Source organism: Pedobacter sp. UYEF25, assembly GCF_054061655.1.
In genome coordinates this window covers 115,343-230,685 of the sequence record NZ_JBSSEL010000004.1, presented here as the reverse complement: position 1 = coordinate 230,685, position 115,343 = coordinate 115,343, and the positions used below count along the sequence as shown (strand labels likewise).

Sequence of the window (115,343 nt, the reverse complement as noted above, 5' to 3'; positions counted from 1 at the left end):
TGAGCTTTTCCGTTTACATTTGGCTGCTGTCCGTAGGCAACCGACAGCACTAAAATACAATACGTCGCTACAATAACATTAATTTTTTTTATCATTTTTCTGAGTTTATAAGGGCTTTACCGGATGACATTCTACTCGATCTAAATCTTCTATTTATTATTAAAAAACGCTAGCCAAGGGCCTCAAGATAGTTAAATTCTTTTCTTTTATCTGGCGTCTAATAACTGCGTTCTGCCCATTCGTTTCACAGGTTTATGCTAATCAAGTTCAGTTAATCGGGATGTTGTCGACATATTCCTTCGCCTTTTTGAGAAAATGCTGGAAATATTTAGGATCGTTATTCACAATGTAATCTTGTCTTTGTGCAGGAAAACGTGTGAAAATAAGGATACATACAGCATCAAATATTGATCTTTATTGCAGTCATATTACCATTATTATTTTAAGGTGATTTTGAACATCGTGGCCTGCGATGGCTTTAAATCCATCGAATGGTACTCTTGTGGCTTAATAATTTTGCTTTCGATTAAATCTCTCATAGAAGCGATATCTGCTTTTGCGAAACCTAATCGAGAAAAATTTATTTCGGATGTTACTGCTTTATTTTCGTAATTAAACAAAGCAATATATCGTATATTTCCACACTCCTTCACATATTGCGCCGACGCACCCTTCCCATTATCTCCATCTACCGGCCTAAAAGCCTTGCCATCTGAAATGACTTCTAATAAACCTTGATTCTCAAACAGCTTTTTAGCACCACCCTTCCACTTTCCATCAAGAGAAAAATCATCACCAATAAATAAGGTACCTGTAACAATTGCCGATAATGTTCTAGAAATATTTGCGTGTTCACCCTCATCGGCCAGAACTACATGATCGGCATCAATATAGTCGTAAAGATAAGTTTGCCACCATCCATTTGTTACGCCATTAAGTGTGTATTCGGTATCTTTAATGCTTTTAAAAGCATCGCAGGCAATCCTTCTCACTTGTACATACCTGCCAGAAGCCAAGCTTGGTGAAATAGCCGCATAGACAAGCATTTTATTGTCTAGACATTTAAGCAAATACTCCATCCCTACGCGATAAGCTTGCATACCAGTGGTAATTTTAGGATCGTAAAAGTTTGTCGATTCTACTGCCGCATGACCTAAGAAATCTATTTTAATCATTTCGAACCCACTCTTTTTAAACTTGGAAATGATAAATTCTATTCTTTTTTTGGTGCCGGGATGCGTAGGATCTAACGCCCTTGCCCCATCAAAATCATGATAACCTTGGTTTACCTTAGTCCACATTTCGCCAAAAGTAAATTCGCTACCAGGTGCTTTTCGATCAGCGCCATTTTGGAAACCCCAATCGGTAAAAGGAGCCCAATAAATCCCCGGCTTTAGACCTTTCGATTTACAATAGTCGGCAAATTTAGTTAGCACGGAGTAATCATCACCATTAATTAAATTATCCCAATAGGAATCTAAATCGATATAACAGATATTTCCAATTCGAAAACTCTTTAAGTTATCCGCAAAAAAATCCACTACCTTAATCGCCTTTTCGTAAGAAATCCGCTCTTGCATTACGCCCCAACTATTCCACCCAACAGGTGTTGGTCCTCTCCAATCGGCGACAATAGGTTTTTCATTTGCTCGAATCGTTTTGGCGTAGGTTTCCATACCGATTCGCCAATCGTTAAAATAGCCAAAAAGGATTTTTGAAGATGAAATAGAGCTACCATCCACGTAGCCGTGTTCGATTTTGTCTCTTGTAATATCATAATTGGTGTAACCACATTCTACAACCAATTCTAAGCTGGTTGGATGTACAAGTTTAGTTCTTAAACCTGTTTTCCAAATGTCGTGATCTAATGTTCCGATAACGAAACCTTTTCGATTCTCATTGTTATAAATTGAAGTTGTTTCCGCACTGATGTTCTCCCGATTGAGCGCCAACAAATTTGCTTCATAACTAACAAACGCATCATTATCAAATGGCACAAACAGACTTCTACAGGATAAAAAATTATCTACTCCAACCAATTCTCCTTTTAACGGAAACATTTTATTGCTTTTCAATTTTCGTCCGTTCACGGCAACTTCAATAACGAAAAATTCATGATTTCCATAAGCAAAAATTGATTGTTTAAGTGAAATTCCATTTTTTCCTTCAGTTGTCAAAATATAAAGTTCACCATTTCCAGTTTCATTTACGAACGGTCTTTTGGCTACACTTCTATGTTTATAATCTTTTGAACTGATCAATTTACTGTTGACAAGAACTTCCGAAAAGCCGTTTCTTAATACCTGTTTTCCGTTTACCACAACATCAAAAGTGCCCTTGCTTGATTGATAATTGATAAAAGAATTTTTTCCAAAAGCCATTTTTTGGGCAGAAGTTGAGGTACTTATCAGCAAACACAAAATTGATATAGATTTAATAGTACGGAATAACATCATATTATCTTTTTTGACTGTTTACCTCTATCATTTTACCATTAATCCTGATTTTTACTTTTTTCGATATAGGACCATAAACTTTATATGAAACCACTTTTCCGTTTTTCCACTCAAAATCTAAAGTCAAATTTCCACGAGCCTTTATTCCGGCTACCTCACCATTTACTTTCCACTCATTTGTAGTAGTAGATATGTTATTCATCGAGTTAGGTAAAACATATGATTTAATCTCCGAATGACTCACAATTTTGGTAGGAAAACGTAAATAAACTGAATTTTTGACAAAAACACAAAAGCCTGTAATCGAATGATTGCAGGCTTTTAGTTAACTTTCATATCGAAACTGGCGGAGAGGGCGGGATTGAAATAAACTCACCTTAAACTCACTCAAGCTATATATTTTATCTTTTTCGTCTATAGGGCACCATTCAGGACACCAACAAAACTAAACAAAACGCATTTTCCTTTCGCCTCTAATATAAAAAAAATTACCGATTTTGTCAGATTCCCGAACTTATTTTAATTTTCAGAGCTTAGAAACCTCTCGAATGACAACAAAATCTAATTCAAGAACCTATTTTTTTAAAAACATTTAAACAGGAGCGATAATCGGCTTCTCAATTGTAGGGAAGAAAATGATCCGTTTTTTTGGAGAAAAAAATTATTAAAACCTACATATAAATTAGCAATGAGAAATCTGTTGTTCCTTCGGAAAATTCCTTTTCCTTAACAAAGCTGAATGAAAATATTTGAGACAGCTTTGTTCTCATGTAAAAGAAAAAATAAGTAATATGTTTCTTTATATCGGTAATCTTTGATTAGAATCCATCTTTTGATGAGAATCCGACAACCACCTAAATCTCCGACTCTGGTTTTACAGGAGATAGCGAATTTCTTGTAAATAAGATTAAAAAAAACTAGAGAACTTCATTTATTAAACAACCTCAGGGGAGAGCCCACGAGATATAAGTACTAATTGAATTATTCTTAGGTGACGAAAACTCCTCGTTTTCAAACTTCCCACTTTTACCTCAAGGAAATCCGCAGATTAGACGTAAACATAAATGTGTTTGACAATGTGCAGAAACAATTTCCAAGCCTTCTTCCTATTTAAAGAAGTCAATGATATTTCCCAAATAAAATTGAAAATTGAAATGCGCGGGGATTCGATTTACAGTTCAAAATTTGACTAGGTTTCTTCAAAGGAGTGGTTGCTTTAACGTTTTTATTCGATAGTTAGTCCTATTTACCTATCCTTTACCCATACTTTCCATTCCCATCGGCATATTCCCCTCGTCGTCTGTATGCGAAATCATAAAAAGACGTTCCGCAATTATTATTAAAATTAGTCCAATTGCTGCCACAATAAGCACCAAAGGATCGCTTAAGTATTTTAAATAAAGGAAGGCAACAAGCACAGCAATATCCATCACAATCGCAACTAACGGAATAATAGGGTTGAAATCCACTTCTTTTTTAAGATGACGGAAAAGTCCCCAATGGATAGCAATATCCATGATGAGGTAAAAGATAGCTCCGATGGAAGCAATCCTTGTTAAATCGAACAAAACGGTAAGTAAGATAGCGAGCGCCACCGTAAATATAAGGGCGGGGTTTTTAATGTTGCCCATCTTTTTTAGCGATGGTATTTGCTTCATATTACTTAACATTCCCAACAGGCGCGATGCTGAAAAGACACTGGCAACAACGCCTGAGAAAGTTGCAATGATGGCCAATGCTATTGTAATCCAAGAACCCCACACTCCAAAAATAGGCTTTGCTGCTGCTGCCAAGGCATAGTCTTTAGCTTTGATTATTTCTGGGATACTTAGGCCTCCTGCAACAGCAAGCGCCAGAGCTACATAAATTAATGTACAGATAAGAATCGAAAAAATTATGGATTTCCCAAGATTTTTATGAGGATTTTCGATATCCCCACCTTGGTTTGTAATTGTTGTGAAGCCTTTATAGGCAAGAATTGCCAAAGCCAATGCCGCCATAAAAGCAAATCCCTGTGGCAATGCGTCGGTGTTTTGAGGGATATATTTTCCTGTAATATCTCCAAATCCAGATACAATTAGACCAGCTACAGCGAGTACTGCAATCCCACCTATCTTAATAATTGCCGTGAAAGTGCCCGTTGCACCAATAACTTTATTTCCTAGAATATTTATGATGTAGGCAGTTACCAAAAGTATAATGCCGAGAACAGATGCATAACTGGCAAAATTATTTGGGAATAACCTAAGCGTGTAGGCGCCAAAAGTGCCAGCCACCAAACTTTCTGAAACCACCATGGAGACATACATCAACAAAGAAAAAACACCTGTGGTTGTTCCCGGTCCATAGGCTTTACTCAAGAACTTTACCACACCACCCGAAGATGGGAAAGCATTAGAAAATTTTACGTAGGAGTACGAACTGAAACCTACCACAACCGCACCGGCAATAAAAGCAATTGGGAATAGATCGCCTACCAACTCGGCTATTTGCCCCATTAGAACAAATATTCCAGCACCGATCATTACACCTGTACCGAGAGAGATAGAACCTATTAAGGAAAGCTTATTGTCTTTTGTATTGATCATATTTATAATTGTACATTAAAAAAAATGCTATTCAATTAACTGCTTTTCCATAGAGGCATCATATTCTCCACGTCTTGCAGCTAAGTCGCATTTAGTCCTAATATATAATGATTTTTGTGCATTTTCCACATTCGCCTCCTCACCTTTCCATAGATGCAAAGCTGGTTGCTGAATGGCTCTTCCAAAAGAAAAGCTAACTATCCATGGTAAGCGATTTTTAAATTTTGTATGTATCGCATTCAAATGTGCCGTCGCATCTTCTGGCGACTGTCCGCCCGATAAAAATGCAATGGCAGGAACTGCAGCCGGAACTGATTCCAGCAAACAATTTACAGTGGCTTCAGCTACCTCATCAATGCTATTTTGCACAACGCTTTCTATTCCTGCAATGATCATATTAGGCTTCAATATCATACCTTCCAAATAGATTTTGTAAACGGAAAACTGATAAAAAAGTGTTTTCAACACCTGTGCGGTTATTGCATAGCAGTGCTCCAAGTTATGGCTACCGTTCATCAATACTTCTGGTTCTACAATAGGGACAATATCTGCCTCTTGGCATAAAGCAGCATATCTGGCTAGGGCATGAATATTCGCTTCGATAGAGCCTGTAGTTGGAGTGTCATAACCTATGGAAATTACAGCCCGCCATTTTGCAAACCTTGCGCCCAACTTTCTGTACTCTTGTAATCGCTCCCTCAATCCGTCCAATCCTTCTGTCACTTTTTCATCAGGAAAACCAGCCATCATTTTCGCACCCATGTCAACCTTAATTCCCGGAATAATTCCAGCCTTAGTTAACACAGTAGTAAAGGGAATCCCGTCTTCGGTTTGCTGACGAATAGTTTCATCATACAAGATCGCACCACCAATGCTTTCGTTTAAGCCGGGTGTGGTAACAATCAGTTCACGGTATTTGCGCCGCATCTCTACTGTTTGCGGAATGCCTTCGAATGCAAAACGTTTATTACAGGTACTTGTGCTTTCATCCATTGCAAGCAACCCCTTGCTACCAGCAAAGAGTTGCACAACGGTGTCTTTTAATATTTGTTTGTCCATAAGGTTAGTTTTTCCACCTCCAGTCTCTTATTTCAGGCATATCCATGCCTTCTTTCCTGATGTAGTTTTTATGTGTTATCAATTTATCCTGCATCTCCTGTTTTAAATAGGCTGTTTTATTTTTCAATTGCGGTAAACGATCTAACGTGTCCATTACTAAATGATACCGATCCATATCGTTCAGAACTGTCATGTCGAAGGGTGTCGTTATAGTCCCTTCTTCTTTGTAACCACGTACATGAAAATTTATATGGTTGGTACGTTTATAAGTTAGTCTGTGAATGAGCCAAGGATAACCATGGAAGGCGAAGATTACCGGTTTGTCTTTTGTAAATAACGTGTCGAAATCTTTATCATTTAAACCGTGCGGATGTTCTGTTTCTGGTTGTAGTTTCATTAGATCAACTACGTTTACTACCCGCACCTTTAGTTCGGGTAATTTTTCTCGAAGAATAGAAACAGCAGCCAATGTTTCTAGTGTAGGTACATCTCCTGCACAAGCCATTACCACATCTGGTTCTACACCTGCGTCGTTACTTGCCCACGTCCATATCCCAATACCCTTTGTGCAATGCACTACAGCTTCTTCCATACTCAACCACTGTGGTGCAGGGTGTTTACCCGCCACCGTAACATTTACGTATTGTCTGCTACGGAAACAATGATCCATTACCGATAAAAGGCAGTTGGCATCTGGTGGAAGATAAACCCGTACAACAGACGCTTTTTTATTCATTACCACGTCAAGAAAACCAGGGTCTTGATGAGTAAAGCCGTTATGATCCTGTCGCCAAACGTGTGATGCTAAAAGAATGTTTAGAGAAGCGATTTTCCTGCGCCAAGGTAAATGGGAAGTGACTTTCAGCCATTTTGCATGCTGATTAAACATGCTATCAATAATATGGATAAAGGCTTCATAGCAGTTAAAAAGTCCATGCCTACCCGTCAATAAATATCCTTCTAACCAACCTTCACATTGGTGTTCGCTCAGCATTTCCATCACTCGGCCTTCCTTTTTAAGAAAGTCATCTGTGTCAACTACCGGTGCTTCCCATTGACGGTTGGTTGCTTCAAATACGTAGTCTAATTTGTTTGAGAGCGTTTCATCTGGTCCAAAAATCCGGAAATTTCTTTGGTTGACGTTAGCCTTGATAATATCTCTAATAAATTTCCCCAGCACCAAAGTATCACCCGATCCCATCTCGCCACGATTCATTTCAACTCCATAGTCCTTAAAATCGGGCATACGCAGATTTTCAAGTAAAATCCCTCCATTGGCATTTGGATTATCTCCCATTCGGTGTTTTCCAGATGGTGCCAATTCTTGAAGGTCGCTATTTAGCCGACCGTTTTTATCAAACAATTCTTCTGGTTTGTAACTCCTCAGCCAATCGTCTAATTGCTTTAAGTGTTCTGGGTTTGTTGCAGGATCTTTAATGGGAACTTGATGCGCCAAAAAATTACCTTCTATCTTTTTACCATCCACAAATTTTGGCCCCGTCCATCCTTTTGGTGATTTTAAAATAATCATAGGCCATTTTGGGCGAGCAGCATTTTTGTCTTGAGCTGCGTTTTCTTTAATGGCTTTTATTTCCCCGATTACTTTATCCAACAAAGTTGCCATTTTTTGGTGCATCTCCATCGGGTCATCACCCTCAATTAAATAAGGCTTCCATCCATAACCCAAGAAAAGTTGTTCTAATTCCTCATCTCCAATTCTTGCCAGAATAGTTGGATTGGCAATTTTATAGCCGTTTAAATGAAGGATAGGCAATACAACGCCATCTGTAACTGGATTTAAAAATTTATTGGAATGCCACGCTGTTGCCAACGGGCCCGTTTCCGCTTCGCCATCGCCAACTACGCAAGACACGATTAAATCGGGATTGTCAAAGGCAGCACCAAAAGCATGACTGAGTGAATATCCAAGTTCTCCACCTTCATGGATGGAACCAGGGCATTCGGGGGAAACATGGCTTGGTATTCCGCCAGGAAATGAAAACTGCGTAAAAAGCTTTTTTAGCCCTTCCTCATCTCGGCTTATATTCGGGTAAACTTCGCTATAAGTGCCTTCCAAATAAACATTCCCAACGATAGCAGGACCGCCATGGCCGGGACCCGAAACGTAGATCATATCAAGATTATACTTTTTTATAATCCTATTAAGATGGACATAGATAAAGTTTTGTCCTGGCGTAGTGCCCCAATGCCCAAGCAACATGTTTTTAATATGTTCGGGTTTTAAAGGTTCTCTCAAAAGCGGGTTCTCGTGTAAATAAATCTGACCCACTGAGAGGTAATTAGCAGCCCGCCAGTAAGCATTTATTTTTTTTAAAAGTTCGGGGGTTAACTGTTCTTTGTCTTTTTCAATAGTTTGTATTTCCATAACTTAAAATTTTTAAGATGTTTTGACTTGAGTATTTATGTAAAGTTCTTTTGTATTTCGGGCAATCATTATTTCTTCATCAGTAGGTAGTACGTACACCTTCACTTTACTTTTTTTTGTAGAAATGATTGTTTTATTCTTTTTATTTTTTCTTTCGTCTATTTTGATTCCCAAATAATTAAAGCCTTTACAGATACGCGACCGTATTACCGGTGCATTCTCTCCAATACCACCAGAAAAAATCAAAATATCAAGCCCGCCCAAAGTTGCGGTGTATGCGCCTATGTATTTTTTTATTTGATAACAGAATATTTCAATAGCTAACGCCGCATCCTCGTCCTCTTTTTGATGTTGAAGTAAATCCTCCATGTCAGAACTATAGCCCGAGATGCCAAGTAAACCAGATTGATGGTTGATCAAGTCGTTAAACTTCTCTGCATTGAGGCCCTTTCGCATTAAATACCACGCCATGCCAGGATCTAAATCACCACTTCTAGTACTCATAACTATACCTCCTGCAGGTGTAAACCCCATGCTGGTATCTATACACTTTCCTTTTTTTACTGCAGCAAGGCTCGCTCCGTTTCCCAAATGCGCAAGGATTACTTTTCCCTTAGCTTCGGTTTTACTTTTCTTTCTCAACTCATGCAATAAATAACTGTATGAAAGACCGTGGAATCCATATCGCTTAATTCCTTCCTCGTAGTATTTTTTTGGGATGGCAAACGTATTAGCGTACCTGGGCATGGTTGTGTGAAAGGAGGTATCGAAGCAGGCAACCTGTATCAATTGCGGAAACTGTTCTTTAAATAATTTTATCATTTCAATTTCCGCAGGAAGATGATCTGGATCATACTCCATTATTTTATGCAGTTCCTCCAATAAATCATCATCAATAATTTCTGGACGGGAATGCTCCATGCCGTGAACTATGCGATGCCCGATACAACTGATTTCTTCAGAAAATTTTTGACCTTTCAACCATTTGATGAAGACCCGTGTAGCTTCGTTGAAATTTGTCGCTTCTATTTTGATTTTACTTTTTTCGTGGGTGTGGTTATTGGTAACAGTAAATTCAGGATTCTTCAATCCGATTCTGTTTAGTTGCCCAGAAAGGATGTTCTTTAATTTTTTATCCTTTTGGTACACAGCAAACTTGATGCTAGACGAGCCGCCGTTGACTACCAGAATGCATGTTTTTAACGCCTTCATAATGTAGTTTTAAAGCCTAACGAATGTAATTCTTTACAGGTTGTTTCATAGTTTACGTGCCAAATGCCGTTTATGCCCATGCTTTTAGCAATGGTTATAAATACTTCCGTGTCATCTATATAAAGCACTTCGTCCGGCTTTACATAAGCCATGTCAAGTGCTAGTTTAAAAATGTTTTTATCTGGCTTGCGTATGTGTACATAAGTGGAGGACACAAAAAAATCGATAAAGTCTGCCAGCCCAAATTCGTCTATCCTATAGGTATTTAATTCCCTCGCCTCATTGCTTACCGCAATAATCTTTAAACCGTATTGTTTTTTTAACCTCTTCATCAATTCGATCATCTCAAGGTACGGCTTTGATTGCGCAAACATAAATTGCCGGAATTCATCTTTTGAAAAATCCCTTGGTTTATTAAAAACAGCAATGTCTAAATACTCATCTACAGTAAGGTTCCCTATTTCATAAGTTTCGAATGCAATAGCATGCCTGGTGTTGAAATCCGTATAGTCGAGATTGAATTTTTCTGCAGCAAGCTGCCGCGATTCATGACCCCATCCGTTCGTTAGCAGCACTTCGCCAATGTCGAGAAATAGGGTTGTTATATTTGTTGAAGATTGCATTTTTAAGTGTTGTTTTTCTAATGTATTTAAATCAATGTTGCCAGCGTATCAAGTTGTCTTCAAGTGGAACCGAAACGCCTTCGTAATTCGGAATTATTCTTACTGTAAAATCAGTTCTATTTCTTGCAGTCTCCACTGTTGCCTGGTATAAATATTCATCATTATTATTTTGTGAAGAAGCCGTTTCCATTTTTACCCGTTCAGGTTTTGCACTATCTAACCCATTGGCATATAATTCAACGAGCACATCTTTTTGAGCAACGTCTTTCATAAATACCTGCACCTGGAAATGGTATCCCATTTCCACTTCGTCAACTTGTAAGTTTCCAAAATGTATGCACTCCCAATTTTCTCTTAGTATTTGTCTGTGATTTATTATTTGCAAACCCGCCTTTCCATTAGTTGCAGAACGGATTTTATAGGCTTTAGCTGCTGGGATATAATATTGCTCTGTATAATCTTTTAATGTGCGATTGGTAGAAAACTGTGGTGTTAACTTAGCCATGCTGTTACGCATTTTAGCCGTCCACAATAATGGAATTCCATTTTCATTTCTTTCATAAAATGCTGGGACTATTTCACTTTCCAGCAAATGATACAGCTGGTTCGCTTCTTGTACATCCCATTCGGGGCTATCTCCATGTTCCTGTCTATCTCCCAATGCCCAGCCTACATCAGGGGTATAGGCTTCATCCCACCATCCGTCTAACTCTGAAAAATTTATTACTCCGTTTACAAGCGCTTTCATCCCGCTTGTACCAGAAGCTTCCCATGGCCGCCTCGGGGTATTCAGCCAAACATCAACACCCTGTACCATTTGCTCGGTTAAGAACATATCATAATCACTCAAAAAAACAACGTGTGATCGCGCTTCGGGTATTCTGCTAAAATTTACCCATTCTTGTATAAGGGCCTGCCCAGCCATGTCTTCCGGATGTGCTTTACCCGCTAATGCAATTTGAACTGGCTTGGCCGGATTTGTTAAAATACGAAGTAGTCTTTCTTTGTCATGCAATAATAAGTTGGGCCTTTTATAAGTAGCGAACCGTCTGGCAAATCCTAAAGTAAAAGTGTTTGGGTCAAACAATTCCTTTGCCCCCTGCGCTTCTTCCACAGTACCGCCCGATGCTTCTATAATATTTGGTAAACGCTTACGTATGAAATCAATAAAATCTTTTCTGGCGGCAGTGCGCATCTCCCAAAGCCTTCCATCAGTTACATCTTTTAAGTGTTCGTGAAGCCCTTCTCCAGTCCCCATCCAACGGTCTTTGCCGCAGGCTTCCGTCCACAAATCATCTGCTGCCTTAGAATCCCAACTACGCATGTGGACTCCATTGGTAACATAACCAACAGGTATTTCTTCTTCAGGCCACCGGGGAAAAAGGGGACGAAATAATTCCCTGCTTTTAATTCCATGCAAGCGACTTACCCCATTTATAGCCCCTGAGCCGTGTATAGCGAGGTAAGCCATGTTAAATGGTTCTGAATTATCATAAGGATTTATTCGTCCAAGAGTCAGTAGGTCGTCTATAGAAATACCTAAATCATTTAAAGCATAATTAGATAAATAGTGTGCCACCAGATTAGGTTCGAAGCGGTCAAATCCCGCAGGTACCGCGGTATGTGTTGTAAAAAGGTTTCCCGTTCTTGTCACACTCAGAGCCGTTTCAAATGGCAGACCTGTTAGCTTCATAAAATCTTTGGTTCGTTCCAAAATGGCAAATGCTGCATGGCCTTCGTTGAGATGGCATACTTCGGGTTTTATATTCAGTTCTCTGAGTAAGCGCCAGCCACCTATACCCAAGATTATTTCCTGCTGCAGTCGCAGTTCGGGACCGCCTCCATACAATTCGCTGGTAATGCCTCTGTGTGGAGGAAAGTTAGCAACATCGTTGCTATCCAAAAGGTAAAGCCTTACATTGCCAATCTGTACTTCCCATGTACGCAGCCAGACCGAATACCCCGGGAATGAAATCTCCAAACGTAACCATTCGCCATTAGGTTTGCGAAGGGGCATAATAGGTAACTGACCGGGATCATTATAAGGATAATACTCTTCTTGGCTTCCATCTTTGCCAATTACCTGCCGGAAGTATCCCTGTTGGTATAACAATCCTACAGCAACAATTGGCACACCCATATCATTGGCGGCTTTCAGTTGATCGCCAGCCACATTGCCTAAACCGCCAGAATAGATAGGAAGTCCTTCGGTAAGCATATATTCCATGGAGAAATATGCAACGCAGCTTAAAGGGGTATCTGAATGATTTTCTTGAAACCAAGTGATTGAGTCTTTAGTCGCTTCACTCTGCTGTATCAATTTGTCCAACTTCTGTCGAAATTCGGCATCCATTAATTTTTGTTTCAATTGTTCCTTTGAAACCGTTTGTAAAATAATCCAGGGATTACGTGTCATTTCCCACAAAGACGGGTCTAGTTGCTGCCATATTTCATCGGCTGCATGGTTCCATGACCAGCGTATATCAAGAGCCAGTTTTGCCAATGCCTCCACACCTTCTACTTCCGTATGTAAAAAACCATATAATGGATCTATGCCTAATGTTTTTTTGTTCATGACGTTTATTTATCTTTTTGCAATACTCCCATATACAGGTGATACATTTTTTCAGAACTATCTACTTCAACGAATTGTATTTTTAAAATTTCCAAGTTCTATTTATTGCCTATTTTTTTTCTGAGCAGTTGCGCATTAACCGCTACTATAATCGTGCTCAAACTCATAAATACCGCACCAACTGCTGGCCCTAAAACAAAGCCGGCCTTGTACAAAACACCTGCGGCTAATGGTATTGCAACTACGTTATAAGCAGTTGCCCAAATTAAATTTTGTATCATCTTATTGTACGTGGCTTTACCGAAAAGAATAAGTTTGGCAATATCATTTGGATTACTATTTACCAAAATAATATCAGCTGTTTCTGCGGCCACATCTGTACCAGACCCTATCGCTATGCCTACATTTGATTGTGCAAGTGCAGGTGCATCATTTACACCATCGCCAGTCATGGCTACAAATTCTCCTTTACTTTGTAAATCCTTTATTATTTCAACTTTTTGATGCGGTAGTACCTCTGCAAAATATCCATCTAGGCCTAATTTGTCGCTGACTGCTTTTGCCACTTTATCATTATCCCCAGTTGCCATCAATACTTTTATGCCATTCTTTTTAAACACTTTTATGGCTTCGGCGCTTTCTGGTCTTATCTCGTCGGCTAAAGCAATGTACCCGGCTAATTTATCATCTGCTAAAATGAACACCACTGTTTCCGCTTCACTGCTGTATGCGTCTGCAGGTATTTCTATTTTTTTATCTTTAAGATATCCTGGACTAACCACTTTAATATCCTTGCCCTCAACAGTTGCTTCTACCCCTTTGCCGGTTATGGCATTAAAGTTTTCGGGTTTAGGGATTGTAACTTTGTTTTCTTTTGCTTTACGAACTATTCCGACAGCAATGGGGTGTTCCGAGCTTTGTTCCAAACCTACCGTAAGCCTAAGTAATTCATCTTCCGAAAATTGCTTATCAGTTGAGACTATTCTTGTAACACCAAAATCTCCTTTGGTAAGTGTTCCTGTTTTGTCAAATAAAAGCGCAGTTATTTTTCGTGAATCTTCAAAGGCAGTACGGTTTCGTATTAAAAGCCCATTCTGAGCAGATACTGCTGTTGAGATGGCGACTACTAAAGGAATTGCTAGGCCTAATGCGTGTGGACAGGCTATTACCATTACCGTAACCATACGTTCTAGTGCAAATACAAATGGAAATCCTAATATCAACCAAACAGCTAACGTTCCAAAACCAAGACCAAGCGCAATGTAGGTTAGCCATTTAGCCGCCCTGTCAGATAGATTCTGCATCTTGGATTTTGACTTCTGCGCATCTTCGACCAATTTGATTACTTTATTTAGATAGCTGTCTTTTCCTGTATGTTCTACTTTTACTTTAAGCGAACCATTGCCGTTGATGGAGCCGCCAATTACTTTGTTTTCAGTCTCTTTTTTTACAGGTTTGGATTCGCCGGTTAGCATAGCTTCGTTCAGATAGCTGCTACCTTCTATGATGATGCCATCAGCAGGAACTTTTTCGCCCGGCTTAATCATAATCACATCATTTTGCTCCAGCACATTCAGTTTTACATCTTCCACTTGTCCGTCTGCCTTTACACGATGTGCTTCTGCCGGCATCATACTTACCAATAGTTGCAAAGCTTTTGAAGCACCAAGTACAGATTTCATTTCAATCCAATGCCCTAGTAACATTATGACGATCAGTGTACCTAATTCCCAGAAAAAGTCAACTCCTGGCAATCCAAATACCGTAGCTGCACTGTAGAAATAGGCTACAGAAATGGCCATAGCAATCAATGTCATCATTCCTGGCGATGCTTTTTTTACTTCGCCCCAAAAACCTTTAAGGAAAGGCCAACCACCCCAGAAATAAACAAAGGATGAAAGTGCCAGAAGGATGTATGGATTTGCCGGTAGTAAGAAATTATACCCAACAAAATTTTGGATCATTGGTGAGAAAACAAGAATAGGAATGGTAATAATTAAACATACCCAAAATCGCTTTTTAAAATCGGCTATCATCATTTTATGATGGTCATGCCCTGCCATACCCATGGGAATGGCATCATGATCCATTTTGGAATGCTCCTCTTTGGTCATGTCCATTTTAGAATGATCCATTTTACTGTGGTCCATCTTGGCATGCTCCTCTTTGCTCATGTCCATTTCCTTCGGGTCATCTTTCTCTGAAGATTCATCCTGATTAGGTTCTTTTGCCGGAGAAGTTTCTTCTTTCTTTTCTTCATCCAGAGATTCCTCTTTCGGAATTTCTTCTTCCGGTTGCTCTATCGGAGTTTCTTCTTTTGACGGCTCAACTTTAGGGGTGTCGGCATCAGTATTATCCGTCGAAGTGGTAACCTTTGGCTCATCGCCGTCTGTGTTGATATTGATAGTGATTTTTGCCATGGTTTTGGATGTTATCTATTTACATTCTGTTCTGAACCCTTTTTTAAGATAAGATACTTCACTCTGAAATATCTTATCCCAAAAGTCTATTTTTCAACCTCGGTTTTTGCTTGCTCCTCGTCCGCAATGTCCATTTTTTTCGGATCTTCTTTATTCACAGATTCATCCTTTGGAGATTCGGTGTCCGCAGTGATTTCTTCCTTTGCTGCTACTTTCGGAGTTTCCTCTTTTACTGATAATTCTGCGCTTGGAACAGCGGTTTTAGCATTGTCTGTTGTAGCTGTAATCTTCGGCTCACTATTTTCTGAACCGGTGTTGATGTTGATGGTTATGTCTGTCATGATTGTAATTTTTTTATGGGTAAAAGTTACTTAGCAAGTTCAATTTGTGATCTTTCAAGTGTTCCCACAATCCTATTTTGCCCGGAATATTTTCGCTCAGCTCATTTTTGTGTATTAATCTGGATAGAGTCGTCAGCCAATATCTCTTTTTGTTCCAGATATTCCTCTTTTGTTATTTCTCCTAAAGCAAAACGCGTCTTCAAAGATTCGAGGGGAGTAATTCTCTTTTTCCGCTGTCCGGGAATATTATAAGGTGTTGCAAAAATCCAGAATATCAATATCATCCAAATAAACCACCATATGAGGTTCATGCCTCCAAAATGGTAACCATCATGCATATACATAATTTTTAAAATTTAAACTGCTTCTACAGTTTCGCTGTAGCCCGATTATCTATTAAACTACCTCGATCCGGGGGAACGAGGTAGTAAAAGAGAATTGTTTTTTATTCAACGCAAGAATTGGGTGAATTAAACCCTAAAACTGAATAGACAATTTTTTGAACGTGACAGGATTTTTAATTAAGCTGCGTTAAGTTCTGAAATGGTGTAATGCGTATTCGTAAATGCATTCTGAAGTGTCTCTGCATTGATCGCCACAGAAGACGTGATTTCTGCTTGCTTTTTTCCCAGATCGACGGTTACCGATGTTACACCGGGCGCAGCCGATAATCTATTTTTAACTGATGCTACGCACCCGCCACAACTCATACCACCAATGTGATATGTATGCTTGATTGAATTTTCCATGATTTTTTTTAATGGTTATTAATTGTTTATTACTAGACTTTATTTATCTTTTTTAACTAAATCCATTCCGCATTTAGAGCATTTGCCTGGCTTATTGCTAGTAACTTCGGGATGCATAGTACAGGTATAAACCGTTGCCATAGTCTTACTCTTTTTTGTTGTCGAGCTTTTCATGTTGTCATTCATCATTGAACACTTACCCATCTTTCCGCTCATTTCCATACAATCGCCTTCTTTCATCATCATCTTTTTACCATCTTTCATCGTACATTCGCCATTAGTCATAACCATTGTACCATTTTTCATAGTCATATCCTTTTTCATTGGCATTGTTTTGCCATCTTTCATTACCATCATTTTACCGTCTTTCATCATACAGTGATCTTTCATCATTGCAGCCTTCGTTTTTGTTTGCGCGGAAGAATTACTTGTTGTAAGGAATAGTGCCAGCATCAGTATCGAGCCAAATACTGTGGTAATTGTTTTTTTAATTTTCATTTTCATTATTTTTAAATTTATCTTCAGATCCGCTGTTGGCCGTTCGTCAGTATCGCTGTTGCCCGTTTCCACAAAAGGTTGTTTTGTGTATTACTTTGATTTGGATAAAGGTAGTATGCTTAGATTGCTAAGAGTTACACAATTGGGTAAATAATTTACATAACTTACACGCTTTTAATTTGTTATAATGGAAGTTGATATTTTTTTTTCAAACTTAGGCAGCTCATCCTGTACAACCTATCCTGTCATTATGGTAGATTTGTAGGATTTATTTTTTAAGGCTTTTTAGTTTTACTTTTCGATTAAATGAAATGACTTTGAATGAGATAATTCCTACTACATAGTTAAACCATATTCGATTAATGCGATTTTTTGTTTCATTATTTATTTGTTTACAGCTGTACGTATATTATTAACATTTGAAAGACCAAAAACGATGGTTACAAAACTCTGACCTATTTCTAAAATCACCAAAAACTTTGCAGCTATAGTTAGAGGAACCACATCACCATAGCCAACGGAACCAAATGTGACTACACTGAAATAAAAATAATCGAACAATTTTTCTGCATAGCCTTGACCAGCCAATCCATTTCCCCTGAAAGAATTCGGGTTTGCTCCAGCTAGACAGGTAAAATCTGCTGCGAAAGAAAAAACGATCAGTAACCACAGTAGGCCAAAAACCCATAAAAGTTGACCGAAAGAGTGACATTGTTTAATAGACTGATTCACCTGCTTGAAAGTGAAAAAAGTAAAATAGGCTGATTTGAGGAGCGCCAATAAAATTACCAAATACGGGATCCAACTTGCATTATGGTCAATGAATTGCATTAAGTAAACGTATAAAAGCGCTACTAGAATGAGTAAAACCACAGTATGACTGATCTGCTTCCACAAATTTCTCGAAAAAAAATACAGTGAACTTGTTCTGTTCATCATTGACACATATGGTTAACAATTAATGTTTTGATTTTCCGATGCTGATAGAATTGTTTAAAAGTCGTCTCTGCACGTAAATTCTTTCCGAAAGAGTTGTCTAACCCGACAAGGTCAATATCGGCAATTCCTTCCCAAAAAGGAGCAGTAAAAACAAGGATCACAAGATAAATAGCGGTGAGTATTCCAGGGCGTAAAGCAATGTTTTGTTGGGATACGGCCCCGTTCATCAATCTTTCGATAAAAAAAGGCAAGATTGACAACAATACGCCATAGCCCACCATCACCACAAAAAGGCCCATCATCGAAATCAGCAGATTGCTATTTATTTTTTTCATCCAGTTCTTTGTTTAATCGAAGCCTCCTTGAGTTTTTTTTGATAAATTTTTTATTTTATTCTAATAATCATTTCCCCTATTGCTCCTCTTTTGCAAAGTTCCGTTTGCGAACAATTTCTACTGAGCACTGGGCGTGTAATGCCACCGATTGCGAGACCGAGCCGAGCAGAAATTTTTCAAATCCGCCACGACCGTGTGAGCCAACTACGATCAGATCGGCACCAAATTCTTCGGCATCTGTTAAAATTTCTTGCTTCGGGCTACCTTCAATCACGGCTGCAGAAATGGAAAGGCTTGTGTTATTCTTTCCTATAAGTTCTGCAACTTTTTCGATAGTTTCTTCGGCCATCTTTTTTGCAGTAAACTCTGCTTCCTGATAGTATCTATCCATGCCGCCCATAGGCGCGGGCGCAAATAAATACAATGCTGGATTTTCAAAAACCGAAATAATTCTTAATTCGGAAGATGTGGGAAAAGGTCTACTCGCTATTTCTTCTGCCGCTGCCATACTGTGATTAGAGCCATCTGTTGCCAATAATATTTTCATAATCTCTAAATGTTAGTTTTATCTGATATAACCATGTTCAAGGTTTAGGATGGAATTCCTGTCGTCAAACTGGCTGTTAAATATTTTACTAAACGTGTAGGCGATCCCCATCTGGAATCGTTGCTGACTATTTCCTAATAATGGTCTTAATTCTCCTCTATTCTGATTGTACTTATATTGAAAAAGTAAATCGAAATTGTTTCCAATGCGGTAAAATAAATTGGAAATAATCATCCACTGTTTGGTGTTATTACCAACATCAGAAAAAGTCTTATATCCAAAACCTGTAGACACCTGATACCTTGGTCTCTCCAATTTCCGGTTCAGATAACGCAACATCCCAAATACAGATGTACTTTTGGTGCGGATATAGCTTGTATAATCGGTAATGTCTTTTACCTCGCTTAGACCAAAATTCCTCACTACCTGCATCTTCAAATCGATAAAGTTTACTGGGTCTGGTAAAAGATTAAAAGTGGCAGCTCCTACCAAATTGGTAAGTGTTTTTTTATTGTCCTTATTCTGATCAATCGGAGTGTTAAGAAAATTGTTCACGCTAACTCCAACTTGCTGCAACACATTCCTATTCCATACCTGACTTGCTGGCATGCGATATAGGAAAGACCCTCCTAATCCATTTATACCAAACTGATTTGGATTTTGAAAATCGGTATAATTCTCTCCGTGAAAGGTTAGGTAAAATCTTTGTCCGAGAATACGGGTATATTCAATGACGTTTGCATACTGATTGTCTTGGGTATTAATACCTTTTGAAAAAGGATTAAGCACGTAATTGTACTGAACAGCATCATCATCTCTAAAAGTGGAAAATTCGGTAAGGGTAGATTGGGAGGTGCTCCTTCCCAACCTAATGATATTCTTCTCGTTTTCCACCTTAATCATCACTTGATTATAGAACACTTGTCCTAAACCAGAGTTAACATCAGGAAACGTTAAGCCAAGCACCATTTGGCCACGCCAACCCTGATATAACTTCTGGCTTACGCCTAACATCAGATAAGAATCAGAAAAATCTGACAGTACCTGTTCGCCTTCGTTCAAGACTGGAACGTTTAATGATGAAGTTCCTTTATTATCATAGAAATTTCCGGTGGTAATGGTCTTGAATCCAATTTCTATCTGTGGTAAAACTTCTTCCCCCTCGCTTTGCGCCATTGCAGTGTAACTGCTGCTAAATAAAACTAACAGGGATACAAAAATTATATTTTTCATTATCTTAATTTTATAACTGAAATTTTATTCATCTAAAGCTATTTTGGGAAGTTTGTCCTCGCCGAACATCATTTTTTTCATGTCCATATTTTTATTTTTCATGTCCATTCCTTCATGTTCGTTGCCTTCCATATTACTCATACTCTTAAACATTTCATTGCCGCTATATTTGGAGATAATCAATTCTTCTGCTGGCAAATCTTCATAAACCAATGCCAGAAGATTGCCGCCAGGATAAAGGCCGTTGTTGGTAACTTTTCGGGTGTCATGATCATGAAATGTCCAGATACCCCGATTATTGCCTTCTATAATTATGTCATAAGTTTTGCCAGGTGTAAGCGCAACAGTATTTCTCTGCCAAGGTTGTGGTAATGGAATTCCATCATCTGCCACCATCCAGAAGTCGTGTCCATGCAAATGGAGATGATGGTCTACTGCACCAGCATTGATTAATCTTACCCTAATTTTTTCTCCAGTTTTTATAAACAGATAAGGCGTATCAGGATAAGATTTGCCGTTCACTGTAAACCAATTGGCTTCTGGTAAATCTGCAGGAGCCCGGCGCGATAAGGCATAAGGAGGCTGATAACCTTCTTTCATTGACTCTTCCAATTGCTTCCGATCATCAAAAACCGACCAGCGTTCATGATCGAAACGCCCCTCTTTCATCAGATAGCTCCTTTCTTTCATACGGGTAAGCATTCTGTTCATCTCTGTCCGGATAAAATTCACATCATGAGAAGAATAGACCAGTGTATATTCCCTTTCGTAGTTGAACTGCTTTTTTATAGGATCATTAGGGTCTTCTATTATGAAGCTGCCATACATTCCTGCCTGCATATGCATCAGTGTACCCCAATGACAATGGTAAAAATGAGTACCAACGGGCTTAGCCTCAAATTCATACACAAATTCATTTTGTGGCATTACTGGGAGCTGGGTTACAAAAGGAACTCCATCCATTCGCCATGGCACATGCAGTCCATGCCAATGTATAGTATGGTTCAGCCCAGTTTTGTTCTTAAACTTTACCCTCACCTTATCTCCGTATTGCACCCTGATCTCTGGGCCCGGAATCATATCATTAAAAGCGAGCGTATGGTATTGAAATCCAGGGGCGGGCTCATGAATTTTAATATCCAGATACAGTTCGAATTCCTTCCATTCACCCACTTTTTCAAAGGGGATGGCATTGGGGAATTTCGAAGAAGCATTTGCTTTAGCTTCCTGTGCTAAAAGGTTTCCTGGAAAAAATACCACACCGGCAGTACTTACTGCTCCGGTCGCTAAAAATTTACGTCTATCCATTTTAAGCTACTTTTTTATTGAAAAATTATAAAAACCTGCAATGCATGCTCCGATCAACCAGCCAAGAATAAATGTTTCTACCAGACCAATGCCTGCCTCCCATAAGGGAACATTCATTCTAAGAATTGTTGAAACGTCTAGACCATGCAGCAAGCTGTTAAAAAACTCTACGGAGCCGGCATGACCTACTGTTACCATTACTAACATACAGCCCAAATAAAGTAGAGATACGGTCAGCCCAACAGCTAGACCTAATTTTTTGACATTAATGGTGGACTTCATGATTTTCTTTTTTTAGTGTGTTTGTATTGTGTTTATCCGCATCTTCATGGTCTTCATGATGATGCGTAGGCATGAGCAGATGACAAGCGAACATAAGTGCTATAAAAATAAAAAGGGAATTACCGGATCCTAAACCTAATGCAGGTGCAAAAAAAACTAGCAATAAGGGTAGACCGCAGCCAATGATCATCCAAAGTGTGTGTCTATTCATTTTGTTGGGTATTATTACAAAAATTTGCTCAGTTCGTGGGCTTATGATAATTTTAAAATCAGGCAAGATTAAAAGTATTTATCCTCTGTTATTTTATTATAGAGAATAAAAAGTGTCTGTATTTGCAAAAGGGTTTCTTCTCCCCCTGACATCATGATTTATGAGGGAGCTTGCGTGTCTTGAAGGACTTCGCCAAACGGATGCAGCCAATAAAGCAGCGGAATGTTCTTTGCTATTTTTTTGTGATTCATCCTCAGGTAAAACTGTGAATTCTTTTTCAGCTTTATCCTGCTTTTTCAGTTCCTCATGTACCTCTTCGGCTACCGATGCACACCTCTCACAATGTTCCATTTCCATAGCTGCATGGCTTTCTAAATCCTCTGCTGCTGACTTACAAATTTTTGCGTTTATTTCTGAAATCTTCGTAGCATAGGCACTTTTTAAACTTATTAATTCTGCCGTAACCTCAGAAACAATTGCACACTCATCATCCGTAACAAACCATCGTTGGCTTTTAGTCTCCTGATCCTGCGCGTCCAACTTTTCGTAAATCCCCATCGTTTCCTTCGCACATGCCCTGCAGGCCTCTGCACACGCTTTGCAATGTTCCATTCCCATAGCTACATGTTTTTCACATTCGTCTGCACAGGCATTACAAATCGTTGCACATAGTTGGCAGATTTCCTTTGAATAAGCACTTTCCATACTCATTAATTTTGCTGCAGCCTTGCAGATAGCTGCACATTCCCAGTCGAGCATGATACATTTGGTAAGGTATTTAATCTCCCTTTCGTGCAGACAGGATACCGCACAATCGGTACAAGTGGTTGCGCAGGCTATACAAGCGTCCACGCAATTTTTTATTTCTTTAGGAGTCATATTTTTATTCTTTAGGGTGATTAATTTTGTTCAATAATTTTTTTATGCTCTTCGTATTCTTCTTTCTGAATTTCACCTCTGGCTAATCTTTTCTTTAAAATATCCAAAGGGGTGTCTTTACGAGTTCGCTGACCAGGAATATCCCATGGAGTGGCAAAAATCCATACCAGCATGATAATCCAGAATAACCACCATAACAGGTGCATTCCCCAAAAATCTCCATAATGTGCCATAATCTTTTGTTTTTAAATTGTTTATAATAAAACTGTTTGATAATTTTTTTTGCATTTACTATGTTACTTGAGCCAAATTTATAAGCAGTAAACACGATGAGAACTACTTAATATCAGGGCAAATAAAAAGTGCTTTTTTTCTTGATCTCTATGTCTTCATGAGATGAATATTCATTTTAGATGAGATATAAATATAGTTTTAACACATCTATCTTTTGTTTAAATTAATGACTGTAATTGTTTTAAATTCTCGGGAATTAGGTTGGGGAGACGGATTCTTTCAGGTGTGGGATGTTTCTTGTACTCGCCGGGGGTTTTTCCAGTTTCTCTTTTAAAGTGAGTACTAAAATTCTGAGATGAACTGTATCCCAGTAACCAGGCTATTTCGTTAATATCCATTTCATTCAGTATCAAAAGTTCTTTGGCCTTTTCTACTTTTAATTTAATGAAGTACCGCTCAATAGTTATATCAGTAACTTGTTTAAACACCTTGCTTAAATATTTATAGCTTTTAAAAAGTTCGCCTGCTAAATAATTTGAAATAGTAAGCGCCTTTTCTTTAGCTAGCAGGTATTCATTAAGATAGGATACCAGTAAAGTCTGGATATCTACAGACATTTTTTCATCAGCAGAAAGGGCAAGTGCAAACCCGTGATCTTCTAGTTTTTTAATAAGTTTCTCCTGCAAATCATTAGGTATGGATTTTTCAAGGATAACTTCTCCCAGATTAACTTGAAAAGTTGGTAAACCCAATCCTTCAAATATTCTCTTCACTTCTACAATACATCTGCCACAGCACATGTTTTTTATGGTCAAATGTATTTTCATCGATAATTTTGTTAACTAAGGTGTTTCTAAAGTTGATTTTATAAGATTAGGACAGATATTACCTGACGCAATCCACATGTCGGGAAATAGGTATCAATGGCAAGTACTGCTTTAAATGCCGCACGTTTATGTGCTCAAAACACATCTATGAAGCAATGTGCTACTGGAGGAATATTTGAGGGTCTATTATTGAAAAGGATCAAACTGCTAAAATGCACCCGGTAAAACACACTCAAATAAGTCTGGTGCTATATTCGTAGTGACCTAACAGATAGGTAGATGGGGAATAGGGAAGCTCGTCCAACTTGATATGCAAAATAGTTGTCACTCCTTTTTACAGGCCACAAATTATAATTTGTATGGTCAGTAATAACAGGTAAATAACAATTAGACGCTATTTCGTTAAAGCTAAATGATTCTATAAACTTCTTATGTTTATCTGTTTTATTGAAAACCTTCTTATCCTTACAACAGCCTTTGGGCATAGTACCGGGGGCACAGGAACAAGTATGTTTATTGATAAAATTTGAGACAGAAACATGATCTAATTTATCCCCACAATAATGAAAGTTGAGAGTTACCCCAAAAGTGGTAGCTGTGTAAAATACTAGAAGCAATAAGGCCGCTGTTTTTTTCATAACTCTTTACTGTCATATAAAAGTAGTTTAATCTACCTAGTTAGAGTTACACAATGCCGCGGATATGTTGTAAGATTCCCACTTTATAACTCGCCTTATTAAAGAAAGTATGTGTAGAACTTTAAGGTTACTAACTACAACTACCCTGAGTTCGACCATTATTTTTGCTGAATAATCGGACATTTTAATATTGTTTTCGACTATAGGTTTTGCTAACCGGGGGGAAAGTTGGCTATTTGCTAAAAATGCCACAGGCATGCCTGTGGCACATCTCTTTAGGCAATGGCATTAAGTCAAAGAAAAGGAGTAAAATAAATTTCGTTTAGACCTCCTCAATTTTGAATTATAGTAATACAAAAAAATAACGGATACACTCTTAACTACAGGAACGCTTTGTCATTTTTAAGGATAACGTGTAAATCAGCAAGGGTAAAATCATAAACTGCACCACTGGAGAAAGGCCGACATTCAAAATTGGGATCACAGGCATGATGTCTGCATACCTCCAAGTACCAATCGATAAATGCCTTGTTTCTGCAAGAACGGCGCCTATGAAACCTGCTAATATCAAAGAAACAATCCCGTTAGGCGTTAGATTTTGAATCCACAAGGGCTTTCTATAAACCAGTGCAAGGGCAAAATAAATGAGCAATACCATTATGGCATCCGCCACCGAAGCCAATAAACAAAAAAGAATATGAGCCCATGAATATGTTCCGCCTGCATACAGAGGTATTTGCAAAACCTCCCAGATCGCATTTAATAAAAATGCAATGGGCAAAAGTACAAACACATACATTCTGAAAATCTTTTTTTGGGTAGATTTTCGCATCAAAACCGCATATAACAAAATGTCAGATAAGACAGCTACAGCAGGAATTACAATGATAGAAAATGATAGATTTTGCATATAAGTAGTTTTAAGACGACCTAGATTATATAAAATGACTGCCTTTTTTAAAAGACATATATTAAGACCTAAACCATTTTAAGTGGCCTCTTCCATTTGTTTACAAGCCTTAATGCGGTGGCGACGAGTTTTTATGTAATGCTTTCGATGCTCACTGACCACTCGATTAATTCTTATTGAAAAGGTCTATAACGGAGATAAGGTACAGTCGACCCTCCGCCGTTTGGATATAGGATAAGTTCTAAACCTTTTTTACCGATCATCCGCATGTAACATTCATCAACACCAACCTTTCTAAAGGAAATATCATACATTCGTTTGCCCGTGTAATCAAATTTAAAAGTTTATTGTTAAATGTGACAACTAAATTGCTCTGATAAAGGGTAGCAACTCCGCGGGATGATAAAAAGATGGTGGGATTTTATTTTGTCATTACAAAGAAAACAGTAGAAGATGCTTTCGCGGATGTCGGGCTGATGTTCACGGGGTTCAATCTGCGTAGAATACTGAACTTGGTTGACCAAGATACCCTCAAAAAGTAACTTAAAAGTATTGACATATTTTAATTTCAGTTTTAAAATTTGTTTAAGTGCTTTTCAGCTACTTTTTTCTATCCGAAGTCTGGTTTGCACCTTTACGTACACAAGTTTTTTTGTGCGATTAAATCAATTATATTTAACCCAAAATAAAGTAGTTTTAGAATTAATTTTAAATTCTAGACAGATTTCCGTTAGGAAGAATTATTGCTAGAATAAGGTAAGATTGAAAAATGCAAAAAAAGAATGAACGCTAACAATCAGCTATCAAATTTAATCACTCAATATAAGACTGACAATCAATCAGTTTATAGGACTTGGTTTATTAACAACGAAGAGCGACTTAAAGCATTCCGAACAATTCGCAGGGGCGTAATTCAAGTAATTGAAGAAATAAAAAGCAATACTTTCCCAAATGACTTCAAAGGTTCTTCACTTGAACTTGTATTAGGTAGTATAGCAGAACAAAAACAAATTTTTGTAGGAGTTGCACATCCATTTTATTGGAAACCAAAATTAAGAATACCGGATATTTACGAAAATCAATTAAATAAAATTGCGTTTGGGCAATTTTTAGACAATTGCATAAAAGCGAGGACCGAAAAACAAATTGTAGATGAAATTATTAAACTTGACAATCTTAAAATAAAAGGATTAGGGCCGGCCGTTGGAAGTATTTTATATTTTCTACACCCAACCTTAATGCCACCATTTAATACTGCGATCTTGAATGGATTTAATAAAGTTTTCAAAGACAATAAAAAGTTAGGCTCTTGGACAGAATACTTGAAAATACGGGAAGTTTTAATTCAGAAAAACACTCAACATAGGCATGAATTATCGAATGACTTAGGTGCTATTGCGGGTTTAATGTTTGAGGTTGGAAGTCAGAAATTGGTTTTAGGAAATGATGAATATCTATCTGAAATTGATAGAAAAAAAATTGAAGCTTTAATAACCAAAAGACAAATAGAAGTACAAGCTGAAAAAGAAGACGAAAACTTACATTCCGAAATGCAATATCTCCTATTGAAAATAGGAAAGGCATTAGGTTACGATGTAATTACTGCAATAAATGATAAATCAAAAACATATAATGGGTGCAATTTTTCATTTTTATGTAAGCCGAATTTCCCTAAAATGAAAGTTGATGCAGACACTTATTCTACTATTAAAATGATAGATATATTATGGTTTGAAAAAGGAACAGATAATGTGATTGCAGCATTCGAAGTTGAAAAATCTACCAGTATCTATTCTGGAATTTTAAGACTGACAGACTTGTCATATTCAGTTGCAAATGGTAACGAAAAGTTTTTTTTAATAGTACCGGACAAACGAGAGAAAGATGTCTGTATGCAACTACAACGACCCGTCATCAAAGCAATTAAAACACCAATTCATTACATTCTTTTTTCAGATTTACGACAAAATTGTGATGCAATATGTAAATTTGGAAATGGACACCAATCAATGGATAAAATATGCAAAAAAATAGATTGACTACTGCCAACAGTTAAGGTTTCCTTTGGTTGGCATAAAACCACAATGAGGTTGCGCTTTTTTTGATGTCATTTTGTCGATAAGTTTTAGCGTTGAAAGTCGTTTTTTTATCAATGCATTGCATGCGGCCATCAATTATTGCTATCTGAGGGAAGATGCCTAAATAAATCTTAATGAGATCGTGGGATCAACAAAAATACCTCTGAAGTGTGTCCAGAGGTAATAGAACTCTACTTAATCTTAACGTTACAGGAAAATCGGAGCAGAGCTCCGAGTAAGTAAACAAAAAGGGATTTAGTTACATTTTCATAGTAGTGTCTGGCTTCATTTTCATGTCTTTCATCTTCATGCCCTTCATTTTCTTACCTTTCATAGGCATCATCATCCCATCCATGTCCATAGACTGACCATTTTTCATCATCATAGTTTTACCATCTTTCATTTTCATGTTACCATCCATCATTACCATGGTGCCGTTAGACATGGTCATGTCTTTCTTCATCATCATGGTTTTACCGTCTTTCATCACCATCATCTTTCCGTTTTTCATCATCACACAATCGTGCATTTTTGAATCACTTTTTTTCGTTTGTGCCATTGCGCTAAAGCTGATTGCCATAACGAATAGGGCCATTAATACCTTTTTCATATTTTTATGTTTTAATTTAATATATAACAAAGAGAAAGTTGTTAAGTTTCAATATAATTTCCTAGGGTTAGATTTCATTGTTGCCACTTACTCATACGAGCGCTATTCAAGTAGCAGTATTTAAGAATATTTTTAACCAGGTAAGGCAGAGGACAGTTTAAATAACTGCTTTCTAAAAAAAAGTAGGTAATAATAGTAAACCGATGCGATTCCTCCACTGGCACGCGGCCTAAACGCATTTATCGGAAAGCTTTGGCATATTACTTCCAATGCTTTAGGCCTATTAATTAAAAATTTTTAACCGTTTATTTCTCCATACGCGCAAGAATTGCCTTCATTTCTGCGATTTCTTTTTTCTGAGCTTCAATGATGCCGTCAGCTAGTTTTCTTACTTCTGGATCTTTGATGTTGGCGTTTTCACTCGTCATTATGGCCGAAGAGTGGTGAGGAATCATCGCTTTCATGTATTGTTCGTCTCCAACTGGGGTTTGCGTTCTCAAAGCCGTGAGCACAAGACCAAAAACGACTACGCTTCCTATAATAATCAAATTGTTTGTTTTTTTATTTGGATACATGTTGCCCATCATCGAAAGCATTACAATTGCCATTAAACTTACCATCAGCAATGCCATATAAATCCTTGTTAAGCTGATGTAGAAATGATTTATATCCACAATGTTAAGGAACATAACGCCATACATTACTACGAAGGAGACCGCCATAGTTATGGCAAATTTACGGTAGCCCATGTTTTGTGATTTTTCTGTTTTAGAGGTTTGATTATCCATGTTTTTAAATTTTTATGATTATTAATTTTCTTGTTCCAATTTTTTGCCCTCAGGGCCAATGCCATATTTATACACCAGTTCTGCGCCATGATGGCCGGCGATGCTTACTGCAATAGCCGAACCCAGCAACAAAACTAAAGCTAATAGCTACACCCATTTCATCTTGATAAATAGACCTAGCAGTTTGACACATGCGGCAATTCCGCTTAGCCAGATAGTAATGTTGGCAAATTCTTCATGGCTTTCAAATATCGCCATCTGGGCGGCCGGAATATTTTCTGAGGCATGCGCATGAAACAAATTAGACGCCAATAGACTGGTGATAAAGCCTACGATTGTAAATGCGATGATGGTGTAATTGTAAGCCTTATTTTTAAAAAATAGCACACCAATTTGCATTACGGCTGCTGCCAATAGGAGGATGATCGGAAAGTGAACCACCAAAGGGTGGTAATTTGGAAATCTAACCTGAGACTCGCCGTGTTGTGTTTGCGCGAAAGCTGCAACGGTTAGAGCGGTAAATCCCGAACTTAAAATTAATTTCTTCATTGCTTTAAATTCTAATACATTACTCTTAAACCAGCTCCGTACCTGTAATCGCTATTGTAACTTGCAGATATGATTATATTTTTTTTTAATTTCTTTTATATTACCAATAATTGTCAATGTACTTTAAACCCAGTTACTCATTAAGTGTTTTTTTTAGGGGAGGCAAATTTAATAAGGTGTAACTTTTTCCCAAGGCTTGGTGATTTTCTAATCGGACAAGTAAATAACTTAAATTATCCCTGATGAGGTATAGGGAATCATCAGGGATAAAAATACAGTGGCTAAGTTTCTAATTTTAGGAAATCATTTTATGTAAGTCGAATAAAAACAAATATTAAAGTCGAGCGTAAACTTAATAAGTTAGAGTCAATCCCCCTCCAAGTCCCATGTCGCTATCGTAGTGACTTGAGACAGAGATATATTTTGTTAAGATGTACCTCGCTCCGGCAGCATATTCCTTATCTGTATTGATCATAAAATTAGCTCTGATTCTTTTAGAAACAGGAATATCCTCTCTACCGAGCTGAAATCTCAGCTTTCCATTTCCATCTATCCTGAAATCTGCCACCACAAGCATGGGTAAAGTATAAGCAACACCCGCTATCACTGTTCTTCGGTTTTCTTTATTACTTACCTGACCAAATAGATTGCGATAATCGCTACCAAAAATGTTTTTCTCATGTGGATTAACCTGCTTGTAGTGATAATCAAAACCCACATAAGGAAGGAGCCATTGGTTGCGCCCGATGTAACGACCAATCATGGTTTCACTTTCGTAACCCATTTTAGCATTTGTACCTAGATGCCATAAAGAAGTTAGTTGCCATCTCGTATTTGCAAGCATAGCCTGGCCTTCTAATCCGTTACTTTCAAACCCGGCTCTACCCATCAAATGTGGCATCTGATCATCCCAATTTAATTTTCTCTCTGCTAGTTTAGGATTAGGTATATCTGGGTTAGGTGGAGAGTTTTCATAACTGAACACCCTGCCCATCCCGCTCATCATGTGGTATAAGATATGGCAATGAAAAAACCAATCGCCACTTTCTGTTGCTGCAAACTCGACGGTATCTCGCTCCATTGGCATAATGTCCAATACATTTTTCATCGGAGCATTTTCGCCTTCCCCATTAATTACCCTAAAATCATGGCCATGTAAGTGCATAGGATGGCGCATCATGCTGTTGTTATAAAATATGATACGTAGATTTTCTCCCTTTTTGATTAGAATTCTGTCTGATTCTGAAACTGTCTTATTATTGATAGACCATACATACCTGTTCATATTACCGGTCAACTCGAATTTTAATTCTCTCGTAGGCCCTTTACGCAGAGTTGTCTTATTCGGATCTCGCAGCATATTATAATTTAGGGTTACAATATCTGGGTTGTCAGCAGCCATATTCATACCGGACATACTATTTGTGTTCGGTATCTGCATAGAAGAAGACATTTCTTTTTTCTTTTCTGGTTTGCTTAAAGGGTCTGCGCCACTAATCTCTGGGTACATTACGGTATTCATATCCATGGTCTGGTTCTGCATATTCATGCCTTCCATCTCTACCATGTTGCCGTTCATGTCCATCATGTCGTTCATCATTTGCATCCCGGCAAAATATTTGAGTTTGGGCATTTTTTTCGCAGCTACTTTTTCACCACTTCCCAACCATAATGATGCAGATTTGGTACGGTCTTCTGGTGTTACCAAAAATTCGTAGCTCTTGTTTTCGGGAATGGTTACCACCACATCGTAAATCTCAGAAACCCCTACAATCAATCTATCAACTTCAACAGGCTCCACGTCATTGCCATCAGTACCAACCACGGTTATTTTACCACCCGCGTATTTTAACCAGAAATAGGAAGACGCACTGCCATTGGCTATTCGCAGCCTCACTTTTTCTCCTGCTTTATATTGAGGTTGTTCATTTTGATTTTTTCCATTAATCAAAAAAGCGTCGTAATAAACGTCGCTCACATCCATGGCGTTCATCCTCTTAAACTCGTTAGCTACTTTGGTTTTAAAATGACCGGACTTAATGGCTTCAGCATAGCTTTGGGTCGTACCCTTTTGAATTGCAAACCAATCTGTTGCGGCATGCAAGCTTCTGTTCACTTCCTTTGGGTTCATATTGGTCCAATCGCTCAATACAATAGGCAGGGTAGGAATGTCCCATTCTTTGCGGGCATTGATAATAAATGATCCGTACATCCCAATTTGTTCCTGCAAACCGCTATGGCTGTGATACCAATGTGTACCATGCTGTATCAGCGGAAATTTGTAAACATGTGTTTCGCCCGGTTTAATGGGCATTTGGGTAAGATTTGGAACACCATCATAGCGGTTAGGCAAAAACAATCCATGCCAATGTAAAGAAGTAGTTTCCTTTTTTAAGTTGTTGTGGACATAAATCAATGCAGTATCTCCTTCTGTGAAGGTTAATGTTGGCATAGGAATTTGACCATTTACAGCAATTGCTCTTTTAGGCTTACCACCAAAAGTTACCGTTGTATCTGCGATGTATAGATCATACCTTACCGTACGAGGGGGAAAACGATGGGTGATGTGTTTGATTGGCCCTAAATTGGCTTTTGCAGTTTTAATGTTTTCTGCATTCGCACCATTATTATCGCCCATCTGCATACCGTCCATGCTATCCATTTTTTCGTCTTTTGAGGAATTCGCCGGCATTGCTTTCCCAGAAGTATCTTTTTTAGACATCTGCATATCACCCATTTTCATCCCACCCATGGCACTCATTTTTGCTGCTGGCTTTGATACAGTGGTTGGTTTAGCCATCGATTTTTTAGACTTTTCTTTTACCAGTTTCATGCCGCATTTAGGGCAATTACCCGGTTTATCCGCATGAATTTCAGGATGCATCGGACAGGTGTAAGAAACTTTCTCCTCCTGTTTGTTTTTCTCCGCTGGCATCTTCATGCCAGCCATGTTCTGCTGGGCAAACGAGACTTGCACTATGCAAGTCATCATTAACAGTATAATTATTTTTTTCACTGTTTAGTCTCTAAGTGCCAGGCTATCTTTCATTGAGCTGGCCCATTTTTTTAAATTCATTTTATCTCCATTTGAAAGAATGGCGTTTTTATGTATCAGGGTATAAGAGGGCAATGGCATAGTGCCATCGTCTATACTATTGATGATTGATTTTAACTTGCTTTGTTGCCTACGCTTTGAATAACTTCCAAACTCACTAAAGTTCAGTTCTTCTTTTCCTTTTTTAATATGTGAAGCCAACCACCATCCACCTGGTTGTATTTTCGAATACCATGGATATTCGGTATTGTTACTGTGGCAGTTGTAACAGGAAGTTTTCAATATCCCTTGAACATTTTTTGGTATCCCAACCACTTTAGTGATGTCTGTTTCTAAAACCTGCCCATTTTTATTTGGGGCAGGCTGAATAAATTGGATGGCAATAACAACAATCAATAAGGCCAATAGTCCTATTTTGATTCTTTTCATTACAACGGTTAATTAAGTTCCTCTTTAACAGAACCACAGGTTAGCATAGACTTTCCTAAATACGGATTTTGGATTTCTTTGGTTTCGCTTAACCAGTTCGCCCCCTTATTATTATTGTACATTGGGCAATTGGTATAATATAATTTCTGTCCAGCTCCAGTAACTTTTGCTAAGTCATAGATATCTTTGCTAAGTGTTTCAAAATGCTCACGTTGATGCGCAATATTACCGGCATTGGCCCCAATGTGTTCGGCATGTTCCCTTGCATCTGTTTGAATATCAGCAAAAACTTTTGCCTGGGCTGCGTTTAAAGTAGTTTTATCAAAACCATCAAAGGTTTTTACCAATTCTTTCCCTGCATCAGCAGCGCCTTTGTCATCGTCTTTTGCAAATGCATTCTTCATAACCAAATAGCCTGTCAAAATACCTTTTATTGGACTGTTTGTTTCTCCTACAGTTTCATTAGATTTCATACCCATTGTTTCTGATGTTTCAGAAGATGCTTGTTGTTTTGCTCCGTCATTGTTGCAGGCAACAAAAAATATAGTGGATACTGCGATTCCGAAAATAAATGTTTTCATAATTATATAATTTATAATTGTTGTTTTAAAATTGAACGATAGTTATTTACAGCACTTTTTTATAAAAAGCGCTGTAAATAATTTTTTTAAAATTGATTTTATTTTTATCATGATCTAAAAAGTTAAGAACACCGCAGCCTCAAAACAGGCTATGGGAATAATCTATCGGGATTATTTTATTGTCTCCACCACTTTTCCGCAAGTAAGCATTGCGCTTCCAAAATATGGATTTTTTACTGTCGCGCTGTTACTCAGCCAATTCGCCCTTTTCATGGGGCAATACAGTTGGTAAACAGGATCAGCCGATAGTTTTGATTTTTTTGCAACGGCAATCATGTCAGCCGAAAGTCCGTTAAAATGCTCCCTTTGATCTTTTAGGTCTTTGCTTTGGGCAATTTTTCCTGCGTGTACCAATAGATCATCTCCTTTGTCTCCGGTTATTGTTTTTGCATCAGAGCTGTTCAAGGCTTTAACAAGTTCAGCGGCTTTTGAGGCAGCTAGGGTTGCATTACCGCCCACTAAAGCGTCTTTAATATTATAATATAAAGGCAGCAAAACAGAGGTTTGAGTTTGGTGATCTGCGTGATCATTTTGTGCAAACGTAGTTTGCACCAAGGTAGTTGCTAAGATTGCAACCATTAGAAATATCTTTTTCATTAGAATTGATTTTTAAAGTGAATAATTATAAAGCTGGGATAGATAATACTACCCCTGAAATATTAAACACTAAATCAAATCTGAAAACTTTGTATGGCTATCCTTACGTCTGGAATGGGTAAACGACAATGTCGGATTATGTACGCATTAGGAGTGTTTACGGGAAATACAGTTGAGTTTTGTACATGATAAACATTAGATGGCAAAATGAAAAACGACAGAGAGAGCAGACTGTAGTCAAATCCAGGCTGATGCAAAGTATTAGCTTTTACTAGTTTTACTACCTCATCCTTACAGCAATTGTCTTTTAAGTTCTTGGATGTATGATGATTCGCAACACCTTCAGCATGTTTATCATTGCCATGATGCTGACATTTCTTCTTTTCATGACCATGTTCAATGGAATGACTTGCGTTCTGATCAGGGTGATGCCCTTTATCAACGCTCATACTTACCCCTACAGCACAAGCAAAACCTACCACCGTATTCAAAAGGAACACAATAGTTAAAAAGGTAGCTTTAAACTGTATGAATGGACGTAATTTCATTTACTATCTCCTAATTACAAACTTATCAAGGATAAGTAGGTAAATCTTTAACAAAGATAGATTATAGCAACTTATATAAGTTGTATAATTCCGTGAAATTTTTGTATTTTTCATTGGTCTCATTCGATTAATGGTATGATATATACGTTATTTACCTGTGGTATGATATATACGTTATTTACCTGTAACTCGGTTATAAGAATATAAGAATTGATAACACGCCCGAAACTAAAAAAAATACTTTGCACTTTTTAAGGATAGAATATAAATAAGCAAAGGTAAAATCATGAACTGCAAACTGCTGGATAAATCTTAGTAGGAAAATTATATCTCTTTTTTGATGCCTCTTGGACGACAATGCTCAAAATTGAAGGTTACATTTTTTCTATCAATGCCTTGGGTGTGGTTGTTGTTTATGGCCATACAAAAGAAATATCCAGCAAAAAATTACTACAGAAAACTCATCCTAATGATGGCTTTAGAAAGGACTAAAAACCTACAGCATTAAGAGTTGGTCTCAACAAACAGTGGTTTGCTTGAGGAACTCCTTTTGCTTGGTTGTTCGAAACGTCAACTAAGAGAACCGTGAAATCATTCTATTGACAAGTTTCTCACGAGAAAAATGATTTATTAGATTAGGACTAAATTTAAACGCTTGGTTTATTGAACATATAAATTTTTCCATGTAAGAATACCTTACCCATTTTCTCTTGTAATCCCATTTTTCTGTAGCTTGGGTTAATCTTATCCTTTTGATGAAGCCAAATTTAAGACTCTTTGTTTCTATTAATGAGTTTCAGTTTAGTTAAGGCGGCTTTGCCATGATTTGCATAAATCAGTATAACGATTATCTATAAGATATTAGTTTGGCACATCCGTCCACTGGCCTTTTGTAGAGGCAATAAAAGATGTAGTGGGGAGCGGAGCAAGACGCTGAGGCAAAAAAATACTACCCAGAGCGCAGCGACGGGTGGAGATTTATTTGTCCAGACCCGAAGGGCTCGGCCTTGCCCGCCGAAGGGATTTACCTTTGCCTCGGCAAAAAAGCCATATGGAGTTTCGAGAAGTGTTTCTTATCTGTCTTGATTGGGATTTGTTTTTTTTAAAGGCTGGATGGCCGGAATACAATGTAGGTCATTGATCCGAGCAATTAAATAAGTTTCAGATCGGAACTGCGGCTGCCGCTATGGAGCGGCACATGGTATCCGAAGGGCATCGGTTTCTTTGGGGCACGAAATGTGACCGATGGTTTCGATCTGAAACGATTCATAAAATGCATTTAATTCCAATATTGATCACATTTTCATATTAGCTCTTTTGTATCATTTACTTTTTAGCAATGCTTAGTATTTATGGGTGGTTTCTGTGTCTTATCCTAGAGCCTGCGTATCGGAGTTTGCAAACCGAGATAATCCGGTGGGCAACACTTAGCCCAAAACCTATTTCTTTGGGACTTTGCGCCTAAGTTTCTTTGTATTGTCCTTTGCTTTTTCATAGTCCATTCCTGCCTGGCGTTCTTTTGCCTGTGCTGTCAGCAGCTGTTCCCGTTCAAGAATGTTTTTTTCTGCCTTTTTCATAAGCGACTCCCTATTCTGAAGATATAACGAATCAATGACAAGTGCCATTAAAGGATCACTTCCCCTGACCACCCTGAACTTTTCAGCCTCCGTTGTAATTTCTTGTCTGTTAAATCCAAGAAAGAGGAGTCCACCAAACGAAAGTGCCATGGTTATGAAGACAATTGCTGCTCCTATAAAATATGGTCTTGATCTGAGATCAAAATTATGGTGGTGCCTCACCGGTATAATTTCGGGGACACTAGTTGCATTTTCTATCAATTGCTGAAGCTGTTTGGTTATTGTCTCTAAACTCTTAACGTTTTCCTGTTGATCAAGTACCTCTATAATCTTTGACAGAAGTTTTTCATAATTGGGAATCGGCCTCGCCACTATGAAATCAAGCTGTTCCTGCTGTGTTTTTGATCGGGTAATAAAAAGTTCCAGGAGCTCCTCTATGTGCTCCAGTTTTTCTTCTGTTTTTTCCATGATTTTTTAGTGTTAATTTATCTTCGCATACCCATATTTCTTTCCTGTTCTTCACCCTTCTTTTTCTTTTTCTTCGGTCTTGGTTCGGGATCTGCCACTATCGGCGAACAGCCGGGTTCCAATAGAATATCCAATAAGTTTTTTGTGGATGGTTCTTTGCTCCAATTAGACGATGGCGTTTCTATATAACCTGATTTGACTTCTGTCTCCATAGTTTTTGTTGCGCTCTGAATTGCAGCGTGCTGATTGAAATACCCATCAATCTTTCCAAAACTCAGGGATCTATCAAGCTCCGAGCCTTTGAAATTGAATTCCCCTGAGCGAAAGGAGATTCCCTGAACTACATCCGTTTGCCCCTTGTATTTAAATGACAATGTAATTCCAACTTTGGATAGCTGTTGCTCAAAGCTGTTCCAGTTTTTACTTATTGATTTGGCTCTTTTCACCTGATCGAATACCTTGTATTTTTCCCTATCGGTACCCTTGAGCGCTTTTCTATTTACCTGTGACTTATCGCTGGCAATGAACAGGCCGTGGCTCATCGTGATGGTTTTGCAGGCCGCCATATTCTTCTTAAACTGGAACTGATCTGAGATGGTTTTTCCATTATTGTCGACCCTGTTATAGATGATGTGCAGATGCGGATGGTGATTGTCCGTGTGCTGAACGATAAGTAGCTGGGTATCTTTGATCGTCATCAGTTTTAGGTATTCCATTGCCATGTTCAACATCTTTTCGGGATTCAGCAGATGGAGATCTCTTTCACTCCAGTTCAATGAAATATGCCCGACCGCTTTTGAGAGTTCTGGATTGGCCATTCGCTGGATATTGAAATCCTGTATCGTACCGGAAATTTTGTCCATCCTTAACCCATCGCTATGTAGCAGTATAGCATCCTTTTTCTCCACCACATACCTCACGCAACCGCCAAAACTTTTTCCGATCACTATTTTCCCTATCATTCGTTTATCAACTTTTTGATCAGTGCATCTATCTCGGCAATCAGTTCCCTACATTTCTTTTGCACCAATAATATCCCCTGTTGATGTGCAAGTTTAGTGAGCTGGTTCAGATTGTTCGCCATACCTGACAGAACCCTGAACTGTTGAAGATCTTCGGCACTCAACCTTGGGGTTATCCTTGCTGATTTTGCGGATTGCCGGCACCATTCACTTACCCTCATCCCTGCCTTCTTTGCCTTTTCCCGGATCATAAAATACTCAGTTTTGGTGAGGCGGATCCTGATACCGGTTTCTTTCTTGATTTTCTTTATCGGCCTACCCCCCATTTTTTTGGGCAGATCTATTTTATTTTCCCGAGGTTCCATACATTTTCCTTTTCCTACTTTTTGCGACCATCGGGAGTAAAAAGACAAGTTCTTTTTCGCAGGGCGAAAAAGGTTTTTGTGTAACAAAAACACAAACTTGCTCCCTACCGATGGCCAATAAATAGTCATGGTTTACAAAGTCATTTTAAGTGTCAAAACAACTGGCTATTGTTTACTTTGAAACCAAGTTAATATTGTTTTTTATTTGAAAGTTTGGCATATTTTATAGATTGAGAATTTACATTTGGTAACGGTTTTAGAAACTCGAGAAATAGAAATTGTCGTTCCCTTAGATTATTTTCCTTCGATAGATTTCAGGTTTATCCCCTCAAATTTGCTTTTCAGAAGGGCCATATCTTGGGACAGTTTCAGATCAAGGATTTTGGCGTAATGTTGTGTCGTCTTGATATCGGTATGCCCCAACATCTTGCTCACTGATTCAATAGGTACGCCGTTTGCGAGTGTTACCGTTGTGGCAAAAGTATGCCTTGCGATATGAAAGGTAAGTTCCTTGTCGATATTGCAAGCAGTTGCAATCTCTTTTAGGTAGTTATTGGTCTTCTGGTTACTCGATACGGGCAATACGCGTGAATGATCTGCGCAAAGCGGATGGTCTTCATATTTTTCCAGAATGTCCAGAGCGGCTCTTAGCAAAGGAACCTTTACCTGAGTCTTGGTCTTTTCCCGGTAAGTGATAATCCATTTTTCAGATTTATCATCAGTTACGATTTCTGTTTTTTTAAGCTTGACAACGTCAACATAGGCAAGCCCCGTAAAACAGCAGAATAAGAATATATCGCGTACCTGGCTAAGCCTGTTGAATTTAAAGTCGTGGTTTGCAATGCGCTGGATCTCGTCCATATTCAAGAATTCCCTTACCACTTTCTTCAATTTTACTTTATATAACAAAAATGGGTTCTTTTCCATCCAACAATTTGCCAGACAGATCAAAACAATTTTTTTGAAGTTCTTTACGTATTTGACCGTTGAATTGTTGGCGCAGTTTCGGACGCTTCGCAGATAGTAATCATAGGCAGTCACAAACTCATGGTCGATATTCTTCAATGTTACATCGTCCGTCTGGTATTTCCATTTGATGAACGCTGCCGTATGACTATAACTGGTCTCATACCTCTGCACGGTACCTTTGGCAAAGCCTTTCCCTATCAGAGATCTTATTTCCAGATTATGAGTACGGAAGACGCCCAAAATTGTTTTTTCAGGCATAACGATGGGTAAAACCCATTCGTCAAACATAAATGCTTTAAGTCCCGACGAGGTAATGGTTAATTGTTTACCCTCCATTTCCCGACATGCAGTATGAGTCTTAACCTCTAATGCTTTTAGGCATGAGTTGATACTTCGGACTTGCTCACTGCTGCCGATTACTTTTTGGCTCTGATTGTTCCATTTGGTCGGGTCGATGCACCGTTTTGAAGAAATGTCTGTTCGTAGACCTTCAATGGTGATACGTAAATAGATAGGCACGAGGCCATCGGCATTGACTTTCGATTTTTTCAGGAAGAAAAATAGTCCCATTCTCTTGTTCATCGCAATAAATTTGAATAAAATTAGCTAATTGCGTTGTCGCCGTCAAGATGTTTAAGAATTGAACATCTTGACGGTCAATAACTTAAAAGGATTAAGGTGCCCCAAGCGGTGCTGGTGTAAAAGGACACCTAATGGCGCACCTCAGCATGCGATAAATTGTATGGTTTTGCTATAGGTTTACAAACGAAAAACGCCTTAAACATAAGTTTAAAGCGTTTTGTTGTATTTTGATAACACATTGGCGGAGAGGGCGGGATTCGAACCCGCGGTACCGTTGCCAGTACGACAGTTTAGCAAACTGTTCCTTTCGGCCACTCAGGCACCTCTCCAATTTAAATTACTTGCCGATTGATTTTGCTTAAATTCAAGCCCTTTCGGCGGCACAAATATAGCAAAACAAGCTATTGTACAAAAAAAAATCGTTACACTTCTTGGTAATCTATTCTCACATGGTAAATACTCATCAGCATGGTCTTGAATATCAATTTGATAGTCTCAATATCTTTTAATGTTAAATCGCAATTATCAAGTTGCTTCTGCTCCAATTTGTAGTCAATAATGCGTTCAACCAGCTCATTTATCTTCGGGGCATCCGGATTTTTCAGACTCCTAGAGGCAGCTTCTACCGAATCTGCCAACATTAAAACACCTGTTTCTTTGCTAAAAGGTATCGGACCAGGATAACGGAAAATGTTTTCATCTACAAATTTTTCCGGTGAGTTTTTAAGAAAAGATTGATAAAAATAATCTACGCGGGTGTTGCCATGGTGCGTACGAATAAAATCTACAATCACTTCTGGAATCTGGTTTTTCCTTAAAATCTCTATTCCTTTATGCACGTGTTGGATAATAATCTGAGCACTTTGTTCATAAGGCAACTTATCGTGCGGATTGGTGCCCGTGTTTTGGTTTTCTATAAAATATTGAGGATTATCTACTTTGCCTATGTCGTGATACAATGCTCCTGCCCTAACCAATACAGAATTACCTCCAATTTTAAAGATGGCAGCTTCGGCCAAGTTGGCTACCTGTAAGGAGTGTTGAAAAGTACCGGGAGCCTTAAATCCAAGTTCTCGTAGGAGTTTCGTATTTGTATTGGTTAATTCAATTAAGGACACGTCGGACGTAATGCCAAACACCCGCTCAAATACGTAAATGAGTGGATAGGCCAATAGCGTTAACAACACACTAAAGATAAATGGAATAAAATTAATCCATTCAATGTCTTTAAAAGACCCTTCGCGTAAGAGCGCAATGCCCAAAAAAGAAACAAAATAGGCCAAAAGAATGTAAACAGCCGATAAAAGAAACCGCTCCCGCTGTATAAAATTCTTAATGCTAAAAATAGCCACCATCCCGGCAGTAACTTGGTAAAACACAAACTCAAAACTATTCGCAACGAAAAAACCTGCGATTAAAACAACCAATAGGTGCTGATAAAGGGCCAAACGAGTATCAAAGAGAATCCTAATAATTATAGGCACAATACAAAACGGGATGTAGTAAATGCTAACTATATTTAATCGTAACGCCCAAGTAAGCAACACCAACATGATGGTGGTAATCATTAAAATAAGCGAAAGCTGTCTATTATCTGAGAATATATCCTTTCTAAAAAGATAAAGAAATGAGATCAGTATCGTTAATATGAACGTTACCAATAAAATCTGCCCGATGTAAACGAGTGTTGGACTTCCTACTATTTTTGTTTGCGCATCATAGGCTTCCTTATACGATTCTAGTTTTTGAAAAATATCGTCATCAATCACATCATTTTTCGCCACAATTAGCTCACCTCTTTGCACCATTCCTTTGGTGGTAGAGACACTATTTACCCTATTGTCTAGCACAACTTGAGTCAGCCGCTCGTTAAAAGTAATGTTAGCCGTTAAATGATCTTCGGCTAAATTGGTCATTAAATCCAAAATGACCTGATCGCTTGTTTTAAAATTCTTTTTAAAATAGTTTAAAGCAGATTCGGTTGTAAAAACATCTTGACTGTTCTTTTGTGACTCAACATTGTCTTCCAACAAAGAAAAATCATAATCTTTGTCGCCTTTTTGATGCTTTGCACTTAACGCAATAATTCCTTTGGCATAAATATTCTTTAAAAGTTTGGCACCCTCTGATTTGTAAATTACCTTACTTTTTGCACTCAATTCAGAACTTTGCCACCTCACATCAAACTCATTTAAAAAGCCATCCAACGCTTCGGGTGAAATACTTTTATCATATTGATAGATAGGTAAAACGTCTTTTAACGCATTTTTTTTATCACTCTTTACTTGTGGAGACGTTTTTAATATGGCAAAACTAAATGGTGCAACAAGGTCTTTGTTCATCCAAACTTTCCCCTTTTCAAATTCATATCTGAAACGCGGTTGTTTTGGTAAAAAAAGCGTAACGATAAATATCGTCAACGCCATCAAAAAATATTTGATATTAGAGGAATATTTACGATATAAGATTTTCTGAGTGTTTTTTCTAATCTTAGCCAATGCAACCGAATTATAAGTTTCAAAAATAACAAAATTAAACTAGAAGCAGTTTTCCGCTTTGATTAATCACCAGACATTATTTTTTCAAATACAAAGCCGTTGTTAAAATTCTTCGAACCATTTATCTAAACATGCTGTTCTACAAAAGCAGGACGATGATAAATTACTTATCTTGCAACAGACCAAAATCTGTATTAATTTTAAATTCATGAAAGACATTGTAATAGTTTCTGCTGTTAGAACAGCTATTGGAAGTTTTGGGGGTTCTTTAGCTTCGTTTTCTGCCACCCAGCTTGGTGGTTTTGCGATTAAGGCGGCAGTAGAAAAGGCTGGTTTAAGGGCAGATCAGATTCAAGAAGTATTTATGGGAAATGTGTTGTCGGCTAATTTAGGACAGGCGCCTGCAACGCAAGCAGCAAAATATGCAGGATTACCAGATTTACCTGCCACAACAATCAACAAAGTGTGTGCAAGTGGTACAAAAGCCATTATGTTGGCTGCGCAAAGCATCGCCAATGGCGACAACCAAATTGTGGTGGCGGGCGGAATGGAGAGCATGAGCAATGTGCCCTACTATTTAGACAAAGCTAGAAATGGTTACAAATTAGGCAACGGCCAAATGATAGATGGGTTGGTAAAAGACGGGCTTTGGGATGTTTATAACGATTACCACATGGGTAGCGCAGCAGAATTATGCGCAACCGACTGCAATATTAGTAGAGAAGACCAAGACAATTTTGCCATAGAAAGTTATAAGCGGGCACAAAATGCACAGTCTAGCGGCAAGTTCACCGAAGAAATTATTGGAATAAGCTATTTAGACAGAAAAGGCGAAACGATAACCATCAACAAAGACGATGAGCCTGGAGCCGTAAAGTTTGATAAAATTCCTCATCTAAAACCGGTTTTTAAAAAAGATGGAACGGTTACGGCAGCAAATGCGTCTTCTCTAAATGATGGCGCAGCAGCATTGGTAATTATGAGTGCAGAAAAAGCGGCTGAACTAGGCATAAAGCCAATTGCTAGAATTTTAGCTTTCGCTGACGCACAGCAAGCGCCAGAATGGTTTACCACAGCTCCTTCGAAAGCCATTCCTTTAGCATTAACAAAAGCCAATGTTACCAAAGACCAGGTAGATTATTTTGAAATTAATGAAGCTTTTGCAGTGGTTTCTTTAGCCAATAATAAAAAATTAGGGCTGAATGAAGCAAGCGTAAATGTAAATGGAGGTGCAGTTGCGCTAGGCCATCCACTCGGCGCATCGGGCGCCCGTATTGTAGTTACATTACTGTCTGTTCTGAAGCAGAACAATGGAAAAATTGGAGTAGCCGGCATTTGTAATGGTGGCGGTGGAGCTAGTGCATTGGTTTTGGAAATGATACATTAATTGATTGGTATAGTTTGTGTAATGTTTTTTTTAAAGTTTGTCGGTACTTAATGTCGACATGTAAAGGAATTTTTTTTCAATGAACACGGCATTTACAAAGCCATTCTAATCATTAGCTTTCTGAGATCCACAAAATAAAAAATTTAATTCCAATGGCTTTAAAAATAATTTGGGCGTTTCCCTGAAGAGGGTCGCGCTTTACGTTCCAATCTTTTTGTTCGTTCCTCACAAAAAGGATTTCCAAGCAATACACACATGCTAGATCTTGCGCTAACGATGGGAATGACATCCTTTAATTGGCCTTAAAGCCAATTAAAGATACAATGGACAGCGTGTAAAAGCGCCCAAATAATCGTGAGAACAATCCTTAGCTAGATTAAAAGTCCTATTTAGATCATTTGGGCGTTACCCACCAAGCGGGTCTCTCTTTACGTTGCAATCTTTTTGCTCGTTCCTCACAAAAGGGAATTCCAAGCAATCGCGAACCGACGTATTATGGGGCTTAATGCAATATAAAGAACAGTTTAATAAAATACGCATGACACCCTCATCAAATATTTCGCCATTGATCGTTCGCCCTTTTAAAGATTTTTAGCTATTGCTTTATACTCGTGCTACTAATAATATGGTAATATCTGGTTCTGCTTTTCTAGTGAGTTTATGAATTTATGGGACGATTCTCCCCCATTCTTCTACCTTAAAGATTCAATAGCCAGAATAAAAGAATTTATGCTTATAATAGCGGTCACTTACGGTAAAATCGGCTTCTGGCTCAAACCCAAAAATCAGCTCAAAGATTCGTTTTACCTTCTTGAAACCTATTGTAAAAAAGCCTCATAAAGGCTGAACAAACCGATGGTATCGCTTTAATTTTAAGAAAATCCAGCACAACCAAATCTAATTAGATTACAAACCGTAATTTGCGAACAAAAATCAACAAACGATAGCTTGTGGTGATTTAAAAAAGAATGCAAAATAATAATAGATATTGCAAATTATAGTGATGAAATACAGACTTCTTTTTGCTTTAGTGTTTCCTTTGACGGTTGTATTTTCGGCAAAATCTCAACAGACATCAAAAAACTGGTTGTCGCAACAAGACAGTTTGAAAAAAATCTCGTTGAAGGTATTATCTGCGCAAAGCGATGAACAAAAGTTTGCAATCAATGGCTTGTTTGTTAAAGGGTTGGTAGAAGCATTAAAAACACCAAACTCCTTTACACTCCAGTTCGATTCCTTAAAAACAATTGCTATTGTAAAATCTCCAGACAATGCGTTCAGATTATTAACTTGGTATGTGCAACTGGCTGACGGTACTTATCGTTTTTTTGGAGCACTGCAAATGAATAATCCTAACGGTACTTTAAACCTAATTCCTCTAATAGATCAAACCCAAAACTTAACAGATCCGAACATCATTACAAGTAATAAAAATTGGTTCGGTGCAAAATATTACGAAATTATTCCCATTAGCTCATCCGCGCGTTTGCCTTATTACATTTTATTGGGATGGAAGGGAAACAATGAAAGATCTACTAAAAGAGTCATAGAAATCTTGAGCTTCAATAAAAGCGAAGTAACCTTTGGAGCGCCAGTTTTTGATGGGGGAAATTTACAGGGGAAAAACCGGTTGATTTTTGAGTACAACAAGCAAAATGCCATGACATTAAAATCTGATCTAAAAGCAGGGATGCTTGTTTTCGATCATCTGTCTGCCATCAGTGCAGATATGGAAGGTAAATTTGAGTTTTATGGCTCTGATGGACATGTAGATGGATTTAAAATTATCGGTGGGCGACTGAAACTACAGGAAAACATAAACTTGGTAAACGACGCAAGCGGAAATGATGAATTTTACATCGACCCAAAGAAAAAAACATCAGAAAACTGATTTTCTTACCAACGAGCATTAATACCTCCGCCAAAAAAAGAAACCGATTTATTGTTTTTCCAGGTTTAACAAGTCAGCTGTTTAATTGAGCAATACCATCAACGTAAACATATCCTTAAAAAGGAGCTGGTAATTTTTACGCTACATTAAAACGCCTGGGTTTGCAGGGCAGTAAAAATTTGTGAGTTTAAGTTAAGCTACCTATATTGCAATTGCTAAAAATAGACAACACACAAAAATTATTGCGAAACCAAACTTATAACCAACTAAAATTTTATGCAGGCAACACTTAATAGCCAAGACGACTTTTTTAAAGATAAAGTGTTAGGCCATCCAGCAGGGCTATTTGTACTCTTTTTTACCGAAATGTGGGAGCGATTCTCTTACTATGGCATGCGAGCTTTATTGGTAATATTCTTAACATCTTCCTTAATTGGCGAGAACGCCGGTTGGGGATGGCCGCGAGAATATGCACTAGCCATTTATGGTTCTTATACTTCTTTGGCATACCTCACCCCCATTTTGGGTGGTTATATCGCCGATAAATTAATCGGTTACCGGTGGGCAGTAATTATCGGCGCGTTTATTATGACACTCGGTCATCTTTCGATGGCTTTTGAGGCAAACCACGCTTTTCTTTACGTAGGCTTATGTTTGCTTGTTATTGGTAACGGATTCTTCAAACCAAACATGACTTCCATTTTATCACACATGTATAAAAAGCATGAGAAAAAGAAAGATGGTGCTTATACTATTTTCTATATGGGCGTAAATGCCGGCGCATTTTTAGGAATGCTACTTTGTGGATATTTAGGAGAAAATAAAGATTGGGGATGGAGTTATGGATTTGGATTGGCTGGCGTTTTTATGTTTGTTGGCATGCTACAATTCTATTTTACAAAAGATATTTTTGGCTCTATAGGCTTAAAGCCAACCAAAGAAGACGACGAAGAAACCCAAGACATGGCACAGGAAGTTTCTGGTTTACAAACAGTCGAAGCAGTAAAACAACCCTCAAGACCCGATCAGAAGAATCCATTTTCTACTTTAGATTTAATTGTCATCGCCATTATAGCTATTGTTGGATTGGTTTGGGTGATTAACGATCCTTACTCAAAAATAACCGGCTCTGGCGTATTTAACTTCACAGTAGGCGGGCTAAATGGTAGTAATTTCGCAATTCTGACGGCCCTTGCACTGTTTATTTTTATCCTCATAAAACGCGTGCTGCAATATGGGTTTCTGCTTCGCGACCGTATGACTGTGGTTATAATCTTGGCTCTAATACAAATTTTCTTTTGGGCAGCCTTTGAACAAGCCGGTGGTTCGATGTCCATTTTTGCAAAAGATTATACCGCAAGGATTTTGCAGGGTGATGCAAAAATAATTTTCAACATAGCAAATACGTTAATTACCGTTGTGCCACTAATTTTGATCACTTACGTATTGCTAAGCTTATTTAAAAGAACTTTTAAGAATTACGCCATCGGCAATATTATTTTAGGTTTAGGTTTTTTACTCATTTGGATCTTAGTAATTTATATGTTAAAAAACCAATATGCAGAAGTTAAAGCAGAAGTACCAGCTACCTGGTTTGGCGTTTTGAACTCGCTCTTCATCATCACTTTTGCACCGCTAGTCTCTAAACTCTGGGAAAGTAAATATAATCCTAGCGCAACCATGAAAAATGGATTTGGAATGATTTTACTTGGTATCGGATTCGCCGCGCTCGCATATGGTTCAAGCGCCATTCCTTCTGGCGCCAAAGTAGCGTCGGTGAGTATGGTTTGGCTAATTTTAGCTTATTTTTTCCATACGATGGGCGAACTGTTTATCTCTCCAGTAGGATTGTCTTATGTATCTAAACTCGTTCCAGGCCGCATGATCGGAATTATGTTCGGTATTTGGTATTTGGCCATCGCCATTGGAAACAAGATTGCAGGTACCATGGGCGGACAGATAGACAAAATTACAGCCGCGTATTCCATGTCTACTTTCTTTTTAATTTTTACCTTGATCCCTATAGGTATTGGCCTATTGATTATGTTATTAAACCCAATGATAAAAAGATTGATGCATGGCGTTCATTAATTTATTGGGCAAATAGCCTTCATTATGAATTTAACAGAGTCGTCCGCTCCTGAAAGTTTAGCGCAGCTAGATCAAAAACATCCCAGACAATTGTACCTGCTTTTCTTTACCGAGATGTGGGAAAGATTCTCCTTTTATGGAATGAAGGCCCTTTTATTAACCTACATGGTTACTCAATTAAATTTTGATGAACCAAAAGGTTATGCCATTTTAGGTGCTTATGCCGCACTTGTATACACCATGCCAATGTTTGGCGGGATGTTGGCAGATAAATTTCTTGGCTACCGCAGAGCGATTATGTTCGGCGGTTTTATGATGGTAATCGGTCATTTTGTGTTGGCGATCCCATCAGATTGGAGCTTTTTTTACGGAATGGCGTTTATCATCTGTGGAAATGGATTTTTTAAGCCAAACATTTCTAGCTTGGTAGGCACATTATATGCCAACAACGACCCACGAAAAGACAGCGCATTTTCTATTTTTTATATGGGCATAAACATTGGTGCGGCATTAGGTGGCGTACTTTGTGGTTATGTAGGCGAAAAAATTAATTGGCATTATGGTTTCGGCCTCGCCGGAATATTTATGGTGTTGGGCATGGTAGTTTTTTATTTCGGAAAAAGCTCTTTAAAAGACAAAGGATTGCCGCTTACAAATGCGCTGAACAAAAAAGTTTTGGGCTTTCTCAAAGTGGAATACTTAATCTATGGAGCAACGTTTTTAGCGCTTCCGCTGATCGTTACCCTATTTAACTTCTACGAATCGATGGAAGTAATTATGCTTTCACTAGCTGTGCTTTCTGTCGCTTACCTCTTGTATATTGCTTTTACTTTAGAAAAATTAGCAAGGTTTAAGTTAATCTCCGCACTTATCTTAATCGCCTCTTCTACCGTTTTTTGGGCTTTTTACGAGCAAAATGCAGGTTCTTTAAATTTGTTTGCGTTACGCAACGTCGATTTAAAAGTTTTCGGATACGAATTGCCAGCACTTTCTGTAAATAATTTCTTACCACCAGCTTGGGTAGTTCTGTTAAGTTTTTGTTTTGCTTGGCTGTGGCCTTGGCTAGCGAAGAGAAAATTAGAACCTTCTACGCCGCTAAAATTTGCGCTTTCGTTTATGTTTGTTGCTGTAGGTTTTTTTGTGTTTTATCTTGGCTGCCAAGCAAGTTTAGGAACGGGCTTAATAAGCTTAACCGCTTTCGTAATGGGGTATTTTTTTATCATTTGTGGCGAAATGTGCTTGTCTCCAGTCGGCTTATCTATGGTTACCAAATTATCTCCTGCAAATATTGTGGGCATGGTAATGGGCATCTGGTTTTTTGCAACCGCTATTGGAGAGTTTTTAGCGGGTAAAATAGGCGCTATGATGAGTGTACCTAAAAGTGTGGTTGCGCAAAATAATCCCGTGACCTCGCTACCGTACTACTCAGACATTTTATACCAGATTGCATTATACAGCGCTGGCATCGGCATTTTATTACTTTTATTGGTTCCATTGTTAAAAAGATGGATGGGTGATGTGAGGTAGGTTTGAAAAATAGGTCGTAGGTATTCGGTCATTCAACAGCTTCCGCAGGGCGATTACAAAGTTCTACCAAACCGAGATTTATAATCAAGATTGGATATTTTTTCCAATTTAATCTTTACGGACTCGAAAATACCCCTCAATTAAACTCCGCAACGCGCAAGGTAACAGCTTGGAGCGCTTGATACTTGAACACCCAATCTTTGTTCTTTGCGCCTTTATCTTTGCTCCAAACTCTTTGAAAAAACCAACATAAACGCCGTTCCAACTTCCATTTCACTCTTTACTTGGATGCTTCCTTTATGCAGCAACATAATTTGTTTGCTCAAACTTAGTCCAATACCGCTACCAGTTTTTCGAGTACTAAAAAACGGGATAAAAATTTGTTCCATAATCTCTGGAAGAATTCCCCCGCCGTTGTCACTAATTTTAACAATCGTTTTGTTAGATTCATGATATGCGGACAGCGTAATTTTTGGATTTTCTACTTCTTTAATGGCTTCAACCGCGTTGACTAATAAGTTAATAAGCACCTGCTCAATTAAATGGATGTCAGCGTCTATTACAATCTGTGGATCTTTTAAAATAATGTCCAACTCAATAGATTTTTGCTGGAAAGTTGGCTCCATCAAATCCTCTAAATTTTGAAAAAGATCTAACACCCTAATTTTTTTTGTATTGGGTTCAGTTATCTTGTTTAGATTTCTATAAGTCTCGGCAAATTTCAGCAGGCCGTTGCTTCTGCGTTCAATGGTCTCTATACCTAATTCTAAATCTTCTAGCTTTCCATCTATATTTTGCTTATGTAAAGAAGCTTCTTGAATGGTACGTTTTAACGTGGAAGCAAGCGAAGAAATCGGCGCAATGGAATTCATAATCTCATGCGTCATTACACTTAATAACTTTTGCCAAGCATTTGCCTCAGTTTCATCCAAAGCTTCATTTACATTTTGAAACGCAATCAATTTAAAAACTTCTCCGTCGGTTTGAAATGCTGTTGCCGCAATAACCACTTTAATGGTCGAAGATTCTTTACTAATGGTAATAATTTTATGCTCGCCAGCTTTAATGGCGATGCATGCGTCAAAAATGCCTGGAGCTCTTTTTTGTAAAGAGCTGATCGTTTTTAGGTAGGGAACACCCAACAAATTTTTTAAAGTTTCATTTAACCAGACGACCTCGCCAGAGCTGATTTTATAAGACAAAATTCCAGTGTCTACCAATTCTAGTATTTTTTGAAGATATACAAATTGAGTTTCGCGCTCCCTACTGATCACTTTAAAAGTACTGTTAATGTCGTTAAAACCTTGTCTTAGCGGTTGTAACTCAGAAGGTGCCTGCTTCACATTAAAATATCTAGAAAAATCTCGATAATGCACACTTTCCACAAATTGTTCAACCTCTCGTTGCGCTTTCAAATGAAAGTTGAAAATATCTACGAGTTGAAAAATAAGCACAGGAAGCACTAAAATTAGGTAGATGTATTTGCCCGTAACTAGTAAATAAGCAAGTGCAGAAAGCGTAAGCAACTGCAATATTACCCTTACTAATATCCACCATTGGTAGTTTTTAATCATGTAAAATAGATTTGAGAGATGAGGTGTGAGATATGAGACTTCATTTACAAATCATATTTACTAAGCCTTCTGTAAAGGGCTGTTCTGGTTAAACCAAGTTCTTTTGCAGCCTGTGTAATATTTCCTTGATGTTTTTCTATCGCATTGATGATGGTAATTTTCTCAACGTTACTCAGTTTCATCATGCTAGATTCGGCAATCTCTTCCTTCTTTTCAATGGGTGAAAAGATTAAATCTTCTGCGGATAATCGGCTGTCATCTGCCATAATTACAGCTCTCTCTATAATATATTGCAACTCGCGCACATTTCCAGGAAAGCTGTGCGCCATCAATTTGTCTTCTGCACTTTTGCCAAAGCTGAGTTTAGATTTTAGATATTTTTTACCATAAATGTCCGCATAGTGATTGCTCAGTAACATAATATCTTGCTTACGATTTCGCAATGGAGGCACCATAAGTTCTACGGTATTTATTCTGTAAATTAAATCTTTACGGAACTTAAATTCATCAGCCAACTCCTGCAAAGGCATATTAGTGGCGCAAATTAACCTAATATCTATTGGAATCTGTTCGTTACTTCCCAACCTCATTACCTGCCGATTCTGCAAAACCGATAGCAGCTTGACTTGTTGGTGCAGTGAGATATTTCCTATCTCATCTAAAAATATTGTCCCTCCGTTTGCAGCTTCAAATCTTCCCATACGATCTGCCCGAGCATCAGTAAATGCGCCTTTTTTATGCCCGAATAATTCACTTTCAAAGAGCGATTCAGTCAACGCACCTGCATCAACTTTTATAAAAGGCTTGTCTTTTCTAAGCGATTTATGATGGATGGATTGTGCAATTAAATCCTTTCCTGTTCCATTTTCGCCCAGTATTAAAACATTTGCATCTGTCGGCGCAATTTTTTCGATCTTTAAGAAAACATCTTTCATTGCTTCGCTATCTCCTAGCATTTGTTGTCCGCCAGAATTTTTTGCTTGCTCCGAATTTTTATTTTCAGGCGATTTTTTCTTGCCTGAAAGCGCTTCATTTATCAACCCCAACAACTTTTGGTTGTTCCAAGGTTTAATCATAAAATCTGCTGCTCCTTCCTTTAAGGACCTCACAGCAAGGTCTATCTCTCCATAAGCGGTAATCATCACCACAGCAATATCAGGTTTGGTTGCTTTAATTTTCTTTAACCAAAAAAGTCCTTCATTTCCTGTATTGATGCTGCTGTTAAAGTTCATATCCAACAATACCAGATCAAAACGAGTTCTGCTTAGCAACTGCAACATATTCTCCGGATTTTTTTCCGTCACCACCTCATTTACTTCCGTTTTTAACAACAACCTAACCGCCGTCAAAACATCTGTATCATCATCTACAACTAATATTTTTGCGTTTTTTAAGGTCATGGGATAAAAGTAATAGTGATTAGGTAACAGTTGAAAGGCATTTTAGGAAACCGGGATAGCAAAAATCTAAAGTCTCAATATGTTCAATCAGTAGAGAGGTAAATTTTGTATTTCAAAGCAAATATCTCCACCTTCGTTCGCAAAACCGGCAGCCAATACTTACAAGTATTCCTTAATATATCAAATTCAAATTGATCACCGCAAGTTAAAAACAAACGTCAAACTCACACAATTAAACTTCTCAAAAAATCTGTATCATTACCGAACGCTCGGTGTATCATAACCGAACACTTGTATAAACATAAAACAACATAAATATCAATAAATCAATTAATTAACTCGTTGGCACAGTATTGACTAATAAAGAAGTAAGATTTTTAACCCAAACAACGGAACGCTTGAATAGCGCGTTAACCGCGCATTCTGCCTCAGATTTATAGATACATGGATAGACAGTTAGAAAAGAAAAAGTGGAGCCGAAAAAGGATCTTAACCATTGTGGGCATTGCTGCAATTGTGTCGTTGGTTTTCGGCAGCATCTATTTCACCTCGGGGAAATCGAAACTTAACGTAGATACAGAGCGCCTAACGGTAAGTGAGATTAAAAAAGGTAGTTTTCAAGAGTTTATTCCTGTTAACGGAGTAGTGATGCCACAAACAACCATCTATTTAGATGCTATGGAAGGTGGTCGTGTGGAAGAAAAATTTGTAGAAGACGGCGCCATGATGACGAAAGGACAGCCAATTTTAAGACTTTCGAACACCGATCTTGAGCTTCAATTGGCGAACCAAGAAACACAGGTTTTTAATGTGCTTACTCAGATGCAGATCAGTAAAAATAATTCTGAGCAAAACTCCATCAGCAGACAAAACCAAGATGCAGACGTCGACGTTGCTTTAAAGGAAGCGGCAAGGGTATACAACATGAACAAAAAATTGTTTGCTCAAAAAGTAATCAGTACCCAAGAATTTAACAGCAGCAAAAACCTTTACGATTATCAAACCAAGCGGAAGCAGCTTACCAAAGACGTTATGAAAACGGATGCGACTTCGATGTCGTTGCAGGCAACTCAAATGGGGGAATCTTATAGTCAGATGAAAAAAACGCTGGCGCTGATGCGTAAAAAGGTAGGTGATTTGGTGGTACGGGCGCCGGTAGATGGTCAATTAACCTCTTTGGATGCAGAAATTGGCGAAAGCAAAAATAAAGGTCAGCGTTTGGGACAATTGGACGTAATGAGTGGCTTTAAAGTTCGGGTTGACGTAGATGAACATTATATCAGTAGAATTTTTAACGGCCTTAAAGGGGATGCAGATGTTGCCGGAAAAAACTATCCATTAGTAATTAAAAAGGTTTATACTCAAGTGACTAATGGTCGTTTCCAGGTTGATATGGAGTTTGTAGGCAAAGCGCCGGCAAACATCCGCCGCGGCCAAACTTTACAAATACATCTCACTTTAAGTGATGAAACTCAAGCCATTTTATTGCCGAAAGGGGGATTCTATCAGCAAACCGGCGGCAATTGGATTTTTAAGGTTGGCGAAAATGGTTCTGTTGCCTACAAGGTAGACATTCAGCTTGGCCGCCAAAACCCCGATTATTATGAAGTTTTACAAGGTTTAAAACCTGGAGATAAAGTGATTACAAATAGTTATGAAAATTATGGAGATATGCAGGAGCTTATTTTAAAGAGGTAGTCGGTTATCAGAAAGCAGATGTCAACTATTTTCAGTTGCATTACAACGTGGACATGTATGAATAAATCATTTTTTTAATTTCAATAACGTCATCACTTAGTTTTAAATAATCCTCACCTGAGATATACGATAAATCTTTAGATAATAATAGTTGGTATTCAAGTTCAGAGCAAGAGCCTGTAGCAATAGTCAAAAAACGCTTGAGTTCCGCGTTACTTGTACGACCACAACCCGCTGCAATATTGGTGGGCACTGAAGAATTTGACCGTCTCATTTGAGAAACTAAACCATATACTTCCTCTTTTGGAAAAGAGGCTTTTGTAATCGAATAGATTTTTAAAGTAACCAAATGGCTTTTTTGCCAGAATAATAATTGTTTGAAATTTTTCATAAAATAAAATTAGAAATATTAAAAGGATTTGACAATCCTGCAAATATCTGATAACTGACATCTGATAACTCATAACTCGCACCATGATCAAAATTACCAATCTGGAAAAAAATTACCGTACCGAAGAAGTGGAAACGGTTGCATTAAACAAACTTTCTTTCTCCGTTCGCGAAGGCGAATTTGTGGCTGTAATGGGTCCATCGGGTTGCGGAAAATCTACCCTGCTAAACATCGTCGGTTTATTAGACGACCCAGATGGAGGAAGCTTTCTATTTAATGGAGAAGAAGTGGCAGGCTATAATGAACGTCAAAGAGCAAACTTGCGCAAGCACAATATTGGTTTTGTATTCCAAAGCTTTAACCTGATCGACGAGCTGACCGTTTTTGAAAACGTAGAATTACCCCTTATTTACACCAAAGTTCCTGCAGCCGAACGCAAAAAACGTGTAGAAGAGGTACTTGATAAGATGCAGATTATGCACAGGAGAAACCATTTTCCGCAGCAGCTTAGCGGTGGGCAGCAACAACGCGTTGCCGTTGCCCGAGCTGTTGTAAATCATCCAAAATTAATTCTTGCCGATGAGCCTACTGGAAACTTGGATAGTAGCAACGGAAATGAAGTAATGCAAATGCTAACAGACTTGAATGAGCAAGGCACTACTGTGATAATGGTAACCCACAGCGAGCATGATGCAAAATATAGTCATAGGATTATTAGAATGCTCGATGGGCAGAGCGTAACGGAGAATATTTTAGTGTAGCAGTTGGATGTCAGAATTTGGATATGAGATGCCTTCAATGACATATGCGTTATCAATTACCGATAGCGCCCAAGCCTGCTACCTTAAACTCGTAACCCATAATCTTTAAACTATACCATTAAATAACACCTGCAAAATGTTTAAGAATTATTTCAAAATCGCATGTAGAAACCTGAAACGAAATTCAACTTTCAGTATTTTAAATATTGCTGGTCTGGCAGTAGGAATTGCGTGCGCTGCTTTTATATTTCTATGGGTAGAATATTATGTGAAATTTAACGACAATATATCCAACCTAAGCAATATCTACAATGTAAAAAACACGCAGACTTACGGAGCTGATACCTACACTTTTTCTGCAACGCCTTTTCAGGCCAAGCAAACTCTTAAGACAGATTTTCCGCAGGTTGAGGATGCATCTCGATTCAACGACGTGAAAAGCACGATTTCGCTCGATCATAAGAGTATTAGTCAAGCAGGTGCTTTTGTAGATGGATCATTTCTAAAAATGTTTAATTTAAAAATTATAACCGGAAACCTTTCGACAGCTTTGAGCGACATTTCTCAGGTGGCAATTTCCCAATCTCTGGCAAGACGTTTTTTCCGTACGGAAAATGCCATTGGAAAGACTTTAAAAATTGATACCAATCTCTACAAAGTATCTGCAATTTATGCAGATGTGCCTGAAAACAATTCCTTTTATAATGTAGATTTTTTGCTTCCTTACGAGGTATTTTATGCGCAAAATAAACAAGGAGACGCTTGGGGAAACAACTGGACAAATACCTGGGTTCAGCTTGCTCCAAATACAGACCTGCAATCGCTGAACAAAAAAGTATCAATGTTGGTTAAAAAACACAACGCAGAATCAAACAACGTGCTTTCTCTTTATCCTATGAGCAGAATGGCGCTTTATGGGCAATTTGTAAATGGACGAGAAACAAATAAAGGTAGAATTGAATACATCAAGATGTTTAGTTCCGTCGCACTTATAATTCTGCTAATTGCTTGCATCAACTTTATGAATCTTTCCACAGCTAGAAGTGGAAAAAGGGTGAAAGAAATTGGCATGCGAAAAGTGCTAGGTTCTCCAAAAAGCATGCTCATTGCAAGATTTCTTTTAGAATCTTTAATGATCGCGTATTTGGCTACCATGGTGGCAACCCTAATTATAGCCTGTTTACTGTCGTCATTTAACACCCTTATTGGGGTGGACCTTCATTTAAATATTTTAGAGCCTTTACACCTTTTATTTATAGTTGGTGTAGGCCTAATTTGTGGTTTGCTTGCGGGCAGCTATCCCGCAGTATACCTTTCCTCTTTTAAACTTGGGAATGCCCTTAAAAATCAAATTTATGGTGGTGGAAGAGCTACCGGCTTTATTCGACAGATTCTTGTGGTCATTCAATTCACCGTCTCGGCGGTCATTATAATCGCTGTTGTTTTGATCTACCAACAGATTCAACACACTAAAAGTCGCAATCTTGGATTCAATAAAAACAATGTGCTTTATACAGATTTGAGCGCAGTGCAGAAAAATAATTTGCCATCATTAAAGCAAGAATTGTTAGCTACAGGTGTTGTTGAGTCTGCCTCAGTAGGATCTAATTCTCCGTTGAGTATGTACTTTAATGGTGGCGGTTACACTTGGAACGGAAAAACTGATGTTGAAGACTTGCTCATTACTACCGTACAAACCGACGACGACTATTTTAAAACTTTTGACATTAGCTTAGCGGATGGGCGCGGCTTCTCCAGTTCTGTAGAAACTGATTCTATGAACGTAATTATCAATCAGGCATTTGCAAAAAAGATGGGAAAAGAAGGTGTGGTTGGCGGGCAACTTAGACGAGGTGGCGTGCAAGCGCCCATGACTATTATTGGTATCACAAAAGACTTTGTCTACAATGATATGAGTGCAAACATTCCCGCACCTCTGATCTTTTATCATTTTCCAAAATACGCAAATACCGTCTTTCTAAAACTAAAACCCACTCAAAATACAGAAACTGTGCTTGCCAGTATTACCTCTGTATTTAAAAAGTTCGATCCTTCAACATCTTTAGATTATCATTTTATCGATCAGGATTTTGAAAGTAAATTTAAACAGCAAAAATTTGTGGGAGTACTCGCAGGCATTTTTGGTGGATTGACAATTTTTATCTCTTGTCTGGGATTATTCGGTCTATCGGCATTCGTTGCAGAACAGAAAAGGAAGGAAATTGGCATAAGAAAGGTGCTGGGCGCTTCGGTCAGTTCCATCACCCAACTTTTGTCTAAAGAATTCTTAAAACTGGTATTTATCGCCTGCTTTATTGCATTCCCTATAGCTTACTGGTTTATGCACAATTGGCTGCTAGATTATGAATATAGAATCAACATAAATTGGTATGTTTTTGTGTTTACGGCGGCGGTCGCCCTCCTTATCGCTTTTGGAACCGTAAGTTTTCAAGCGATAAAAGCAGCACTGGCAAATCCTATAAAGAGTTTGAGGACAGAGTAATGAGATGTCAGAAATCGGAGGTCAGAGATCAGAAATCAGTTATCAGTTACGAACTGTAAGTACACCATTTGTGAGTTACCATTGGCGCACAAGCCTCGCAACATTTAACCCATAACACGCAACATAAGAGCTATCACCTAATAACAATGTTTAAAAACTACTTTAAAACTGCCTTTAGAAGTTTACGTGGAAATAAACTTTTTACAGTCCTAAACATTGTTGGGCTGGCCATTGGTATTTCCGTTTGCCTAATTCTTTTCGCTTTTGTTCTTAGCGAGTGGAGTTTTGATAAGATGTATAAAAATTCCGAAGATATTTACCGAGTAAATATGCAGACCACAGCAGATTACAATTTTGAAAAATGGTCTGAGCTTCCAAATTCCGTGGGTCCAGCTATGGTCCAAAATATTCCCGAGGTTAGAATGTCCACTCGGTTAATTAAAGATGATTTTGGGTCTACAGCCTCCTTAAAAATCGGAGAAAAAAACTTTTTAGAAAATGGTCTTTATCTAGTCGATTCATCTTTTTTTAAAATGTTCGACATCCAATTTTTAGAAGGAAATGCAACAAATGCTTTCTCAGACCCTCACTCGGTTGTGCTTTCTCAATCTGCTAAAAAGAGATTTTTTGGCAATGCTAAGGCCGTTGGCAAGAGGATCATTGTAAATAGTCGCGATAGCTTATATGTATCTGGAATCTATCAAGATTTACCAAAAAATAGCGTGATAGACTGCGACATGATTTATAACATCTTAGATTCTTGGATGGGTAAAAATGTGTATTGGAGCAACGCTAGTTATGAAACTTACATAATGTTGCAGCCACACGCAAACGTATCCGACGTTCAGTTAAAAGCCACAGCTCTTATCGATAAATATGTAAAGAAGGATAATAAGTTCTTTAATAAATTTCTACTCCAACCTCTATCATCGGTCCATTTATATTCGTCAGATTTAAGAGATGGATATAGTTCAAGACAAGGCAACATAACGACTGTAAAAAGCTTACTCTTTCTTGGCCTTTTGGTACTTTTAATCGCCTGCATCAATTACATGAATCTTTCTACTGCCCATTCGCATAAAAGAGCCAAAGGAATAGGAATGAATAAGGTTTTGGGAGCCAACAAAAAACAGATGATTTTCCTTTTTTATCTAGAGACTGGCTTATTGACGTTTCTTGCCATTACAATTGGATATGGTCTTTCTTTCTTAGCGTTACCCATATTTAGGTCCATCACAGGAAATCCATTAGATTTTTCAAGTTTATATACTGGCCAGATAATCGTCAGTTTAATTATTATTTGGCTGATAGTCACAATAGTTGCAGGAAGTTATCCTGCTATTTCAATGGCAAACGTATCACCCCTAATATTGGTAAATAAATTTAAAGATAGGCACGGATTTGCTAACCTGATCCGTAAATCGTTGGTTATTTTTCAGTTCGGTGCATCAATCGTATTAATTATCGCCGTGACGATAATTCTCCAACAAATGCAGTTTATTAAGACTAAAGATCTGGGCTACAATCCAAAAGGCGTAATTGCGCTTTCTGTAAAATCTGCGCAAACAAAGCTCCAAGTTGAGCACGCGACTGCGGCTATAAAAGACCTTGTAAATGTATTAAATGTATCGGCAGTTCAATCTATTCCAGGTGATGTAGAAAGCGGACGTTCGGTAAGAAAAATAGCGACTGATAAAGAAGGAATGCCGGTGAAAAGCTGTAGAACGGATGGCTCCATATTGCAAACAATGCAGTTGAAATTGCTGGCTGGCAAAAACCTCCCAAATTACATCGCCAAAGGAGACACTACTTGTTATACTTTGATTAACGAACAGGTAGCAAAGTATTTGGGATTCAAAACGCCAGCAGACGCCATTGGAAAATACATAGATACAGAACTTGTCAATAAGTCAATCGTGGTAGGCGTAATGAAAAACTTTAATTTTCATTCGTTAAAAGATGAAATAGGCGGTTATGTTTACTACACGATGAATAACGGTCCTGAAGGTTTTAGATCTTTGCTGGTTCGTTACAACACCACAGATTTACCTCAACTTTTGGATCAATTGCAAAGGGTATTTAAAATGGATCTACCCAATACTGCTTTCGATTATCAATTTTTAGACCGGCACGTACAGAACTTATACATAGCAGAGCAAAATACAGCAAATACCACCATAGTTTTCTCTGTTGTTGCAATTTTTGTTGCCTGCTTGGGACTATTTGGTTTGGCAGCATTCACAGCAGAACAGCGTAAAAAAGAAATTGGCATAAGGAAGGTTTTGGGTGCGAGTGTGTATGGAGTTACTTCCTTATTGACTACGAACTTCTTAAAATCGGTACTGATTGCTTTTTTGATTGCCTCGCCAATTGCTTGGTGGGTGATGAACAAATGGCTGCAAAGCTTTGCCTATCGAATAACAATACAATGGTGGGTTTTTCCTCTGGCTGGAATGCTGGCAATGCTTATTGCGTTTGCAACCGTTAGTTTCCAAGCCATCAAAGCGGCATTGGCAAATCCAGTTAAAAGTTTGAGGACGGAATAAAAATACAATTGAGGCGATAAGGTATCGGGTTTTAGATAGCAGGAGTCGAAAAATAAAATAATTCAGAAAAATGGAGGTCAGTCATCAGCAGTTAACAATCAGTAATTATTCATTAGAAATAATGTATTTGTGCATATTATCCAACCCAACATCTATTTCCTTTTCCCTTACACCCACTTCATAACACCTACCAAATGATTAAGAACTATCTCAAAACTGCTTGGAGAAATATCGCTAAAACTTTCGGCTACAGCGCCTTGAATATTTTAGGGCTAGCTACCGGTATGGCTGTTGCTTTGTTGATTGGACTTTGGATTCACTACCAATATTCCTTTGATAAATTTCTGCCAAACTACCAATCTGTTTATCGCGTACAACGAAACTTCAATAGCAATGGCGACACGCTAACTTTCCAAACCACCTCGTTAAAACTTGCCGAAGCGATGAGAACTCAAATACCAGAAATAGCTAACGTGGCAGAATCTGATTGGATGGGCGAACATGGTTTAATGGTTGGCGACAAAAAATTCTACCGAAGCGGCGCAATAGCTGGCATCGATTTTTTCAAAATATTTCAACATTCGTTCATAAAGGGCAGTGCTAGCGCTGCATTTATGGACGCTTACTCAATAGTGCTTACCGAAACGATGGCCAAGGCACTTTTTGGCAATGATAATCCGATAAATAAGATGGTTCGTTTTGATAATGCCAATAACCTAAAAGTGACAGGCGTAATAAAGGATGTACCAGACAATGCCACGGTAAACTTTAACTTCGTGGTTCCGATCACTTATGTTCATCAAGTTAACCCACAGACTAAAATAGATGGAGAGCGCACTTATGGAAATAATAACCTCCAAATTTTTGTAAAACTGAAACCTGGAATTTCTTACACGCAGCTCGCCTCTAAAATAAGGACTATAGAACATACCGAGACAGGAAACTTAAACGCCATGAACTCTTATGTGACGTTACAACTCATGGAGCGCTGGCATTTGTATTCAAATTATGTGAATGGAAAAGACACAGCTGGCTTTTTAGAATACGTACATATGTTTTCTATCATCGGTATACTGGTGCTGATCATTGCTTGTATCAATTTTATCAACCTAACTACTGCAAGATCAGAAAAACGAGCGAAAGAGGTCGGCGTCAGAAAAGCGATTGGATCCCAGCGGTCAGACCTCATTATACAATTCCTGACGGAAGCATTATTGCTTACCGTAATTTCATTTATATTTTCGATAATACTTGTGCAACTCGCCTTACCAAGCTTTAACACGCTTACAGAGACACATTTAGCCATTCCGTATGCAAGTGGTCTATTTTGGCTGTCGATGCTTGGATGTATACTAATTACCGCGTTACTTGCCGGACGCAAACCTGCTTTTTATCTTTCCTCGTTCAATCCTGTAAAAGTGTTGAAAGGAAAAAATGGAAAATCTTCTTCGCTTTTTAGGCAGACTTTAGTAGTTGTCCAATTTAGCTGTTCCATCGCATTAATTATAAGTACAGTTATCATTTATCAGCAAGTAAATTATGCAAAAGACAGACCGCTAGGTTACAACTTAAATAGATTAATGTCGACAAACATGAGCGATGGACTTACCAAAAACTATGCTGCTCTTAAAAATGAACTGCTTGAAAAAGGCATAGCCGAATCCGTAACTACAGCATCTAGTCCTGCAACAGATGTAAACGGACACGCAGATGTAGATTATTGGCCGGGAAAAAAAGCCGGCGAAACGGTAGAAATGGGAGGCGTTTATGTGTCGGATGACTACTTTAAAACAGTTGGAATGACGATGAAAGAAGGCAGCAATTTTTCAGGCAGCCATGATTCTACAAGTGTAATTTTTAACGAGACCGCGATTAAAAGATTGAGAATAAAGGATCCAATTAACCAAAAAATTAAGTTTCGCAACAGAGAATATACCATTACCGGTGTAGTGAAAGATGCCCTGATGATTTCGCCCTTTAAAGCTCCAGATCCAACAATGTTCTACTGCACTGCAGAATCGCAAGACATTTTGTTGTACAAACTCAGCCCAAAGATAGACACAAAAAGTGCCCTAGCTCAGTTAAATAGCATATTTAACAAATATAACCCAGCTTTTCCATTTGAATATTCTTTTGTAGATGAAAACTATGCTGCAAAATTTAAACTAGAAACACTCATTGGAAAGCTATCGGGATTATTTGCCGGACTCGCCATATTTATTTCTTGCCTAGGTCTTTTTGGATTGGCCGCTTACGTAGCCGAGCAACGCAAAAAGGAAATCGGGATACGCAAAGTACTTGGAGCTTCCGTTTCTCAGGTTTGGTTCTTGTTGTCGAAAGATTTTATTGTGCTTGTTTTTTTAAGCTGTATTCTAGCCTCCCCTATTGCCTATTATTTTTTACATGGTTGGTTGATGAATTATAATTATCGAATAAGTATTGGAGTAGATGTCTTTGCTTTATCGGCGTTACTCGCCATGCTAATTACGCTAGTAACCGTTAGCTTCCAAGCGATAAAAGCCGCATTGGCCAATCCGGTAAAGAGCTTAAGAACGGAGTGAAGACAGGCTTGAGGTGATAGGCATTAGGTTTAGATACAAAATAAAAATGAAAAGAAAAATCAGAAATCAGCAGCCATTTATCTACAGTCAGAAATCAGTAAATTAAAATAAATAACTCACCTAGATACTTTATAATTAATCTTTGATCCTTGGTCTTTTTTCCTCAAACCTAACACCCAACAAAATGCTCAAAAACTACATAAAAATTGCTTGGCGGAACTTAGTGAAAAATAAAATTTTTTCACTAATCAACATTCTTGGGTTAAGCATTGGCATCGCTGTATGCATGATGATATTTTTGTTTATCCTGAATGAATATAGCTTCGATAACTTTCATAAAAACGGCGACAGGATTTATCGGGTAATGAGAGGTATAGAGAATCAGGGGGAAATAAAAACTGTTCCATACTTATCAGGACCCTATGCACCAGCCTTACTAAACGATTTTAAAGGCCAAATGTTAAAAGTAGTTCGTGTAAATCCTACCAGTAATCTCGTTACGACTTCCAATAATTCGTTTAATGAAAAAAAGGTATTAGACACAGATCCAGGTTTTTTTGAGCTATTTTCTTTCCCGTTAATAAGAGGTAATCCTGCAACTGTTTTAAAAGATCCGGGAAATGTGGTATTGACTGAAACGACAGCAAAAAAATACTTCGGAAGCATCGATAACGCCATGGGTAAAGTAATCATGCTAGACAAACAACTTCCTTTGAAGGTTGCAGGTATTGCAAAAAATGTTCCTCCCAACACTCACCTGGAGTTCGACATCGTTGTACCACTTGATAACTATAAAAATCGCAGTTGGATGACGACTTGGATCAACAATGGACTTTACACTTATATAGAATTATCTCCACAGGCAAAACGAGCGCAAATTGAAAAACAATTACCAGCTTTTATGCAAAAATATATGGGCGCCGACATGAAGAAATTTGGTTTTCACTTTAATTTATCTCTTACACCACTGAAAGACATTTATTTTGAAAATGTCGCCTCTGATGGGGTGAAACATGGCGATAAAATGGTGGTCCATATATTTCTATCTATTGCTGTTTTGATTTTGCTAATTGCCTGTATCAATTTCATGAATCTCTCTACCATACGCGCTGTAGAACGGTCAAAAGAGGTTGGCTTGCGGAAAGTATTGGGCGCATTGCGCAATAATCTTGTGTTTCAATTTATTGGTGAATCTGTTATGCTTACCGTCATATCTTGCGTACTAGCCATTGCCATATTTTTCTTGGCGATGCCTTGGTTTAACCAGCTGCTCGGCTATTCCTTGGCGATCACTTGGAATGGGCTGTGGATATGGTTGTTTCTTGCCGGCATAATTATCACTGTGGGATTTTTAGCTGGAAGTTATCCGGCGTTTTTTCTATCAAAATTTTCGCCTATTCAGGCGCTCAAAGGTAAATTTCAGCCAGGAAAAAGCGGTACTGCCTTAAGGCATTTATTGGTGATTGTACAGTTTAGCATCTCTGTATTCTTAATTATAGGTACGGTAATAATCACCAAACAAATGAATTTTCTAAAGAATAAACAACTTGGATACAGTCAAGAGCAAACGATTATCGTACCGATTGATAATGACAACATCTATAGAAACGTCGCTACATTTAAATCGTCTTTACAGAATCAGAGTGCTGTGCAATCCGTCTCTATAATGTCTGGAGAACCTGGCGGCTATTTTGATGGACAAATGTTTGATATTGAGGGTCATGCAGATAAATGGAATTCGCGCAGCGAGTTTGCCGATTTTGAATTCGTAAAGACCCTGGGTTTGAAAGTAATTGCCGGTAGAGATTTTTCATCGGCCTTTCCCACCGATACCACAGATGCCGTGCTTATAAATAAAACGTTCGCAAAAAACTTGGGATGGTCACCTGATCAAGCAGTAGGTAAATGGATACAAAACACTCTAAGAGACAGTAACAGGCGTAGAATAATTGGCGTTTTGGCCGATTTCAATTTTCAATCTTTAAAAAGCGACATCGAACCATTGGTAATTTCTCCCAACCCAGATATACGAGTTGCCCTGATAAAGCTAAAAGCAGCCAATCTCCAAGCAGGTGTAGAACTCGTGCAAAATGCATACAAAAACGTTGCACCTGCATATCCATTTGAGTATCGTTTTCTAGATCAGCAATTCGACCAGTTATATAAGAAAGACCTCCACCAGCAAACCATTTTAACCGTATTTGCTTGTCTAGCTATTTTTGTTGCGTGCCTTGGTTTATTTGGGCTTGCCTCGTTCACGGCAACAAAACGCTTTAAGGAGATTGGCGTAAGAAAAGTATTGGGCGCTTCAATCAAAGAAATCATACTTCTGCTATCTCAAGATTTATTAAAGCCCGTTTTAATTGCCACTTGTATTGCCCTGCCCGTAGGTTACTGGGCGATGAATAACTGGCTGCAAAGCTTTGCCTATAAAACCCCTTTAAGTTGGTGGATTTTTGGACTAGCGGCGCTAATAACCTTCGGGATTGCACTTATAACAGTTTCTTTTAAAGCTGTGCAAGCTGCATTAGCGAATCCGGTAACGAGTTTAAGAACGGAGTGAAGATAGATTTGATGCGGTAGGTATCGGGTTTTAAATACTGGGAGTTACAAAATAAAAGTAAAATGGAAGAAAAATCAGAATCAGCGATCAAACCTCGGATATCAGGAATTATTTATCAAAAATGCGGCCTTTGCTCCCCATTCTTCACCCTAACACCCAACACCTAATACCTAAATACTAAGACCTAACAACATGCTAAAGAACTATTTTAAAATTGCCTGGCGAAACCTTATTAAGAGTAAGTTCTATTCTTTGATAAATATCCTTGGCCTAGCCACCGGTATGGCGGTAGCCATGTTAATTGCTTTTTGGATTTGGGATGAAGTAACCTTCAATCAATACCATAAAAACCATGTAGCGCTTGCGCAAGTGATGACCACATTTATCAACGACAAGAATGAAATGGTCACTTCTCAAGCAGTATCCATGCCTATTGGAAATGAATTGCGAAATAAATATGGCGCTGACTTTAAAAATGTATCCATGGCTTCTTGGAATTTTAGCCATGTATTGTCTGCGGGAGAGAAAAAAATTACCGAACGTGGAATGTGGGTTGAAGCCAACTTCCCTACTATGTTTTCACTAAAAATGCGACAGGGAAACTTGAACGTATTAACTGATCCCTCCTCTATTCTCCTAAGTGTTTCACTGGCTAACAAGTTGTTTGGCGATATAGATCCGCTGAATAAAATGATTAAACTCAACAATAAAGACAGCTACAAAGTATCTGGTGTTTATGAAGATCTCCCAAATAATACAAGTTTAAATGACGTGAAACTTTTACTTCCTTGGCAAAAATACATCACTACACAGGCCTGGTTAAAAGACGCTGCTACTCAATGGAACAATCATTCTTGGCAAGCTTACGTAGAGATGGCCGACCATGTTGATATGGCAGCCGAAACCGATAAATTAAAAAACATTGTAATGGCTCATAAGGTTGCTTCGACTGATGGAAGGGAACAAGCCGTAGTTTTTCCGATGGATAATTGGCGGCTGTATAGCAATTTTAAGAATGGAAAACCTGACGGGGGCCGCATACAATTTATTTGGTTATTTCTTATTATTGGGGTATTTGTGTTGCTGCTTGCCTGCATCAATTTCATGAATCTATCTACCGCCCGAAGTGAAAAACGAGCAAAAGAAGTTGGCATTCGAAAAACAGTAGGATCCGTTCGCAGTCAATTAATTGCGCAATTTTTGAGCGAATCTGTGTTGGTTGCATTTGTATCCTTTATATTTTCTGTCTTATTGGTGCTCGCGCTGTTGCCTTTGTTTAATAAGCTAGCCGATAAAAACTTAGGAGTACCTTGGTCCAACCCAGTTTTTTGGTTGTTCGCGCTTGCATTCACTCTTACTATTGGGATTATTTCTGGAAGCTATCCTGCTTTTTACCTTTCCAAATTCGAGCCTATAAAAGTTTTGAAGGGAACTTTTCTTGTCGGAAAATTTGCTGCTTTACCGAGGAAAATTCTAGTTGTCATACAATTTACGTTTTCTATTGCTTTAATTATCGGAACCATTATTGTTTTCAAACAAATTCAGTTTGCAAAAAATAGACCTGTAAACTATAAAAGCGAAGGCCTCATCACCATAGAAATGAAGACGCCAGATTTATTTGGTCATTATGATGCACTTCGTGAGGAGCTTTTGGCTACAGGTGTAGTAGACAATATGGCTCAATCTTCTAGTTCTACAACCGAACTTCAGTCTAATCAGATTGGTTTTAATTGGCAGGAAAAAGATCCTAACACACTTCCCGCTTTTGGAACCATCTGGGTAACTAAGGATTTTGGTAAAACCATTGGTTGGAAAATTAAAGACGGACGAGATTTTTCTAAAGACTTTGCCACAGACAGTTTGGCAATGATATTAAATGAAACTGCCGTAAAACAAGTAGGCATGAAAAAGAACATTGTGGGACAAACCATTCAGTTCAACGATAGAAATTATCATGTAGTTGGTGTAATAAAAGACATGATTATGGAATCGCCTTATAAACCTGTAACGCCAACCGTTTTTATGTTTGATCCGTCTAATACTGGTACAATTACGGTGGCAATAAAACAGGGGCTGCCTATGCAAGATGCGTTAAGCAAGATAGCACTCGTTTTCAAAAAATTCAATCCTAGCGCGCCGTTCGATTACACATTTAATGATGATGATTATGCCAAGAAGTTTTCAGATGAACAGCGTGTAGGCAAGCTAGCTGCTTTTTTTACCATCCTTGCAGTGTTCATCTCATGCTTAGGCCTTTTTGGTTTGGCGTCTTTTGTTGCAGAACAGCGAAAAAAAGAAATCGGTGTTCGTAAAGTATTGGGTGCAAGCGTTTTTAATCTTTGGCAAATGTTGTCTAAAGAATTTGCCTTACTGGTTTTTATTTCGTGTTTTATAGCCATTCCGCTTGCATGGTATTATTTAAACCATTGGTTAAACCAATACCAGTATAGAACCACCATTTCATTTTGGATTTTTATTTTTTCAGGTGTAGGGGCTTTAGCGATAACTTTGATTACGGTAAGTTTTCAAGCCATAAAAGCCGCATTGGCAAATCCAGTTAAAAGTTTAAGAAGCGAGTAATGAGAGGTCGGATATCAGCAATACATTGCCCTCAATTTTTGCTCTTTGATCCCTTACTCCTCAAACCTACTACCTAACTCCTACAAAAATGATTAAGAACTACATAAAAATCGCATTTAGAAACCTTTGGAAAAGCAAGGGATATGCGGCCATCAACATCGTTGGGTTGGCGATTGGTTTGGCCACTTGCCTGATGATTACTTTATTTGTTCTGGATGAGTTGAGTTACGATCGATTTAATGCAAAAGCTGATCGGATTTATCGTGTCAACACAGACATTCGTTTGAACGGAAGTGATTTCAAACATCATGTTACGCCAGCTCCTATGGCCGATGCGTTAGCCAAAGACTATCCAAAGATTGAACAAACCGTTCGAATTCGGGGCGGCGGAGACATGCTTGTAAAAAAAGACAATCAAACGCTGGTCGAGCATAATGCTTTCTTTGCAGATCCAAGTGTGTTTAGCGTTTTTACCCTTCCAATGCTTTCTGGGGATCCAAAAACTGCATTAAACCAACCTAACACCATGGTCATTTCAGAATCCATAGCAAAAAAATATTTCAACAGTATTGATGTTGTTGGTAAAACGCTTAAGGTTGACAATTCCACCCCCTATACCATCACCGGTGTAATTCAGAACACACCCAAACAATCTCATTTACACTTTAATTTTATCAGATCAATGGTTGGTGATGAAGAAAGTCGATCTGATTTCTGGCTCAACAACAATTATTCAACCTATGTACTTGTTGCGCCAGGAACAAATGAGCAAACTCTTGATGGCTATTTAAAAGAGATCGCAAAAAAATACGTAGAACCTCAACTCCAAAATACATTCCACAGCAGCTTTGACGATCTGGAAAAAAAACGAGATTTGTTCAAATACAGTTCTATCCCGCTCACTAGAATTCATCTATATTCTACTTTAACAAACGAGATAGAACCCTCCGGAAACAGTGAGTATGTTTATATTTTTGTTGTTATTGCGCTTTTTATACTGCTGATTGCCTGTGTAAATTTCATGAACCTTTCTACTGCACGCTCTGCAGGTCGTTCTAAAGAAGTTGGGATCAGAAAAGTTTTAGGCTCGGGCCGTTACAGCTTGATGATGCAGTTCTTAACAGAATCTATTTTAACGAGTTTTATAGCACTCATTGTCTCGTTGTTGATTACCCAACTGTCTTTACCCTATTTTAATCAATTGGCGGGAAAAGAAATTGCCCTAGGTTTATTTTCTCAAAAATTCCTACTGCCTTCCCTCCTGCTCATCACAACTGTTGTCGGAATTTTAGCTGGACTCTATCCTGCTTTTTTCCTCTCTGCGTTTGAACCAATAAAAGTACTAAAGGGAAAACTATCTATTGGGTTTAAAGGCAGTTGGCTTAGAAATAGCTTAGTAGTTTTTCAGTTTACAACTGCAATTATACTAGTTGTATGCACCTTGGTAATCTACAACCAGTTAAACTTCATCAGAAACAAAAATCTTGGTTATAATCGAGAACAGGTTTTGGTTTTAAAAAACGTTTATTCGATGGGGAACCATGCGCAAACATTTAAAAATGAAGTGTTGCAAATTCCTGGAGTTATTGCTGGAACTCGAACCAATACCTTACCAACGTCAGTGGCACCCGAAAACTCAGATGCTTTTTCTAAAGACGCCTCCATGAACGCAAGCCAAACTGTAACGATCTCCGAATGGTATGTGGACGCTGATTATATTTCAACTTTAGGAATGAAGATGGCGCAAGGGAGAAATTTTTCGGCTCAAATACCTACCGATTCAGGAGCGTTATTAATTAATGAGGCTGCAGCCAAAATGCTGGGTTTTAGTCAACCTTTAAAAGAAAAGCTATACGATTCTGATCAAGGCAAAAATATACGTGCCCTACCAATATTAGGCATCGTAAAAGATTTCAATGCAGGATCTATGCAACATAAAACCGCACCCATTGTGTTTCGACTATCAAAATATGGAGATCGGTTTGCTTTTCGCATCAAGGGCAAAGACATGTCAAATGTGGTTGCCCAAATAGAAAGAAAATACCATGCGGTAGCACTTATGGCGGATCAACCATTCATTTATTCTTTTATGGATGAAGATTTTAACCACCTCTATAAATCAGAACAACAAACCGGCAAGATTTTTATCACTTTTGCTTTTTTTGCGATTTTAATAGCCTGTTTGGGTTTGTTCGGTTTAATTACCTACGCTGCAGATCAACGCACCAAAGAGATCGGCATCCGCAAAGTTTTGGGCGCGACCGTAACGAATGTTACCGCACTACTTTCGGTAGATTTCATTAAACTGGTATTGCTTTCTATTGTAATTTCCACACCAATTGCATGGTTTGCCATGCAAAAATGGCTACAAAGTTTTGCTTATCGTACGAACTTAAGTTGGTGGGTTTTCGCACTAGCCGGATTAATAGCGCTGCTCATAGCAGTAGCGACCGTAAGTTTTCAGGCCATAAAGGCCGCGTTGGCAAATCCTGTTAAAAGTTTAAGAACGGAGTGAAAGAGGTATTAGGTGATAGCATCAGGTTTTAGGCACTTTTTAAATCAAAGATCAGAAACCACTTACCAGCAGTCAGAAACCAGTAATTCAATAACATAAATACTTTATAACTAATCTTTGCTCCTTGTTCCTTACTCCTAAAACCCATTACCTAAAAACCGATTAACCTAACATCCATCAAAATGATCAAGAATTATTTCAAAATTGCCTGGCGTAATTTATGGAAACAGAAATCGCTTACGCTGATTAATGTACTCGGGCTTTCTATTGCTTTTGGCATCGCACTTTTATTGTGCATGGCTGCATTTTTTGACCTCTCTCTGGATAAATTCCATGTAAACAAAGCTGATATTTATCAATTATACATCACAAAACAAACGAAAAAAAATGGGCCTGAAGCTGCAAATAGCTTTCCTATTCCTTTTGCTCCTACATTAAAAACCGAGCTATCAGAAGTGAAACACATTACAAGGTTTCTACAATCAGACATACTCGCTTTATTCAAAGAAAAAGAGTTAAATCTAAACATGGTAAACGTAGATGCTGACTTTTTCTCTATGTTTTCTTTTCCGGTATCGCAAGGGAATCACAACAGCTTACTGAAAAACAAAAATGAAGTAATTTTAAGTAAAAAAGCAGCAGAAAAACTTTTTGGCAAGGAGAACGCCATCGGCAAAACTGTAAAATTAAACATTAATAAGCAACAGCAGCCTTTCATCGTTACAGCTGTACTGGAGGATTTTAATCCAGAAAGTACCATCAAATTTGATGTTGCGATTAGGTTTGAAAATAGGCCAGACTACGCCGAAAATCTAGACAAATGGAACAATAGAAATCATGAAGTTTATATACAGTTAAATCCCAAAACCTCAATAGAGAGATTTGAGCAAAGCGCTCGTGCCTTCCTCAATCTTCACTATAAAGAAGACATAAAAGATGGCAAAGAAATGGGAATAAAGCCTGATGAGAATGGCCAGCTTCAGCAACTACATCTCATCAACTTTCCTGATGTTCATTTTGCAAAATATGAAAATGGCAAAGCAATAATTGCTAAATTTTATCCCTATTTAATTCTCGGTATTGCCTTCCTAATTCTCTTTATTGCGTGCGTTAACTTTATTAACATGAGTATAGGCACTAGTGTAAATCGTTTAAAAGAAATAGGAATGAGAAAGACACTTGGCGCCAATAAAAAACAACTTTTCTTTCAATTTTGGGGAGAAAGCCTATTGGTTTTTACCATCGCTATAGTGATAGGGTCTTTATTGAGCAGTGCATCTTTAAGCGAATTTAAAACCCTCTTTAATACTCAAGCTTCTTTCAATGCAGTATTGTCTCCCACGGTTTCAACCTTATTTTTATTGGGATTTTTAACCATTACACTTATTGCCGGTGGCTATCCGGCTTTGGTATTAAGCCGGCTGGGAACCTTGCAATCTTTAAAAGGCAAGGCAGCCATAACTGGAAGAAATAATTTAAGGAACGTGTTGATTGTCATTCAGTTTTGTATCGCTATTTTACTGATCAGCGGAACGATGATTCTTTGGAGTCAGCTAGATTTTATGAGAAACAAAAATCTTGGTTTTAACAAAACCGAAGTTTTTTCCTTTCCGCTAAACGGCAAAGAAAATAACCGGTTAGATGTTCAGCGGCTAAGAAATGAATTGCAAGGAAATCCATCTATAGAAAGCATTAGTGCATCAGATAATAATTTGGGGAGAGGAAAAGACGGAGGCATGAGTACAAGCATATTGGGTGTCGATTATAAAGGATTTAATCTCAAAACTAACATGCTCATAGTAGATTACGACTACTTAAAAACACTAGATCTAACGCTGCTGAAAGGGCGAACATTTAGTAGAGATTTTGGCAGCGACAGTTTAAGCGTCGTGGTAAATGAAACCATGGCAAAACAACTAGAAGAAAAAAATCCACTAGACGCCACTTTTTTAATGGACGATTCTATAAAATATTCGGTTATTGGCGTTATTAAGGATTATAATTTTCAAGGTTTAGATAAACAGATTGCACCGCTTACGCTATTTATGAAAAGCAATTGGAATTTGGATTATGTATATATAAAAGTAAAGCCTGGGCAGCTGATAAGCGCTTTTGAAACAGTGGAAAATGCTTGGAAAAAGATTGAACCGAGCGCAGAATTTCAAGGGTCTTTTTTAGACGAGAATATCGACAGAACATTTAAAAAAGAAAGGGTAATGACAACCATCATCAGCAGCGGCGCCGTAATTGCCATTGTGCTTAGCTGCATAGGCCTGTTTGCGCTATCTCTGCTAATTGTGCGTCAGCGGACTAAAGAGATTGGCGTTAGAAAAGTAGTGGGAGCGAGCGTTGCATCCATTGCTTTTTTATTGAGCAAAGACTTCATTAAGTTGATATTAATTTCCTTACTGATCGCTACCCCTATTGCTTGGTGGATGATGAGCAAATGGTTGGACGATTATGCGTATCGGATTAACCTGAACGCTTGGTTTTTCATCGCAGCAGGATTGCTAACCATCGTCATTGCGCTGGCTACCGTTAGCTTCCAAGCGATAAAAGCTGCGCTTGCAAACCCAGTAAAGAGTTTAAGAACGGAATGAGGTTGGTATTTAGTATTTAGTATTTAGTATTTAGAGATAACAATATGGAAAAGAAGTCGGCAATCAGTTGTTGGGCACGCGGTCATTGATCTTGCTCTTTATTCCTTACTCCTCAAACCTATTACCTAACACCAACAAAAATGCTAAAGAACTATTTTAAAACCGCATGGCGAAACATCAAAAAGAATAAAGTTTATTCTTTCATCAATATCCTTGGCTTAACGCTGGGGCTTGGTGCTTGTATGTTGGTAGCAACTGTAGTAATTGATGATCTTTCTTATGACGAGCAATGGAGCAATCAGAAGGAATTGTATCGAATTGTTACTGTAAATAAAATGGGGGATGGATTATACAATAGATTCACCTCTTCTTTTGCCGGCCTATCCGATAAGTTAAGAAATGATTTTCCAGAAGTTTTAGCAGTTGGAAAACTAAATAATACGGAAGATAGATTTAGAATACGTGAGAGTGAAGATCCAAACGGAATTAATTTATCGGTCTTACAAGCAGACACTTCCATTTGGAAATTACTAGATTTAAAGATTCTTTCTGGTAACCCAAAACATTATGTAGATGGGCAGCCGAATATTGTAATTTCCGAAAGTTTTAGGAAAAAGCATTTCAAAGACGAGAATCCTGTTGGAAGAGTAATTCATGATGTGCCTACTTATTCTGATAAAGCGACCCCTTACCTAGTTACTGGGGTTATAGAAGACATTTCTTCAAATTCGATTTTTCGCTCCGAAGCAATTGTAATTGAAAAAGGACGAAAAGAAGACCTAAAAAGTGAGCAATACGGTTCCTTTACCCCGAACAATTTTATCCTTACCAAACCAGGAGTAGACATTAACAAATTTACTAAAAAGCTAAATAATTGGTATACAAAGTTTGTAACCGTAAAAAAACCCTATCAGTACGAATTTCAACCTTTGGGCAAAGTTTATTTACATTCAGAATTTTCAGAAAATCAAAAAGTAAAAGGCGATATTCAAAATGTTTACATCTTTTGCGGTGTAGCATTACTCCTTCTAGTTATCGCCTGCGTCAACTTTATCAACTTGAGTTCTGCAAAGGCTTTACAACGTTTGCCAGAAACTGGCGTTAGAAAAATACTTGGAGCAGACCGTAAGCAGATCATCTTTCAATTTCTAGCAGAATCCATCTTATTCTTCCTAATCTCCACCATTATTGCGACCCTAATTTATTGGGTATCCATGCCATTTCTAGAACAATATTTAGGAAACCATTTAGAGAAGAATTTTACTTCTGGCTATTTGCTTTTAGGAAGCGCCTATGGTATCATTTTCATTATAAGTCTAATTACAGGTTCATATCCTGCATGGATTGTTTCGGGATTAAAACCCGCAGCTACCTTAAAAGGCAATTTGTTTTCTGGAAGCATTGGTGGGCATCAGTTGGTAAGAAAGAGTCTGGTTGTTTTACAATTCTCCATCTCTATCGTTGTGGTAATCGCACTTATTGTGGTTAAACAACAAATTAACTTCATGAAAAACAAAGATTTGGGCTTCGATAAGAAGAACCTAATGAACATAGGTTACATTTCTTGGGGGAAAAAGGGACAAACCTTAAAGAATGAATTACTTGCACAGGAAGGGATAGAAAGTGTGAGTATAACGTCGTGGACACCAACAAGTGCTGGTTACATGACAAAGGAAATAGATGACCCGAACCACAAAGGAAATAAACTGACCATTTGGTATATAAACGGAGACGTTGACTTAGCCAAAACCCTAGGCCTGCAATTAAAGGAGGGAAGACTGTTGAATAATACTTTTGCGACGGATAAAATGAGCGACGATTCTTTAATGCGATTAAGCAGATTCGAATATGAAAATACCGTTAAAATCCAATCATCTGTAATTACCGCCTATACCGCTAGCTTATTGAGCATCAAAAAATTAAACGAACCCATACAAAATGCTTTGACCACACCTGTTGGCATCGTCAAAGATTTCAATGCTGAATCATTAAAAAAACCGATTCAACCCACCATCATCACTGCCGAAAATGCACCTACTTATGGGAACATGTTAGTACGTGTTAAAACAGGTTATCAAAAGCAAGCAATCGAATCCGTAAATAAATTATGGAGACAGTTTTTTCCTGATAAGCTTTTAGATGTGCAGTGGGTTGACGATATGATGTTTAAAGAATATAGAGCGGAACGTCGATTACAAGAATTATTTGCTTTTTTTAGTGGACTATCTATGCTTTTGGCATGTTTAGGAATATTTGCCTTGATTATTCATACTGCACAGCAAAGAATGAAAGAAATAGGAATCAGAAAAGTCTTGGGAGCGTCTGTTCTTCAAATTAGCAGCCTGCTCTCAAAGGATTTTTTACAGTTAGTTTTAATGGCAATTGTCATCGCATCGCCAATTGCTTGGTATGCAATAAATACCTGGCTAGAAGACTTTGCCTACCGGATAACCATCAGCTGGAGCGTGTTCGCAATAGCTGGTCTAGGCGCCATACTGATCGCACTTATTACAATTAGTTTCCGAGCGATAAAAGCGGCATTGGCAAACCCAGTTAAAAGTTTGCGCACGGAGTAGCCTTAATGATAGAATAACATTAATTGCCGAATAATTATTGAAAATAAACCAGATTCAAAACCTATCTCAAACCTCAACAACACTTAACCATGAAAAAATCAATCATCACTTTTTTATTTTTTATTTTCACCGTTAGCCTGTGCACTGCGCAAAAAAGACGTGTATCTATCACAAAAAACGTCAATAATCGGGTATTACAAATAAACAACGATGCAGAAAAAATGCAGTTGAAAGTAAAAGGCGATGTGACCTTTACAGATGATGAAACGGCGGTTGACAAATTAGCACCAGACGCGGAGATCTTTTACAAAAAAAATCATGACAAACTGGAAATCACGCCGAACGAAAGTGGCTTACCAATTTACACCATTAACGGCACTAAAAAAACAAACTTAGAAACGGCTGATAAAATTCTTATTAGCCAATGCGTAAAAACGTTAATTGACAATGGAGTTGGAGCAAAAGAAAGAGCGGTAAAGTTATTTGCCAAAGGCGGCGTTCCGCTGGTTTTAAACGAGGTAGATCGTCACAGTACAGATTATGTACAATATATTTATTTGAACTTTTTAGTTGAAAAGCAACCGCTTAACAATGATGAAATGCTCACATTTTTAAATAAAATAGACAAATCGATTTCTTCAGATTACTACCGTGCTGAACTACTGGGAGGGATAAAAGAAAATTATTTTAAAAACGAAATTATAGCCGATGCTTACTTGGAAAATGTAAAAAACATCAAGTCTGATTATTACAAATTTAAAACTTTAAATGTCCCATTAAATTCTTCGCTTTCTGACAAACAAGTTGACCACGTCGTATCTCTTGCAACTGCTATGAGCTCTGATTACTACAAGTTTGAAGCGTTGGGCATGCTTACAAAAAGGAAAGCCATTTCTAATTCCCTTTTTTCTAAATTAATGAGTGCAACAGCCAATATCAAAAGTGATTATTACAAATCCGAACTTATTTCCTCTTTGCTTGCAAATGAACAACTCAATTCCAATCAGTATTCGCAAACAATAGCTGCTACGCAAAATATAAATAGCGATTTCTACAAAGCATCGATTTTGAAAAAGTTGATCAATCCTAACGTAAAAGATGAAAAGGAATGGAGTAAGCTGATTGGCTACGTTGCTCATATTAGTTCTGATTACGAGAAATCGGAAATACTAATTAAGATTGCTTCGAAAATGCCAGCCAGCGAAACGTTAAAAAATCAATTTACAGAGGCTGCAAAAGGTATTGGATCTGATTTTTATTATGGGAGAATTATGAGCGCGTTAAAATAATTTTTGAGTCTTTAAAATAGCACTAAAATCAGTTATAGATTATCAATGCTCAGTTGTTGGACATGTAGTCATTAATCTTTGCTCCTTGTTCTTTATTCCGAACCTAACACCTAGTAGAAATGTTTAAAAACCACCTAAAAATCGCCTGGAGAAATCTGATTAAGCATAAAACCTTCTCCATCATCAACATTTCAGGATTGGCAATTGGCCTGTCGATCTGTTTTATAATCTTGCTTTATGTACAAAACGAATTAAGTTACGATCGCTTCAACAAGCAAGCAGGCAACATTGCTAGAATCGCTTTTAAAGCCGAAATTAATGGGGGTAAAATCTTCGAAACAAATGTGATGCCTCCCGTTGCGCAAGCGCTAAAAAACGATTATCCGGAAGTTCAGGATGCTACAAGACTCCAGCCCGCTGGTGCCAGAAAAGTTACCTATAAGGAGAAAAGTTTTAAAGACGATGAACTCGCATTTGTAGACGCAAATTTCTTTAGCATATTTACATTGCCGATTATTGCAGGAGACGGGAAGACGGCGTTACAAGAGCCAAATACAATTATCGTTACCAAAGTAATTGCCAAAAAGTATTTTGGAAATGAGAATCCCATTGGCAAAATATTGTCTTTTCCAAACGACCACGCACAATTTAAGGTTACCGGAGTTATAGATGAAGTACCAGTTAACGCTCACTTTCACTTCGATATGTTCGCATCCATGGCAAGCCTGCCAAGTGCGAAATCTGACTCTTGGATGGTTTCTAATTTCTTCACTTATTTACTATTAAAACCAGATTATGATTATAAAAAATTAGAGGCAAAACTACCCGAGGTAGTCAAGAAATATATGGGGCCACAAATCCAACAAACAATGGGTATTAGTTTGGCGCAATTTATAACAAAAGGCAATCAAATGGGCTTTATTTTACAGCCGCTAACTTCAATTCACTTAAATTCTCATTCCAATTACGAGCTAGATGTACCTGGAAACGCCATGTATGTTTATGTTTTTGGCGTAATCGCCGTTTTTATCTTGCTGATTGCATGTATAAATTTCGTCAACCTTTCTACCGCCAGCGCAGCCAAAAGAGCGAAAGAAGTTGGCGTACGTAAAGTCATTGGATCTACAAAAATTCAACTTATGAAACAATTTTTAGTGGAGTCGGCATTGGTTGTTTCTATTGCACTTTTTGTAGCGTTGATTATTATTCAGTTGATGTTACCACTTTTCAATACCATTTCCGAAAAGCATTTAAGTTTCGGCTTCAACCTGCAAATTATTGCAAGTTTTATTGGCTTGGGTGCATTGGTTAGCATTATAGCTGGCATTTATCCAGCATTTTTTCTCTCATCTTTTAAACCGATCGCCACGCTAAAAGGTAAGCTTACCTCTTCTAACAATACCTTTGGATTACGCAGCGGATTGGTAATATTTCAATTTTTTATCTCCGTTGGTTTAATTATCGGTACCGTGGTTGTTCGGCAGCAAATGAAATACATCCAAAATAAAAACTTAGGATACGATAAAGAGCAACTGCTATCTGTCTCAAATTCTTATGCTTTAGGGAAGAATGAGCAGCTATTTAAAGCAGAAATGCTGCGCGATCCACGTGTCGTAAATGCAACGGTATCGTCTTACAAGCCCGCCGGACCAAGTAGTGGAGGCAATGCACTTTCTTTTTCGGAGGGACATGAAAATCAGATTATGAAAACTCAGGAATACCATATTGATGAACAATACATTCCTACTTTCGGAATGAAAATGGCTTCTGGTAGAAATTTCCAAAAGACATTCTCAACAGATTCTACGGCAATTATAATAAATGAAACCGCAGCAAAAGCCTACGGTTGGAATAATTTAACAGCTGTTGGGAAAACGATTATCAGACAAAACAGCGATAGAGGATCTAACGTGCCCTACCACGTGATTGGCGTGGTAAAAGATTTTAACTTCCAATCGCTTCATGAACCTATTACGCCGTTGCTAATGACACTTAATCCCGACTGGGGATTGATTTTCAAAGTCAAAACCACAGACATTCGAGGCTTGCTTTCATCAATGCGTAAACGATGGGGCGAGTTTAATACAGACGAACCATTCACCTATACATTTATGGATGATCTGTATAAAAAGACCTATTTGGCGGAAGAAAAAACAGAAACGATACTCAATATATTTTCTATGTTTACGATTCTGGTTGCCTGCCTCGGACTATTTGGATTGGTAACTTATACCGCAGAACAACGCAGCAAAGAAATTGGCATTCGAAAGGTATTAGGCGCAAGTGTAAATCAATTGGTTCAAATGCTGTCTAAAGATCTGGTAAAACTGGTTTTTATTGCCTGCCTTTTTGCTTTCCCATTTTCCTATTGGGTGATGAACAAATGGTTACAAGGATTTGCTTTTAGAATTGGTGTAAGCTGGTGGATATTTATTGTTGCCGGTATTGCGGCTTTGCTAATTGCATTGATAACGGTAAGTTTTCAAGCAATTAAAGCTGCGCTTTCCAATCCGATTAAAAGTTTAAGAACCGAATAGAAAAAATCTCGAGTTATACAAAATACTTAATTCAATCCCAACAAAGGAAACGAAAAATTGATCGACAATCAGTTAAGAAATTAAAACTAGTCAGAAATCAGCACGCTATTAAATTTATTCAATAACCTAATACCAACAACATGCTCACGAACTACATTAAAATCGCATGGCGGAATTTATTCAGGAACAAAGTTTTCAATGCCGTAAATATTCTTGGCCTTGCAGCCGGATTGTCGAGTTTTATCGTTATTCTGCTCTATCAAAACTATGAGTTAAGCTACGACAAATGGAGCCCTAAACTACAAACCGTTTATAAGGTTTCTTTGTTTCAAAAGGGCGATTATTCCCCACAAACGCCAGCACCTTTGGCACAATTTCTAGCAGATAACTACCGAGATGCAGAAGCTGCTACTTCCATGCAGGGAGGTTCTGATTATGAAGCTTTGATGGACGCGAACAACAAAAAAATCTATCAAAAAGGATTTATTTCGGTTGACTCTTCTTTTCTAAAGGTTTTTCCGTTTGAGCTTGTTCGTGGCAACATACTAACGGCGTTGAACAAGCCGGATGCCGCAGTTATCAGCGAAAAGCTGGCGAAAAAACTTTTTGGAAGTACAGACCCAATCGGGCAAACCATTAAAGTGTTTAATGCAGTTACCGGTACTATTACCGCGGTGATGAAAACACCAAAAACTCCTACACATTTCACTGCAGAACTCTTAATGCGCGACCCTTACGCCAAACAGAACAATTTTTGGGGCAATTATTCTTACCATACCTACATCAAATTAAAACAGCCAATTGCCGATGCAAAGTTCGAAAACGACATCAATAGAATTTATTATAAGGAACGTTTAAAGGAGGGAACTCAATCTTTCGAGAACTATAAAAAATCAGCGCAGCATACATTTTTATATAGCGAAGCGGTATCTGAGATCCATAATTTTCCAAAACATGGAGAAAGCAATTTTAAGACAGTTTCGATATTGCTTATTCTGGCCATTCTGTTACTACTCGCCGGAACCATTAATTTTAGCAATCTGGCGATTGCAAAATCGATTGCCCGCGCAAAGGAAGTTGGTGTAAGAAAGGTGCTCGGCTCTGGGAAAAAACAACTCATTTTCCAATTTATGACAGAGACTTTTCTGCAATGTTTATTGAGTTTAATAATCGCTTGCTTGGTTGTGTTTTTATCGCTAAACATCATCAACAATAGGTTTGATTTGTCTCTAAGTTTTTGGAATCAAATCCATACTACATTCATTGTTTTGCAAATTGCCGTCTCGCTTTTTTTGGTGGCTATTCTATCTGGCTTATATCCCGCACTAGTGGTTTCGAGGTTCGACACCGTAAAAGTATTAAAAGGAAGTTATGGCAATGGCTCTAAAAACCACTTATTCAGAAATGGGTTAATTGTACTTCAATTTATGGTTTCTGCATTTTTTATTATGTCTGCTTTTGTAATAAAAAAACAGATGAATTATATGCAAAATAAGGATAAAGGCTTTTCCTCTGTTCAAGTAATGCGCATTGAGGCTCCACAAAAATTACGAGAACAAGAATTTCCCACATTGCAAAATTTGCTTCTCGCCATTCCAGGGGTAAGCGAATTGGCTAAAACAACTACCGTTCCTGGCGATAGCAAAGAACTGTCTGATACTTCAACATACGGTTTTAACTATGCAGGAAACAAGTTTAGAATGACCTCCGTAAAAGTAAGCACCGATTACTTTACCACCTTAGGAATAAAATTAAAGGCAGGACGCCTTTTTAACGACAGCTATAATGATCAAAATACCCGCTCTGCAATCATTAACGAAAGTGCTTTTCTAAAGATGCACGATGCTAGTTTAATCGGCAAAACGATAAGCTTTAACGAGTGCGACAGTGTTCCTTTAAAAGTGGTTGGTGTTGTAAGCGATTTTAATGTACAGGGTTTCGATAGCGGTATTCAACCGGCTGTGTATACCATCGGCAACAAAGCCTGCATGTTTCAGTCTGGTGGAGGCATTCTTGTAAAAATAAATAGCACGCACATGCAAAATACGGTCACAGCGATTGAGCAAGCTTGGAGAAAATTGGATTCCGATTCACCGATAAGATATTCGTTTTTAGATGACAATTTCCAAAAATTATTCCTTTCCTATAGTAGGCTTCAAAGCTTAATTACGTTTTTTGCATTGATAGCTGTCGTTATTTCTATTATGGGACTCTTTTCTTTAACCGTCTTTTTCACGAAGCAGCGAAATAAAGAAATTGGAATACGAAAGGTTTTAGGGGCAAGTGTTACCCAGTTGGTTATGCTATTGAGCAAAGATTTTGCGCTTATCGTGCTTTTATCTGTCTTGCTGACCATTCCTTTTGGCTTGTGGGCGATGAACTATTGGTTAAATAGTTTTGTGTACAGGATAGCGATAGAATGGTGGTTTTTTGCAGTAGGCGGAGGATTGGTGCTCAGTATTGCACTAATAACCGTTAGTTTCCAGGCCATTAAAGCAGCCTTGGCAAATCCCGTAAAAAGTTTAAGAAGTGAGTAAATTAGACATTAGGTGTGAGGCATTAGGCTTTGCTGAAAATGCGCTCCTCTCAGAAGTGTCTTGATACTTGTTACTAAATACTTTAAAATGGAAATAAGCAATCAGAAGTTCGAGGTTAGACATTTGTTGATAATGGACAATTTGCGCTTTGCAAATTGCGCGCTAACACCGAAATACAACTGCTAAATAAGGGTTAAAAAATGAATAAGCTAGCGATTAAAATAGCCGTTCGTACTTTTTTAAAGGGAAAATGGTACAACTTTTTAAACATTATCGGACTCGCATTAGGCTTGTCGGCGTTTATTTTTGTGGCCTTATATGTCGATCATGAAAAGAGTTTTGATCAATGGAATAAAAATGTAGATCGAGTTTTCTTAGTAGAAAGAGAATTGCCTACCGGTATTTCTCCTTATACACCTGGCCTGCTCGCCGCAGCCATAAAAAGCCAATGTCCAGAAGTGGAAGAAGTTGGCAGAATGAATACCGCACTGTTCCAGATTCCTTTTTTTACGCCTTCTGGAAGATTCATGATTAAAAGTTGGGTCGGCGCAGATTACTCGATTGCAAAAATCTTAGACATTCAGCCGAAAGGTTTTATATTGAATGAAAAAAATGCTGCGCCTACCGTGTTGCTTTCTAAAGAAACCGCTGCTGTGATCTTCCCAAATGACACGTCTGTGGTGAACAAAACGGTAAACATGATGGCTAAATCTGGAATGCCAATGACGATTGCGGGAGTTGTGAGGGACGTTCAAGGAAATACAAATTTTAATTTTGATTGTATCGGATTTTCGGAAGACATTACCTCTGGAAAAGATCAAAGCTATGCTACCCAAATCTATCAAACCTTTTTACTGCTAAAACCTCACACAAACGTCGAGCTACTTTCAAAAAAGGTTGATAAAATATACAGAGAAGCAGCTTTAACCGATAGTAGTCAGGTAGCGAAAGATGCCCTCAATCATTCCAAGTCTTTGGCAATTTACCTAGATCCACTTAAAAATTTGCATTTAAAACCACACTATGGTTCTCCGGTAAACAATCAAATTGTGCAAAGCTTGACGCTGTTGGCAATAATTATTTTAATTGTTACCGGTGTTAATTTTACAAATCTCTATATTTCTCAGGCCAATAAACGTGGAAAAGAAGTTGGCATCAAGAAAATCAACGGGATGGGCAAAAAGGAAATCATCGCCCAATTTATGCTAGAGATTTTTGCGCAATGTTGTATTGCTTTACTCCTTGCCTATGTTATCATTGTTGCTGCGCTTCCTTATCTTAACCAATTGTTGCAGGTACACCTTTTTATTTCTGGCATTAACAGCCTTATCGTGCTCCAAATACTTTTTACCTTAATTCTATTAACGGCTTTAGCGGGCATCTATCCATCTTTAGTGATGGCAGGTTTCAATCCCGTCGAAGTGCTAAGAGGATCTCAGCTTTCTACGGGAGGTAAACTGTCTTGGCTTAAAAAATCAATCACCGTGTTTCAGTTTACTTGTGCAATTATTTTTGTCATTATGTTATTGGTAATCAATCAGCAATTAAATTACATGAGGTCGGAAAACCCAGGTTTTTCAGCCAAACAAGTAATCTACATAGATAATCTAGCGCTGTACAACAATCCAAGAACTTTTGTGTCTCTTAAAAATAGAATTGAAATGATCGCCGGGGTCACAAATGTTACGGTCGCATCTAATGTTCCGGGCGGAAATTTACCGACTTCGCAAGAGTACGACGTTGGGGGAACGGCATTTTCGATGAATACGATGAGTATAGATTACGACTACTTTAAAACGTTAAATATTCAGTTGGCCGACGGCGAAATATTCCACGCTACATTACCTGGCGATTCTACCAGTGCCATTGTGAATGAAACCGCTGTAAAAGCAATGCATCTTACAAAACCGATTGGAACCAGCATAACAGGATGTGGAGGAAATTATAAAATTGTTGGCGTGATAAAAGATGTGAAAGCCTATGGATTTGAACAGCGAGTAAAGCCTACCATTTATCTAATGAACGACCATTGCGGCCTCGCAAAAACACAAATTATGGTTGGGGTAGAGACTAAGGCTTTACCGAGCGCTTTAAAAGCCTTGAATCAACAATGGCCCGACATGAATAAGCTTGACGGAGAAAATTTTAATTATTATTTCGTAGATGAATTGTACGGAAAGCTTTTTATAAAGCAGGAGCAACTTAAAACTGTGCTCTCCTTTTTTACGGGACTTGCAATATTTATTGCTGCTCTTGGCTTCTTTTCGCTTGCCGCTCAATCCATCAGGTTGAGGATGAAAGAAATTGCAATTAGAAAAGTTTTCGGTGCAGGAAAACAGCATTTAGCGGCTGTTTTAAGCAAACCATTTTTCTACATCATATTAGTGGCAAATATTATTGCTTGGCCCGTTGCCTTTCTGCTAGCGGATAAATGGCTACAAACTTTTGCTTATCGCGTCGAAATTTCTGTCGTTCCATTTGTAACTGCACTATTGCTTTCATTCATCATAGTTGGAATTACAGTTTACTTACAGATATTTAGGGCAGTTAGATTTAAACCAGCAGAAAAACTTAAGGAGTAGCTATTAGAAGTCAGAAATCAGTTATCAGCAATTCATTATGGCCTCACACATACTACCTATAACGTATTACCTAAAACCTAGTATCCATAAAAAATGGTTAAAAATTATATAAAAACGTCTTTCCGATATTTAAAAAAATACAGGGTTTTTTCTGTAATAAATTTAATTGGGCTTTCTTTGGGTTTATGCATTTGTTTTTTTGCTTTTCTCTACGTCAGTTTTGAGATGAACCATGATACAGCACCAAAACAAGCATCCCAAATTTATAGCTTAGTAACTGATGAAAAAAAACCTGATGGTATAAATTATGAAAGTGCTTCGGCGGCAATGGGACCGGCAATGCTTGTCGAATTTCCAGAAGTAAAAGCATTTGTTCGAATTTTTTTAGACGATTATATCATTCAAAAAGGCCAAGAAAATTACGGGACAGCTCCCTTGGCTTATGCCGATTCCACTCTATTTTCTATATTTAGTTTTCCGCTAATCGCCGGAAATACTAAAACGCTGTTCAATGCGCCTTTTGACATGGTCCTTTCAGAATCTGCTGCCAAGAAGTATTTTGGAACTACAAATTGCCTAGGCAAAACGCTCACCTTAAACGGAAATCAGCATGCTACCGTAACCGGCGTAATGAAAGATATCCCGGCAAATTCTCACTTTAAGAGAGACATTATTCTTTCCCTTTCGAGCCTAATCGGGATTGAAGGAAATTCTACTTGGACGACCAACTGGAACCGTTATGGCTTTAACACCTATCTTCTATTGAAAAAAAATGCGTCGATAGAAAAGTTGACGGCTAAACTTCCTGATTTTATAAAAAGGCATAATGTCCAAACCAACATGATACAAATATTAGCTTTAGAACCTTTAAAAGATGTCTATTTGAAAGGTAAAGCAAGAGGAAGTAAAGCCGGCACTATGGATCACGGCGATATCATTCATGTATATGCATTTTCTTTGATTGCGATATTGGTTCTATTTATTGCTTGTTTTAATTTTATTAATCTAACCACCGCTTTTTCTTTACAGAGAACAAAAGAAATTGGGATTAGAAAAGTATTGGGTGCAGTTAAACAACAACTAATCATCCAGTTTATGAGCGATGCTTTAATTATCTGTTTAATTGCTTTTGGAGTTGCTTTGTTGTTGGCTATTCTGCTTATGCCAACTTTTAACCAAATGATAGATGTAAAATTAGGATTTTCATTTAATCAAGAGTTAAAAGCAATTGCTTTACTTTTCCTATCTTCCATTTTGGTTGGATTAATTTCAGGACTCTATCCTGCGCTCTTTCTTTCCTCATTTAAATCAATTAATAGTTTAAAGGGAATTGAAAACCTAAAAGGCTATTCTGTAAGAAAAACCTTGGTAATCGTTCAGTTTTGCATCGCCATCGGTTTGATAATTTCGACTTTATTAATTTACAGACAAATTGATTTTATGAAAAATCAAGATTTGGGCTTTAAAAAAGACCACATGGTTGTAATCGATTTTCAATATGATAACCGAATCCTAAACCATAGAGATGCCATTAAAACACAATTAGCAGAAATTGCCGGAGTTAAAGAAACGAGTTTCTCTTCTTACATTCCCGGAAAACCAAATAGAAAATTTCCGGTTGAAATTGAAAGCGCAAATAGAGTAAAAAAGGAGTTTCAATCAGATGCGTATTTCGTTGACGAGGATTTTCTAAAGCAGTACCAAATTGAAATTTTAGCAGGAAGAAATTTTTCTAACACTTTTAATGACAAATCGCAATCCATGATCCTCAATGAGGCGGCGTTAAAAACGCTGGGCTACAAAAATCCACAAGATGCGATTGGAAAAAGATTTTCTCAGAAAACCGCTAATGGCGACGGAACAATTGTTGGCGTTATAAAGAATTTTCATTTCCATTCTATGGAACAAGAAATCCCGCCGCTCACATTAAGAGTTTCTCCAGGGTTTTTTACCTTCCTTTCTGTCACAATTTCTGGAAAAGATGTGCCTAATACGCTTAGATCGATAGCACACAAATGGGCTGAATTCGCTCCAGATTTGCCGTTTAGTTATTTCTTCTCAGACGACGCCTATAATGCAATTTATAAGTCGGATGACGACTTTCAAAAAGTATTTACTTATTTGTCAATCATTGCGATACTAATTTCTAGTCTGGGTATTTTTGGGTTATCTGTTTTTAGCATGGCTCAAAGAAAAAAAGAAATTGGAATTAGAAAAGTGTTGGGCGCAAGCATTCCAGAAATCATTAAAGTGCTATCATTAGATTTCATCAAACTTGTAGTTGTTGCTTTTTTCTTGGCCATTCCCTTGGCTTGGTTCGGAGTATATTATTGGCTTCAAGAATTTGCATATCGAGCAGAAATTGTCTGGTGGATTTTTCCTGTTTCAGGATTAGTCGCAATGTGCATCGCTTTTCTAACAATTAGTTTCCAAGCAATGAAAGCAGCATTGGCAAATCCTATAAAAAGTTTGAGAACAGAGTGACGTCCTTTAATTAGCTATGAAAAATCAATAGATTATCTAAACCATGTTCAAAAACTACCTTAAGATCGCTTGGCGAAACATCCTGAAAAGAAAGTTTTATTCTATCCTAAATATTTTGGGCTTAGCCATTGCCGCATCTAGTGCGATTTTAATTTACTTATACATCAGTTACAACCTTAGTTTCGATACATATCATAAAGCCTATCAAAACATATTTCGTGTGGTTTACGAATTGCATCTAGAAAAAACGGAATACGATAAAGGCGGCTCTGTAGCAATTTATAATAAGCTAAAGTCAGAATCTGCACAAGTCCGACAGGCGGCATTAAAAATGGAAAACCAAAGCTTTGTGGTTAATATTTCTGCACAGGGTAAAAATCGCTTTAAGGAAGACAAAAATATTGCTTTTGTTGACGAAAATTGGTTTAGTCTTTTTAGCTATAAATTTATTCAAGGCAACTATAAACAGCTTGATGAACCAAATACCGTTGTATTGACAGAGAAAATTGCCAAAAAATATTTTGGAAAAAAGCAAGCGATAAATCAATCTATCTTTATAAACAAGCAAGAGTTTAAAGTAATTGGTGTCGTTTCAGATAAACCTTATCAATCTGATTTAAAATCAGACATTTACTTGTCGTTTGCTTCGTTTAAAAACCTAAATCCGGAGGTTGAGAAAAGCTTTTTTACAGACTGGGGAAGTTTATCATCGAAGTTGGGCGTCTATGTTAAACTCAATAACCAGCAACAAAGCGCAGTTGTAGAAAAGCAATTGGCATCGACAACCAGAGAAAAGTTCGGTGCGGATGGCGCAAAATATTATCATTTTGAGCTTTTGCCATTAAGCAACCTTCATTTCAGTGCAAATTATGGAGGGACGGTTCAAAAAAGTCTTTTTAACGTTTTAACACTTATTGGCTTTTTAATTGTCATCATTGCTAGTGTTAATTATATAAATTTAATGCTCGCGGGTCAGGCGCGCGATGCTATAAATATCGGCACGAGGAAGGCATTCGGAGCATCTAGAAAGCAGCTATTTGTACAGTTTATGGTAGATTCTTTCTTAAACTGTGCGATTGCTTTGAGTATTTCCGGTCTTGTAGTGAGTTTGTTGCTGCCATTTCTAAATGAAATACTGTTCTTTAATGCACCAATCCAAATTGCTAGTTTTAAAAATCTAGTGCTTTATGCCGTTTCATTATTTATTTTAATTTCCATCCTCACCGGAATGTATCCTGCGTTGGTATTGAGTAGGCTCAATGTGGTTAAGGTATTAAAAAGCAAAGCGCTTAAAATGCATGGAGCTTTCGGCCGGAAATTATTAGTCATCTTTCAAAATGTAATAGCTCAATGTCTAATTGCAGCAACTATTATAATGGTAATGCAGGTCCATTTGCTAACCAACACCGACAAAGGTTTTGACCGCGAATCTGTAATAATGGTTCCAATTGGGAAAATTTCGGATATTCAAAAAGCAAGGTTAGGCCAAGAATTAAACGCGCTGTCATCCATCCAATCGTTCAGCTACGTTAACAATCCGCCATCTAGTAGCAGCGAGCGAGGTGCAACCGTAAAGTTTAGCAATAGAGCTGATTGGGAAAAATGGCCTGCTCGTTTCGCTATTGGTGATTTTAATTACCCCAAAACGTTTGGTCTAACAATACTTGCAGGAAGAAGTGTTAGAGCTAATTCTTCTAAACCCGAGTTTTTGATTAACAAAACGATGCTAAACGCGCTGAAAGTTAAAGATGTAAGTGAGGTACTTGGAAAAGAGCTAACCGCAGGCGACTACATCGGCATTATTGTTGGCATTGTAAAAGATTTTAATGTAAAATCGCTTATCGGGCCCATTGAACCATCAGTTGTTTTACAGATCAAAAACTTAGAAACTAATTTAGCAATTAAATTACCCGCTGGTAATCCGCATTTTGCACTTCAATCAATTGAACAAATTTTTAAGCAAAGGCTTCCGGAGCAAGTATTTAGTTACCAATTTTTAGACGATGAAATTGCAACTTTATACAATAAAGAAACGCTTCAACAAAACATGATTTGGATGGCGTCTTGCGTGGCCATTACCATATGTGTAATGGGGTTGTTAGGCTTAATTTCATTGATAACCTTACAAAGAACAAAAGAGATTGGAATTAGAAAAACACTAGGTGCAACTGTGTTCCAAATAGGTTTGGTTTTAACGAAAGAATTCATGTATGTCACTGGGATCGCTTTTGTTTTGGCTGTTCCTCTATGTTATTGGATCATGAGCAAATGGCTAACCAACTTTGCCTACAGAATTGAGCTTACTTGGTGGATTTTTGCAATTTCTGGTGCTTTAGCAGTTATAATTACCTTAGCAACAATCAGCTTTCAGGCGATAAAAGCAGCTGTAGCAAACCCGATAATAAGTTTAAGGAGTGAGTGAAGAAACAAAAAATGAGGAATAAGGAACAAATATAAAATGGAAGTCGGAAGTCGGATTTATATCTATATTACATATAAAATCTTTTCACGGAAACCTGTCTTGCAACTTGATAATAAATACTAATTCAATGAAAATCAGCAATCAGTGATCAGCAGTCAGCCAATTCGTAAATCGTAAATCTTAAATCATAAACAAACATGTTACTAGAATTAAAAAACATCTTTAAATGGGTAAACTCGGGAGGGAATAGAACTTTTCTCCTAAAAGACATCAACCTTAAAATACAAGAGGGAGAATTTATCTCCATTATGGGGCCATCTGGTTCTGGAAAATCTACATTACTGCACGTGATCGGTATGCTTGATAATTTTAATGAGGGCGAATACCATTTCCTTCAAGAAAACATCAATCAACTGAAAGAAAAGCAGCGAACACAACTGTACAAACAGTACATAGGCTTCGTTTTTCAGGCATATCATCTTATCGATGAACTAACCGTTTATGAAAACATCGAAACACCCTTGCTTTACCAAGATGTTAAAGGGAGCGAACGCAAGGCGATGGTTGCAGATATGTTAGATCGGTTTAACATTGTAGGCAAAAAAGATCTTTTCCCGGCTCAGTTAAGCGGCGGACAACAACAAATTGTAGGGATCGCCAGAGCGTTAATTAGTAAACCAAAGCTTATTTTGGCCGATGAGCCAACGGGCAACCTAAATAGCAAGCAGGGCGAAGAAATTATGGAGTTATTTAAGCAGCTCAATGAAGAAGGTGTTACGGTAATTCAAGTAACACATTCAGAAAAAAATGCGGAATATGGCTCTCGGATCATTAATTTAATGGATGGAAAGATACAGCTTTAATGTCTTGATTATGGCGTAGAAACTCGAAAAACAGCAAAGACAAAAGGCAAATTTTTATTTAGTGCTTACCAGCCGAAAACTACAAATACAGGTATGTGATCTGAAAGTTTTCGTGCTGCAAAATGGCTTGCACTTACATTTGCCTTTATATTAACTACGGCGATAGGGATATTTTCTCTAAGAAGTCCGATACCCATAAGGAGTGTATGTATTGGACCGGCGATCATTACGAAGCTATTACTTGCTACAAAAAAATTTACGGAAAAGAAATTATTGCTTTAGACACTTTAATGCTATTTCACTTTAAAAAAAATCCAGATACCTTAACCACCTATTCTTTAGGTAAAGTTTGGTACCTAAAAAAGAATGGAAAGCTGGAGTTCTTTAGTGCATTCGGCCATCATACTATATTTACAGATAAAGAACTTAAGCCAATCAGCGCCTACATCATTAACAATTATTGCCAACAACTTCCAGCGGAAAACACTAACGGTATCTCTGCAGGCCAACATCTTTCTAAAGATTAAATCTGCAGGCCAACATCTTTCTAAAGATTAAAATAGTGTTGCCTTAATTAATCCTGTAATACAAAAGCCACCAGATGCTGCTTAATAGATAAAGAAAGCGCAACCAAAAAAAAGCCCGGATTGGGTATTAAAAAAAATACCCAATCCCTAGCGCATTGCTAAAGTTTTAGAGACTTATAAGACCTTATAGAATTAGCCTTTAAATGCGCTTCCATGAGTTTATTGGCAGATTATAAAAAGAGCGTCTAATAAGTATAATATATCCAGATCGATTTTTCTTAGTAAAATTTCATATTTTCGTGCCAAATTGCCCTAACGTGTCAGATAGCTTAGTCATCATTCCAACTTACAACGAGAAAGAAAACGTAGAGAAAATTATTAGAAAAGTGTTTTCCCTAGCCCAATCTTTTCATGTGCTCATTATTGATGATGGATCACCTGATGGTACTGCAAATATTGTAAAGCAGTTGCAAAACGAGTACGAAGGACATTTGTTTTTGGAGCAACGTGGCGGAAAACAAGGTCTGGGTACTGCTTACATATACGGATTTAAATGGGCTCTGCAGCGCAATTACAGCTATATATTCGAAATGGACGCCGATTTTTCTCACAATCCGGATGATCTTTTGAGGTTGCGTGAAGCTTGTTTACCTAAAACAGAAAACGGAGAGCAGGGTGCAGATTTAGCAATCGGTTCTAGGTATGTTAAAGGTGTAAATGTTGTTAATTGGCCGATGGGCCGAGTGCTGATGTCTTATTTTGCTTCTATGTATGTACGCGCCATCACCAGAATAAAAATACAGGATGCCACAGCAGGATTTAAATGTTACCGAAGAGTTGTGCTAGAAACCATACCGCTAGATAAAATAAAATTTGTAGGTTATGCTTTTCAAATTGAGATGAAATATACAGCCATCAAATTCGGTTTCAAAGTCGTTGAAGTACCCATTATTTTTACCGACAGAACTGAAGGAACCTCAAAAATGAGCACAGGAATTTTTAAAGAAGCTTTTTTTGGGGTAATACAAATGAAAGTCAATAGCTGGTTTAGAAATTACGATCGAACTAAATAAAAGTCATAAATTTTTTTAACTGCTTTTTACTTTCATTTTTAAATAAGGAATTGACGTTTAAACCGTTATCTGCAAGCAATCTTACCGTAAATTTATTTGGCAAATTGGATCATTTATCAATTTTAAATCACACTTTTGCAAAAAATCTATAACAATACATGCAGAGTTATTCAGAATTTCTAGATCTAAGCGTTGGTTTTCCTCAAGAAGGTTTCGACGTTATAGATGATGAACTTTATTTTCAGGATTTGAACCTGATGGAAATGATAGAAACCTACGGCACTCCCCTGCGTTTCACTTACCTGCCCATGATCACTAAGAAGATTCAGCAAGCTAAGATTCTTTTCCAAACCGCAATTTTAAAAAATAACTACCGCGGCGATTATAAATATTGCTATTGTACCAAAAGCTCGCACTTTAAGCACATTGTAGAAGAAGCTTTAAAAAACGACATTCACCTGGAAACTTCATCGGCTTTTGATATGCCTATGATTGACGCACTTGAAAAAACCGGTAAATTAACTAAAGATACCACCATCATTTGCAATGGTTTTAAAACGTACCAGTACAAGACATATATTATTGATATGCTGCATGATGGCTATAAAAACATCATTCCGGTTTTAGATAACAAAGAAGAATTTAATCTTTTTGATGACGAGGTGGAAATGGATACGCCTTGCAACATAGGCATTCGGATTGCCGCAGAAGAGCAACCCGATTCTCAATTTTACACGTCGCGCTTGGGTGTACGGATGGAAGACATTATAGATTTTTACAACAATAAAATCCTTCCAAATCCAAATTTTAGGGTTAAACTATTGCACTTTTTCATCAATTCTGGCATTTCTGATACGCCTTATTATTGGAACGAATTAGAAAAATACGTTACGCTTTACTGCAAATTCAAAAAAATAAATCCAGATTTAGACACCCTTGATATTGGCGGCGGAATGCCGTTTAAAGATTCCTTGGTGTTTGATTTCGATTATGAATACATGGTAAACGAAATTGTAAAACGGATAAAAGAAATTTGTGCGGTTAACGAAGTGATGGAACCTAACATCATTACAGAATTTGGAAAATACACCGTTGCAGAAGCATCGGGTATTTTGTACAAAGTATTGGGCAGGAAACAGCAAAACGACCGCGAAAAATGGTTGATGTTGGATGGATCGTTCATTACAAATCTGCCTGATGTTTGGGCATTGAACCAGAAATATATTTTATTGCCCATTAACAATTGGGACTCTGAATATGAGCGCGTTAACCTTGGTGGGATTACTTGCGATGGTCAAGATTATTACAACCAAGAAGCGCACATGAATAGTGTGTTTATGCCTAAGACGCGTAAAGTACAGTATCTCGGCTTTTTCAACACGGGCGCTTATCAAGAAGTTTTAAGTGGTTATGGAGGCATACATCATTGCTTATTGCCTAGTCCAAAACACGTCATCATTCGCAGAAACAGAGATGAGAGCTTCAATTTTGAGGTTTTTGGCGAAGAACAAAATAGTAAGCAGGTGTTGAAAATATTGGGTTACTAATTTCTAATAGTCAAACCATAAGAAAAGCGAAATCATTATGATTTCGCTTTTCTTGTCTAAATAGCTAACACTCCATTAAAAATGGTATATCATTAGAATTTTTATCAAATGTAACGATGGTTTTAAACCTATAATATCCATTTTCACCTCTGTACTTTTTTACCATTCTGGTCATACAAATTCAGTTCGAATTTCGCTTCAACCAATAAGCGGTTTTCACCGATTTTTTCTGATTTTATGATTTAGAATTTAAAGTTCTTCTGAATGTCTGGACCTAGCCCAATTTTTTTTATGATTGTGTAATAAGGTACATTTGAGCTGAGTTCTAAATCAAAGTTTCTACCAGAAAAATGGATCATAATTCCATCTAGTTTTTGACTCACATGATAATCTGTGCAAATCCCCTATTGCCAACTGTGTATAGACTAGCATTGTCAGCAAAACCCGAAAGACTTACATGTGCCTCGAATTGATTTTAATTCAGTTTTTTAGCGAAGGTAATCTCAATAGTTTCATGCTCAACACCAAACTTTTTAGATACAGAATACATGGTAAAATGGAGCTCTCCATAACTATATAAATTTCCTATCTGGCCCCGAGACCGCCTGCCAGGTGTTTTTTTATTACAAAGTTAAATGTTTACTCTGCATCCATTTTTTTTAAGCTTTACAGAACTTTCCACAGTCAATCTTAAAAACCTTCTTTTTCAATATCTTTGGAAGACAAAAACTATTTATTATGAATTTTGGCAAAGTAGACGATCCATCCCTTATAGATTTCAAACTTCCGGCAGATGCCGAAGAAACAACTGCTATTCTAAAAGAAAACAAGAAAAATCAGTCGTTCGATGCTTACGTGGGTTGCGCAAAATGGAACAAAACCGATTTAAAAGGCTTTTATCCAAAAGGAACAAAAGATGAGTTGACGTATTATTCAACTCAGTTTAATTCCATAGAACTAAATGCTACTTTTTATGGCATGCCCAGTATAGATCAGGTGAAAACCTGGCGAGAAAAAACCCCAGAAAATTTTAAGTTCTTCCCAAAGTTAACAAACACCATCAGTCATTTTAAACGGCTGATTAATGTGAAAGAGTCCGTTGAACAATATTGCGATTCGATAGCCAACTTCGAAGATAAACTGGGGATGGCATTTTTGCAGCTACATGATAATTTTAAGCCCAAAGATTTCGACCGTTTGCAAAAAGTAATCGAAGAATTTCCAAAAGTAATTCCGCTAGCGGTAGAATTGAGAAACGAAGAATGGTTCTCAAACTCAAAAATATTGAACGACACAACCAAATTGTTTGACGAAAACAACATTGCAAACATTATTGTAGATACTGCCGGAAGACGAGACATGTTGCATATGCGCTTAACATCTCCAACCGCTTTTATTCGCTTTGTTGGAGCTAACGATGATGGCATTGATCAGAAACGTCTTGATGATTGGATAGATAGAATTGCCTTTTGGAAAAAAGAGGGTTTGCAGAATCTATACTTTTTTGTGCATCAAAACATAGAACTTTCCTCACCATTGCTCTCTGCTTATTTTACAAAAAAGTTAAACAAAGAATTAGGTACAGATTTAATTATACCAGAAATGGCGCCGAAATAGTCGGAGTTTGGGTCATTCATCTTGAAAAAAGGAAACTAAATTCATATATTGGGTTTATGCTAGATGACCTCAACCTGCGCAAAATAATGGTAATAGACATTGAGACGGTTCCGCAATACCGCGCATACAGCGAAGTGCCGGAAAATTTACAGACACTTTGGGAAGCTAAAACCAGATACCAACGAAAATCAGATCAAACACCTGAAGATTTTTATGAAAGAGCAGGTATTTTGGCCGAATTTGGAAAGATCGTATGTATCAGTATGGGTATTTTTCAGCAAGAAAAGGAAGTTTGCAAATTGCGCATTAAATCTTTGCACGGAGACGATGAGACTAAATTACTAAATGCGTTCATACATTTACTAAAAAAACAGCACAAAGATTTAATTTTTTGCGCACACAATGGTAAAGAGTTCGATTATCCTTATCTATGCAGGCGAATGATAGTGAATGGTTTAGACATTCCCCGTCAGCTGAGCATGTCTGGTAAAAAACCTTGGGAAAATCCTCATATAGATACCATGGAACTCTGGAAATTTGGCGACTACAAACACTACACTTCCTTAAACCTTTTAGCGACCATCTTAAACATCGACTCACCAAAAGACGACATCAGCGGAAGCGATGTTAGAAAAGTGTACTATGAAGACAAGGACTTGGGGAGAATTGTAACCTATTGTGAGAAAGATGTGGTGACCACAGCTCAAATATTGTTAAAATTTAAAGGAATGAAGACGGTTGAAGAACAACACATTACCATTATAAACTAATGCTCGACGTAAATAACTTAAGCATAAGCTTTTATAACAGTGATGAAAAAACTTGGAGTGTTGCCGTAAAGAATGTTAATTTCAAAGTGCAGCCAGGTTCGGTATTAGGCATAGTAGGAGAATCTGGCTCAGGAAAATCGGTTACCTCTTTTTCCATCATGCGGTTACACGATGAAAGTGGTATAAAAATAGCTGGAAATATTAATTTCGATAAACTTGCCGTTTTAGATTTGAGCGCCAACCAGATGCGCCAATTGCGCGGAAATCAAATCTCTATGGTTTTTCAAGAACCAATGACCTCGCTAAATCCTGTATTAACTTGCGGCGACCAGGTCGCAGAGGCTATCATAGTCCATCAAAAATTAAGCAAAGCTGTTGCAAAGCAAAAAACCATCACCCTATTTAAAGAAGTACAGCTGCCAAGGCCAGAAAGCATCTTTGATAGTTATCCGCACCAAATTTCTGGTGGGCAAAAACAACGGGTGATGATTGCCATGGCACTGAGCTGCGATCCCGAATTATTAATTGCCGATGAACCGACCACCGCCTTAGATGTTACGGTGCAAAAAACCATTTTAGAACTTTTGTTAAGGTTAAAGCGAGAGCGAAACATGGCAATGATATTTATATCACACGATTTAGGCGTTGTAAAAGAAGTTGCTGACCACATTGCGGTGATGTATCAAGGCGAAATTGTTGAACAGGGCTCAGCCGATGATATTTTCTCAAAGCCAGCTCATCCTTACACAAAAGGACTTTTGGCTTGCCGCCCCAAGCCTAGTCAGCAGCTGAGAAAATTACCTATCGTCGCAGATTTTCTAACGGGCAAGAGTAATGCTGTTTTTGATCATTTAAACTCATCAAACCAAATTACGGAAGCAGAAGTCGCCGAGAGAAGATTACAATTATATAAACAACTGCCATTGTTAGAAGTTAAAAACCTTTGCACTTGGTATCCTGTAAGTAAAGGTTTATTTGGTAAAAAAACGAGTTATGTAAAAGCTGTTGATGGGGTAACACTGAGTGTTTTCCCTGGAGAAACATTGGGCCTAGTAGGCGAATCTGGCTGTGGAAAAACCACACTGGGACGTAGCATCTTGAGGCTTGTCGAGCCCACTTCTGGCAGCATTTTGTTTGATCAAAAAGAACTTATCAAGCTAGAAAAATCCAAACTACAATCTTTAAGAAAAGATATTCAAATCATTTTTCAAGATCCTTATGCTTCACTAAATCCCAAACTCACCATCGGTCAATCGATATTGGAGCCGATGCAAGTGCAAAGTATGTTCGCTAATCATACGCAGCGAAAGGCGGAGGTAATAAAGCTTTTGTTGCAGGTAGGGTTACAAGAAGATCATTTTAACCGATATCCGCATCAGTTTAGCGGTGGACAAAGGCAACGCGTTGTAATTGCGCGGGCCTTGGCTTTGAAGCCTAAATTCGTTATTTGTGATGAATCTGTTTCGGCGCTAGATGTTTCTGTACAAGCGCAAATTTTAAACCTTTTAAAAGATTTGCAGCAAAAATTTGGACTTACCTACATTTTTATTTCACATGATTTAGCGGTAGTAAAGCACATCTCAGACCGTATTTTTGTAATGAACAATGGCAAAATTGAAGAGGAAGGGTTTTCTGAAGATCTATTTTATCATCCAAAATCAGCGTATACAAAAAAATTGATTGATGCGATTCCAGGAGCGTATGTTAAAGCTTAGTTTTATAAGTTGATGATTATCCAAATCAAACTGGATTGTCTCGTTGATTGCGAAGAAACTTATAACCTAAATCTTACAACATCTAAACCATACCTTTTAACATTTTGCGTACCTTCGATAAATAAAGTTTCTTTATGGCAAAAAATAAAACTTCTAGCGTAAAAGCGGTGCTGAACCAATTGGTTAGCGACATCTTCGAAAAAAACGGCAATCAGCAGCTTAATTTTAAGCAAGTATCTGCTAAGCTTAACCTGAACGATGAAGAATCTAAGAAAACAATTTTAGAAATTTTAAAAGAAGGTAAAGCGTCTGGCGCATTTTTAGAACCAAGTCCCGGAAAATTTAAAATTAAAGATTTAAAAAACTTCCTGACAGGCCGTGTAGATATGACAGCAGACGGTTCTGCCTATATTATTCCTGATGATGAATTAGAAAAAGATATTTTTGTCTCGCCAAGGAAACTTCGGAATGCTTTACATGGAGACACGGTTAAAGCTTATGTATTTGCGAAAAAGAATGGGCGAAAAAATGAAGGAGAAGTTGTAGAAATTATTAAAAGAGCAAAATCTGACTTTACAGGCGTGATAAAGATTTCTGATAAATTCTCCTTTGTTATTGCCGACGACAAAAAGATGATGCATGATATTTTTGTGCCTTTGTCAGAAATTGGCAATGCCAAAAATGGTCAGAAGGTTCTAGTGACCTTATCGGACTGGCCAGAAGGCGCAAAAAATCCAATAGGTACCATAAAACATGTGTTAGGCGATCAGGGAGATAATGAAACTGAAATGAACGCCATTTTGGCTCAATATGGGTTTCCCCTTTCTTTTCCAAAAGAAGTTGAAGCAGAAGCCAATGCCATTTCCGCGCAAATTACAGCTGCAGACCTTGCTTCAAGAAAAGATTTTAGAAGTGTTTTAACCTTCACAATCGATCCTGCGGATGCAAAGGATTTTGATGATGCCATATCTTACCAATTGCTGCCAAATGGCAATCATGAGATCGGTGTACACATTGCAGATGTTTCTCACTATGTAAAGGAAGGTACCGAACTGGACAAAGAGGCTTATTCGAGGGCTACTTCCGTATATTTAGTAGATCGAGTGATCCCAATGCTGCCAGAAACCTTAAGCAATGACTTATGCTCACTCAGGCCAAAAGAAGACAAATTATGTTTTTCTGCGGTGTTCGAGCTGGACGATGATGCAAATGTAAAAGAGGAATGGTTTGGCAGAACTGTGATCCACTCGGATAGAAGGTTTGCGTATGAAGAAGCGCAAGAGGTGTTGGAAAATAAAGCTGGCGATTGTTCGGAAGCATTGCTGAAATTAAATGAACTTGCCTATATTTTGCGAGATAGAAAATTTAAAAATGGTGCAATCAGTTTCGAAAGTACTGAGGTAAAGTTTCAACTAGACGACAATGGGAAACCAATAGGTGTTTACGTAAAAGAGCGGAAAGATGCCCATAAACTTATTGAGGACTACATGCTTTTGGCCAATAGAAAAGTAGCAGAATTCATTGCAAAAAAAGGAAAAGGAAATAAAAAACTCACGTTTGTTTATCGTGTTCACGATTCCCCAAAATTAGAAAGTTTGGAGGCCTTTGCTCAGTTTGCATCTCGCTTCGGTTACAAAATAAATACAAAGACAGACAAAGAAATTGCCAAGTCTTTGAACTACTTGATGGCGGATGTAGAAGGGAAAAAAGAGCAAAATATGCTTACATCTCTTGCCATTAGGTCTATGGCAAAAGCCATTTATACCACTAAAAAAACAAGCCATTACGGCTTAGCTTTTGACTATTACACCCATTTTACTTCACCTATACGCCGCTACCCAGATGTAATGGCACATCGATTGCTTCAAAGCTATTTAGACGGGAAAAAATCTGCAGATGTAGAACTTTATGAAGCAGCTTGCGCACATGCGTCCTCCATGGAAAAGCGGGCTGCCGAGGCGGAGCGAGCTTCAATAAAATATAAGCAGGCCGAATATTTAGAAAACAATATCGGCACCGAATACAAAGGTCTAATTTCTGGTGTGACAGAATGGGGTATGTATGTTGAGATTCAAGAAAATAAATGCGAAGGCATGATCCGATTGCGAGACATCGCAGACGATTTTTACGTACTTGACGAAAAAAACTACTGCATCATTGGCCAAAGAAAACACAAGAAATACCAACTAGGCGACGAGGTCATGATTAGGGTTAAGAAGGTTGACCTTTCGAAACGCCAAATAGACTTTACCTTAATTCCTGACTAAAATATAAATTACCACTCCACATTCATGCCTCCAATAAAACAGCTACACGATTTATTAGAAAAATCTATAAACACCTTAACATTTCCTCCTACACCAAGCGACCTTTACGATCCCATTAAGTACATTTTAAGTTTGGGCGGTAAACGTATTCGTCCGCTGATGGTTCTTATGTCGACAGAACTTTTTGGTAAAGATGCCGAAGAAAGTATCCATGCTGCCATGGCTGTAGAGGTTTTTCATAATTTTACTTTGGTTCATGATGACATCATGGACAATGCCCCCTTGCGCAGGGGAAAGGAAACCGTACATAAAAAATGGGATGTAAATACCGCCATTTTAAGTGGTGATGTGATGATGGTAGAGGCTAATAAGCATTTAGCAAAAGTAAACATCATTTATCTTAAGGCAGTTTTAGATACCTTTAACACAACCGCACAAGGTGTTTGTGAAGGACAGCAGTTGGACATGGATTTTGAAATCCGCAACGATGTCAGCATAGATGATTATCTAAATATGATTAGATTGAAAACCGCGGTCTTGTTGGGTGGAGCATTAAAATTGGGCGCAATTTTGGCAGGTGCTTCTGCAGAGGACGCAGATCTTATCTATCAGTTTGGAGAAAATATTGGCATCGCTTTTCAACTGCATGACGATATTTTAGATGTTTATGCCGATCCAAAGAAATTTGGCAAACAGGTTGGCGGCGATATCATTGCAAATAAAAAAACTTACCTGCTTTTAAAGGCGATCGAGTTGGCAAAGGGAGAACAAAAGGAAATACTCGACAAATGGTTGGCAACAAAATATATCAATATTAACGAAAAGCTCGTTCAGGTAAAACGCATTTACGATGAACTTGAAATTGATAAAATTGCAAAGCAACAAATGGATTTTTATCTTCAAAAAGCCCTTAGCGTTTTCGATAAAGTCAGCGTTAGCGATGAGCGTAAGACAGATTTATTGATTCTTACCAATCAGCTGATTACTAGAGATTATTGATAAGTGTTGGTTAAATCCCAATTTAAATTAGAAATATTGACTAAACCATGAATTGGCTCACTTGAGGATGATTGTGAGGCCAAAACAATAGACAAGGTGTAGACTGCAAAATGGAGGTAGTTAGATAGATGAAAGTCGGACAGACTGTCCGCTCATTATCTAAATCTATGGCAATATCCCCTTCACTGAGATGGAAGATTCCGGATTTAAAGATTCGATCAAAATATACCACTGATTATTGTTGTTCGCAAGGCAAAAAGAAGTTCACTGGCAAAATGATTTCGTGTAAAGTCTCTTTCCACTCATTGCTAATTCAATCTGCTTTAACTGTTTTTAACCAAATGAATGCAGTTCTGAACTTTTTCTTCCTTTAATACCCCGCTTCCCAGCAAAATAGCGCATAAAATAATCAAAATCGATTTAGCCTTCACATTGAAAACTAATGTATACGTTGATTAAATGTCTTAAGCAAAATTATTATTTTTTTTATTAAACAACATGTAAAGGGTTGGTAGGATATAACGCCATCTAATTCATTCACGGTAAACATTAACAAAAAAAGCCATCCTGAATTATCAGGATGGCTTTTAATAAACTTTATTGTGAATTATTCTGCAGGAGCAGCTTCTTCAGCAGATTCTTCTTTCTTAACCGCTTTTTTGGCTGGTGTTTTCTTAGCAGGTGTTTCTACTGCCGCCTCAACTTCTTTGGCTACGGTTTCTTTCTCGGCAATTGGAGCGATTTTTATAGGCTCGGCAACCACCTCTGTCTTCGCAAGAGGAAGAATAGATACGTAAGATTTATTATCAGCTTTCTTTCTAAAAACTACAGTGCCATCCACCAATGCAAATAAAGTATGGTCTTTACCCAAACCAACATTTTTATCTGGATTGTGTTTCGTGCCGCGTTGACGAACTAGAATATTTCCAGCAATTGCTGCCTGTCCGCCAAAAATCTTAATACCCAAACGCTTGCTATGCGATTCGCGACCGTTTCTGGAACTACCGGCTCCTTTTTTGTGTGCCATGTTTTATGTCTTTTTTATTCGCCATCAGCGAATAGGTGTAAAATTTAAATTATAGAATAATGTCTCCGATTTGGATTTTCGTAAATTGTTGGCGATGTCCATTTTTCTTTTTGTAACCTTTTCTACGTTTCTTATGGAAAATGATCACTTTATCACCCTTTAAATGAGACACGATCTTAGCCGAAATTTTAGCGCCTTTCACTGCAGGTGTACCTACCGTAATTGCTCCGCCATTATCAACCAACAATACATTGTCAAATTCAATACTAGCGCCTTCGTCTCCTTGCAACCTGTGTACAAAAAGATGCTGGTCTTTGGCAACCTTAAATTGCTGTCCTGCTATATTTACTATTGCGTACATTGTTTTAAAATTAATTTCTGTTTTTATTTAATGAGGTGCAAATATAGCACAAATACCTTTTAAACACAAACAGATTATGAAGATATTTTTTACTCCAGTTGTCTCAAATTTCAATATTATTTTATACTCGAAACGAAGTCAATTTTTCAAACAAAAGGCGGACACCTTTTCAGAGAGAACGTTGAAAACATTCTTGAAATAGTTGAATTTTTTTGTTAGCGCTGATCATTATTTGGGCGCTTTAACACGCCATCCGCTGTATTTTTTTGGGCAGAAAAAGCCCAAAAAGATGCCGCTGCTGTCGTTAGCGCAAAAAGTCTGAGCGCTGCGTTGGATTGGAGCGGAAATCCTTTTTACGAGGAACGAGTGAAAAGATTGCAGCAAAAAGCCCGACCCCTTTCCGGGGGGACGCCCAAAAAAATACTTTAAATACCTTAAATTTTTCAGCTAGATGGATCATTATTTGGGCGCTTTAACACGCCATCCGAATAGCACTGTGCGGTGAGAATTCTGCCAAGTTTTCAGACGAAAGCTATTTACCACTTCTTCTTTCGGCCATATTTATGGTTTCTTCAATTGCCTTGCGCACACCTACTGCTGCGCCGACCAATTTAGGGTTGCCATCAAAATTATCGTAGATAACCACGTGCTTACTTTTGTCCTTATAATTAAATTGAATAACATACCGTGGAATTTGTTTCGACGCTGGACTTTTCTCTCCGAGTGTATCTGGAAAATTCCATAGCCCAAGCTCCCGAGCCTTGCTATGCAAATAAATTACATTGTCATTGTTTAGAAAAAACTTCTTTTTAACCGCAGAATCGCGGCTATTTACGTATTGATATTCTCCGGTTATCGAGTTGTAATGGTTTTCTAAGGAATCTTTTATTCCCCAGCTATATTGCACAGAAACAAAGTCTTTTAACCGAAAGGGTGCGTTACTGAAAATAGGGATGTAGTAAACCACACAATAGATGACGAACGGTACAATAACCGTTAATGCCAAAAAAATCTTCTTCGCTTTATTGCTCATATACTTATTTCTGATGCTTCTATACTGTTTGGATCAAACTCTCCCTCCCACTTGGCAATGACCACCGATGCCAAACAATTTCCTATCACATTTACAGATGTGCGCGCCATATCCATCAATTCATCTATTCCTAGAATAATAAAAATAGGCCAAGTAGGCAAACCAAAAGAGGCTGCTGTTCCCAGTAAAATTACCAAAGATGCTCTAGGAACGCCCGCAACGCCTTTGCTTGTCAGCATTAAGGTAAACACAATAACAAGTTCATGTCCAAATGTTAAAGGGATGTTTGCGGCTTGCGCCACAAAAACTGCCGCAAGCGACAAATATAAGGTTGTTCCATCCAAATTAAAACTATAACCTGTAGGCATAACGAAAGCTACAATTTTGCGAGGCACCCCAATGCTAACCATTGCCTCCATAGCCCGCGGCAACGCTGCCTCTGAACTTGTAGTGGCAAAAGCAATAGATACAGGTTCTGCAATTGCTTTTATAAACTTCTTTATCGGCAATTTAATTATGAGTGCAATTGGTAAAAAAACCAATAACATAAACGCTATTAAGGCCACGTATAGTGTTATAAGTAAATGAAATAAGTTTACAAGAACCCCCAAACCCATGTGGCCTACCGTATAAGCCATGGCTGCCCCCACACCTATTGGGGCAAATAGCATAACGACGTTTGTAAACTTAAACATAGTTTCTGACAGACTTTCGGTGAAATTTACCATAGGCTGTCGCTGCGCAATGGGTACCATAATTAGCGCAATGCCAAATAGTACACTAAAAATTACAATCTGTAACACATCTCCTCCCGCCATAGACTGCACTATACTGTCTGGGAATACATGCAAAATTACTTCTTTTGCTGTTTGCGGAACTACCTTTGGTATGTCGTGTGTAATGGCGTCTGCTTGTTTAATTCCTACGCCGGCCTTACTTATGTTTATAGCGGCAAGACCAATAAACAGCGCAAAAGTAGTGACTACTTCAAAATATAACAGCGATTTCCAACCCATTCTACCCACTTGTTTAATGTCTGAATGACCGGCAATGCCATAAACCAAAGTGGCAAAAATTAGCGGAGCTATAATTACTTTAATCAATTTAAGAAAGATTTGACTGAGAATTTGTAAGCTTTGGCCAAAAAAGGGGAAATCGTGCCCAATAGAAATGCCTACAAAAAGGGAAACCATAATCCAAAAGGTGAGCGTTTTCTTAATGAACCCGTAAAAAAAGATGAAGCCAAGTACCAACCAACGCAAAACAAAAAAAGCAAGGTGTGTTTGTTCATTCAACACAATGTTCCATCCGAGTCCATCATTCAAAAAAGCGAATGCACTGTAACTTAAAAAAGCGATAACGCCGGTAATGAAAAACCAAAATGCTACTTTTTTGGGTAGAAAGTAAAAAAGCATTCCAGCTGCTGTTAAAGCGTAAAGTGGTAAATAGTCTCTATAGTTAAGCAGATGAGCGCTTTTTTCTCCTGTTGATAACACTTCTATGTATCCTAAAACTTGGACAACGACAGCTAGTAGAAATACACAAATTGTTGCTATCAAAACAGATTTATTTCTTTTCATAGTTAGTCGGTTACCCACAAAAGTACTTATTTGCAGGTACTCCACAAACAATTATTAATTTTGGCCAAAAAAGCTTGTAACTTTAACCCGAGGTTACTATCTAAAACAAAATGTAATTTTTTTAATGGAGCAAAAAGACAAGTTATTTAAAGAAATCTTTGCGGCAAATTCCAAAAAGATATTCCACTTGTGCTATGGTTACACAGGCGATGCCGATTCGGCAAATGACCTATTGCAAGAAACTTTTTTGAAAGTTTGGCAAAACTTAGATAAATTTCGAAACAAATCGCTCATTTCTACGTGGATTTATCGCATTGCGGTAAATACCTGCCTAACCTACCTTAGATCGGAAAAAAGGCAAGCTAAAGATGAACTGACAGAAAATATTATAGAAACGAGAACAGAGGAGTTTTCTGAAAAAAACGAGCAGGTAGCGCTGCTTTATACATGCATTTCAAAATTAGAAGAAAACGATCGTTTGCTTATTACCATGGTGTTAGATGAACTGCCTTACCCAGAAATTGCAGAAGTAGTGGGCATTAGCGAAGGAAATCTAAGAGTGAAAATACACCGCATTAAACAGAAATTAACCGAATTATTTAAGCTGTATGCAAGCGTTTGATGAATTACAAGAATTGTGGCAAAAACACGAGGTGGACATTAAGTTTTCTGCTGAAGACATGTTGTCACAAGCAAAAAAAGAAGTAAATGGCATTCGTAGCAAATCTTTGTTAAATATCTTCGGGATGGTATTTTCTTTTTTGCTTTTCTTCTTTGTTTGGGTATATTATAGCCACGAAAAATGGACTACCCATGTTGGTTTTGCCATTATATTGATCGCCATTTTAGTTTCTACCACGATGTTAGTAAGAGATTATAAACTTATCGCCAAAAATGACTTTACCATTAATCCTAGCCTGTTTTTGGAAAAACTTCAACAGTATCAAAGCAGTAGATTTAAACTCTACAACCAAATGTATTGGCTCTACACAGTAGCGCTCACAGTCGGTTTCGTATTGGCTATTTTAGAACTTTTAGACCAGTTGTCAGATTTACAAAAAACCATTGCACTGGGCCTTAGTTTTCTTTGGATTGTTTTTTGCTCTACGGTTTTAAGAAAGATTGTACTGAGCGCAGAAAAAGAACGAATTGCCCTTTTGATCGAAAAATTTGAACGAATTGGCAACCAGCTGAAAGAAAGTTAAAACTTTTTTGGCTCGTACGTTAAAAAATTATGAAGTCAATTGCCTTGCTAATAGTCATATTTCTTTGCGGTCGTAGTGGGCGTGCACAATTTTTTTCTTCACCTCCACAGCTAAATTTCGAAAGTTATTTTCAGGGCAAGCCTGATAAATATTCGCCTTTTGTGGCATTGACCGTATTTACTTGGAAATATTCTTATCAAATCAAAAGAGTCGGCAACCAGCTCATGGCCACTTTTGAACATGAAAATAAAATTGAGAAGAAGTTATCTTGGGTTAAACTAGATAGGCTTAGCACTCCCGAATTAAAAGCGAGGGTTTTGCATCACGAGCAAGGCCACGTGGACATAAGTTTTATAATGGTTAGTGAGGCAGACAGGGTGTTATCGAGTCGCACTTATTCTAAAAATAAATATAAAGCAGAGATTGAAATGCTTGCAGTTAGTGTAAGCAATTATTTTGACACCATGCAGCGAAATTACGATGAGGAGACAGCTCATGGCAGCAATTATAAAATGCAACAGCGTTGGGACAACATCATTGCACAAAAAATGGGTGAAATAATGGCGCAAAAGGACTGATGTTGACGTTTAAGGGCTATATGTTTTACCGCGATATCGCTATCCTATAATCCTTATGTTTTAAAACATTTTAGGGAAAAAAATAACGCCGAACACAATTACGGAAAAAATAGCTGCCACCAATACTGCTGCAGCAGCCATATCTTTAATCCGTGCAATGTTTTTATTCTGCTCTGGTGATATCACATCTGCCATTTTCTCAATAGAAGAATTTACCAGTTCGGCGATAAAGACCATGGCAATGGCTCCTAAAACTGCGAGCCATTCTAAATTGGATATTTTTAGGACCCAAGAAAGTACCACAACCAAAAAAGTGGCCAATCCGTGTATACGAGCGTTGTGCTCAAAAACAAAGAGCATCTTCAGGCCGTTAAACGCATATTTAAAACTTTTTATTCTTGCCTTAACAGAAAACCTTTCTTGTTTCAATGCCAATTTATATTATTTTTTCTTGCTTGTAGTGTCGAGCTGCGCCCCATTGTTTAAAACAGTAAGTTTTGTTACGCTCCGTCTTCCACTTGGCGCAATTACGATGGTCGTAAAGTATCTTTTTTCACCTTCAGGCACGGTAATTTGAAGCGGCTGGGAATATAGGTAGGAAATTTCTGAGGGACGAGATTGATCAAGCGTATAGTAAATCTTACCGTCCGTAATCGGAACTTTTAGATCAAGATTAAATTTTTCTCCTTTCAATGTATCTGCATCCTGCCCAATTGGGGTCGGCACCCAAAAATCGATTTTTTCCCTATCCAATTTTGCCAATTGTTTTGGCAAGCGCTCATTTGTAAAATTAGCTAAGTTCTTTCTGTTTACTGGTGTCCAAGCAATTTCTGCCAAGGCCAATAAGCGAGGAAAAGCATGGTATTCTATCTTACCTGTTGTCCTAATATATTCTGTCCATAAATTTGCTTGCACTCCAATTACGAATTTCTTTTGTTCTGGATTAAGTACCTCAGGAACAGGATCATATGCGTAAATTTTACTATAAGGCGAAAATCCACCGATGGTAACAGGCTCATCTGGAGAGTTAGACTGACTATGATCGATGTACAATCCCATAGAACCTGGCGTCATAATTACATCGTGATTTTGCTGAGCAGCTGCGATGCCTCCATCTTCGCCCCTCCAACTCATCACAGTAGCATTTGGAGCTAAACCACCTTCTAAAATTTCATCCCATCCAATTATTTTTCTATCTTTTCCAGTTAAATAGGTTTCAATTCTTTGAATGAAATAACTCTGCAATCCATGCTCATCTTTCAACCCTTTTTCTTTAATCAACGTCTGACAAAAGGCAGACTCATTCCAATAGGTTTTAGGCGCTTCATCTCCACCAATATGGATGTATTTTGAGGGGAAAATGGCCACAACTTCATCTAAAACATTTTCAATGAATTTAAAGGTATTGTCTGACGGAACAAAAATATCATCAAAAACGCCGAAGGTCTGTTGAACCAATTTTCCTTTTCTAGTGCCTGCCCAAGGTGTTTTAGAATCTATAAACGTATCTCTATCTGGGAAGCAACTTAATTCTGGATATGCAGCTATTGCAGCACTAGCATGACCCGGCATTTCTATTTCTGGAATGACCGTTATGAATCTATCTGCAGCATACTTTACAATTTCTTTTGCTTCTTTTTGCGTATAAAACCCACCGGTCGGAATTAAATCATTTCCGTCTCCAGGATAATGTCCAATAATAGTTCCTGCTCTAAAACCACCAACGCTCGTAAGTTTAGGATATTTATTGATCTGCAAACGCCATCCCTGATCATCAGTTAGGTGCCAATGGAAAGTATTTATTTTATATTCCGCCAATAGATCGATGTATTTTTTGATGAAAGAAATTGGTACAAAATTTCTACATACATCTAACATCGTCCCACGATAGCTAAACCTAGGAAAATCATTTATTGTGAGCGCTTGGAAAGTAATCTTTCCATTTACCTTATCAGGCATCATTTGCATAAACGACTGAACCGCGTAAAATAAACCCGCGCCTTCTCCGGTTAACACAATCTTTTCAGCCGTGATTTTAATCGTATAACCTTCTTTAGGGAGCTTATCTGCCCCAAAACTTGTTAAAACAATAATTTTAGCATTTCCAGCTTCCTTATTTACCTGCCTCAACGCAAAGCCAGCTTTTTGAACAATAAATGCGTTCAGTAGATCTTCAATCCGTGCCGTTTCAGGATTATCCTCCCGATAGATGACGGCCGTTTTGTCGAGTAGAAAGCTACCGGCATTTTTCTGGATTGACACCGGCGCAGGTACAATGCCATAATTTGGATCAGATTGCGCAAAACTTAAGGTTGTAATCAAAAATAAAAAAGAAAGAAGTAGAGTGCTTTTCATAGTGAATAATTTGCGTGTAAATCTAGCCAATGTATTGCTTTTATCCCAACATTAAACGCACATTGTCACTCTAACAAAAAAAATTCTGGCAACGATTTAGTGCGTTGTCAGAATTTTTAGGTGTTAAAAACGATAAAATTTAAACTTCAATAGGATGCTCTTTGTCGGCAAGGTAACGTTCCGCATCTAATGCAGCCATACAACCAGAACCCGCAGCCGTAACCGCTTGGCGATAATACATATCTTGCACGTCGCCGCAAGCAAAAACACCTTCAATATTGGTCAAGGTATATCCGGGCTTAGTTTGCAGATAACCGGTGGCATCCATATCCAATAGGCCTTTAAAAATGTCAGTATTTGGCTTGTGTCCAATTGCGACAAAAAACCCTTCAATGGCAAGCTCTTTCTGTTCCTTCGTAACATTGTTTAAGATGCTCACCCCTGTTACATTTTTTCCATTTCCCAAAATCTCCTGAGTTTCTGTATCATACAACACCTCAATATTCGGGGTGGCATGCACCCGAGCAATCATCGTTTTTGAAGCTCTAAATTCCCCTTTGCGAACCAACATGTAAACTTTCTTACATAATTTTGCTAAATAGGTAGCTTCCTCTGCCGCAGTATCGCCTGCCCCCACAATGGCTACGTCTTGTCCTTTAAAAAAGAATCCGTCGCAGACAGCACATGCAGACACCCCAAACCCGTTGTATTGTTGTTCGCTAGGCAAACCCAACCATTTTGCAGTTGCGCCGGTAGCGATGATTACCGTATCGGCTGTTATGGTCTTGATCTCATCAACCACAACTTTGTGCGGTAAAGAAGAGAAGTCAACAGCGCTTACGTAACCAAATCTTATATCGGTACCAAATCTTTCTGCCTGTTTACGAAAATCTTCCATCATTTCTGGTCCCATTATTCCCTGCGGATATCCAGGAAAATTTTCGACATCGGTGGTATTCGTTAACTGGCCACCAGCTTGTAAACCAGTGTACATAATCGGTTTTAAATCTGCTCGTGCAGCATAAATCGCTGCCGTATATCCGGCAGGACCAGACCCTATAATTAAACATTGTACGTGTTCGTTTTCTTCTTGCATCATTGTGATGTGTGCTTATATTTAGATTTGCAAATTTACCTTTTTTTTAAGTTTTGCCAAGTTTCCATTGTCAATATAGTTTACTTATTAAAGTTCAAAATGGACTTGAAGGACGGCAGGGTTACCGAAATAAAAATGGTGATTGTGTTAATAAAATTTATCAAAGCAATTTGACCTCTTTTTTTCTCTTTTGAGAAGCTATATTTATACAAAACCATGGTTTGTATTTTAGTTTTATTGGGAGGTTTTTTTTGGCTTAACTTGCTATATTTCAATTATGAGTCGTTACATTTAATTTGTCATCTGGAATTTGACAATTAGGAAAATGATTTTTTAACTGTTTTTAATCTGGGCGTGCCCCAAGCTGCGCAAGTGTCGGGTCATGCGCTAAAAATCCTCGCTCGTTCCTTGCTGTGGGTTTTCCGCTTCTACCCCTCACGCATTAACAGATGTAAAGTGACGTTTTTGAGATGTGACACAAGAAAATGAATATCTTAGTCCGCTAATTCTCTGCTTCTAAGTTTGGATAATACCCACATTAAACTTTTTAGTAATTGGCGCCTGATTGGCGGCCTCAATTCCCATAGCAATTATTTTTCTAGTTTCCAACGGATCGATAATTCCATCAACCCACAACCTGGCTGCAGCATAGTAAGCAGAGGTTTGCGCATCATAGCGTTCCGTAATTTCTTTCAATAAGGCATGCTCCTTTTCAGTTGATATTTCCTCACCGGTTTTCTTTAATGAAGCTTTTTGAATTTGCAACAAGGTCTTTGCAGCCTGAGAGCCACCCATTACCGCCATTTTTGCACTTGGCCATGCAAAAATAAGCCTCGGATCGTACGCCTTGCCGCACATGGCATAATTACCGGCTCCGTAAGAATTCCCAAGCACAAATGTAAATTTTGGTACGACACTATTTGCCACCACATTAACCATTTTCGCTCCATCTTTTATAATTCCACCTTGTTCTGATCTACTTCCGACCATAAACCCAGTTACATCTTGAAGAAAAACCAAAGGAATTTTCTTTTGATTGCAATTCATTATAAATCTAGTAGCTTTGTCTGCACTGTCTGAATAGATTACTCCACCAAACTGCATTTCGCCTTTTTTAGATTTCACGACAGTACGTTGATTCGCCACAATGCCAACTGCCCAGCCTTCCACCCTTGCCAAACCGCAAATAATACTTTGCCCATAGCCTTTTTTATACTCTTCAAATGCAGATTTATCCACCAAACGGTCAATAATCTCCATCATATCATATGGCTTTTCTCTATTTTCTGGAAATAAACCATATAGCTCGTCTTCCTTTTTTTCTGGCAAAGCTGGGGCTATTCTATCAAACCCAGCATTTAAGGGTGAACCGAGCATGCTCATAATATTCTTGATGCTATCTAAACATGCGCCATCATTTGGATGCTTATAGTCGGTTACGCCACTAATTTCGCAATGTGTGGTGGCACCGCCTAGTGTTTCATTATCTACTTCTTCTCCTATAGCTGATTTTACAAGATAAGAGCCAGCAAGGAAAACCGAACCAGTTCCGTCAACAATCATCGCTTCATCACTCATAATGGGAAGATAGGCACCACCCGCTACGCATGCGCCCATAATTGCAGAAATCTGCACAATTCCCTCAGAAGACATGATGGCGTTATTTCTAAAAATCCGACCAAAATGCTCTTTATCAGGGAAAATATCTTCTTGCATGGGCAAATAAACTCCGGCACTATCGACCAAATAAATGATTGGTAGCCGATTTTCCATCGCTATTTCCTGCGCACGCAAATTTTTCTTGGCAGTCATGGGAAACCATGCGCCTGCTTTTACAGTTGCATCATTAGCCACAATCATACATTGCCTCCCGCTTACGTACCCAATCCCGCAAACGACTCCGGCAGATGGGCATCCACCGGCTGCCGCGTACATCCCTTCGGCAGCAAAGGCACCTATTTCTAAAAAAAAAGTGCCATCGTCAATTAGGTATTGAACCCGTTCGCGTGCCAGCAGTTTTCCTTTTTCTTTTTGCTTGGCAGCATTTTTCGCACCTCCACCCTTGTATACTTCGGCTAATTTAGTACGTAGCTGATAAACCAACTGCTTATTAACATCCTCGTTCTTGTTGAATGAAATATCCATAGCAAGCAAGTTAAATTTTATTTTTAAAAAACAACTCTATTTCCATCTGCGAGGATAAAAATTCAGTTAAGCAGGTAAAAAATGATATAAAAATACCACTTCACCTTTGAAGGCAGGTTTTTTTTGATCTTGAATTTCCATTTCAGCCGACATGGTTACCTTTGTAATGCCGCGCAAGTTTAAAATGGAAGCCAGACCTACTTTTAGCCGAACTTTACTATTCACCACTACAGCCTGGCCAAAACGCAAATTTTCTATGCCGTAGTTAATCTCCATTTTAAGATTTTTTACCTCTACAATTTGTTTCCATAGATATGGGATAAGTGAAAGTGTTAGGTAGCCATGTGCAATGGTAGCATTAAACGGTCCTTCAGTTTTGGCTTTTTGTTCATCAACGTGAATCCATTGATGATCTAGAGTTGCATCTGCAAACTTTCGGATTTGTGCTTGATCAATGGTGTGCCACTCAGACACGCCCAGTTCTTTTCCAAGCTGTTTCTCAAAGTCTTCGTGTGAGGTAATCGTTTGCATATATTCGATTTTCTTTCGTTAAATAGTTTATTAGTAAGAAAGCGTCTTTTTAACTTAAATTTCGATCTTTAAACCACACCTCATCAGGAACCGCAGAAAATTGATCCATTTTTTGAATTAGTACAGCCGGATCAGCTTCGTTAAAAACCAATTCTCTATTTGCAGGTTTCAAAAACCTGTGTTGCACCATAAGTTCCATTTGTGCAAAGAGCGGGTTGTAAAAACCGTTTACGTTTAACACGCCGATTGGCTTATTGTGTAATCCCAGTTGCAACCAAGTAAGCACCTCAAAAAATTCTTCGAGCGTACCAAAACCTCCAGGCAAAATCATAAATCCATCACTAAGATCGGCCATTTTTTGCTTCCGTTGGTGCATATTTTCTGTAACAATCATCTCTGTTAACCCTTTATGGCCGACCTCTTTATCCATTAAAAACTGAGGAATAACACCCGTTACAGTTCCGTTTAAGACCAACACATCATCGGATAAAATACCCATTATACCAACACTTCCGCCGCCATAGACCAAATTAATCTGCTCTTTTACAAGGATGTGTGCCAAGCTTTTAACCGCTGCCCTTACAGATGTGTCTCCATTAAAATTTGAGCCACAATACACACACAGCGATTTTAATTTGTCCATTGATTTTTATAGTAGAAGGTGATTGATTATTGGTAAATTATCTGTGGCAAATAACATCATTATCTTGTATAATTTGGCGCTTCCTTTGTGATGGTGATGTCGTGTGGATGGCTTTCGCGAATGCCCGATGCGGTAATCTGAACAAACTGCGCTTTTTGCAAAGTTGCTATGTCTGGCGAACCTGTATATCCCATACTCGCCCGCAAACCACCAATATATTGGTACATCACCTCAGCCAAAGTTCCTTTAAAGGGAACGCGACCGACTATTCCTTCAGGAACCAATTTTTTAATATCGTCTTCTACGTCTTGAAAATATCGATCTTTGGATCCTTGCTCCATTGCTTCGATAGAACCCATCCCACGGTAGGATTTAAATTTTCTACCCTCGTAAATAATGGTTTCGCCTGGCGATTCTTCGACCCCTGCAAATAAAGATCCTGCCATTATTGCGTTTGCACCTGCTGCTAGGGCCTTCGCAATATCTCCTGTATGTTTTATTCCTCCATCGGCAATCACTGGAATTCCAGTACCTTCGAGTGCCTTAGCGCACTCATAAACCGCATAAAGTTGCGGAACGCCAACACCTGCAATGATTCTTGTAGTACAGATTGAACCAGGACCAATGCCAACTTTTACTGCATCCGCACCTGCATCTGCTAAATATTTAGCGCCAGCGCCTGTAGCAACATTGCCAACAATAACCTGCAAGTCTGGATATTTTGCTTTAACCTCTTTTAGTTTATCTACCACAAATTTAGAATGGCCATGGGCGGTATCTATTGTAATTACATCCACCCCAGCATTTACCAAAGCATCTACCCTAGCCAACGTGTCTGGCGTTACGCCAACCGCTGCCCCAACGCGAAGTCTGCCGTGTTCGTCTTTACAAGCTGCAGGATAATTCTTAACTTTTTGGATGTCCTTAAACGTAATCAGTCCGCTCAAAAAACCATCCTCATTTACAACGGGTAACTTTTCTATTTTATAGTTTTGAAGAATTGCTTCTGCCTGAACTAGTGTGGTACCTTCTGGAGCGGTAATTAAATTTTCTTTCGTCATTACATCAGCAATAGGTCTTGCCATGTCTTTTTGAAAACGTAAATCTCTATTGGTAATAATGCCGACTAACTTATTGTGTTGGTCTACCACTGGAATTCCTCCAATTTTATGTTCGCGCATAATGGTAAACGCGTCTGCAACTTTTGCATCGACAAATAAGGTAACAGGATCTTGGATCATTCCACTTTCTGATCGCTTCACTTTCCGAACTTCTTCTGCCTGGCGCTCAATACTCATGTTTTTGTGTAACATGCCCAAACCTCCATTCTGAGCAATTGCAATAGCAAGCGCAGACTCTGTAACCGTATCCATGGCTGCAGAAATTAATGGAACGTTTAGTCTTATGGTTTTTGTTAATTGTGAAGCGGTACTTACGTTACGCGGCAACACAGCGGAATATGCAGGCAACAACAAAACGTCGTCGTAAGTTAAACCAGTGGCTATAAATTTGTTGGAATCAGATTGCATGGCAAATAAATTAGTGGTTATTATTTGCGGGGCAAAGATACGTAAGATTACTGGCTTTTAAAAGAAATTATCGTAAGTAGCTCTAAATTATATGCTCTTTTCTTTTATAGACAAAAAGTGCATTGACTATTTTAAACAGCGTATTCAGCGCTATCCTTTTTCGCCAAAATTAGAATAGGTTCTTTTCAATACCAATAACTTTAAAAACTTATGAAAATTTTATTTTTTCCCAACCACTATTTCTTTGAACTGTTCTATTTTTAAGTATCGCTCAGCAAGTTCTTGAATTTCAACTGCGGTAATGGTTTTTACGGTGGTGATGTATTTATCGTAATAACTGTAATCCAAACCCGAAAAATGGATGTTTTTAAATTTATCAGCATGTGAAAAAATGTTTTCCAAACTACCTAACGTGGCGCCTAACATAAAATTCTTTACAAGGTCTAATTCATCCGCTCCCACAAGTTCATCGCGAAGTAAATTGATCTCCTTATAAATTTCTGTCAGCGCGGCCGGACAGATATCTGCTCCAACTTCTGTAGCAATAGAAAGATATCCTGCATGTTTCAACGATGATAAACCAGAGCCGATGCCATAAGTATAACCTTTGTCTTCTCTAATATTATTCATTAATCGAGAGCCAAAATAGCCTCCCAATATGCAATTTACAACTTGTAGTCCGGCAAAATCTGAATGATTTCTGTTAATTGCCAGTAAGCCGGTCCTGACGGCAGATTGTAAACTCTCAGGTTTTTCTATATAAATATCTTTCTTTTCTGATTCGCCAAAAACGAAACTATTTTCCGTTGCGTCGGCATTCTGCCAACCGCTACCAAAATGTGTGTTCATCAGATCGAAAGCTTCGTCATCAAATTTTCCCGCAACCACCACGGTACAATTG

89 protein-coding genes and 1 tRNA gene (2 of these 90 running past the window's edge) are annotated in these 115,343 nt (G+C 38.0%); 34 read left to right on the top strand and 56 right to left on the bottom strand.

Annotation, left to right across the window (positions count from 1 at the left end; genetic code table 11):
• The 27 genes from ACVWYG_RS06440 to ACVWYG_RS06310 form a co-directional block, all read right to left on the bottom strand.
• Nucleotides 1-95, bottom strand: the 5' end (the start) of a protein-coding gene (locus ACVWYG_RS06440) for a glycosyltransferase WbsX family protein (RefSeq protein WP_457269344.1). It extends 1,102 nt beyond the left edge of the window; 95 of the gene's 1,197 nt are visible here — the first part of the coding sequence; its start codon is at nt 93-95; the stop codon falls past the left edge of the window.
• A 342-nt stretch (nt 96-437) separates the two neighbouring features.
• Nucleotides 438-2,456 carry an alpha-galactosidase gene (locus ACVWYG_RS06435; RefSeq protein ID WP_457269343.1) on the bottom strand — a complete coding sequence of 673 codons (2,019 nt, stop codon included), beginning with the start codon at nt 2,454-2,456 and terminating at the stop codon, nt 438-440.
• 1 nt (nt 2,457) lies between these two features.
• Nucleotides 2,458-2,658 (bottom strand): glycoside hydrolase family 95-like protein, encoded by a 201-nt coding sequence (locus ACVWYG_RS06430; RefSeq protein WP_457269342.1) that lies wholly within the window; start codon nt 2,656-2,658, stop codon nt 2,458-2,460.
• 1,048 nt (nt 2,659-3,706) lie between these two features.
• A complete protein-coding gene (locus ACVWYG_RS06425; protein ID WP_457269341.1) occupies nt 3,707-5,044 on the bottom strand; it encodes an APC family permease in 1,338 nt (445 codons plus the stop codon).
• A 27-nt stretch (nt 5,045-5,071) separates the two neighbouring features.
• Nucleotides 5,072-6,103, bottom strand: a complete 1,032-nt coding sequence (locus ACVWYG_RS06420) for a class I fructose-bisphosphate aldolase (RefSeq protein ID WP_457269340.1) — start codon at nt 6,101-6,103, stop codon at nt 5,072-5,074.
• Between the two features lie 4 nt (nt 6,104-6,107).
• Nucleotides 6,108-8,489 carry a phosphoketolase family protein gene (locus ACVWYG_RS06415; RefSeq protein WP_457269339.1) on the bottom strand — a complete coding sequence of 794 codons (2,382 nt, stop codon included), beginning with the start codon at nt 8,487-8,489 and terminating at the stop codon, nt 6,108-6,110.
• A 12-nt stretch (nt 8,490-8,501) separates the two neighbouring features.
• Nucleotides 8,502-9,701, bottom strand: a complete 1,200-nt coding sequence (locus tag ACVWYG_RS06410; RefSeq protein ID WP_457269338.1) for an acetate/propionate family kinase — start codon at nt 9,699-9,701, stop codon at nt 8,502-8,504.
• Complete coding sequence (locus ACVWYG_RS06405) at nt 9,698-10,324, bottom strand: HAD family hydrolase (protein WP_457269337.1); 627 nt, start codon at nt 10,322-10,324, stop codon at nt 9,698-9,700. The genes ACVWYG_RS06410 and ACVWYG_RS06405 overlap by 4 nt, the downstream gene beginning before the upstream one ends.
• Before the next feature lie 31 nt (nt 10,325-10,355).
• Complete coding sequence (gene glgP, locus ACVWYG_RS06400; protein ID WP_457269336.1) at nt 10,356-12,899, bottom strand: alpha-glucan family phosphorylase; 2,544 nt, start codon at nt 12,897-12,899, stop codon at nt 10,356-10,358.
• Between the two features lie 98 nt (nt 12,900-12,997).
• Nucleotides 12,998-15,319 carry a copper-translocating P-type ATPase gene (locus ACVWYG_RS06395; RefSeq protein ID WP_457269335.1) on the bottom strand — a complete coding sequence of 774 codons (2,322 nt, stop codon included), beginning with the start codon at nt 15,317-15,319 and terminating at the stop codon, nt 12,998-13,000.
• 86 nt (nt 15,320-15,405) lie between these two features.
• Nucleotides 15,406-15,660: a hypothetical protein gene (locus ACVWYG_RS06390; RefSeq protein WP_457269334.1), complete on the bottom strand. Its 255-nt coding sequence runs from the start codon at nt 15,658-15,660 to the stop codon at nt 15,406-15,408.
• Between the two features lie 101 nt (nt 15,661-15,761).
• Nucleotides 15,762-15,998 (bottom strand): SHOCT domain-containing protein, encoded by a 237-nt coding sequence (locus tag ACVWYG_RS06385; protein ID WP_457269333.1) that lies wholly within the window; start codon nt 15,996-15,998, stop codon nt 15,762-15,764.
• A 183-nt stretch (nt 15,999-16,181) separates the two neighbouring features.
• On the bottom strand, nt 16,182-16,409 hold the full coding sequence (locus ACVWYG_RS06380) for a heavy-metal-associated domain-containing protein (protein WP_354357994.1): 228 nt from the start codon (nt 16,407-16,409) through the stop codon (nt 16,182-16,184).
• 39 nt (nt 16,410-16,448) lie between these two features.
• Complete coding sequence (locus ACVWYG_RS06375) at nt 16,449-16,979, bottom strand: DUF6799 domain-containing protein (RefSeq protein ID WP_457269332.1); 531 nt, start codon at nt 16,977-16,979, stop codon at nt 16,449-16,451.
• Nucleotides 16,980-17,291: 312 nt separating this feature from the next.
• Complete coding sequence (locus ACVWYG_RS06370; protein WP_457269331.1) at nt 17,292-17,846, bottom strand: potassium channel family protein; 555 nt, start codon at nt 17,844-17,846, stop codon at nt 17,292-17,294.
• Nucleotides 17,843-18,181 carry a hypothetical protein gene (locus tag ACVWYG_RS06365; protein WP_457269330.1) on the bottom strand — a complete coding sequence of 113 codons (339 nt, stop codon included), beginning with the start codon at nt 18,179-18,181 and terminating at the stop codon, nt 17,843-17,845. Before ACVWYG_RS06365 ends, ACVWYG_RS06370 begins: the two co-directional genes overlap by 4 nt.
• Before the next feature lie 76 nt (nt 18,182-18,257).
• Complete coding sequence (locus ACVWYG_RS06360; protein ID WP_457269329.1) at nt 18,258-18,728, bottom strand: universal stress protein; 471 nt, start codon at nt 18,726-18,728, stop codon at nt 18,258-18,260.
• Nucleotides 18,729-18,746: 18 nt separating this feature from the next.
• Complete coding sequence (locus ACVWYG_RS06355; RefSeq protein WP_457269328.1) at nt 18,747-19,961, bottom strand: hypothetical protein; 1,215 nt, start codon at nt 19,959-19,961, stop codon at nt 18,747-18,749.
• 24 nt (nt 19,962-19,985) lie between these two features.
• On the bottom strand, nt 19,986-21,269 hold the full coding sequence (locus tag ACVWYG_RS06350) for a multicopper oxidase family protein (protein ID WP_457269327.1): 1,284 nt from the start codon (nt 21,267-21,269) through the stop codon (nt 19,986-19,988).
• A 6-nt stretch (nt 21,270-21,275) separates the two neighbouring features.
• Nucleotides 21,276-21,551 (bottom strand): DUF5676 family membrane protein, encoded by a 276-nt coding sequence (locus ACVWYG_RS06345; RefSeq protein WP_457269326.1) that lies wholly within the window; start codon nt 21,549-21,551, stop codon nt 21,276-21,278.
• A complete protein-coding gene (locus tag ACVWYG_RS06340) occupies nt 21,535-21,762 on the bottom strand; it encodes a hypothetical protein (protein ID WP_457269325.1) in 228 nt (75 codons plus the stop codon). Before ACVWYG_RS06340 ends, ACVWYG_RS06345 begins: the two co-directional genes overlap by 17 nt.
• Before the next feature lie 96 nt (nt 21,763-21,858).
• Nucleotides 21,859-22,641 (bottom strand): four-helix bundle copper-binding protein, encoded by a 783-nt coding sequence (locus tag ACVWYG_RS06335; protein WP_457269324.1) that lies wholly within the window; start codon nt 22,639-22,641, stop codon nt 21,859-21,861.
• 20 nt (nt 22,642-22,661) lie between these two features.
• Entirely contained in the window at nt 22,662-22,874 is a 213-nt protein-coding gene (locus ACVWYG_RS06330; RefSeq protein ID WP_457269323.1) for an SHOCT domain-containing protein, read from the bottom strand.
• 219 nt (nt 22,875-23,093) lie between these two features.
• Nucleotides 23,094-23,702: a helix-turn-helix domain-containing protein gene (locus ACVWYG_RS06325; protein WP_457269322.1), complete on the bottom strand. Its 609-nt coding sequence runs from the start codon at nt 23,700-23,702 to the stop codon at nt 23,094-23,096.
• A 248-nt stretch (nt 23,703-23,950) separates the two neighbouring features.
• The gene (locus ACVWYG_RS06320; RefSeq protein WP_457269321.1) at nt 23,951-24,340 is read right to left on the bottom strand and encodes an HYC_CC_PP family protein; all 390 of its coding nucleotides are present in this window, start codon (nt 24,338-24,340) and stop codon (nt 23,951-23,953) included.
• 376 nt (nt 24,341-24,716) lie between these two features.
• Nucleotides 24,717-25,250 carry a hypothetical protein gene (locus ACVWYG_RS06315; protein WP_457269320.1) on the bottom strand — a complete coding sequence of 178 codons (534 nt, stop codon included), beginning with the start codon at nt 25,248-25,250 and terminating at the stop codon, nt 24,717-24,719.
• 173 nt (nt 25,251-25,423) lie between these two features.
• Nucleotides 25,424-25,564 (bottom strand): hypothetical protein, encoded by a 141-nt coding sequence (locus tag ACVWYG_RS06310; protein WP_457269319.1) that lies wholly within the window; start codon nt 25,562-25,564, stop codon nt 25,424-25,426.
• Between the two features lie 468 nt (nt 25,565-26,032).
• Here ACVWYG_RS06310 and ACVWYG_RS06305 point away from each other — a divergent pair, with 468 nt between their 5' ends.
• A complete protein-coding gene (locus ACVWYG_RS06305; protein WP_457269318.1) occupies nt 26,033-27,289 on the top strand; it encodes a hypothetical protein in 1,257 nt (418 codons plus the stop codon).
• 298 nt (nt 27,290-27,587) lie between these two features.
• On the opposite strand, the gene ACVWYG_RS06300 is transcribed toward ACVWYG_RS06305, so the two are convergent.
• The 8 genes from ACVWYG_RS06300 to ACVWYG_RS06265 all read right to left on the bottom strand — a co-directional run bounded on the left by ACVWYG_RS06300 (nt 27,588) and on the right by ACVWYG_RS06265 (nt 34,545).
• On the bottom strand, nt 27,588-27,938 hold the full coding sequence (locus ACVWYG_RS06300; protein ID WP_457269317.1) for a DUF6799 domain-containing protein: 351 nt from the start codon (nt 27,936-27,938) through the stop codon (nt 27,588-27,590).
• Nucleotides 27,939-28,243: 305 nt separating this feature from the next.
• Nucleotides 28,244-28,726, bottom strand: a complete 483-nt coding sequence (locus tag ACVWYG_RS06295) for a DUF305 domain-containing protein (protein ID WP_457269315.1) — start codon at nt 28,724-28,726, stop codon at nt 28,244-28,246.
• A 147-nt stretch (nt 28,727-28,873) separates the two neighbouring features.
• Nucleotides 28,874-29,275, bottom strand: a complete 402-nt coding sequence (locus ACVWYG_RS06290) for a hypothetical protein (RefSeq protein WP_457269314.1) — start codon at nt 29,273-29,275, stop codon at nt 28,874-28,876.
• A gap of 352 nt (nt 29,276-29,627) precedes the next feature.
• Entirely contained in the window at nt 29,628-32,291 is a 2,664-nt protein-coding gene (locus ACVWYG_RS06285; protein ID WP_457269313.1) for a multicopper oxidase domain-containing protein, read from the bottom strand.
• A 3-nt stretch (nt 32,292-32,294) separates the two neighbouring features.
• Nucleotides 32,295-32,759 carry a heme-binding domain-containing protein gene (locus ACVWYG_RS06280; protein WP_457269312.1) on the bottom strand — a complete coding sequence of 155 codons (465 nt, stop codon included), beginning with the start codon at nt 32,757-32,759 and terminating at the stop codon, nt 32,295-32,297.
• 8 nt (nt 32,760-32,767) lie between these two features.
• Complete coding sequence (locus ACVWYG_RS06275) at nt 32,768-33,340, bottom strand: DUF3347 domain-containing protein (RefSeq protein ID WP_457269311.1); 573 nt, start codon at nt 33,338-33,340, stop codon at nt 32,768-32,770.
• A 171-nt stretch (nt 33,341-33,511) separates the two neighbouring features.
• Nucleotides 33,512-33,997 carry a DUF3347 domain-containing protein gene (locus ACVWYG_RS06270; RefSeq protein ID WP_457269310.1) on the bottom strand — a complete coding sequence of 162 codons (486 nt, stop codon included), beginning with the start codon at nt 33,995-33,997 and terminating at the stop codon, nt 33,512-33,514.
• Nucleotides 33,998-34,071: 74 nt separating this feature from the next.
• Nucleotides 34,072-34,545: a hypothetical protein gene (locus tag ACVWYG_RS06265; RefSeq protein ID WP_457269309.1), complete on the bottom strand. Its 474-nt coding sequence runs from the start codon at nt 34,543-34,545 to the stop codon at nt 34,072-34,074.
• Nucleotides 34,546-34,902: 357 nt separating this feature from the next.
• Between ACVWYG_RS06265 and ACVWYG_RS06260 the strand changes: the two genes are divergently transcribed.
• Complete coding sequence (locus tag ACVWYG_RS06260; RefSeq protein WP_457269308.1) at nt 34,903-35,037, top strand: hypothetical protein; 135 nt, start codon at nt 34,903-34,905, stop codon at nt 35,035-35,037.
• 947 nt (nt 35,038-35,984) lie between these two features.
• On the opposite strand, the gene ACVWYG_RS06255 is transcribed toward ACVWYG_RS06260, so the two are convergent.
• The 6 genes from ACVWYG_RS06255 to ACVWYG_RS06230 all read right to left on the bottom strand — a co-directional run bounded on the left by ACVWYG_RS06255 (nt 35,985) and on the right by ACVWYG_RS06230 (nt 41,894).
• Nucleotides 35,985-36,590, bottom strand: a complete 606-nt coding sequence (locus ACVWYG_RS06255; RefSeq protein ID WP_457269307.1) for a hypothetical protein — start codon at nt 36,588-36,590, stop codon at nt 35,985-35,987.
• A 17-nt stretch (nt 36,591-36,607) separates the two neighbouring features.
• A complete protein-coding gene (locus ACVWYG_RS06250) occupies nt 36,608-37,552 on the bottom strand; it encodes a relaxase/mobilization nuclease domain-containing protein (RefSeq protein WP_457269306.1) in 945 nt (314 codons plus the stop codon).
• Nucleotides 37,549-37,917 (bottom strand): plasmid mobilization protein, encoded by a 369-nt coding sequence (locus ACVWYG_RS06245; RefSeq protein ID WP_457269305.1) that lies wholly within the window; start codon nt 37,915-37,917, stop codon nt 37,549-37,551. The genes ACVWYG_RS06250 and ACVWYG_RS06245 overlap by 4 nt, the downstream gene beginning before the upstream one ends.
• Before the next feature lie 294 nt (nt 37,918-38,211).
• Nucleotides 38,212-39,468, bottom strand: a complete 1,257-nt coding sequence (locus tag ACVWYG_RS06240) for a site-specific integrase (protein WP_457269304.1) — start codon at nt 39,466-39,468, stop codon at nt 38,212-38,214.
• 239 nt (nt 39,469-39,707) lie between these two features.
• Nucleotides 39,708-39,797 (bottom strand) — tRNA-Ser (locus ACVWYG_RS06235).
• A 93-nt stretch (nt 39,798-39,890) separates the two neighbouring features.
• On the bottom strand, nt 39,891-41,894 hold the full coding sequence (locus ACVWYG_RS06230; protein ID WP_457269303.1) for an HD family phosphohydrolase: 2,004 nt from the start codon (nt 41,892-41,894) through the stop codon (nt 39,891-39,893).
• A 280-nt stretch (nt 41,895-42,174) separates the two neighbouring features.
• Between ACVWYG_RS06230 and ACVWYG_RS06225 the strand changes: the two genes are divergently transcribed.
• The 4 genes from ACVWYG_RS06225 (at nt 42,175) to ACVWYG_RS06210 (ending at nt 48,862) form a co-directional block, all read left to right on the top strand.
• Nucleotides 42,175-43,353, top strand: coding sequence for an acetyl-CoA C-acyltransferase (locus ACVWYG_RS06225; protein WP_457269302.1), 1,179 nt, complete (start codon nt 42,175-42,177; stop codon nt 43,351-43,353).
• A gap of 1,003 nt (nt 43,354-44,356) precedes the next feature.
• Nucleotides 44,357-45,244: a hypothetical protein gene (locus ACVWYG_RS06220; RefSeq protein WP_457269301.1), complete on the top strand. Its 888-nt coding sequence runs from the start codon at nt 44,357-44,359 to the stop codon at nt 45,242-45,244.
• 276 nt (nt 45,245-45,520) lie between these two features.
• Nucleotides 45,521-47,335: a peptide MFS transporter gene (locus tag ACVWYG_RS06215; RefSeq protein WP_457269300.1), complete on the top strand. Its 1,815-nt coding sequence runs from the start codon at nt 45,521-45,523 to the stop codon at nt 47,333-47,335.
• A 24-nt stretch (nt 47,336-47,359) separates the two neighbouring features.
• Entirely contained in the window at nt 47,360-48,862 is a 1,503-nt protein-coding gene (locus tag ACVWYG_RS06210; protein ID WP_457269299.1) for a peptide MFS transporter, read from the top strand.
• A gap of 215 nt (nt 48,863-49,077) precedes the next feature.
• Here ACVWYG_RS06210 and ACVWYG_RS06205 read toward each other — a convergent pair whose 3' ends face one another.
• Both ACVWYG_RS06205 and ACVWYG_RS06200 read right to left on the bottom strand, forming a co-directional pair.
• Nucleotides 49,078-50,436 (bottom strand): sensor histidine kinase, encoded by a 1,359-nt coding sequence (locus ACVWYG_RS06205; RefSeq protein ID WP_457269298.1) that lies wholly within the window; start codon nt 50,434-50,436, stop codon nt 49,078-49,080.
• 44 nt (nt 50,437-50,480) lie between these two features.
• The gene (locus tag ACVWYG_RS06200) at nt 50,481-51,836 is read right to left on the bottom strand and encodes a sigma-54-dependent transcriptional regulator (RefSeq protein WP_457269297.1); all 1,356 of its coding nucleotides are present in this window, start codon (nt 51,834-51,836) and stop codon (nt 50,481-50,483) included.
• A gap of 444 nt (nt 51,837-52,280) precedes the next feature.
• On the opposite strand from ACVWYG_RS06200, the gene ACVWYG_RS06195 reads away from it, so the two are divergent.
• Nucleotides 52,281-53,534 (top strand): efflux RND transporter periplasmic adaptor subunit, encoded by a 1,254-nt coding sequence (locus tag ACVWYG_RS06195; protein ID WP_457269296.1) that lies wholly within the window; start codon nt 52,281-52,283, stop codon nt 53,532-53,534.
• 40 nt (nt 53,535-53,574) lie between these two features.
• Here ACVWYG_RS06195 and ACVWYG_RS06190 read toward each other — a convergent pair whose 3' ends face one another.
• A complete protein-coding gene (locus ACVWYG_RS06190; RefSeq protein WP_457269295.1) occupies nt 53,575-53,925 on the bottom strand; it encodes a four helix bundle protein in 351 nt (116 codons plus the stop codon).
• An 83-nt stretch (nt 53,926-54,008) separates the two neighbouring features.
• Here ACVWYG_RS06190 and ACVWYG_RS06185 point away from each other — a divergent pair, with 83 nt between their 5' ends.
• The 24 genes from ACVWYG_RS06185 (at nt 54,009) to ACVWYG_RS06070 (ending at nt 100,359) form a co-directional block, all read left to right on the top strand.
• Nucleotides 54,009-54,686: an ABC transporter ATP-binding protein gene (locus ACVWYG_RS06185; protein WP_354358048.1), complete on the top strand. Its 678-nt coding sequence runs from the start codon at nt 54,009-54,011 to the stop codon at nt 54,684-54,686.
• Between the two features lie 136 nt (nt 54,687-54,822).
• A complete protein-coding gene (locus tag ACVWYG_RS06180; RefSeq protein WP_457269294.1) occupies nt 54,823-57,189 on the top strand; it encodes an ABC transporter permease in 2,367 nt (788 codons plus the stop codon).
• Between the two features lie 146 nt (nt 57,190-57,335).
• On the top strand, nt 57,336-59,735 hold the full coding sequence (locus ACVWYG_RS06175; RefSeq protein WP_457269293.1) for an ABC transporter permease: 2,400 nt from the start codon (nt 57,336-57,338) through the stop codon (nt 59,733-59,735).
• Nucleotides 59,736-59,929: 194 nt separating this feature from the next.
• A complete protein-coding gene (locus ACVWYG_RS06170; protein WP_457269292.1) occupies nt 59,930-62,296 on the top strand; it encodes an ABC transporter permease in 2,367 nt (788 codons plus the stop codon).
• A gap of 184 nt (nt 62,297-62,480) precedes the next feature.
• Nucleotides 62,481-64,859, top strand: a complete 2,379-nt coding sequence (locus ACVWYG_RS06165; protein ID WP_457269291.1) for an ABC transporter permease — start codon at nt 62,481-62,483, stop codon at nt 64,857-64,859.
• 192 nt (nt 64,860-65,051) lie between these two features.
• Entirely contained in the window at nt 65,052-67,439 is a 2,388-nt protein-coding gene (locus ACVWYG_RS06160; protein ID WP_457269290.1) for an ABC transporter permease, read from the top strand.
• An 88-nt stretch (nt 67,440-67,527) separates the two neighbouring features.
• Nucleotides 67,528-69,954: an ABC transporter permease gene (locus tag ACVWYG_RS06155; protein ID WP_457269289.1), complete on the top strand. Its 2,427-nt coding sequence runs from the start codon at nt 67,528-67,530 to the stop codon at nt 69,952-69,954.
• A gap of 182 nt (nt 69,955-70,136) precedes the next feature.
• Nucleotides 70,137-72,554, top strand: coding sequence for an ABC transporter permease (locus tag ACVWYG_RS06150; RefSeq protein WP_457269288.1), 2,418 nt, complete (start codon nt 70,137-70,139; stop codon nt 72,552-72,554).
• Nucleotides 72,555-72,694: 140 nt separating this feature from the next.
• Nucleotides 72,695-75,130 carry an ABC transporter permease gene (locus ACVWYG_RS06145; RefSeq protein ID WP_457269287.1) on the top strand — a complete coding sequence of 812 codons (2,436 nt, stop codon included), beginning with the start codon at nt 72,695-72,697 and terminating at the stop codon, nt 75,128-75,130.
• An 89-nt stretch (nt 75,131-75,219) separates the two neighbouring features.
• Complete coding sequence (locus tag ACVWYG_RS06140) at nt 75,220-76,419, top strand: hypothetical protein (protein ID WP_457269286.1); 1,200 nt, start codon at nt 75,220-75,222, stop codon at nt 76,417-76,419.
• A 119-nt stretch (nt 76,420-76,538) separates the two neighbouring features.
• Nucleotides 76,539-78,956 (top strand): ABC transporter permease, encoded by a 2,418-nt coding sequence (locus ACVWYG_RS06135; protein WP_457269285.1) that lies wholly within the window; start codon nt 76,539-76,541, stop codon nt 78,954-78,956.
• A gap of 140 nt (nt 78,957-79,096) precedes the next feature.
• Nucleotides 79,097-81,493 carry an ABC transporter permease gene (locus ACVWYG_RS06130; RefSeq protein ID WP_457269284.1) on the top strand — a complete coding sequence of 799 codons (2,397 nt, stop codon included), beginning with the start codon at nt 79,097-79,099 and terminating at the stop codon, nt 81,491-81,493.
• A gap of 200 nt (nt 81,494-81,693) precedes the next feature.
• The gene (locus ACVWYG_RS06125) at nt 81,694-84,075 is read left to right on the top strand and encodes an ABC transporter permease (RefSeq protein ID WP_457269283.1); all 2,382 of its coding nucleotides are present in this window, start codon (nt 81,694-81,696) and stop codon (nt 84,073-84,075) included.
• Between the two features lie 93 nt (nt 84,076-84,168).
• Complete coding sequence (locus ACVWYG_RS06120) at nt 84,169-86,559, top strand: FtsX-like permease family protein (protein ID WP_457269282.1); 2,391 nt, start codon at nt 84,169-84,171, stop codon at nt 86,557-86,559.
• A 43-nt stretch (nt 86,560-86,602) separates the two neighbouring features.
• Nucleotides 86,603-88,981: an ABC transporter permease gene (locus ACVWYG_RS06115; protein WP_457269281.1), complete on the top strand. Its 2,379-nt coding sequence runs from the start codon at nt 86,603-86,605 to the stop codon at nt 88,979-88,981.
• Nucleotides 88,982-89,178: 197 nt separating this feature from the next.
• Nucleotides 89,179-89,844: an ABC transporter ATP-binding protein gene (locus ACVWYG_RS06110; RefSeq protein WP_457269280.1), complete on the top strand. Its 666-nt coding sequence runs from the start codon at nt 89,179-89,181 to the stop codon at nt 89,842-89,844.
• A 122-nt stretch (nt 89,845-89,966) separates the two neighbouring features.
• The gene (locus ACVWYG_RS06105) at nt 89,967-90,371 is read left to right on the top strand and encodes a hypothetical protein (protein ID WP_457269279.1); all 405 of its coding nucleotides are present in this window, start codon (nt 89,967-89,969) and stop codon (nt 90,369-90,371) included.
• Between the two features lie 317 nt (nt 90,372-90,688).
• Nucleotides 90,689-91,444 carry a polyprenol monophosphomannose synthase gene (locus tag ACVWYG_RS06100; protein WP_457269278.1) on the top strand — a complete coding sequence of 252 codons (756 nt, stop codon included), beginning with the start codon at nt 90,689-90,691 and terminating at the stop codon, nt 91,442-91,444.
• Nucleotides 91,445-91,602: 158 nt separating this feature from the next.
• On the top strand, nt 91,603-92,991 hold the full coding sequence (locus ACVWYG_RS06095) for an arginine decarboxylase (protein ID WP_457269277.1): 1,389 nt from the start codon (nt 91,603-91,605) through the stop codon (nt 92,989-92,991).
• A gap of 738 nt (nt 92,992-93,729) precedes the next feature.
• Nucleotides 93,730-94,608, top strand: coding sequence for a DUF72 domain-containing protein (locus ACVWYG_RS06090; protein ID WP_457269276.1), 879 nt, complete (start codon nt 93,730-93,732; stop codon nt 94,606-94,608).
• A gap of 56 nt (nt 94,609-94,664) precedes the next feature.
• On the top strand, nt 94,665-95,378 hold the full coding sequence (locus ACVWYG_RS06085; protein WP_457269275.1) for a 3'-5' exonuclease: 714 nt from the start codon (nt 94,665-94,667) through the stop codon (nt 95,376-95,378).
• Entirely contained in the window at nt 95,378-97,093 is a 1,716-nt protein-coding gene (locus ACVWYG_RS06080; protein ID WP_457269274.1) for an ABC transporter ATP-binding protein, read from the top strand. Before ACVWYG_RS06085 ends, ACVWYG_RS06080 begins: the two co-directional genes overlap by 1 nt.
• Before the next feature lie 134 nt (nt 97,094-97,227).
• Nucleotides 97,228-99,360: a ribonuclease R gene (gene rnr, locus ACVWYG_RS06075; protein WP_457269273.1), complete on the top strand. Its 2,133-nt coding sequence runs from the start codon at nt 97,228-97,230 to the stop codon at nt 99,358-99,360.
• A gap of 24 nt (nt 99,361-99,384) precedes the next feature.
• A complete protein-coding gene (locus tag ACVWYG_RS06070; RefSeq protein ID WP_457269272.1) occupies nt 99,385-100,359 on the top strand; it encodes a polyprenyl synthetase family protein in 975 nt (324 codons plus the stop codon).
• A 607-nt stretch (nt 100,360-100,966) separates the two neighbouring features.
• On the opposite strand, the gene rpmA is transcribed toward ACVWYG_RS06070, so the two are convergent.
• From rpmA to ACVWYG_RS06050, 4 genes are all read right to left on the bottom strand, one after another.
• The gene (rpmA, locus tag ACVWYG_RS06065; RefSeq protein ID WP_457269271.1) at nt 100,967-101,386 is read right to left on the bottom strand and encodes a 50S ribosomal protein L27; all 420 of its coding nucleotides are present in this window, start codon (nt 101,384-101,386) and stop codon (nt 100,967-100,969) included.
• 49 nt (nt 101,387-101,435) lie between these two features.
• Complete coding sequence (rplU, locus tag ACVWYG_RS06060; protein ID WP_457269270.1) at nt 101,436-101,747, bottom strand: 50S ribosomal protein L21; 312 nt, start codon at nt 101,745-101,747, stop codon at nt 101,436-101,438.
• Nucleotides 101,748-102,279: 532 nt separating this feature from the next.
• A complete protein-coding gene (locus tag ACVWYG_RS06055; protein WP_457269269.1) occupies nt 102,280-102,780 on the bottom strand; it encodes a hypothetical protein in 501 nt (166 codons plus the stop codon).
• Nucleotides 102,777-104,360 (bottom strand): dicarboxylate/amino acid:cation symporter, encoded by a 1,584-nt coding sequence (locus ACVWYG_RS06050; protein ID WP_457269268.1) that lies wholly within the window; start codon nt 104,358-104,360, stop codon nt 102,777-102,779. The genes ACVWYG_RS06055 and ACVWYG_RS06050 overlap by 4 nt, the downstream gene beginning before the upstream one ends.
• Before the next feature lie 124 nt (nt 104,361-104,484).
• Between ACVWYG_RS06050 and ACVWYG_RS06045 the strand changes: the two genes are divergently transcribed.
• The 3 genes from ACVWYG_RS06045 to ACVWYG_RS06035 are packed head-to-tail and all read left to right on the top strand — an operon-like array spanning nt 104,485 to nt 106,143.
• Complete coding sequence (locus ACVWYG_RS06045; protein ID WP_457269267.1) at nt 104,485-104,982, top strand: RNA polymerase sigma factor; 498 nt, start codon at nt 104,485-104,487, stop codon at nt 104,980-104,982.
• Nucleotides 104,969-105,565: a hypothetical protein gene (locus ACVWYG_RS06040; RefSeq protein ID WP_457269266.1), complete on the top strand. Its 597-nt coding sequence runs from the start codon at nt 104,969-104,971 to the stop codon at nt 105,563-105,565. The genes ACVWYG_RS06045 and ACVWYG_RS06040 overlap by 14 nt, the downstream gene beginning before the upstream one ends.
• A 29-nt stretch (nt 105,566-105,594) precedes the next feature.
• Nucleotides 105,595-106,143 carry a DUF922 domain-containing protein gene (locus ACVWYG_RS06035; protein ID WP_457269265.1) on the top strand — a complete coding sequence of 183 codons (549 nt, stop codon included), beginning with the start codon at nt 105,595-105,597 and terminating at the stop codon, nt 106,141-106,143.
• 60 nt (nt 106,144-106,203) lie between these two features.
• Here the strand turns inward: ACVWYG_RS06035 and ACVWYG_RS06030 are convergent, their stop codons facing one another.
• The 8 genes from ACVWYG_RS06030 to ACVWYG_RS05995 all read right to left on the bottom strand — a co-directional run.
• Complete coding sequence (locus ACVWYG_RS06030; protein WP_457269264.1) at nt 106,204-106,578, bottom strand: diacylglycerol kinase; 375 nt, start codon at nt 106,576-106,578, stop codon at nt 106,204-106,206.
• A 6-nt stretch (nt 106,579-106,584) separates the two neighbouring features.
• Nucleotides 106,585-108,498: a beta-N-acetylhexosaminidase gene (locus ACVWYG_RS06025; RefSeq protein WP_457269263.1), complete on the bottom strand. Its 1,914-nt coding sequence runs from the start codon at nt 108,496-108,498 to the stop codon at nt 106,585-106,587.
• A 139-nt stretch (nt 108,499-108,637) separates the two neighbouring features.
• Nucleotides 108,638-109,594, bottom strand: coding sequence for a thioredoxin-disulfide reductase (trxB, locus tag ACVWYG_RS06020; protein ID WP_457269356.1), 957 nt, complete (start codon nt 109,592-109,594; stop codon nt 108,638-108,640).
• Nucleotides 109,595-110,110: 516 nt separating this feature from the next.
• Nucleotides 110,111-111,739, bottom strand: a complete 1,629-nt coding sequence (locus tag ACVWYG_RS06015; protein WP_457269262.1) for an acyl-CoA carboxylase subunit beta — start codon at nt 111,737-111,739, stop codon at nt 110,111-110,113.
• Nucleotides 111,740-111,805: 66 nt separating this feature from the next.
• On the bottom strand, nt 111,806-112,270 hold the full coding sequence (locus ACVWYG_RS06010) for a MaoC family dehydratase (protein ID WP_457269261.1): 465 nt from the start codon (nt 112,268-112,270) through the stop codon (nt 111,806-111,808).
• Between the two features lie 49 nt (nt 112,271-112,319).
• The gene (locus ACVWYG_RS06005; RefSeq protein ID WP_457269260.1) at nt 112,320-112,913 is read right to left on the bottom strand and encodes an LOG family protein; all 594 of its coding nucleotides are present in this window, start codon (nt 112,911-112,913) and stop codon (nt 112,320-112,322) included.
• A 59-nt stretch (nt 112,914-112,972) separates the two neighbouring features.
• The gene (gene guaB, locus ACVWYG_RS06000; RefSeq protein ID WP_457269259.1) at nt 112,973-114,442 is read right to left on the bottom strand and encodes an IMP dehydrogenase; all 1,470 of its coding nucleotides are present in this window, start codon (nt 114,440-114,442) and stop codon (nt 112,973-112,975) included.
• Between the two features lie 219 nt (nt 114,443-114,661).
• Nucleotides 114,662-115,343 carry the 3' portion of a M16 family metallopeptidase gene (locus tag ACVWYG_RS05995; RefSeq protein WP_457269258.1) on the bottom strand. It continues 590 nt past the right edge of the window, so 682 of the gene's 1,272 nt are visible here — the last part of the coding sequence; the start codon falls outside the window, past its right edge; the stop codon is at nt 114,662-114,664.

What these genes read in the sequence shown, in the direction of transcription:
- ACVWYG_RS06435 (WP_457269343.1), bottom strand. Translation starts at nt 2,456, where the DNA reads ATGATGTTATTCCGTACTATTAAATCTATATCAATTTTGTGTTTGCTG.
- ACVWYG_RS06430 (WP_457269342.1), bottom strand. Translation starts at nt 2,658, where the DNA reads ATGAATAACATATCTACTACTACAAATGAGTGGAAAGTAAATGGTGAG.
- ACVWYG_RS06425 (WP_457269341.1), bottom strand. Translation starts at nt 5,044, where the DNA reads ATGATCAATACAAAAGACAATAAGCTTTCCTTAATAGGTTCTATCTCT.
- ACVWYG_RS06420 (WP_457269340.1), bottom strand. Translation starts at nt 6,103, where the DNA reads ATGGACAAACAAATATTAAAAGACACCGTTGTGCAACTCTTTGCTGGT.
- ACVWYG_RS06415 (WP_457269339.1), bottom strand. Translation starts at nt 8,489, where the DNA reads ATGGAAATACAAACTATTGAAAAAGACAAAGAACAGTTAACCCCCGAA.
- ACVWYG_RS06410 (WP_457269338.1), bottom strand. Translation starts at nt 9,701, where the DNA reads ATGAAGGCGTTAAAAACATGCATTCTGGTAGTCAACGGCGGCTCGTCT.
- ACVWYG_RS06405 (WP_457269337.1), bottom strand. Translation starts at nt 10,324, where the DNA reads ATGCAATCTTCAACAAATATAACAACCCTATTTCTCGACATTGGCGAA.
- glgP (WP_457269336.1), bottom strand. Translation starts at nt 12,899, where the DNA reads ATGAACAAAAAAACATTAGGCATAGATCCATTATATGGTTTTTTACAT.
- ACVWYG_RS06395 (WP_457269335.1), bottom strand. Translation starts at nt 15,319, where the DNA reads ATGGCAAAAATCACTATCAATATCAACACAGACGGCGATGAGCCAAAG.
- ACVWYG_RS06390 (WP_457269334.1), bottom strand. Translation starts at nt 15,660, where the DNA reads ATGACAGACATAACCATCAACATCAACACCGGTTCAGAAAATAGTGAG.
- ACVWYG_RS06385 (WP_457269333.1), bottom strand. Translation starts at nt 15,998, where the DNA reads ATGCATGATGGTTACCATTTTGGAGGCATGAACCTCATATGGTGGTTT.
- ACVWYG_RS06380 (WP_354357994.1), bottom strand. Translation starts at nt 16,409, where the DNA reads ATGGAAAATTCAATCAAGCATACATATCACATTGGTGGTATGAGTTGT.
- ACVWYG_RS06370 (WP_457269331.1), bottom strand. Translation starts at nt 17,846, where the DNA reads ATGATGAACAGAACAAGTTCACTGTATTTTTTTTCGAGAAATTTGTGG.
- ACVWYG_RS06365 (WP_457269330.1), bottom strand. Translation starts at nt 18,181, where the DNA reads ATGAAAAAAATAAATAGCAATCTGCTGATTTCGATGATGGGCCTTTTT.
- ACVWYG_RS06360 (WP_457269329.1), bottom strand. Translation starts at nt 18,728, where the DNA reads ATGAAAATATTATTGGCAACAGATGGCTCTAATCACAGTATGGCAGCG.
- ACVWYG_RS06355 (WP_457269328.1), bottom strand. Translation starts at nt 19,961, where the DNA reads ATGAAAAATATAATTTTTGTATCCCTGTTAGTTTTATTTAGCAGCAGT.
- ACVWYG_RS06350 (WP_457269327.1), bottom strand. Translation starts at nt 21,269, where the DNA reads ATGGATAGACGTAAATTTTTAGCGACCGGAGCAGTAAGTACTGCCGGT.
- ACVWYG_RS06345 (WP_457269326.1), bottom strand. Translation starts at nt 21,551, where the DNA reads ATGAAGTCCACCATTAATGTCAAAAAATTAGGTCTAGCTGTTGGGCTG.
- ACVWYG_RS06340 (WP_457269325.1), bottom strand. Translation starts at nt 21,762, where the DNA reads ATGAATAGACACACACTTTGGATGATCATTGGCTGCGGTCTACCCTTA.
- ACVWYG_RS06335 (WP_457269324.1), bottom strand. Translation starts at nt 22,641, where the DNA reads ATGACTCCTAAAGAAATAAAAAATTGCGTGGACGCTTGTATAGCCTGC.
- ACVWYG_RS06330 (WP_457269323.1), bottom strand. Translation starts at nt 22,874, where the DNA reads ATGGCACATTATGGAGATTTTTGGGGAATGCACCTGTTATGGTGGTTA.
- ACVWYG_RS06325 (WP_457269322.1), bottom strand. Translation starts at nt 23,702, where the DNA reads ATGAAAATACATTTGACCATAAAAAACATGTGCTGTGGCAGATGTATT.
- ACVWYG_RS06320 (WP_457269321.1), bottom strand. Translation starts at nt 24,340, where the DNA reads ATGAAAAAAACAGCGGCCTTATTGCTTCTAGTATTTTACACAGCTACC.
- ACVWYG_RS06315 (WP_457269320.1), bottom strand. Translation starts at nt 25,250, where the DNA reads ATGCAAAATCTATCATTTTCTATCATTGTAATTCCTGCTGTAGCTGTC.
- ACVWYG_RS06310 (WP_457269319.1), bottom strand. Translation starts at nt 25,564, where the DNA reads ATGTATGATATTTCCTTTAGAAAGGTTGGTGTTGATGAATGTTACATG.
- ACVWYG_RS06305 (WP_457269318.1), top strand. Translation starts at nt 26,033, where the DNA reads ATGAACGCTAACAATCAGCTATCAAATTTAATCACTCAATATAAGACT.
- ACVWYG_RS06300 (WP_457269317.1), bottom strand. Translation starts at nt 27,938, where the DNA reads ATGAAAAAGGTATTAATGGCCCTATTCGTTATGGCAATCAGCTTTAGC.
- ACVWYG_RS06295 (WP_457269315.1), bottom strand. Translation starts at nt 28,726, where the DNA reads ATGGATAATCAAACCTCTAAAACAGAAAAATCACAAAACATGGGCTAC.
- ACVWYG_RS06290 (WP_457269314.1), bottom strand. Translation starts at nt 29,275, where the DNA reads ATGAAGAAATTAATTTTAAGTTCGGGATTTACCGCTCTAACCGTTGCA.
- ACVWYG_RS06280 (WP_457269312.1), bottom strand. Translation starts at nt 32,759, where the DNA reads ATGAAAAGAATCAAAATAGGACTATTGGCCTTATTGATTGTTGTTATT.
- ACVWYG_RS06275 (WP_457269311.1), bottom strand. Translation starts at nt 33,340, where the DNA reads ATGAAAACATTTATTTTCGGAATCGCAGTATCCACTATATTTTTTGTT.
- ACVWYG_RS06270 (WP_457269310.1), bottom strand. Translation starts at nt 33,997, where the DNA reads ATGAAAAAGATATTTCTAATGGTTGCAATCTTAGCAACTACCTTGGTG.
- ACVWYG_RS06265 (WP_457269309.1), bottom strand. Translation starts at nt 34,545, where the DNA reads ATGAAATTACGTCCATTCATACAGTTTAAAGCTACCTTTTTAACTATT.
- ACVWYG_RS06260 (WP_457269308.1), top strand. Translation starts at nt 34,903, where the DNA reads ATGCTCAAAATTGAAGGTTACATTTTTTCTATCAATGCCTTGGGTGTG.
- ACVWYG_RS06255 (WP_457269307.1), bottom strand. Translation starts at nt 36,590, where the DNA reads ATGGAAAAAACAGAAGAAAAACTGGAGCACATAGAGGAGCTCCTGGAA.
- ACVWYG_RS06250 (WP_457269306.1), bottom strand. Translation starts at nt 37,552, where the DNA reads ATGATAGGGAAAATAGTGATCGGAAAAAGTTTTGGCGGTTGCGTGAGG.
- ACVWYG_RS06245 (WP_457269305.1), bottom strand. Translation starts at nt 37,917, where the DNA reads ATGGAACCTCGGGAAAATAAAATAGATCTGCCCAAAAAAATGGGGGGT.
- ACVWYG_RS06240 (WP_457269304.1), bottom strand. Translation starts at nt 39,468, where the DNA reads ATGAACAAGAGAATGGGACTATTTTTCTTCCTGAAAAAATCGAAAGTC.
- ACVWYG_RS06230 (WP_457269303.1), bottom strand. Translation starts at nt 41,894, where the DNA reads ATGGCGTTGACGATATTTATCGTTACGCTTTTTTTACCAAAACAACCG.
- ACVWYG_RS06225 (WP_457269302.1), top strand. Translation starts at nt 42,175, where the DNA reads ATGAAAGACATTGTAATAGTTTCTGCTGTTAGAACAGCTATTGGAAGT.
- ACVWYG_RS06220 (WP_457269301.1), top strand. Translation starts at nt 44,357, where the DNA reads ATGAAATACAGACTTCTTTTTGCTTTAGTGTTTCCTTTGACGGTTGTA.
- ACVWYG_RS06215 (WP_457269300.1), top strand. Translation starts at nt 45,521, where the DNA reads ATGCAGGCAACACTTAATAGCCAAGACGACTTTTTTAAAGATAAAGTG.
- ACVWYG_RS06210 (WP_457269299.1), top strand. Translation starts at nt 47,360, where the DNA reads ATGAATTTAACAGAGTCGTCCGCTCCTGAAAGTTTAGCGCAGCTAGAT.
- ACVWYG_RS06205 (WP_457269298.1), bottom strand. Translation starts at nt 50,436, where the DNA reads ATGATTAAAAACTACCAATGGTGGATATTAGTAAGGGTAATATTGCAG.
- ACVWYG_RS06200 (WP_457269297.1), bottom strand. Translation starts at nt 51,836, where the DNA reads ATGACCTTAAAAAACGCAAAAATATTAGTTGTAGATGATGATACAGAT.
- ACVWYG_RS06195 (WP_457269296.1), top strand. Translation starts at nt 52,281, where the DNA reads ATGGATAGACAGTTAGAAAAGAAAAAGTGGAGCCGAAAAAGGATCTTA.
- ACVWYG_RS06190 (WP_457269295.1), bottom strand. Translation starts at nt 53,925, where the DNA reads ATGAAAAATTTCAAACAATTATTATTCTGGCAAAAAAGCCATTTGGTT.
- ACVWYG_RS06185 (WP_354358048.1), top strand. Translation starts at nt 54,009, where the DNA reads ATGATCAAAATTACCAATCTGGAAAAAAATTACCGTACCGAAGAAGTG.
- ACVWYG_RS06180 (WP_457269294.1), top strand. Translation starts at nt 54,823, where the DNA reads ATGTTTAAGAATTATTTCAAAATCGCATGTAGAAACCTGAAACGAAAT.
- ACVWYG_RS06175 (WP_457269293.1), top strand. Translation starts at nt 57,336, where the DNA reads ATGTTTAAAAACTACTTTAAAACTGCCTTTAGAAGTTTACGTGGAAAT.
- ACVWYG_RS06170 (WP_457269292.1), top strand. Translation starts at nt 59,930, where the DNA reads ATGATTAAGAACTATCTCAAAACTGCTTGGAGAAATATCGCTAAAACT.
- ACVWYG_RS06165 (WP_457269291.1), top strand. Translation starts at nt 62,481, where the DNA reads ATGCTCAAAAACTACATAAAAATTGCTTGGCGGAACTTAGTGAAAAAT.
- ACVWYG_RS06160 (WP_457269290.1), top strand. Translation starts at nt 65,052, where the DNA reads ATGCTAAAGAACTATTTTAAAATTGCCTGGCGAAACCTTATTAAGAGT.
- ACVWYG_RS06155 (WP_457269289.1), top strand. Translation starts at nt 67,528, where the DNA reads ATGATTAAGAACTACATAAAAATCGCATTTAGAAACCTTTGGAAAAGC.
- ACVWYG_RS06150 (WP_457269288.1), top strand. Translation starts at nt 70,137, where the DNA reads ATGATCAAGAATTATTTCAAAATTGCCTGGCGTAATTTATGGAAACAG.
- ACVWYG_RS06145 (WP_457269287.1), top strand. Translation starts at nt 72,695, where the DNA reads ATGCTAAAGAACTATTTTAAAACCGCATGGCGAAACATCAAAAAGAAT.
- ACVWYG_RS06140 (WP_457269286.1), top strand. Translation starts at nt 75,220, where the DNA reads ATGAAAAAATCAATCATCACTTTTTTATTTTTTATTTTCACCGTTAGC.
- ACVWYG_RS06135 (WP_457269285.1), top strand. Translation starts at nt 76,539, where the DNA reads ATGTTTAAAAACCACCTAAAAATCGCCTGGAGAAATCTGATTAAGCAT.
- ACVWYG_RS06130 (WP_457269284.1), top strand. Translation starts at nt 79,097, where the DNA reads ATGCTCACGAACTACATTAAAATCGCATGGCGGAATTTATTCAGGAAC.
- ACVWYG_RS06125 (WP_457269283.1), top strand. Translation starts at nt 81,694, where the DNA reads ATGAATAAGCTAGCGATTAAAATAGCCGTTCGTACTTTTTTAAAGGGA.
- ACVWYG_RS06120 (WP_457269282.1), top strand. Translation starts at nt 84,169, where the DNA reads ATGGTTAAAAATTATATAAAAACGTCTTTCCGATATTTAAAAAAATAC.
- ACVWYG_RS06115 (WP_457269281.1), top strand. Translation starts at nt 86,603, where the DNA reads ATGTTCAAAAACTACCTTAAGATCGCTTGGCGAAACATCCTGAAAAGA.
- ACVWYG_RS06110 (WP_457269280.1), top strand. Translation starts at nt 89,179, where the DNA reads ATGTTACTAGAATTAAAAAACATCTTTAAATGGGTAAACTCGGGAGGG.
- ACVWYG_RS06105 (WP_457269279.1), top strand. Translation starts at nt 89,967, where the DNA reads ATGGCTTGCACTTACATTTGCCTTTATATTAACTACGGCGATAGGGAT.
- ACVWYG_RS06095 (WP_457269277.1), top strand. Translation starts at nt 91,603, where the DNA reads ATGCAGAGTTATTCAGAATTTCTAGATCTAAGCGTTGGTTTTCCTCAA.
- ACVWYG_RS06090 (WP_457269276.1), top strand. Translation starts at nt 93,730, where the DNA reads ATGAATTTTGGCAAAGTAGACGATCCATCCCTTATAGATTTCAAACTT.
- ACVWYG_RS06085 (WP_457269275.1), top strand. Translation starts at nt 94,665, where the DNA reads ATGCTAGATGACCTCAACCTGCGCAAAATAATGGTAATAGACATTGAG.
- ACVWYG_RS06080 (WP_457269274.1), top strand. Translation starts at nt 95,378, where the DNA reads ATGCTCGACGTAAATAACTTAAGCATAAGCTTTTATAACAGTGATGAA.
- rnr (WP_457269273.1), top strand. Translation starts at nt 97,228, where the DNA reads ATGGCAAAAAATAAAACTTCTAGCGTAAAAGCGGTGCTGAACCAATTG.
- ACVWYG_RS06070 (WP_457269272.1), top strand. Translation starts at nt 99,385, where the DNA reads ATGCCTCCAATAAAACAGCTACACGATTTATTAGAAAAATCTATAAAC.
- rpmA (WP_457269271.1), bottom strand. Translation starts at nt 101,386, where the DNA reads ATGGCACACAAAAAAGGAGCCGGTAGTTCCAGAAACGGTCGCGAATCG.
- rplU (WP_457269270.1), bottom strand. Translation starts at nt 101,747, where the DNA reads ATGTACGCAATAGTAAATATAGCAGGACAGCAATTTAAGGTTGCCAAA.
- ACVWYG_RS06055 (WP_457269269.1), bottom strand. Translation starts at nt 102,780, where the DNA reads ATGAGCAATAAAGCGAAGAAGATTTTTTTGGCATTAACGGTTATTGTA.
- ACVWYG_RS06050 (WP_457269268.1), bottom strand. Translation starts at nt 104,360, where the DNA reads ATGAAAAGAAATAAATCTGTTTTGATAGCAACAATTTGTGTATTTCTA.
- ACVWYG_RS06045 (WP_457269267.1), top strand. Translation starts at nt 104,485, where the DNA reads ATGGAGCAAAAAGACAAGTTATTTAAAGAAATCTTTGCGGCAAATTCC.
- ACVWYG_RS06040 (WP_457269266.1), top strand. Translation starts at nt 104,969, where the DNA reads ATGCAAGCGTTTGATGAATTACAAGAATTGTGGCAAAAACACGAGGTG.
- ACVWYG_RS06035 (WP_457269265.1), top strand. Translation starts at nt 105,595, where the DNA reads ATGAAGTCAATTGCCTTGCTAATAGTCATATTTCTTTGCGGTCGTAGT.
- ACVWYG_RS06025 (WP_457269263.1), bottom strand. Translation starts at nt 108,498, where the DNA reads ATGAAAAGCACTCTACTTCTTTCTTTTTTATTTTTGATTACAACCTTA.
- trxB (WP_457269356.1), bottom strand. Translation starts at nt 109,594, where the DNA reads ATGCAAGAAGAAAACGAACACGTACAATGTTTAATTATAGGGTCTGGT.
- ACVWYG_RS06015 (WP_457269262.1), bottom strand. Translation starts at nt 111,739, where the DNA reads ATGGATATTTCATTCAACAAGAACGAGGATGTTAATAAGCAGTTGGTT.
- ACVWYG_RS06010 (WP_457269261.1), bottom strand. Translation starts at nt 112,270, where the DNA reads ATGCAAACGATTACCTCACACGAAGACTTTGAGAAACAGCTTGGAAAA.
- ACVWYG_RS06005 (WP_457269260.1), bottom strand. Translation starts at nt 112,913, where the DNA reads ATGGACAAATTAAAATCGCTGTGTGTGTATTGTGGCTCAAATTTTAAT.
- guaB (WP_457269259.1), bottom strand. Translation starts at nt 114,442, where the DNA reads ATGCAATCTGATTCCAACAAATTTATAGCCACTGGTTTAACTTACGAC.